This is a genomic window from Klebsiella sp. 141198, from assembly GCF_050600785.1.
Classification (GTDB): Bacteria; Pseudomonadota; Gammaproteobacteria; order Enterobacterales; family Enterobacteriaceae; genus Klebsiella; species Klebsiella aerogenes.
Window position 1 is genome coordinate 1 of the sequence record NZ_JAQIRM010000010.1, and the last position, 85,954, is coordinate 85,954.

Below are 85,954 nucleotides of genomic sequence, written 5' to 3' on the forward strand. Positions count from 1 at the left end.
GACCCCATGCCGAACTCAGAAGTGAAACGCCGTAGCGCCGATGGTAGTGTGGGGTCTCCCCATGTGAGAGTAGGGAACTGCCAGGCATCAAATTTGCAGTAAAACCGGGGCATTAAACCGGTAGATGTAGAAAAAATTCGGTGGAGCGGTAGTTCAGTCGGTTAGAATACCTGCCTGTCACGCAGGGGGTCGCGGGTTCGAGTCCCGTCCGTTCCGCCACTTATTTATATTAAGCCTGCTATATTAGCGGGCTTAATAGCGAGAAAGATTTAGGGGCGTAGCTCAGTTGGTAGAGCACCGGTCTCCAAAACCGGGTGTCGCGAGTTCGAGTCTCTCCGCCCCTGCCATATATAATCCTTTGCTTCGGCAAAGGATTTTTTTTGTCTTTAATTTCTCCTCTTACTCTGCCTTTCTGTTGTTTTGTCACTCCGTCCATGGAGTCAGATCGCTATTCCAGGATGCTGCTTTTCAGAATCTCGCGAATATGGGCCTGCTTATCGCTATTTTGTAGCCAGATGGCATACAGAGGACGTGAAAGCGTCGCGCTATCGGTCACCGTGTGCAGGCCGGTTTTCTGCTGTGCCCAACTAACGGGTAACCAGGTACAACCATTCAGCGTACTGAGTTGCTGATAAGCCAGTTCTGCGGAACTCGTCGTCAACAGGGGTACATCATCACTGCCGATCAAACCCACTTCGTTTTGCTGGAAATCCGGCCCCCATTCCAGTCGCAGATAGTTCAAATCATTCTTATTTTTTCCCGGTGCGGCACAATAGAGCGCCAGGGTGAAATGACCCAATAACTGGCTGCTTAATTCATCCATCTTCGGTGATTCTGTGGTGATCAGGAGATCGAGCTGGCGTTCATGCAACTGCTTAACTAACGACTGGCGCTGGGCTATCCGCGCCTCAAATTGCAGGTTATAGGGATCTTTGTAGAGCGTTCCCAGCCAACCGTTCAACAGGCATTCCCATAGCGACGCGCTGGCGCCGATCGAAAATTCATTATGGCGAGAAGAGTGGGCGACCTCCTTACGCGCGGCCTGCCAGGTATTCATCAACGTTTCTGCATAGGGCAGGAGCTTTTCGCCGGCTGACGTCAGACGAATATTGTTACGATGGCGGGTGAATAAATTTACGCCCAGCTGGTTCTCCAACTGACGAATGCGGAAGCTAACCGCTGATTGTGTTAAATAAAGCGCTTCCGCTGCCCGGCCAAAGTGGCGAGTTCTGCTCACTTCAAGGAAAGTTTTGAGCAATTCCGTGTCCACACTCTTCTCCGCAAAATTATTTGTCGTGATGATTTAAATGTTTTGTTTGACGCTCTGTCAAGCGTAACTAATACTCCGCGCCATAAATAGCTCGGCCAAAGAATCAGGAGCGTGTAGGATGGCGGAAAGCTTTACGACGACTAATCGTTTTTTCGACAATAAAAATTATCCACGCGGGTTCTCCCGTCACGGTGATTTCACCATCAAAGAGGCGCAACTGCTTGAACGTCATGGTTACGCCTTCAATGAGCTGGAATTGGGTAAACGCGAGCCTGTTACCGAAGATGAAAAACAATTCGTTGCGGTATGCCACGGCGAACGTGAGCCGGTAACCGAAGCGGAACGCGTTTGGATTAAGTATATGGCGCGAATCAAACGTCCGAAGCGTTTTCATACTTTATCTGGCGGCAAGCCGCAGGTTGAAGGCGCTGAAGACTACACTGAAAGCGACGATTAAAAAAAAGGGCGAAAGCCCTTTTTTTATGCCATCAGCGTCTGCAGGTGATTTAACATACGGTCGATAGCCCGGTAGCTTAGCGCCTCCTGCAAATGATGACGTTCGATATCCCTATCCTCATTCAGATCGGCGATAGTACGCGCAACTTTCAGTAAACGTTGCCATGCGCGGATTGAGAGCCCTAACGCTGAGAGCGTCTGTTCCAGCCATATCGCGTCGTCTTCTTTCAGCTTGCACCAGACTTTTATCTCCCCGCTATCCAGTTGTGCATTAAGTTTATTCTGCCGTGCGATCTGTCTGTCGCGCGCCGCGAATACCCGTAGACGAATGGTGGCGCTTTGCTCTTCGCCAACGCCACCCCGGCTTAATACGCCCGGTGGAGGAAGTGGAATCTCAAGTGATAGATCGAAGCGGTCGAGAAATGGCCCTGACAATCGGCCCAGGTAGCGCAGGGTCTGTTCCGGTGTGGCCCGATTATGCTGACCCTGGTAATGTCCTGTTGGGCTGGGATTCATGGCGGCAATCAGCTGAAATCGCGCAGGATAGTCAATCTTAGCCCGAGTGCGGGAAAGATGAATTTTTCCTGATTCAATGGGCTCTCGTAGTGCATCCAGAACCCGACGCTCGAATTCAGGTAGTTCATCAAGAAACAGAATACCGTTATGCGCGAGAGAGATCTCTCCAGGGGCCGGGATTGAGCCGCCGCCGACCATCGCCGTTAGCGACGCGCTATGGTGAGGGGCGCGAAAAGGCCGCCGACGCCACTGACGCGTGACGTAATGAGCATTGACGAGGCTGAGGATGGCCGCGCTTTCCAACGCTTCCTGGTTGCTTAGCGGCGGTAAAAGCCCCGGCAAACGGCTGGCGAGCATCGTCTTTCCTGTACCCGGTGGACCCATCAAGAGTAAATTGTGACCGCCCGCTGCGACTATCTCCAGCGCGCGTTTTCCCTGCTGTTGGCCAATGACATCGCCGAGATCGTCATAATCGTCCTCTCCCGCAGTTATTTCACCAGTCGGCGGCTGCAGAGTATGTTTCCCTTCCAGAAACGCGCAGACTTCCTGCAGGTGCCCTGCTATAAGGCACTCATTGCCGTTAATCAAGCCGACCTCTTCGGCGTTATCTCCAGCAACGACAATCTGCCTTCCGGCTTTTATCGCTTCCATAGCGCTGGATATTGCCCCAGGAACGCCGCGTAATGCGCCTGTAAGCGCTAATTCGCCAATAAACTCATACTGATTAAGTTTCGATGCGGCAAGCTGCTGCGAAGCGACCAGGAGCGCGAGAGCGATAGGTAAATCATATCTTCCACCCTCTTTCGGCAGATCGGCTGGCGCAAGGTTTATGGTTATCTTCTTTGCCGGATAGCTGTAGCCGCTGTTAATAATGGCGCTACGTACCCGATCGCGGGCTTCCTTTACCGTGGTTTCCGGCAGACCGACCATCGTCAAACCGGGGAGTCCGTTGCTGATATGGACTTCGACGGTAATTAGCGGCGCGCTGACCCCGAGCGCCGCGCGGGTATAGACAATTGCGAGTGACATAACGCCTCCTGAGCGGAATGATTATGTCTATTTCTGTGGTTTCATGAACCTATGAATGTTTAACTTTACGCTGCCTGTTCCAGACAATTGTCTGCAAAGTTTTGCATTTTCATTGTTTTCGGAGTGCGCGCGCAAATCCGTCATGACGCCGTTTTAATGCCGTAAAACACGGATGCAAACGCGAGAATAAGCTGAATTTTTTTCATTTTATTTTTTTCTTTTTAAAAACAACTGGTTTAATAAAAATCGTTAGCAAGATCAGAAAATGGAACATAAAAAAATCTTGTGCTTAATGTGATGTCTGTGGTAACTCTTTAGGTATTCCTTCGAACAAGAAGCCAGAAAGAACAGAAAATGACAGCCCTTCTACGAGTGATTAGCCTGGTCGTGATTAGCGTGGTGGTGATTATTATCCCACCGTGCGGGGCTGCACTTGGACGAGGAAAGGCTTAGAAATCAAGCCTTAACGAACTAAGACCCCCGCACCGAAAGGTCCGGGGGTTTTTTTATAACTTAAAAAACATAAGCGAGGAGCAGAATATGGGTTTTAGCATAAAATTCTGTTTCTCCCGATCTATGACGGGGAAGTAACTATGAACGGGGCGCAGTGGGTGGTACATGCTTTGCGAACACAGGGTGTCGACACGGTATTTGGCTATCCGGGTGGCGCGATTATGCCGGTTTACGATGCTTTGTATGACGGCGGCGTGGAACACCTGCTGTGTCGGCACGAGCAAGGCGCCGCAATGGCCGCCATCGGTTATGCCCGCGCGACCGGCAAAACTGGAGTTTGCATCGCCACTTCCGGCCCTGGCGCCACCAACCTGATCACCGGTTTGGCTGACGCGTTACTTGATTCTGTGCCTGTTGTCGCCATCACCGGTCAAGTGGCGGCGCCGTTTATCGGCACCGATGCTTTTCAGGAAGTGGACGTTCTCGGTTTGTCGCTGGCCTGCACCAAACACAGTTTCCTCGTGCAGTCGTTGGAAGAGCTGCCGCGCGTGATCGCGGAAGCTTTCCAGGTGGCAAACTCAGGCCGTCCTGGCCCGGTACTGGTTGATATTCCAAAAGATATCCAGTTGGCTAAAGGCGAATTAGATCCGCATTTCTCCACCGTTCCTGACGATGTTGAGTTCCCTCACACACAAGTCGAGCAGGCGTTAGGGATGCTTGCGCAGTCCCACAAGCCAATGCTGTACGTGGGCGGCGGTGTTGGAATGGCACAGGCGGTACCGGCCGTGCGCGAATTTCTGGCGGTGACGCAGATGCCGGTAACCTGCACTCTGAAAGGGTTGGGCGCCGTCGCCGCGGATTATCCGTATTACCTTGGCATGCTGGGTATGCACGGAACCAAGGCAGCAAACCTGGCGGTGCAGGAGTGCGATTTATTAATCGCCGTCGGCGCCCGTTTTGATGACCGGGTGACCGGCAAGCTGAATACCTTTGCCCCGCACGCCAAAGTAATCCATATGGATATTGACCCGGCCGAGCTGAACAAACTGCGCCAGGCGCACGTCGCTTTAACTGGAGATTTAAACGCCATGCTGCCGGCGTTGCAGCAGCCGTTGGCCATTGATGCGTGGCGCGAGCACAACGCACAGCTGCGCGCGGAGCACGCCTGGCGTTACGATCATCCCGGCGAGGCAATCTACGCGCCGCTGTTGCTCAAGCAGCTTTCCGATCGCAAACCGGCGGATTGCGTCGTGACGACCGATGTCGGCCAGCACCAAATGTGGTCGGCCCAGCACATGACCTATACCCGCCCGGAAAATTTCATCACTTCCAGCGGCCTGGGCACCATGGGCTTTGGTCTGCCGGCAGCCGTTGGCGCGCAGGTGGCCCGCCCGGACGATACGGTTATCTGTATCTCCGGCGATGGCTCTTTCATGATGAACGTGCAGGAGCTGGGCACCGTTAAACGTAAGCAGTTACCGTTGAAAATCGTGCTGCTGGATAACCAACGTCTAGGTATGGTTCGCCAGTGGCAGCAGCTGTTCTTCCAGGAGCGTTACAGCGAAACCACGCTTACCGATAATCCTGATTTTCTTACGCTGGCCAGCGCCTTCGGCATTCCAGGCCAGCACATCACCCGTAAAGACCAGGTTGAAGCGGCACTCGACACCATGCTTTCGAGCCAGGGGCCATACCTGCTTCATGTCTCAATCGATGAACTTGAGAATGTCTGGCCGTTGGTGCCGCCCGGCGCCAGTAATGCAGAAATGCTGGAGAAATTATCATGATGCAACATCAGGTCGCTTTACAGGCTCGCTTCAACCCCGAAACCTTAGAACGCGTGCTGCGCGTGGTGCGCCATCGCGGTTTTCAAATTTGCTCAATGAATATGGAAACCGCGTCGGATGCGCAAAACATAAATATCGAGCTGACCGTTGCCAGCCAGCGGCCCGTCGAATTACTGTTTAGTCAGTTACGCAAACTGGTCGACGTCGCCTGCGTCGAGATCCAGCAACCCACATCACAACAAATCCGCGCCTGAGCGCAGAGGAATAAAAAAAATGACGACGAAGAAAGCTGATTACATTTGGTTCAATGGCGAGATGACCCCATGGGGCGAGGCGAAAGTACACGTAATGTCCCACGCGTTGCACTACGGGACTTCGGTATTCGAAGGTATCCGCTGCTACGATTCTCACAAAGGGCCAGTGGTGTTCCGCCATCGTGAACACATGCAGCGTCTGCATGATTCAGCCAAAATCTACCGTTTCCCGGTTTCTCAGAGCGTTGACGAGCTGATGGAAGCCTGCCGCGAAGTTATTCGTACCAATAAACTGACCAGCGCTTATATCCGTCCGCTGGTGTTTGTTGGCGATGTTGGCATGGGCGTTAACCCGCCGGACGGTTACAAAACCGACGTTATCATCGCGGCGTTCCCGTGGGGTGCATACCTTGGCGCAGAAGCGCTGGAGCAGGGGATCGATGCGATGGTTTCTTCCTGGAACCGCGCGGCGCCTAACACCATCCCAACCGCAGCGAAAGCGGGCGGCAACTATCTCTCCTCTCTGCTGGTCGGCAGCGAAGCGCGTCGTCACGGTTATCAGGAAGGTATCGCGCTGGACGTTAACGGCTATATCTCCGAAGGCGCAGGCGAAAACCTGTTTGAGGTGAAAGATGGCGTGCTGTTTACTCCGCCGTTTACCTCTTCCGCGCTGCCGGGTATCACCCGCGACGCCATCATCAAACTGGCGAAAGATCTCGGTATCGAAGTCCGCGAGCAGGTGCTGTCCCGCGAATCTCTGTACCTGGCGGATGAAGTGTTCATGTCCGGTACCGCTGCGGAAATCACGCCGGTACGCAGCGTTGACGGTATCCAGGTCGGCGCAGGCCGCCGCGGCCCGGTGACCAAACGCATTCAGGAAGCCTTCTTTGGCCTCTTCACCGGTGAAACGGAAGATAAATGGGGCTGGCTGGATCCGGTAAGTAAGTGATTAAAAATGGGACGGCACGCACCGTCCCATTGCATAAACAGAGATGGGAGTAAAAAGAGCATGCCTAAGTACCGTTCCGCCACCACCACACATGGCCGCAATATGGCGGGCGCCCGCGCGCTGTGGCGCGCAACCGGGATGACCGATGCCGATTTCGGCAAACCGATCATCGCCGTTGTTAACTCCTTTACCCAGTTTGTACCTGGGCACGTGCATCTGCGCGACCTCGGCAAACTGGTTGCCGAGCAAATTGAAGCTGCGGGCGGCGTCGCTAAAGAATTCAACACCATCGCAGTGGATGATGGGATCGCCATGGGTCACGGGGGTATGCTCTATTCACTGCCATCCCGCGAGCTCATCGCCGATTCAGTCGAGTACATGGTTAACGCCCACTGCGCCGATGCCATGGTTTGTATCTCCAACTGCGACAAAATCACCCCGGGGATGCTGATGGCCTCCCTGCGTTTGAATATTCCGGTAATCTTTGTTTCCGGCGGCCCGATGGAAGCCGGGAAAACCAAGCTGTCTGACAAAATCATCAAGTTGGATCTGGTTGATGCCATGATTCAGGGGGCAGACCCGAAAGTCTCTGACGATCAAAGCGAACAGGTGGAGCGTTCCGCCTGTCCGACCTGCGGTTCGTGCTCGGGGATGTTCACCGCGAACTCAATGAACTGTCTGACCGAAGCATTAGGCTTGTCGCAGCCGGGTAATGGTTCTCTGCTGGCGACCCATGCCGACCGTAAAGCGCTGTTCCTCAACGCCGGTAAACGTATCGTTGAACTGACCAAACGCTACTACGAGCAGGACGACGCCTCCGCGCTGCCGCGCAATATCGCCAGCAAGGCGGCATTTGAAAACGCCATGACTCTCGATATCGCAATGGGCGGCTCAACCAATACCGTTCTGCATCTGCTGGCGGCGGCGCAGGAAGCCGAAATCGACTTCACCATGAGTGATATCGACAAGCTGTCCCGCAAAGTGCCGCAGCTGTGTAAAGTGGCGCCGAGTACGCAGAAATACCATATGGAAGACGTGCATCGCGCCGGCGGCGTACTGGGGATCCTCGGCGAGCTGGATCGCGCGGGGTTACTCAACCGCGATGTTAAAAACGTTCTTGGCCTGACGCTGCCGCAGACCCTGGAACAGTACGATGTGATGGTGACTCAGGACGACGCGGTGAAAAAAATGTTCCGCGCCGGCCCGGCGGGGATCCGTACCACCCAGGCGTTCTCGCAGGATTGTCGCTGGGATACGCTGGATGACGATCGCGCCGAGGGATGTATCCGTTCTCTGGAGCATGCCTATAGTAAAGACGGTGGCCTGGCGGTGCTGTACGGTAACTTTGCCGAAAACGGCTGTATCGTCAAAACCGCCGGCGTGGACGATAGCATCCTGAAATTTACCGGCCCGGCGAAAGTTTATGAAAGTCAGGACGAAGCGGTTGAGGCCATCCTCGGCGGCAAAGTCGTGGAAGGCGATGTCGTGGTTATTCGTTATGAAGGGCCGAAAGGCGGGCCGGGAATGCAGGAGATGCTCTATCCGACCACCTTCCTGAAGTCCATGGGTCTTGGCAAAGCGTGCGCTTTGATCACCGATGGCCGTTTCTCCGGCGGCACCTCCGGGCTTTCCATCGGCCACGTATCGCCGGAAGCGGCGAGCGGCGGCAACATCGCTATCATCGAAGATGGCGACATGATTGCTATCGATATTCCTAACCGCGGTATTCAGCTGCAGCTCAGCGATGCCGAAATCGCCGCCCGTCGCGAAGCGCAAGAAGCGCGTGGCGATAAGGCGTGGACGCCGAAAGACCGCGAGCGCCAGGTCTCCTTCGCGCTGCGCGCTTATGCCAGCCTCGCGACCAGTGCCGACAAGGGCGCCGTGCGCGATAAATCAAAACTTGGGGGTTAATCATGGCCGAATCGCAACCCCTATCCGCCGCCCCTGAGGGGGCGGAGTATCTCCGGGCGGTACTGCGCGCGCCGGTTTATGAAGCGGTGCAGAAAACGCCGCTGCAAAAAATGGATAAGCTCTCTTCGCGGCTGGATAACGTGATTTTGGTGAAACGCGAAGACCGCCAGCCGGTGCATAGCTTTAAGCTGCGCGGCGCTTACGCGATGATGTCCGGCCTGACGGCGGAACAAAAATCCAATGGCGTGATCACCGCTTCGGCGGGTAATCATGCGCAGGGCGTGGCGTTTTCCGCATCCCGGCTGGGTGTTAAGGCGCTGATCGTGATGCCGGTAGCGACCGCCGATATCAAAGTCGATGCCGTTCGCGGCTTCGGCGGCGAAGTGCTGCTGCACGGCGCCAACTTTGACGAAGCGAAAGCCCGCGCGATTGAGCTGGCGCAGCAGCAAGGTTTTACCTGGGTGCCGCCGTTCGATCACCCGATGGTGATCGCCGGTCAGGGAACGCTGGCGCTGGAGCTGCTGCAGCAGGATGCCCACATTGACCGCGTATTCGTCCCTGTTGGCGGCGGCGGTCTGGCGGCAGGCGTGGCGGTGCTGATCAAGCAGCTGATGCCGCAGATTAAAGTGATAGCGGTGGAAGCGGAAGATTCGGCGTGTCTGAAAGCGGCGCTGGATGCCGGTCATCCGGTGGATCTACCGCGCGTCGGTTTGTTTGCTGAAGGCGTGGCGGTGAAGCGCATCGGCGATGAAACGTTCCGTTTATGCCAGGAGTATCTGGACGATATCATCACCGTCGATAGCGATGCTATCTGCGCGGCGATGAAAGATCTGTTCGAAGATGTGCGGGCGGTGGCGGAGCCTTCCGGCGCGCTGGCGCTGGCGGGGATGAAAAAGTATATCGCCCAGCATAACATCCGCGGCGAGCGTCTGGCTCACATCCTGTCCGGCGCCAACGTCAACTTCCACGGACTACGCTACGTTTCTGAGCGTTGCGAGCTCGGGGAACAGCGCGAAGCGCTGCTGGCGGTGACGATACCGGAAGAGAAAGGCAGCTTCCTTAAGTTCTGTCAGCTACTGGGCGGCCGTTCGGTCACCGAGTTCAACTACCGTTTTGCCGATGCCAAAGATGCCTGTATTTTCGTTGGCGTGCGGCTGAGCCGCGGGTTGGATGAGCGCAAAGAGATCCTCGAGCTGCTAAGCGAAGGCGGCTACAGCGTAGTCGATCTTTCCGATGACGAAATGGCGAAGCTGCACGTGCGCTATATGGTCGGCGGACGTCCGTCTAAACCGCTGCAGGAGCGCCTGTTTAGCTTCGAATTCCCGGAATCACCTGGCGCGCTGCTTAAGTTTCTGCACACGCTCGGCACCCACTGGAATATTTCGTTGTTCCACTATCGCAGCCACGGCACCGATTTTGGCCGCGTTCTGGCGGCGTTTGAGCTTGGCGAGCATGAGCCAGACTTCGAAACCCGTCTTAATGAACTGGGCTACGAGTGTCATGACGAAACCCATAACCCGGCGTTCCGCTTTTTCCTTGCGGGCTAGTGGTTAGGCAGTATTTTCCAGAACGCATCAATAAGCGGCTCATACAGCCGCTTTTTTTGTGCGCAGACGCCCAGCTCAAATGGCGTTTTCTCATCGCTGCGATCGAGGATCATCACGCGATTACGCACCGGCTCGGGGCTGTTTTCCAGCACCACTTCCGGCAGTAGCGCCACGCCGCAGCCGAGGGCGACCATCGATACCATGGCTTCATGGCCGCCGACGGTGGCGTAAATGGACGGATTGCTGATTTTATGGCGGCGGAACCACAGCTCGATGCGGCGGCGCACCGGCCCCTGATCGGCCATGATAAACGGTACCGTTGCCCAGTCAGGATGTTCGACCGACACCTGATTGCGCACCGGGCAGGGTAACGCCGGGGCAATCAGCACTACCGCAAGATTTTCCAGCATCGAAAACGCCACCGAGCCCGGCAGCGTCTCCGGCTTACCGGCAATGGCCAGATCGGCTTCTCCAGTGACCACTTTTTCCATCGCATCAGCGGCATCGCCAGTCGATAACTTTATCTCTACTGAGGGATGCGCGGCGCGAAAGCGATCGAGAATCGGCGGCAGATGGCTGTAAGCGGCGGTCACGGAGCAGAAAATATGTAGCTCGCCGGAGAGCGACGGCCCCTGCTGGTCGATGGCGTGGCGCAGTTGCTGATACTGCAGTAAAGTCTGCTGGGCAAAGGTGCGAAGTTCTTCGCCGGCCTCGGTTAGGGTCACGGTGCGATTATCGCGAACGAACAGCGGCTGGCCGAGGTCCTCTTCGAGGCGTTGAATCTGTCGCGAAAGCGTCGAGGGACTAACGTGCATAGCCCGCGCGCTGCGGCCAAAATGGCGGCTTTCCGCCAGATGCAGAAAGGTTTTCAGATCGCGTAAATCCATGGTTCAATCCCCTGAGAATAACGTTGCAGTTATTGCAATGTGATGTTGTGAATATATCAATTTTCGCAACGAAATTCCTGTCATATAGTGGGTTCATTCTCGCAAAACGCGAACCGAACAATAAGCACGACAACACAACATCACGAGGTATCACCATGGCTAACTACTTCAACACACTGAATCTGCGCCAGCAGCTGGCTCAGCTGGGCAAATGCCGCTTTATGGGGCGCGATGAATTTGCCGATGGCGCGAGCTATCTTCAGGGTAAAAAAGTAGTCATCGTCGGCTGTGGCGCGCAGGGCCTGAACCAGGGTCTGAACATGCGTGACTCCGGCCTGGATATCTCCTATGCGCTGCGTAAAGAAGCGATTGCCGAGAAGCGCGCATCCTGGCGTAAAGCGACGGAAAACGGCTTCAAAGTGGGTACCTATGAAGAGCTGATCCCGCAGGCTGACCTGGTTGTCAACCTGACTCCGGACAAACAGCACTCTGACGTTGTGCGTTCCGTACAGCCGCTGATGAAAGACGGCGCGGCGCTGGGTTACTCCCACGGCTTCAACATCGTTGAAGTGGGCGAGCAGATCCGCAAAGACATCACCGTGGTGATGGTGGCGCCGAAGTGCCCAGGTACCGAAGTTCGTGAAGAGTACAAACGCGGTTTCGGCGTGCCGACGCTTATCGCTGTACACCCGGAAAACGATCCGAAAGGCGAAGGTATGGCCATTGCCAAAGCGTGGGCAGCAGCGACCGGCGGCCATCGTGCGGGTGTTCTGGAATCCTCCTTCGTGGCGGAAGTGAAATCTGACCTGATGGGCGAGCAGACCATCCTCTGCGGCATGCTGCAGGCGGGTTCTCTGCTGTGCTTCGACAAGCTGGTGGCTGAAGGTACCGATCCGGCCTATGCGGAAAAACTGATTCAGTTCGGCTGGGAAACCATCACCGAAGCGCTGAAACAAGGCGGCATCACCCTGATGATGGATCGCCTGTCTAATCCGGCGAAACTGCGTGCTTACGCGCTGTCCGAACAGCTGAAAGAGATCATGGCGCCGCTGTTCCAGAAACATATGGATGACATCATCTCCGGCGAATTCTCTTCCGGCATGATGGCCGACTGGGCGAACGACGACAAAAAACTGCTGACCTGGCGTGAAGAGACCGGTAAAACCGCGTTCGAAACCGCGCCGCAGTATGAAGGTAAAATCGGCGAGCAGGAGTACTTCGATAAAGGCGTTCTGATGATTGCAATGGTGAAAGCGGGCGTTGAACTGGCCTTCGAAACCATGGTTGATTCCGGCATCATCGAAGAGTCCGCTTACTACGAATCGCTGCACGAGCTGCCGCTTATCGCCAACACAATCGCCCGTAAGCGCCTGTATGAAATGAACGTGGTTATCTCCGATACCGCGGAGTACGGTAACTACCTGTTCTCTTATGCTTGCGTACCGCTGCTGAAAGAGTTCATGACTACCCTGCAGACCGGCGACCTGGGCAAAGCGATTGCCGAAGGCGCGGTAGATAACGCTCAGCTGCGTGACGTGAACGAAGCGATTCGCAGCCACGCTATCGAAGCGGTGGGTAAAAAACTGCGCGGGTATATGACCGATATGAAGCGTATCGCGGTTGCCGGCTGATAAAACAAAAGGTGCGGGCGGATGCCCTCACCCCAACCCTCTCCCACAGGGAGAGGGGGCAAACATTAAAGGCCTTCTCTTTGAGAAGGCCTTGTTGTTTATTTCCGGTACAGCACTTTGATGATGTGGTAACCGAACTGGGTATGCAGCGGGCCGGTTGGCTCCAGTTCAGGGCAGGAGAAGACCACTTTATCGAATGCCGGAACCATCTGGCCCTGGCGGAATTCGCCCAGATCGCCGCCGCGTTTTCCTGACGGGCAGATAGAGTGTTTTTTCGCCAGCTTGCCGAAGTCGGCGCCGTTTTTAAGCTGCTCAAGCAGATCGAGAGCTAGTTTCTCTTCTTTTACCAGGATATGCAGTGCTGCCGCTGTTTTAGCCATGATTGCGCCTTGATTGAGTTGGGATAAATCAGGGCGCCATAGTAACACGCGCTAGCGGCGATACAGCACCTTGATGATATGGTAGCCAAATTTGGTTTGTACCGGGCCATAGGGTTTGAGCAGCGGACAGCTGAACACGGCTTTATCAAACGGAGCGACCATCGCGCCCTGCTGGAACTCCCCCAGATCGCCGCCATGACGTCCGGACGGACATTTTGAGTAGCGCTTCGCCAGATGATCGAAGCTGACGCCTCGTTCTAGCTTGGCGAGGATCTCGTGTGCCAGTTTTTCTTCTTTGACCAGAATATGCAGGGCCGCTGCGCTTTTTGCCATAACCAGAGCCTCAGGATAAATTGCGTGGCTGACACTTTACCATCAGCCGGTAAATCTCAGCCTCGCTTTCTGCTACAATCCACACCCCGTTCGAAGATTGAGCAATATTCCCATGCGTTTAAACCCTGGCCAACAACAAGCCGTCGAATTCGTTACCGGACCGTGCCTGGTGCTGGCGGGCGCCGGTTCCGGTAAGACCCGCGTTATTACGAATAAAATCGCCCACCTGATCCGCGGCTGCGGTTATCAGGCGCGCCATATCGCGGCCGTCACCTTTACTAACAAGGCCGCGCGCGAAATGAAAGAGCGCGTCGGGCAAACGCTGGGGCGTAAAGAGGCGCGCGGGCTGATGATTTCCACCTTCCACACCCTGGGGCTGGATATCATCAAACGTGAATACGCCGCGCTGGGAATGAAATCTAACTTTTCCTTGTTCGATGATACTGACCAGGTCGCGCTGCTGAAAGAGCTCACCGAAGGGTTGATCGAAGATGACAAAGTGGTGTTGCAGCAGCTGATCTCGACGATCTCCAACTGGAAAAACGATCTGAAAACGCCGGCGCAGGCGGCGGCTGGCGCGAAAGGCGAACGGGACCGCATCTTCGCTCACTGCTATGGGCTCTATGATGCGCATATGAAGGCCTGTAACGTCCTCGATTTTGACGATCTTATCCTGCTGCCGACGCTGCTGCTGCAGCGTAATGAAGAGGTGCGCGAACGCTGGCAGAACAAGATCCGTTACCTGCTGGTGGATGAGTATCAGGATACCAACACCAGCCAGTATGAGCTGGTGAAGCTGCTGGTGGGGCAGCGCGCGCGCTTTACCGTGGTGGGTGATGATGACCAGTCGATCTACTCGTGGCGCGGCGCGCGGCCGCAGAACCTGGTGCTGCTAAGCCAGGATTTTCCGGCGCTGCAGGTGATCAAGCTTGAACAGAACTACCGTTCATCAGGGCGTATTCTGAAGGCCGCCAACATTTTGATCGCCAATAACCCACACGTCTTTGAAAAGCGGCTGTTCTCTGAACTTGGCTACGGCACGGAGCTGAAAGTGCTCTCCGCCAATAACGAAGATCATGAAGCGGAGCGCGTCGCTGGCGAACTGATAGCCCATCACTTTATTAATAAAACCAACTACAAAGATTACGCCATCCTTTATCGCGGTAATCACCAGTCGCGGGTTTTTGAAAAGATGCTGATGCAAAACCGCATCCCGTACAAAATCTCGGGCGGCACATCGTTCTTTTCGCGCCCGGAAATTAAAGATTTGCTGGCCTATCTGCGCGTACTTACCAACCCGGATGACGACAGCGCCTTCCTGCGCATCGTCAATACGCCGAAACGCGAGATTGGCCCGGCGACCTTGCAAAAGCTGGGCGAATGGGCGATGAGCCGTAACAAAGGCTTATTCACCGCCAGCTTTGATATGGGGTTAAGCCAGACGCTGACCGGGCGCGGGTATGAATCGCTCACTCGTTTCACCCATTGGCTGCGGGAAATTCAGCAACTGGCCGAGCGTGAACCGGTCAATGCCGTGCGGGATTTAATTCGCGGGATTGATTATGAGTCCTGGCTATATGAAACCTCGCCGAGCCCGAAAGCCGCGGAAATGCGGATGAAAAACGTCAACCAGCTGTTTACCTGGATGACCGAAATGCTGGAAGGCAGCGAGATAGATGAGCCGATGACGCTGACGCAGGTGGTTACCCGCTTTACCCTGCGCGATATGATGGAACGCGGCGAATCGGATGAAGAGCTGGATCAGGTGCAGTTGATGACTCTGCATGCCTCAAAAGGGCTGGAGTTCCCCTATGTTTACCTGGTGGGAATGGAAGAGGGATTGCTACCGCATCAGAGCAGTATCGATGAAGATAATGTCGATGAAGAACGGCGACTGGCCTATGTGGGTATCACCCGCGCGCAGAAAGAGTTGACCTTTACGCTCTGTAAGGAGCGTCGTCAGTATGGCGAGCTGGTGCGCCCGGAGCCGAGCCGTTTTCTGCTTGAGCTCCCGCAAGACGATCTGATTTGGGAGCAGGAACGGAAAGTCATCTCTGCGGAAGAACGTATGCATAAAGGCCAGGCCAACGTCGCGAATATCAAGGCGATGCTGGCGAAGGCGAAAAAGGGCTAACGCTTCAGGCGACAAACTGCTGCCAGGCGGTGGAAAATGGCATCACCAGCAGTAGCGACGGCAGCATGTTGGCGGTGGGGAAATGGCGAATACCGCAAAGCCGAAAACCGGTCGCCAGCATAATAATACCGCCGCAGGCAGTAAAATCAGCGATCATCGATGGGCTTATCAGCGTCATAATAAACGTGGCGGCGAAGAACAGAATCACGAAGATGATCAGCTGGGGAATAAAAATCGCGGTGATAATGTAGCCCAGCGTGGAAGCGAAAATGGCGGCGGTGAAAAAGTCGAGTATCGACTTGGTCAGTAGAATGGTCGGGTCGCCGGTCATCCCTTCGGTTAGGGCGCCAAAAATACCGGTACCGCTAGCGCAGAACAGGATCAGCACCGCGATAAACTGGTTCATAAAATCTCCGCCTTCTACACCAGCGTTGTTTTGGCCTGGAAAAATGCGCTCGATGGGCGTGCGTAGTTTGGTGCCCGCCCGCTCAATCCACTTCTCAATATTCAACAGGCCGCCAATAATCGTGCCGATGATAACGGCCAGCGCAATGGGCGGCAGATTGATCAGTTTGTTAAGGAAGAACACGCCCATACTGATAGAGATTAACCCGGAAATAAGCGGTAGCGTTTTCTTAAAGTGGTCCGGGATAAATCGGTTGAGCGAGGCGCCTGCAATTGCGCCAACGAGTAATGAACCGCTGCAAACAAAAATACCTATCGGCATACTATATTCTCCCTGTAATAAAATCAGGGCCTGAAATCAGACCCTGAAGCGTGTTTTTTAAATTATTTGATATTAAAAACGCGGCTGGCATTGCCCCAGGCTATTTTATCTTTTAGCCCTGTTTCCATCTCCAATGGATCAAACCAGTCGCAGGCCTGATGAATATCTTCATACGGATAATCGACGGAGAACATCACGCGATCGGCACCCATCACTTCAATCGCATTATTTAGCGAGTGAGTATTAAAATGACCGCTGGTGGTGACAATAAAGTTATTTTGCAGATAGTGCATTAACGGTTTTTCCGCCTTGCCCAAACCGCAGCCGAAACGCTGACGATAGAGACGATGTTGAGTGCGCGGCAGCATGTGTACCAGCCCTTCACCGAGGTGTCCCAGCACCAGATTAAGGTTTGGATAACGGTCGAACAGGCCGCTCATCATCAGGCGAATGGCATGAACGGCGGTTTCCTGCGCAAAGCCCCAGGCGGAACCGATCAGGCTTTCGTAACCGGTATAAATACCGCGAGCCGGGCCTTCCAGCGGTTCACGCGGATGCAGGTACACCGGCACGTTTAACTCGTTAACTTTATCCCAGAATACCAACATGGATTCATCATCAAGATACAGGCCATGTTCGTTATCTTTGACGTTGGTATAGCCGTTAATCAACGCGCCTTTCATGCCCAGTTTTTTCACCGCGCGCTCCAGCTCTTCCGCCGCCGCTTCCGGGTTTTGTAACGCCAGCGTGGCGAAAGCGCTAAATTTATCCGGATTCGGTTTTACATAATTATCAACGATAAAGTCGTTAGTGTCGCGAGCGAAAGAGACCGCTTTGGCTTTATCTAAAATAGATTGCGCGCCGGGTGAAGTCAGAGAAAGAATTACGTGGTCAATATTACGTTGCGCCATCTCTTCGAGCTGAATACTGCGGTCTAGCAGGCGGCGTTCAACATCTTGCATATATTCGCTACCGTTACGGTTAGCTTCGCCGGTCGAATCCCACAAACGATTATTTTCAGGGGTGGATACATGTTCTTCTAAAGCGATTTTTCCGCGCATGATAAGTTCCTTTATTTATTCTATCGATATGAACTGATGCGAGGAGATTAAAATGTTTGACGTATTGACAGCAATAAACCAAATAGAATACGGCGTATCAGTAATACTAATACAGCCGATTCTTTTATGATTTAAATGCTAATAGAACCGCCAGAGGCGGCAAGGCCTACAATCTGCGTGCGCAGCCAGATATGCCCTGGGTCGCGGTGCAGGCGCTGGTGCCAGACCTGGCGAATCGCGATGTTAGCCAGTGAGAAAGGCAGCGGCCAGCTGCGGCAGGGGTAACGTCTGGTGATGTGGCGCGCCAGCTGTTCCGGCACCACCGCGATCATCTCGCTGCCGGCAACCAGCTCGCCTGCGCCTAAAAAGCTGGGCAGCGTCAATGCGATGCGTCGCGGCATACTGTGTTCCGCGAGCAGTTTATCAATATCACCGTGGGCGGTGCCGTTGACGCGAACCGCAAGATGCTTTTCCTGACGCCAGTCTTCGGCGCTGAAATGATGACGAATGCGCGGGTGATTGTCCGCTGCCAGACAAACATACGATTGATCGAACAGATGCTGCTGATAGACGCTATCCGGCAACTGGGTAAGATACCCGATCGCCAAATCACATTTCCCGGATTCCAGCGCGCTAAGCGTTTGATCGTCAATATTCAGCACCGTAAAGGTGATGTCGCTGGCTTCCAGCCGTTGTATCTGGCTTTGCAGCAAAGGAAGAAGCGTCATCTGGCTGATATCGGTCATGCCGATGGTGAAGTTACGGTTGCTCTCTTGTGGGATAAATTCCGGCTTAGCCGCCAGATCGGTATCGGCCAATTGCAGCAGAGTAAAAATAGTGGGGGCGATAGCGTCCGCGCGCGGCGTTGGCGCCATTCGTTGACCAACGCGCACAAATAGCGGGTCGTCAAAGTGCTCGCGTAGCTTTTTTAGCAGCAGGCTTCCGGTTGGCTGGCTGATATCAAGCGCTTCCGCCGCCGGAGAGACATTCCCCAAACGGTAGAGCGCGGAGAAAAAGCGTAGTGATTTGAAATCCAGTTCTTCCCGCATGCGCCCTCCTGGCCGGAAATTACCTCGCCGCGTCGTCGTCGATCAGCAGCGCCCAGTGGACATAGCTTTGCCACTGGCACTCTTGCTCGACCATTTCCCGGCCCAGCGGATGTTCTTCCAGCCAGTCATCCGGCAGCGTCAGCGTCAGTTTTTCGTCGTCGGCGGTAAGCTGAATGGTTGGCAGGAGATCGTCGCGCCGGCGGCTGGCAAACAGAATCGCCAGTCGCAGCAGGCGACACAGATGTTCGGCAACGCGCGGCGGTACCGCGTTTTGCTGATGGAGCGAAGAAAGGTCGATGGCGTTAGTCTGGTTGAGCAGCAGCGTGGCGATGAGCTTCTTTTGCGCCGGGGTGAAGCCGGGTAGGTCGAGGTTATTGACCAGATAGGCGGCGTGCTGCGGCGCGCGTTTAAAATCAACGCTCAGGCCAATTTCATGTAGCGCGCAGGCGCTGACGAGTAAATCGCGGCTAAGCGGATCCAGCTCCCAGCCGCTTTCCAGTTGATCCACCAGATGGGTGGCCAGATTAGCAACCCGTTGCGCCTGTTCGGTATCGATCATAAAGCGCCGCTGAATATTACGCAGCGTGCGGCTACGAATATCCTGATCGACAGAAAGGTGCAACATGCCGTAGACCAGCCCTTCGCGTAAGGCGCCGCCAGCCAGCGTCATGCACTGAATATTCAGTTCGCTAAAGATAGCAATCAGAATGGCAAGGCCGCTCGGAAAAACCAGGGCGCGTTCGAGCGTCAGCCCTTCGATTTCCAGCTCTTCGAGTCGGCCGCACTGGATGGCGCGCTGCTTAAGCTGCTGTAGCTTGCTGAGGGTGATGCGCTCATCCATTCCCTGCGCCATCATAATTTCCTGCAGCGCCTGCACGGTGCCTGAAGCGCCGACGCACACTTTCCAGCCGTGATAACGCAGGACATCGGCGATCGGACGCAGCACATCGCGCGCCGCCGCTTCAGCGAGATCGAAGTTTTCTTTAGTCAGACTACGGTCGGCGAAGTAGCGTTCAAGCCAGGTGACGCAGCCCATCGACAGGCTGAACAGCGAGGTGGTTTGCGCGCCGGTGCCGGTCACCAGTTCAGTACTGGCGCCGCCGATATCCACCACCAGACGCTGATCGGCGCCGCCGGTGGTATGGGCTACGCCCTGGTAGATTAGGCGGGCTTCTTCTTCACCGCTAATCACCTGGACGGGGCAACCGAGGATTTCCTGCGCTTTCGCCAGAAACTCGCCGGCGTTGACCGCCAGACGCAGGGTGGCGGTGGCGACGACGCGAATTTGCGCCGAAGGAATATCCTGCAAACGCTCGGCAAACAGGCGTAAGCACTGCCAGCCGCGCTCCATCGCTTCCGCGGAGAGCGCATTATCGCTATTCAGGCCAGCGGCCAGACGCACCTTGCGCTTAATGCGGCTCAGCGTTTGAATACTGCCTGCCACCTCGCGCACCACCAACATATGAAAACTATTGGAGCCAAGGTCGATGGCGGCATACAGCGAGGTGGAACTCATACTCTTCATCTTTCAGGCGGCTCCTGTGTCGACTGGGCTTCGTTGCCCATTCCACTTATCTGAACGCGTTGCCCGGGATTATCTCCGTGGCGCATCCTGAAAGATTTCGCGTATGGCATAGATGTTAACCTGAACGACGACGATTGCGTGGCGGGCCATTACGGCGCGGGCCATTACCTGGGCGGGTACGCGTCAAACGCAACGGCTTCGGTAAATCGGTCATCAGCGCGTCCGGATTGTACTTGCTGACCGGGATCGAATGGCCGATATAGGTTTCAATTGCCGGCAGATTCAGCGCGTACTCTTCGCAGGCCAGACTGATGGAGTGTCCGCTGGCGCCCGCGCGGCCGGTACGGCCAATACGGTGGACATAGTCTTCGCAGTCATCCGGCAGGTCATAGTTAAAGACATGGGTGACGGCGGGGATATGCAGACCGCGAGCGGCTACGTCGGTCGCAACCAGAATATCGAGATCGCCGCGGGTGAACTCTTCGAGAATACGCAGGCGTTTTTTCTGCGCTACGTCGCCGGTCAGCAGGCCAACGCGATGCCCATCTGCCGCCAGATGGCCCCAGATATCTTCACAACGATGCTTGGTGTTGGCGAAAACAATAGCGCGGTCAGGCCATTCTTCTTCCAGCAACGTCTGCAGCAGGCGCATTTTTTCGTCGTTGGAAGGGTAGAACAACTCTTCTTTAATGCGGTGGCCGGTTTTCTGTTCCGGTTCGACTTCAACGTACTCGGCGTTGTTCATTTGTTCGAACGCCAGTTCGCGTACGCGGTAAGACAGCGTGGCGGAGAACAGCATGTTCAGGCGCTGAGTGGCCGGCGGCATGCGGCGGAATAGCCAGCGGATATCTTTAATAAAGCCGAGATCGTACATGCGATCGGCTTCGTCCAGCACGACAACCTGAATGGCGCCGAGATTAATGTGGTTTTGTTTAGCGTAATCGATAAGGCGACCGGTGGTGCCGATCAGAATATCAACGCCGCTTTCCAGTACTTTCAGCTGCTTATCGTAGCCGTCGCCGCCGTAAGCCAGACCGAGCTTCAGACCGGTGGCCTGCGCCAGCGGTTCGGCGTCAGCGTGAATCTGTACCGCCAGCTCGCGCGTTGGCGCCATGATCAGCGCGCGCGGTTGGTTAACCTGGCGGTCTGCGATGGCCGGGTGAGAGAGAAGATAATGAAACGTTGACGTCAGAAACGCCATCGTTTTACCGGTACCGGTTTGCGCCTGCCCGGCGACATCGCGGCCTTCCAGCGTGAGCGGAAGGGCGAGAGCCTGAATGGGTGTGCAATTATGAAACCCTTTTTTTTCAAGGGCTTCGACAACTGCCGGGTGCAGGGCGAAGTCGGAAAACTTCTGTTCTGTCAAATGTGTTTTGCTCATAGTGTGGTAGAATATCAGCTAACTATTGCATTAAGAAAGCGTATCCGGTGAAATAACGTCAACCTTTCGTTGGCGATATACGAAATTATTCAAGGTGCGTCTCCGGCTACTGAATGGATCCCGGAAAGCTTAGACTACTAAGCGCAACGGGGGCGGTAAATCTGCCGCAGGTAGATTTGCAGACAGTGCGCTTAAGCATCGGCGGTGGTGGTCCATGGTGGATCCATTCCCGCAGGTAGCTTATAAAAGAGGCATCCTGAAGAATAGCGTGCATAACGTAGCATCAACACGTCGTTGATGACTGCGACACCAACACACCAGGCTTATTCCTGTGGAGTTATATATGAGCGATAAAATTATTCACCTGACTGACGACAGTTTTGACACGGACGTACTCAAGGCTGACGGGCTGACCCTCGTCGATTTCTGGGCAGAGTGGTGTGGTCCGTGCAAAATGATCGCCCCGATTCTGGATGAGATCGCTGAAGAGTATCAAGGCAAACTGACCGTGGCTAAACTGAACATCGATCAGAACCCGGGCACGGCGCCGAAGTACGGCATCCGCGGCATCCCGACGCTGCTGCTGTTCAAGAACGGCGAAGTCGCGGCGACTAAAGTCGGCGCGCTGTCCAAAGGCCAACTGAAAGAGTTCCTCGACGCCAACCTGGCGTAATCGGTTTGCCATTCCGGCGTCCGGATTCCTATTTTTTGTGGAACTCTGGACGCCCGGCCTGAGTCGTGCTAAGTTAATTCCAGACTTCGTTTTAAACATACCTATTGTTTGAATCTTGTTTTACCCAAAGCGTCCCGCAGACTATGCGCGTGAGGCTAATAATTCCGGGCTTATCACTCATTCCGTCTTGTCGTTTCAGTTCTGCGTTCTTTCCTGTGACCAGGCAACGTACAGACACGAGATGAAGCCGCTAACAGGCATGGATGTTCCTGCCATACCATTCACAACATTAAGTTCGAGATTTACCCCGAGTTTAAGAACCCACACCACTATGAATCTTACCGAATTAAAGAATACGCCGGTTTCTGAGCTGATTACTCTCGGCGAAAATATGGGGCTGGAAAACCTGGCTCGTATGCGTAAGCAGGATATTATTTTTGCCATCCTCAAGCAGCATTCAAAGAGTGGCGAAGATATCTTTGGCGATGGCGTACTGGAGATACTGCAGGATGGATTTGGATTCCTCCGCTCAGCAGACAGCTCCTACCTCGCCGGTCCAGACGACATCTACGTATCCCCCAGCCAAATCCGCCGCTTCAACCTCCGCACTGGTGACACCATTTCCGGTAAGATTCGTCCTCCTAAAGAGGGTGAACGTTACTTCGCGCTGCTGAAAGTTAACGAAGTTAACTACGACAAGCCGGAAAACGCGCGTAATAAGATTCTGTTCGAGAACTTAACGCCGCTGCACGCGAATTCACGCCTGCGTATGGAGCGTGGTAATGGTTCTACCGAAGACTTAACCGCCCGCGTACTGGATCTGGCATCGCCGATTGGCCGCGGCCAGCGTGGCCTGATCGTCGCGCCGCCGAAAGCCGGTAAAACCATGCTGCTGCAGAACATCGCGCAGAGCATCGCATACAACCATCCTGACTGCGTGCTGATGGTGTTGCTTATCGACGAACGTCCGGAAGAAGTGACCGAGATGCAGCGTCTGGTTAAAGGTGAAGTTGTCGCTTCTACCTTTGACGAACCCGCATCTCGTCACGTGCAGGTTGCCGAAATGGTTATCGAGAAAGCGAAACGTCTGGTTGAGCACAAAAAAGACGTTATTATCCTGCTCGACTCCATTACCCGTCTGGCCCGTGCCTACAACACCGTGGTTCCGGCTTCCGGTAAAGTGCTGACCGGTGGTGTGGACGCCAACGCCCTGCATCGTCCGAAGCGCTTCTTCGGTGCGGCGCGTAACGTGGAAGAGGGCGGCAGCCTGACTATCATCGCTACCGCGCTTATCGATACCGGCTCTAAAATGGATGAAGTTATCTACGAAGAGTTCAAAGGCACCGGTAACATGGAACTGCACCTCTCCCGTAAGATTGCGGAAAAACGCGTCTTCCCGGCTATCGACTACAACCGTTCCGGTACCCGTAAAGAAGAGCTGCTGACCACCCAGGAAGAGCTGCAGAAAATGTGGATCCTGCGCAAAATCATCCATCCTATGGGTGAAATCGACGCAATGGAGTTCCTCATTAATAAGCTGGCGATGACCAAAACTAACGACGACTTCTTCGATATGATGAAGCGTTCGTAGGACGGAATACGCCGAAAAAACGCCACGCGATTGCGTGGCGTTTTGTTTTGTAGCTTTGTATGATCCAGGCGGGAAAAGCGCCGCCAGCGTTGCCGTATGATATGCGCGGCGGGTAAGGCAGAAAGGACTTTAACAGTCTAAAATATATACAATAAATTTGTAATGTTCTGCTTTTCCCCTTCAGGAGTGGAGACATCATCGTTATACTCCCCGGATTAACTATGCTGAGAGCACATGTGTTGTGAATTTACTCACTGCTATTACTGAATTAATCAGTGTTTTCTTATTCACGACCCTGTTTATATTTGTTGCCCGTAAAGCAGCGAAAAAAATTGGGTTAGTGGATAAGCCAAACTATCGGAAACGGCATCAAGGTTTGATTCCGTTAGTTGGTGGTATCTCAGTTTATGCCGGTATTTGTTTTACCTTTGCGATTGCCGATTATTATATCCCTCATGCCACGCTGTATCTGGCCTGTGCGGGCGTGCTGGTGTTGGTCGGCGCGTTGGATGACCGATTTGATATCAGCGTAAAAATTCGTGCGGTTATTCAGGCCGCGATAGCCGTTATCATGATGACGGCGGGTAATCTGCATCTCAGCAGCCTCGGCTATATTTTCGGTTCGTGGGAGTTAGTCCTCGGCCCCTTTGGTTTTTTCCTCACGCTTTTCGCCGTTTGGGCGGCAATCAACGCCTTCAATATGGTGGATGGCATTGACGGGTTGCTCGGCGGGCTTTCGTCCGTTTCCTTCGCCGCAACCGGCATCATCTTATGGTTTGACGGCCAGTACAGCCTGGCGATGTGGTGTTTTGCGATGATCGCCGCCATCCTGCCCTATATTTTACTTAATCTCGGCGCGCTTGGACGTCGCTATAAAGTGTTTATGGGCGATGCCGGCAGCACCATGATTGGCTTCACCATTATCTGGATCCTGCTGGAGACCACGCAGGGTAAAACGCATCCCATCAGCCCGGTGACGGCGCTGTGGATTATTGCGATTCCTTTGATGGATATGGTGGCGATTATGTATCGCCGCCTGAGAAAGGGGATGAGCCCGTTCTCGCCGGATCGTCAGCATATTCATCATTTGATAATGCGTGCCGGGTTTACTTCCCGGCAGGCCTTTGTCCTGATTACGCTGGCTGCCGCTTTACTGGCGCTGGTCGGCGTAGTGGCGGAATACACCCGTATTGTTCCTGAATGGGTGATGTTAATACTCTTTTTGTTTGCTTTTTTACTTTATGGCTACTGCATTAAGCGCGCATGGAAAGTGGCGCGTCTGGTTAAGCGCATTAGACGCAGAATTCGGCGACACAGCGGCAATAATCCAAATTTAACCAAGTAAAACTGGGGACGTGATGACTCAACCATTACCGGGAGCACAAGCAGTGAACGTTGAGAACGAACTGGATATTCGCGGGCTGTTTCGCGCCTTATGGGCAGGAAAAGGCTGGATAGTCGGCACCGCCGCGTTATTCGCGCTGATCGTTCTTATTTATTCCTTTTTTGCTCGCCAGGAGTGGAGCGCGACGGCAATTACCGACCGGCCGACCGTCAATATGCTGGGCGGATACTATTCGCAACAGCAGTTCTTACGTAACCTGGATATCAAAGCCGATCTGGCTTCGGTAGACCAACCTTCCGCCATGGATGAGGCATACAAAGAGTTCATTATGCAACAGGCGTCATGGGATACCCGCCGTGACTTCTGGCTGCAGACCGACTACTACAAACAGCGTCAGTCAGGTAACGCGCGCGCGGATGCGGCGATGCTTGACGATCTCATTAACGATATTCAGTTTATCCCGGGCGACCCGCTGAAAAGCGTCAATGACAGCATCAAGCTGACGGCGGAGACCGCGCCAGATGCCAATAATCTGCTGCGTCAGTACGTCGCTTTCGCCAGTCAGCGTGCCGCCGGTCATCTTAATGATGAGCTGAAGGGCGCCTGGGCGGCGCGTACCGTACAGATGAAAGCGCAGGTGAAGCGTCAGGAAGAGGTGGCGAGCGAGATCTACAACCGCCGCGTGCAGAGCGTCGAGCAGGCGTTGAAAATCGCCCAGCAGCATAACATTTCGCGCAGCGAGACCGATGTTCCAGCGGAGCAGCTGCCGGCCTCCGAACTCTTCTTACTGGGCCGGCCGATGCTGCAGGCGCGCCTCGAAAATCTGCAGGCCGTAGGGCCGGAATACGATCTCGACTATGACCAGAACCGCGCCATGCTGAACACGCTAAACGTTGGCCCGACGCTGGATCCACGTTTTCAGACTTACAGATATTTGCGTACGCCGGAAGAACCTGTAAAACGCGATAGCCCGCGGCGCGTATTTCTGATGATCATGTGGGGGATTGTGGGCGCGCTCATCGGCGCAGGCGTGGCGTTAGCACGTCGTCGTGTCCAGTGAATGGGGCCTGTGATGAAGGCTCCGCGCCATCATCACCTAATCGAAGAGAATCGATGTGAAAGTACTAACTGTATTTGGCACGAGACCAGAAGCCATCAAGATGGCGCCGCTGGTCCATGCGCTGGCAAAGGATCCTCATTTTGAGGCAAAGGTTTGCGTAACCGCGCAGCATCGGGAGATGCTCGATCAGGTGTTGAAACTGTTTTCGATTACGCCGGACTACGATCTGAACATTATGCAGCCGGGTCAGGGATTAACCGAGATCACCTGCCGCATTCTGCAAGGTTTAAAGCCGGTACTGGAGTCGTTTAAGCCGGACGTAGTGCTGGTACATGGCGATACCACGACGACGATGGCGGCCAGTCTGGCGGCGTTTTATCAGCGGATCCCGGTGGGCCACGTGGAGGCGGGCCTGCGTACCGGCGACCTGAACTCGCCGTGGCCGGAAGAGGGTAACCGCACGCTGACCGGGCGTCTGGCGATGTACCATTTCGCCCCGACCGCCACCTCGCGCGATAACCTGCTGCGGGAAAATATTAACGAAGAGCGCATTACCGTCACCGGCAATACGGTGATCGATGCGTTGTTCTGGGTTCGCGATCGTGTCCTTGGCGACGAGGCGCTGCGCAATGAACTGATGCAGCGCTATCCGTTCCTCGAAGAGGATAAGAAATTAATTCTGGTGACCGGCCACCGCCGCGAGAGCTTTGGTCTCGGCTTCGAGCACATTTGCCATGCGCTGGCGGATATCGCCAGCCATCACCCTGATGTACAGATTGTTTATCCGGTTCACCTGAACCCGAACGTCAGCGAACCGGTCAACCGTATTCTTGGCCATGTCGCTAACGTGAAATTAATTGAACCGCAGGATTACCTGCCGTTCGTCTGGCTGATGAATCGGGCGTGGCTGATTCTGACCGATTCCGGCGGGATTCAGGAAGAGGCGCCGTCGCTGGGGAAACCGGTACTGGTGATGCGCGAAATGACTGAGCGCCCGGAGGCGGTCGCCGCTGGCACCGTGCGGCTGGTCGGCACCGACAGGCAGCGTATCGTCGATGAAGTCACCCGGCTGCTGCAGGATGATGCCGCCTGGCAGGCGATGAGTCGGGCCCATAACCCTTACGGCGATGGTCAGGCATGCGATCGTATTTTATCCGCCCTTAAAAATAATCAGGTAACGCTATGAGTTTTTCTACCATTTCAGTGATTGGCCTTGGGTACATTGGTCTGCCAACCGCTGCCGCATTTGCTTCCCGGCAACGGCGGGTGGTTGGCGTGGACATCAATCAACACGCCGTTGAGACCATTAACCGTGGTGAGATTCATATCGTCGAGCCGGATTTAGCGAGCGTCGTGAAAACGGCGGTTGAACAGGGATATTTAAGCGCCACCACCGTGCCGGTGGAGTCTGACGCCTACCTGATTGCCGTTCCGACGCCGTTTAAAGGCGGGCATGAGCCAGATATGGCCTTTGTTGAATCCGCCGCTAAATCTATTGCGCCGACCCTGAAGAAAGGGGCGTTAGTGATCCTGGAATCCACCTCGCCGGTCGGCTCGACTGAACAGATGGCCGAGTGGCTGGCGGCGATGCGCCCCGATCTCAGCTTCCCACAGCAGGTTGGCGAGGCGGCCGACGTTAATGTCGCCTACTGTCCGGAGCGCGTGCTGCCGGGGCAGGTGATGGTTGAGCTCATCAAAAACGACCGCGTTATTGGCGGAATGTCGCCGGTCTGCTCGGCGCGCGCCAGTGAGCTCTATAAAATTTTCCTTGAAGGCGAATGCGTAGTGACTAACTCGCGCACTGCGGAAATGTGCAAGCTGACGGAAAACAGCTTCCGCGACGTCAACATCGCCTTTGCTAACGAACTATCGCTGATTTGCGCCGATCAGGGGATCAACGTCTGGGAACTCATCCGCCTGGCGAACCGCCATCCGCGCGTCAATATTCTGCAGCCGGGTCCGGGCGTCGGCGGCCACTGTATCGCCGTCGACCCGTGGTTTATCGTGGCGCAAAACCCGCAGCAGGCGCGTCTGATTCGCACCGCGCGCGAGGTTAACGACCACAAGCCGGAATGGGTAATCGATCGGGTAAAAGCACAGGTTGCCGAGTGCCTGAATGCCAGCAATAAACGCGCCAGCGAACTGACTATTGCCTGCTTCGGCCTGGCTTTTAAGCCTAACATTGATGACCTGCGCGAAAGCCCGGCGATGGAAATTGCCGCGCAGATCGCCCGCTGGCACAGCGGCGCGACGCAGGTGGTTGAGCCCAACATTCATGCGCTGCCGAAGAAACTTGATGGCCTGTGTACGCTGGCGACCCTCGATGACGCGCTGGCGAGCGCCGATGTGCTGGTGATGCTGGTCGATCACAACGAGTTTAAAGCCGTTAGCGGCGATAGCGTTACTCAGGCCTATATCATCGACACCAAAGGAGTGTGGCGGTGAGAACGATTCTGGTCACCGGCGGCGCTGGCTTTATTGGCTCCGCGGTAGTGCGTGAAATCATCCAGCACACCGCCGATCGCGTCGTGGTCGTGGATAAGCTGACCTACGCCGGCAATTTGATGTCGCTGGCGCCGGTGGCGCAGGATGCGCGTTTTGCCTTTGAACAGGTGGATATCTGCAACCGAGCCGAGCTGGATCGCATCTTCCGCCAGCATCAACCCGATACGGTGATGCACCTCGCGGCGGAAAGCCATGTCGATCGTTCCATCGATGGCCCGGCGGCGTTCATCGAAACCAATATCGTCGGTACCTATACGCTGCTGGAAGCCGCGCGCAGCTGGTGGAATACGCTGGCGGCGGAGCAAAAATCGGCGTTTCGCTTCCATCATATCTCGACGGATGAAGTGTATGGCGATCTGCACGGCAGCGATGATTTCTTTACCGAGACCACGCCCTATGCGCCAAGCAGTCCTTATTCGGCCTCGAAAGCTAGCAGCGACCATCTGGTGCGCGCCTGGCAGCGTACCTATGGCCTGCCGACGCTTATCACTAATTGCTCGAATAACTACGGCCCGTATCACTTCCCGGAGAAGCTGATCCCGTTGATTATTCTCAACGCGCTGGCGGGAAAACCGCTACCGGTTTACGGTAACGGCCAACAGATTCGCGACTGGCTGTACGTCGAGGATCACGCCAGAGCGCTGTATCTGGTGGCGACCCGCGGCGAGCCGGGCGAAACTTACAATATCGGCGGTCATAACGAGCGTAAAAACATCGAGGTGGTGGAAACCATTTGCGAACTGCTCGAAGAGCTGGCGCCGCATAAACCGCAGGGCGTGGCGCACTATCGCGATCTGATTACCTTCGTCGCTGACCGGCCGGGCCACGATCTGCGTTATGCGATTGACGCGGCGAAGATTGCACGCGAGCTGGGCTGGACGCCGGATGAGACCTTTACTTCCGGCATGCGCAAAACCGTCCAGTGGTATCTGGCAAATGAGGCATGGTGGCGACAGGTTCAGGACGGTAGCTATCAGGGCGAGCGTCTTGGGCTGCACGGCTAACTGGCCCAGGGGGGCATGATGAAAGGTATTATTCTGGCAGGCGGTTCCGGTACGCGCCTGCATCCCATCACGCGCGGCGTGTCGAAACAGCTGTTGCCGATTTACGACAAGCCGATGATTTACTACCCGCTGTCGGTGTTAATGCTGGCCGGGATCCGTGAAATCCTTATCATCACCACGCCGGAAGATCAGCGCGATTTCCAACGCCTGCTTGGCGATGGTTCCGAGTTCGGTATCCAATTGCAGTATGCCGTTCAGCCGACGCCGGATGGTTTAGCCCAGGCGTTTATCATCGGCGAAGCGTTTCTCAACGGCGAACCGGCGTGCCTGGTGTTGGGCGATAATATCTTCTTTGGCCAGAGCTTTAGTCCTAAGCTGCGTAGCGTCGCAACCCGCACCGAAGGGGCGACGGTATTTGGCTATCAGGTGATGGATCCTGAGCGCTTCGGCGTGGTGGAGTTTGATGACAACTTCCGCGCCTTGTCGCTGGAGGAAAAGCCGAAACAACCGAAGTCGAACTGGGCGGTCACCGGGCTTTATTTCTACGATGGCAAAGTGGCCGAGTACGCCAAACGGGTCAAACCATCCGAGCGCGGCGAGCTGGAAATTACCTCCATCAACCAGATGTATCTTGAGGATGGCGCGTTAACCGTCGAGCTGCTTGGGCGCGGCTTTGCGTGGCTGGATACCGGCACGCACGATAGCCTGATTGAAGCCAGCATGTTTGTGCAAACGGTAGAAAAGCGGCAAGGTTTTAAAATCGCCTGTCTGGAAGAAATCGCCTGGCGTAACGGTTGGCTTGACGATGATGGCGTCAAACGCGCCGCGAAGCGGCTGGAAAAAACCGGCTATGGCCAATACTTGCTGGATCTCCTCCGTGCCCGCCCGCGCCAGTATTGAAGCGCTGGAGTGGGAAAACCGCTTCTTCGCCGTTAATAGCGGCATCGTTCGCTTTGACGAACGCGCGCCGCAGCTCACCGCTGAAGCCCTGGCGGGATGGTCGCGAGTGCAGGCGAAAGTCGCCGCCAGCGACACCGCCCGGCTGGATGCGCTACAGGAGATCGGTTTTCAACTGGTAGAAGGCGAGGTCGATCTGGCGTTGCCGGTGGGCGAGCCGGCTGATGCCGGCGCCGAATGGGCCGTTGAAGGCGACATTGCGCGACTGCGTGAACTGGCGGCGCAGGCCTTTGCCATGAGCCGTTTTCGCGCTCCCTGGTACGCCGCTGACGCCAGCGGCCGGTTCTACGCGCAATGGATCGAAAACGCGGTACTGGGAACCTTTGACCACCAGTGTCTGTTATTTCGCGCGTCCGATGGCGACATCCGCGCATTTGTTTCTTTGCGTCAGCTCAATGACACCGACGCGCGTATCGGCCTGTTGGCCGGACGCGGCGCTGGAGCCGAGCTTATGCAGGCGGCGCGCCACTGGGCGGCGCAACGCGGGCTTTCTACACTGCGGGTGGCGACCCAAATGGGCAACACCGCCGCGCTTAAACGTTATATTCTCAGCGGTGCGAATGTGGAAAGCACCGCGTACTGGTTATACAGGTGACACGATGATTCCATTTAACGCACCGCCGGTGGTGGGGACTGAGCTCGATTACATGCAATCGGCGATGAACAGCGGCAAGCTTTGCGGCGACGGCGGTTTTACCCGTCGCTGCCAGCAGTGGTTTGAACAGCGCTTCGGCACCGCCAAAGCGCTGCTGACGCCATCCTGCACCGCGTCGCTGGAGATGGCGGCGCTGCTGCTGGATATTCAGCCGGGCGATGAAGTCATCATGCCCAGCTATACCTTTGTTTCCACCGCCAATGCTTTTGTACTCCGCGGGGCGAAAATCGTCTTTGTCGATATCCGTCGCGACACGATGAATATTGATGAATCGCTGATTGAAACGGCGATCACCGATAAAACCCGGGCGATCGTGCCGGTGCATTATGCTGGCGTGGCCTGTGAGATGGACACCATCATGGCGCTCGCCGCCAAATATAACCTGTACGTGGTGGAAGACGCCGCGCAGGGCGTGATGTCCACCTATAAGGGCCGCGCGCTGGGCACCATCGGCCATATTGGCTGCTTTAGCTTCCATGAGACGAAAAACTACACCGCCGGCGGTGAAGGCGGCGCAACGCTTATCAACGATCGTAAACTGGTGGAACGCGCGGAGATCATTCGCGAAAAAGGCACTAACCGTAGCCAGTTTTTCCGCGGTCTGGTGGATAAGTACACCTGGCGCGATATCGGTTCCAGCTATTTGATGTCCGATCTGCAGGCCGCCTATCTCTGGGCGCAGCTGGAAGCCGCTGAACGTATTAACCAGCAGCGTCTGATGCTGTGGCAAAATTATTATGACGCGCTGCTGCCGCTGGCGCGCGCGGGCCGTATCGATCTGCCGGCGGTACCGGCGGATTGCGGGCAAAACGCGCATATGTTCTACATTAAGCTGCGGGATAACGATGACCGCGCGGCGCTGATTAACTGGCTGAAAGAGGCAGAAATTCTGGCGGTGTTCCACTATATTCCGCTCCATAGCTGCCCGGCTGGCGAACAGTTCGGCGAGTTCTGCGGGGAAGATCGTTATACCACCCAGGAGAGCGAACGCCTGCTGCGTTTGCCGCTGTTCTATAACCTGTCTGCGGTAAACCAACGGACGGTGATTAACTCGCTGCTGAGCTACTTCTCCTGATATGTCGTTGGCAAAAGCGTCACTGTGGACCGCGGCGTCCACCTTAGTCAAAATAGGCGCCGGTCTGCTGGTGGTAAAGCTGCTGGCGGTCTCATTTGGCCCGGCGGGCGTGGGCCAGGCCGGTAACTTCCGGCAATTGGTCACCGTCCTTGGCGTACTGGCGGGCGCCGGAATTTTTAATGGCGTCACTAAGCTGGTTGCCCAACATCACGACGATCCGCTACGCCTGAAGCAGGTGGTCGGGACGTCGTCATCAATGGTGCTCGGCTTTTCCACCCTGTTAGCGCTGGTCTTTTTGCTGGCGGCGGCGCCCATAAGCCAGGCGCTGTTCGGTCATTCGCACTACCAGAATCTGGTACGTCTGGTGGCGCTGGTGCAGATGGGGATTGCGTGGGCCAACTATTTGCTGGCGCTGATGAAAGGTTTTCGCGATGCTGCGGGTAACGCTTTTTCGCTGATTGCCGGTAGCCTGATTGGCGTTGCGGCCTATTACGCCTGTTACTACTTCGGTGGTTATCAGGGGGCGCTGTTAGGGCTGGCGTTAGTCCCCGCGTTGGTGGTGGTTCCGGCCGCCATTATGCTATGGCGGCGTGGCGCGATCCCGTTGAGCGCGCTACGCCCGCGTTGGGATAACGGGCTTGCAGGGCAGCTATCGAAATTTACCCTGATGGCGCTGATTACCTCGGTGACGCTGCCGGTGGCCTATGTGATGATGCGTAATCTGCTGGCGGCGCATTACGGCTGGGAGGCGGTCGGTATCTGGCAGGGGGTGAGCAGTATCTCAGATGCCTACCTGCAGTTTATTACCGCCTCCTTTAGCGTGTATCTGCTGCCTACGCTGTCGCGGCTGAGCGCCAAAACGGACATCACGCGTGAGATAGTGAAGTCGTTGAAATTCGTTCTGCCGGCGGTGGCGGCGGCGAGCCTGACGGTCTGGCTGCTGCGCGATTTTGCCATCTGGTTACTGTTTTCCGCGCGCTTCACCGCGATGCGCGACCTGTTCGCCTGGCAGCTGGTGGGCGATGTTTTAAAAGTTGGCGCTTACGTCTACGGCTATCTGGTGATCGCCAAAGCGTCATTGCGTTTTTATATTCTGACGGAAATCAGCCAGTTCACGCTGCTGACCGCATTTTCACACTGGCTTATTCCGGCGCACGGCGCACTTGGCGCGGCGCAGGCGTATATGGCCACTTATATTGTTTATTTCGCCCTTTGTAGTGGCGTGTTTTTACTCTGGCGTAAACGGGCATGACAGCACTGATACACGTACTGGGATCGGATATCCCGCACCACAACCAGACCGTATTGCGGTTCTTTAACGACGAACTGGCCGCCGACCCGCGGGCCAGGACGTTTATGGTCGTGGGTGATGCGACAGGTATGCGCGAGGCGTATCCGGCGCTGGAGATTACCTGCTACCCGGCTAAGAAATCGCTGGCGCAGGCGGTGATTGCCAAAGCGAAAGCCGATCGCCAGCAGCGCTTTTTTTTCCACGGTCAGTTTAATACCGGTCTGTGGCTGGCGTTGTTGAGCGGCGGGATCCGCCCGTCGCAGTTTAACTGGCATATCTGGGGCGCGGATCTGTATGAGAACTCCGTTAGCCTGAAATTCCGTCTTTTTTATCCTCTGCGCCGCATGGCGCAAGGGCGGGTAGGGCGCGTCTTCGCCACCCGCGGCGATCTCAGCTGGTTTGCTAATCGCCATCCGCGCGTGCCGGGCGAACTGCTGTACTTCCCGACCCGTATGGATCCGACGCTAAATTCCCTTGCCGATACCGCCCCGCGCGGTGACACCCTGACCATTCTGGTGGGGAATTCCGGCGATCGTAGTAACGAGCATATTGCAGCGCTGAAGGCGATACATCAGCAGTTTGGCGATACGGTGAATGTCATCGTACCGATGGGCTATCCGGCTAACAATGAAGCGTACATTGACGAAGTGCGCCAGGCGGGAGAGACGCTGTTTAGTCGCGAGCATCTGCAGATCCTTAGCGAGAAGCTTGAGTTTGATGATTATCTGGCGCTGCTGCGCCGCTGCGATCTGGGTTATTTCCTGTTTGCTCGCCAGCAGGGTATCGGCACGCTGTGCCTGCTGATTCAGGCGGGTATTCCCTGCGTGCTCAATCGCGAAAATCCGTTCTGGCAGGATATGACCGAACAACAGATCCCGGTGCTGTTTACCAGCGATACTCTGGATGTCGACGTGGTGCGCGAAGCGCAGCGTCAGTTAGCGAGCGTTGATAAAACGCAAATCGCCTTCTTCCGACCGAACTATCTGGTGGGGTGGCAGCGGGCGCTACAGCTGGCAGCGGAGGCGCGGGTATGACGTTAATGCAATTTAGCGGGCTGTTGGTGGTCTGGCTACTGTCGACGCTGTTTATCGCTACCGCCACCTGGTTTGAGTTCCGCCGCGTGCGATTTAACTTCAACGTCTTTTTCTCGTTGTTGTTCCTGCTCACCTTTTTCTTCGGCTTCCCGTTAACCAGTATCCTGGTGTTCCGCTTTGACGTCAGCGTGGCGCCACCGGAGATTTTGCTGCAGACGCTGCTGGTTGCGGTGTGTTTCTATGCTATCTACTACGTGACCTACAAAACGCGCCTGCGTCCGGCATCGCGCGATGTTCCACGTCGTCCGCTGTTTACCATGAACCGGGTTGAAACCCATCTGGCCTGGGGGATTTTGATGGGGCTGGCGCTGCTGTGCGTCGGTATCTTCTTCGCCCACAACGGTTTCCTGCTATTTAAGCTCAATTCATACAGCCAGATATTCTCTGCGGAAGTGTCCGGCGTGGCGTTGAAGCGCTTCTTCTACTTCTTTATTCCGGCGATGCTGGTGATCTATTTCCTGCGTCAGGATTACAAGGCGTGGATTTTTTTCCTGGTGAGCACCGTCGCCTTTGGCCTGCTGACCTACGCGATCGTCGGCGGTACCCGCGCCAATATCATTATCGCTTTCGCTATCTTCCTGTTTATCGGCATTATTCGCGGCTGGATCAGCCTGTGGATGCTGGCGGCGGCGGGTGTGCTGGGTATTGTCGGTATGTTCTGGCTGGCGTTGAAGCGCTACGGGATGAACGTTAGCGGCGATGAAGCGTTTTATACTTTCCTCTATCTCACGCGCGATACCTTCTCGCCGTGGGAGAACCTGGCGCTGCTGCTGCAGAACTACGACAAGATTGAGTTCCAGGGGCTGGCGCCGATGATCCGCGACTTCTACGTCTTTATCCCCAGTTGGATGTGGCACGGCCGCCCAACAATGGTGCTGAATACCGCCAATTACTTCACCTGGGAAGTGTTAAACAACCACTCGGGGCTGGCGATATCGCCGACGCTGATTGGTTCGCTGGTGGTGATGGGCGGCGTATGGTTCGTACCGCTGGGCGCCGTCGCGGTAGGGCTCATCATTAAATGGTTTGACTGGTTGTACGAACTTGGCAATCGGGAGAGCAATCGCTACAAAGCGGCTATCCTGCATAGTTTCTGTTTCGGCGCTATCTTCAACATGATAGTGCTGGCGCGCGAAGGGTTGGATTCGTTTGGCTCCCGCGTGGTGTTTTTCCTCGTGATCTTTGGTATCTGCTTGTTAGCGGCGAAATTGCTGTACTGGCTCCTGGACAGCGCAGGATTGATTCATAAGCGGTTGAAGCCGCTTTCGCAACCGCAGGTATGATAAGGATGAACATGACTGATAACACTTCCGCGCCGCAGTATGCGCTGCGAGGGCTGCAGCTTATTGGTTGGCGCGACATGCAGCATGCGCTCAATTATCTCTTCGCCGACGGCGAACTGCGTCAGGGAACGCTGGTTGCGATCAACGCCGAAAAAATGCTGGCGGTAGAAGATAACCCGGAAGTGCGAGCGCTGATTGAGGCCGCCGAGTTTAAATATGCCGACGGCATCAGCGTCGTGCGCTCATTACGCAAAAAATATCCGCAGGCTGAGGTGTCGCGCGTTGCCGGCGCCGATCTGTGGGAAGCCTTAATGGAGCGCGCCGGGGCGCAGGGAACGCCGGTGTTTCTGATTGGCGGTAAGCCCGAGGTGCTGGCGGAGACGCAAGCGAAGCTGCGTGAGCGCTGGAAGGTGAATATCGTCGGCAGTCAGGACGGCTATTTTTCCGCCGATCAGCGCCAGCAGCTGTTTGAGCGGGTACGCGACAGCGGGGCGAAAATTGTCACCGTCGCGATGGGATCGCCGCGCCAGGAAATTCTGATGCGCGACTGCCGACTGGTGTATCCCGCAGCGCTGTATATGGGCGTTGGCGGCACTTATGACGTCTTTACCGGCCACGTACACCGAGCGCCCAAATTCTGGCAGAACCTGGGGCTGGAGTGGTTCTATCGCCTGCTCCTGCAGCCGAGCCGCATTAAAAGACAGTTCCGTTTACTTCGCTATTTACGTTGGCATTATTCCGGCAAGCTCTGATATTCCACTGCAACCAGAAGAGATTGCATACATATTCTGTGTAATCTCTTCACTCGCCTGATACTTTATTTGCCATTTCCGTAAAATTAATTAACCATTCGCATGCTTCAAACGCGTGGGGGAGACCTGCGCGTCGGCAAGGCTATGGTTTCAATTAATAACAATAACCGGCAGTACCCGGAATACAGCAAACACAAGAGGCTTTATGACTGAGAAAAAAGCGGAACTCCAGCGTGGACTGGAGGCCCGACATATTGAGCTAATCGCGCTAGGCGGGACGATTGGCGTAGGGTTATTTATGGGGGCGGCAAGTACGCTGAAGTGGGCCGGTCCGTCCGTCCTGCTGGCGTATATTATCGCCGGTTTATTTGTCTTCTTTATCATGCGTTCGATGGGCGAAATGTTGTTCCTCGAACCGGTAACCGGCTCGTTCGCCGTTTACGCACACCGTTATATGAGCCCGTTCTTCGGCTATCTCACGGCCTGGTCATACTGGTTTATGTGGATGGCGGTGGGGATATCTGAGATCACCGCCATCGGAGTATATGTGCAGTTCTGGTTCCCGGAGATGGCGCAGTGGATCCCGGCGCTGATTGCCGTCGGGCTGGTCGCGCTAGCGAACCTGGCGGCAGTACGTCTTTACGGTGAGATCGAGTTCTGGTTTGCAATGATTAAAGTCACCACCATTATCGTGATGATTGTCATCGGCCTGGGCGTTATCTTCTTTGGCTTCGGCAATGGCGGACAGTCGATCGGTTTTGGCAACCTGACCGAACACGGCGGCTTCTTCGCCGGCGGCTGGAAAGGCTTCCTGACGGCGCTGTGTATTGTCGTCGCCTCTTATCAGGGCGTTGAACTTATCGGTATCACCGCCGGAGAAGCGAAAAACCCGCAAGTCACGCTGCGTAGCGCGGTGGGCAAAGTGCTTTGGCGTATCCTGATTTTCTATGTGGGGGCGATTTTCGTTATCGTGACTATCTTCCCTTGGAACCAGATTGGCTCGACTGGAAGCCCGTTCGTCCTCACCTTCGCCAAAATCGGCATTACCGCGGCGGCGGGGATTATCAACTTCGTGGTGCTGACCGCAGCGCTGTCAGGGTGCAACAGCGGGATGTATAGCTGTGGGCGTATGCTGTACGCGCTGGCGCGCAACCGCCAGCTACCGGCGGCAATGGCCAAAGTGTCGCGTCAGGGCGTACCGGTAGCGGGCGTCGCGCTGTCGATCGTGATTCTGCTCATCGGTTCGTGCCTGAACTACATTATTCCTAACCCGCAGCGCGTGTTTGTCTATGTTTATAGCGCCAGCGTATTGCCGGGGATGGTGCCGTGGTTTGTGATCCTGATTAGCCAGCTGCGTTTCCGTCGCGAGCATCAGCAGGCGATGGCCAGCCATCCGTTCCGTTCGCTGTTGTTCCCGTGGGCGAACTATTTGACGATGGCATTCCTCGTTTGTGTGCTAATCGGCATGGGAATTAACGATGAAACCCGGATGTCGCTCTTTGTCGGAATTATTTTCCTCGCCCTGGTGACCCTTATTTATAAGGTTTTCGGCCTCGGCAAGCGGGGGAATCTTGATAAAACGGCGGAATAAGCGCCAAAGCGCACAAACTGTGAGCAAATAGAAATTTTATTTAAAAAGGCACTAGACAGGGGGGGGGGAAGTCCGTATTATCCACCCCCGCAACGGCGCTAAGCGCCCGTAGCTCAGCTGGATAGAGCGCTGCCCTCCGGAGGCAGAGGTCTCAGGTTCGAATCCTGTCGGGCGCACCATTTACCCGGTGCTGGAGCTGCGGTGGTTTTAATACCGCGTAAAAGAATTGTTGTGGTGGCTATAGCTCAGTTGGTAGAGCCCTGGATTGTGATTCCAGTTGTCGTGGGTTCGAATCCCATTAGCCACCCCATTATTTGATAGAGTTGTGAATTGCGAAGGTGGCGGAATTGGTAGACGCGCTAGCTTCAGGTGTTAGTGTTCTTACGGACGTGGGGGTTCAAGTCCCCCCCCTCGCACCACGACTTTAAAGAATTGAACTAAAAATTCAAAAAGCAGTATTTCGGCGAGTAGCGCAGCTTGGTAGCGCAACTGGTTTGGGACCAGTGGGTCGGAGGTTCGAATCCTCTCTCGCCGACCAATTTTGAACCCCGCTTCGGCGGGGTTTTTTGTTTTCCGGATTTGCTCAATTATCTTTTATCCCGCTGATCTTCCTCGTAAAAAATAGTTTCTATCTCTGCGAATTATTGTCCGGAATTGTCCCAAATGATTGCTGCGATAGATGCAATCTCGCTGGATCCTGTGCGATAATAACCGGGTAGATGCTCATTCCATCTCTTATGTTCGCCTTCGTGCCTCATAAACTCGGGAATGATGCAGAGCCGTACTTACGGTGCTTATCGTCCACTGATAGATGTCGCATTTTATATGTCTCATCAAACACCATGGACATAACGTTGAGTGAAGCACCCAATTTGTTGTCAAACAGACCTGTTTTAACGCCTGCCCTGATTTCAGTGCAGGCGTTTTTTTCTTTCAGGGGAAGGCTATCTTTTCGCGAGAGAAGGGCGCTATCGCCCCGAACGAGGCGATAGCGTTATCGTGCATTACTGCTGAGGGTTATTGTGCAGCGTCAACAGCAGGCCGTCACGACGCATGGTCGCCGCTTCTTCCGGCTGATGCAGGCGGTCCAGCGCATCGGCAAGCCACGCGTAATCAAAGGCATCCGGACGCTGCTTAAGCGCGGCGCGGAAGGCGATACTGGCCTCCTGCCATTCACCGTGACGCATCAGCGACTGGCCCAGGGTGCTCCACAGCAGCGGACGGTCGCCGACGGCTTTGATCTGCTGGCGCAGCACTTTCTCCAGTTGCTCCGGATTATTGGTCTTCAGTCGCGGGATCGGCATGACCAGGCGGTCGTCATACTGTTTCTTCAGACCATCGATAATAATCTGCTGTGCGGTATCGTGATCGTCGCTCTCGATAAGGCGTTCGGCCATTGCCACCTGCAGCGGTATCAGCGCGCGCGTTTTACGGCTCTGGTTGCGCCACCATTCGCGTAGCCCTTCGCTACCGCCGTCGGCCAGCGCTTTGTCCATCAGGCCAATCCACGCCAGCTGTTCCAGCGCGGCGCGGTGCTCTTCATCCCCCACGTTGGCTTTCGCCATGGATGGAATGATGTCCAGCAGTGAATTCCACGCGCCGGTGCGGGTATAGGCCTGCTCGGCAAGACGCAGCACCTCCGGATGACGCGGGGTCACTTCCAGCAGCTTATCGATGCCGTGACGAGCGGCGTGGTTTTCGTTCCGCGCCAGCTGTAGACGCACGCGGGTAATTTCGACCGGGATGAGATCGTCGCCGGCCAGTTCGGCGGCGCGCTCAAGGTGTTGATTGGCGCGAGCTTCATCGCCGCGCTGTTGGGCCGCTTCCGCCGCTAACAGATAGTTCACGACCGGTTGTTCGGCGTGATCGGCATTTTTCGCCATCAGCTTTTCAACCTGTTGGTAATCGCCTTCCGCCAGTTTCAGCAGCGCTTGCTCGGTTTGCTTACGCGCGCGGCGGCGCTTACGGCCGACGAACCAGCCGCGCGTGTGCGCGCCGGTACGGAAAATGCGGCGCAGAAGCCACTCGATAGCGAACAGCACCACCATTGCGAGGATCAGGATGATCACAAGGCCCGTCACGCTGGTTTCGATATTGTAGTTATCGGTCTGGATCAGAACGTAGCCCTGGTGGCCCGCGATCATCGGGCCGACGACGATCCCGGCGATCAGCAGTGCGAAAAGCAGGAGAATTTTCAGCATCGGTTATTCTCCTTGCGGCGCAGGGGCTGGCGCGGTCGCTGCTGGCGCTGGCGCTGGCGCCGGAGCGGCTGCCGCAGGCTGGGCCATCAAATTACGCACCCGGGTTTGCATCAGCTTTTCCAGCAGGCTCTGGCTCTGCAGCGTTTCCGGCACGCTCATGGTGATACTCTGCTGACTGAGCTTATCCACCTCTTCAAGGAAAGCCTTGGTGGTGGCGTCTTCAGTATCGTAATAGGCGCGTACCCAGGTGGAGACGTTTTCCAGCGCCTGCTTATAGGTTTCTTCCTGATGACGCGGCACCGCCTGCGCGGCAACCAGCAGACGAGAGCGGATATTTTCGCGCAGATAGACATCCTGATTTGGCGCTAACAGCGGCACCGCCGTTTCGTCGCGGCGACGTATGGTAATAAAGCTATCCATAAAGTTCTGCCAGCTTTTCTGCAGGTTAACGCGCCATTCGCCGATGGAGCTGGAGAGCTCATCGCTGTCGGCATCCATCGGGGAATCATCGTCGTTATTATCAGCCAGACGCAGATTGTCGATTTGGTTCGCCAGCTGGTTAACCTTGAGGATAATGCCGTCGTAATCGACCTGGCTTACCGCCGACAGCGAAGCGATGTCATCGGTGATGGCGCGGCGCGCGCCGATAAGGCTTGGGTCGTTCATGTCGGCGAGGCTGGCATCGGCGCTTTTCAGCAGTGCGGCGGCGGTCGTCACATCCTGATCGCTCCACAGCTTACGTCCCGCCAGCTTAACCAGGAAATCAGCCTGCGCCAGCAGCCAGGTTTTGGCGTCGCTGCCGGAAATTACGGCAACTTTTTGCTGTAGCTCATCAAGCTGTTTCGTCAGGGTTTCCTGTTCGCGTTTGGCTTCGCTCAGCCGATCGGCCTGCTGTTTGATGACGCTTTCCAGCTCGCTCTTCTGGCTGTCCTGCGCTTTTTGCAGCGCCGCGAGCTGGCTTGCTAATTCAGAGCTGGTTTCGTTTTGCCGAGTAACCTGTTGCTTATTTAAGCCATACAGGCCAATACCGGCGGCGAGGGCGATAGCGATAGCAATCGCGCTGAGCGCCAGGCTGGTTTTGTTGCCGGCCTTTTTCTTCTCGTTGTTTTCTGGCTGTGGCGTGGTTTCCACGGCCTCCCTGGTCTCTTCAACCACGGCGGATTGATTTTGTTGTTCCGTCATTATGGCTTCCAATGTTGAGAGTTATTGTAATGCGCGTAGCAGCGCATCGTTGTCGGCGTTATCGGCAACCTGAATATCCTGCCAGCCCAATTCCCGGGCCTGAAGGGCCAGACGTTCGCTGACAACGACAAGGCTACAGTGCAGCAGCCACTGTTCGCGATACCACTGGGGTATTAACGACCACAGCTGCTGCAGCATCTCGCCGCTGGTGACCACCAGCGTAGTGACTCCACGAGATTGCCAGCGCATAGCCTCTTCCGCACCATCATAGTACTTCGCACAACGTTGATAACATTCACAAAATGTTACTTCGGCGCCGCGTTCACGCAGCGTGTCGCCTAATAATTCCCGCCCGCCGTTGCCGCGCAGAATCAGGGCTTTCTTGCCCGCAATGTTTTGTAATTCAGGTAATTGTAGCAAGACTTCGCTGATTTCCCGATCTAACGGGTAACGGATATTTTTACCACTGACCGTATGCAGGGCCAGCGCGGTGGTGCGGCCTATCGAGAAATAGGCCGGGTCGGAGGGCCAGCGTTGGCTCTCCTGCAGCAGACGGGCATGGGCGAATTCCACTGCATGCTGCGACAGCGCAAACAACAAATCGTCCGCGCCTAATGCCGCCAGCTGGCGCGGGAGCGCTGCCAGTTCTCGACCCGGCGTGAATTCAATCAGCGGAAAGCTCCAGGCCACGCGTCCCAGCGCGCGCAGGCGGCTGACTAACTCTTCACCTTGCGGTAGCGGACGAGTGACCAGGATGCTCATCGTGGGGCTTCTCCATCATAGACCGCCGCGAGGATGTCGCGGGCGCCGTTATCCAGTAGTTCTTCCGCCAGCGAGACGCCGAGCGCCTCTGCCTCTTCCGGCCGCCCGCGACGTTCGCCGCGCACGACCCGCGACCCATCCGGCGCGCCTACCAGCGCCCGTAGCCACAGCTCACCATCGCGCAGTTCGGCATAGCTGCCAATCGGCACCTGACAACCGCCTTCGAGACGGGTGTTCATCGCCCGCTCGGCACGTACGCGCACGGCGGTTTCCGTATGGTTAAGCGGCGCTAATAGCGCTTTGGTCCATTCATCGTCAAGGCGGCATTCGATACCCACCGCGCCCTGGCCGACGGCCGGCAGAGATTGTTCAGGCGAGAGCGGCTGGCGAATACGCGCTTCCAGTTTCAGGCGTTTCAGCCCGGCGGCGGCAAGGATAATAGCGTCATACTCGCCGTTATCGAGTTTGCCTAATCGCGTGCCGACGTTGCCGCGTAGCGAGCGAATCACCAGATCGGGGCGCTCTGCCGCCAACTGGCACTGGCGACGTAAACTTGACGTGCCAACGATGCTGCCAGCCGGCAGCGCGTCAATTGAGGCATAGTGATTGGAAACAAAGGCGTCGCGCGGATCTTCACGTTCGCAGATGGTGACCAATCCCAGGCCTTCAGGGAATTCGACCGGGACATCTTTCATCGAATGGACGGCAATATCGGCGCGCCCCTCAATCATGGCGAGCTCTAACTCTTTTACAAATAAGCCCTTGCCGCCCACTTTCGCCAGCGGGGTATCAAGGAGCACGTCGCCGCGGGTGACCATGGGCACCAGCTCAACGGAAAGCCCCGGATGACAGGACTCCAGACGCTCTTTCACATAATGTGCCTGCCATAGCGCAAGCGGGCTTTGCCGTGTGGCAATTCTCAAAACTTTGTCTAACATGCTTGTTACCGTCATTGTCGACCATGAGCCATCCTAACATTGTTGCTTTAGGGATGTTAGTTTCGCGGTTAATGTGGGATGCTGGCATGATGACCTTTAGCGTTTCATGCGGATGCGGTTGCCGCAAGCGTAGTGGGGAATTTACACCCGGCAAACGGTGCTACACTTGTATGTAGCGCATCTTTCTTTACGGTCAATCAGCAAGGTGTTAAATTGATCACGTTTTAAACCATTTGTCAGCCAGCAGTTCATCACAACCACACCGATGACGAATGGTGACGGTTCTTGTTGAAATACTGAAATCCTCCGTACTATTGTACGTCGGATTTTTGAACATCAGGCGATATGTCTTGTACCTCTATATTGAGACACTGAAACAGAGACTGGATGCCATCAATCAATTGCGCGTGGATCGCGCGCTTGCTGCCATGGGACCCGCTTTCCAGCAGGTTTACAGTCTTCTGCCGACATTACTACATTATCATCACCCGCTGATGCCGGGTTACCTTGACGGTAACGTTCCCCGCGGCATTTGCCTCTACACGCCTGATGAAACCCAACGCCACTATCTTGACGAACTCGAACTGCATCGCGGCCTGCTAACGCAGGAGCCGCCGAAAGGCGAACTGCCGATTACCGGCGTCTATTCGATGGGCAGTACCTCTTCCGTTGGGCAAAGCTGCTCTTCCGATCTGGATATCTGGGTATGCCATCAGGCCTGGCTGGATAACGAAGAACGCCAACTGCTGCAGCGTAAATGCAGCCTGCTTGAAAGCTGGGCGGCGTCGCTCGGCGTCGAGGTCAGTTTCTTCCTGATCGACGAAAACCGCTTCCGCCATAACGAAAGCGGCAGCCTCGGCGGCGAAGACTGTGGTTCGACCCAGCATATTTTGTTGCTCGATGAATTTTACCGCACCGCCGTGCGTCTTGCCGGGAAACGTATTCTGTGGAATATGGTGCCGGGCGATGAAGAAGATCATTACGATGATTACGTGATGGGGCTGTATGCCCAGGGCGTGCTGACGCCAAACGAATGGCTCGATCTCGGCGGCCTCAGTTCGCTGTCGGCGGAAGAGTACTTCGGCGCCAGCCTGTGGCAGCTGTATAAAAGCATCGACTCCCCGTATAAAGCGGTGTTGAAAACGCTGTTGCTGGAAGCCTACTCCTGGGAATACCCCAACAACCGCCTGTTGGCGAAAGATATTAAACAGCGCCTGCACGATGGCGAGATTGTCTCATTCGGTCTCGACCCTTACTGCATGATGCTGGAGCGCGTAACCGCCTATCTGCAGGCTATCGAAGACGACACCCGTCTCGATCTGGTTCGTCGCTGCTTCTATTTGAAAGTCTGTGAAAAACTCAGCCGCGAGCGCGCCTGCGTGGGCTGGCGTCGTGAAGTCGTCAGTCAGCTGGTGAAAGAGTGGGGCTGGGATGAAAAGCGTCTGATGATGCTTGATAACCGCGCTAACTGGAAAATCGATGAAGTGCGCAAAGCGCACAACGAACTGCTCGACGCGATGATGCAGAGCTATCGTAATCTGATCCGCTTCGCTCGGCGCAATAACCTTAGCGTCTCCGCCAGCCCGCAAGATATCGGCGTGCTGACGCGCAAGCTGTATGCGGCCTTTGAAGCGCTGCCGGGCAAGGTCACCCTGGTGAACCCGCAAATTTCACCGGACCTGTCGGAGCCGAATCTGACCTTTATCCACGTGCCGCCGGGCCGCGCCAACCGTACCGGTTGGTATCTGTATAACCGCGCGCCGGATATGGAATCGATTATCAGCCATCAGCCGCTGGAATATAACCGTTATCTTAATAAGCTGGTGGCCTGGGCCTGGTTTAACGGCCTGCTGACCTCACGCACCCGTCTGTTTATTAAGGGCAACGGTATCGTCGATTTGCCGAAGCTGCAGGAGATGGTGGCCGACGTGTCGCACCACTTCCCGCTGCGCCTGCCGGCGCCGACGCCAAAAGCGCTGTACAGCCCGTGCGAAATTCGCCACCTGGCGATTATCGTCAACCTCGAATATGACCCGACGGCGGCTTTCCGCAATCAGGTGGTGCATTTCGACTTCCGTAAGCTCGACGTTTTCAGCTTCGGCGAAGAGCAAAAATGCCTGATTGGCAGCGTCGACCTGCTGTATCGCAACTCGTGGAACGAAGTGCGCACGCTGCACTTTAACGGCGAGCAGGCGATGATCGAAGCGCTGAAGACTATTCTCGGCAAAATGCATCAGGACGCCGCGCCGCCGGATAGCGTGGAGGTGTTCTGCTATAGCCAGCATCTGCGTGGCCTTATCCGCACCCGCGTGCAGCAGATGGTCTCCGAGTGCATCGAACTGCGCCTCTCCAGTACCCGTCAGGACACCGGGCGCTTCAAAGCGCTGCGCGTCTCCGGCCAGACCTGGGGCCTGTTCTTCGAGCGCCTGAACGTTTCGGTGCAGAAGCTGGAAAACGCCATTGAGTTCTACGGCGCTATCTCGCACAACAAGCTCCACGGCCTGTCGGTACAGGTAGAAACCAATCACGTTAAGCTGCCGGCGGTGGTGGATGGCTTCGCCAGCGAAGGGATTATTCAATTCTTCTTTGAAGATGCGGATAACAATGACAGCGGCTTTAACATCTACATTCTCGACGAAAGCAACCGCGCAGAGGTCTATCATCACTGCGAAGGCAGCAAAGAAGAGCTGGTGCGCGACGTCAGCCGCTTCTACTCGTCATCGCACGATCGCTTCACCTACGGCTCAAGCTTCATTAACTTCAACCTGCCGCAGTTCTATCAGATAGTCGAAGTTGACGGACGCACGCAGGTGATCCCGTTCCGCAGTCAGGCGATTGCTGCCGCGGTGCCGCCGGGCCAGGAAGCGGTCGCCTCACCGGTGCTGCAGCAGCGCTACTCGTAGATTTGCCCCGGATAAGGCGCGATGCGCCGCCATCCGGGAAAGACGTCATTAACGGAAGCTCACCGTCTCGCCGGCCTGATTGCTCGCCGCCTGCTCCAGCAGATCCCAGAAGCGTTCGCCGCTGCGATCGCAGATCCACTCATCGCCTTGCAGATCGAAGTGATAGCCGCCTTGCTTGGTCGCCAGCCAGACCTGATGCAGCGGCTCCTGACGGTTAATAATGATCTTACTGCCATTTTCGAAGCTGATGGTCAGCACGCCGCCATTGATTTCGCAGTCGATATCGCTGTCGCCGTCCCAGTCGTCCAGACGTTCTTCGATGGTCATCCACAGGCTATCGGCCAGGCGATGGAATTCACTGTCGTTCATAGTTATATTCTGCTTTTTTGATTTTTGAAGATGGCCGCAGTATAGCGCGAAACAAAAGCGCGCGCAGTCAGATGCTAAACGCTTGCTTTTACGTCTTCTCCTGCGATGATAGAAAGCAGTAACGAATGAATCATGGGCAACTATCAATGAAAAACGTTTTACCCACGCTTGCCGTTCTGTTTGCAATCTTCAGCCTGACCGGCTGCGGTTTGAAAGGGCCGCTGTATTTCCCGCCGGCAGACAAAACCGCGCCGCCGCCGACCAAGCCGGTTAACCCAGGCATTCAGAGCGCGACGCCGGATCGTAACGATCGCGGCGATAATGGCGGTCCGACCCAGGTTAACTATTAACGATAACGTTCTGTTCCGCGCAATTGGAGTAGATAATGCAGTTCTCTAAAATGCATGGCCTCGGCAACGACTTCATGGTTGTTGATGCGGTAACGCAGAATGTTTTCTTCTCACCGGAGCTGATTCGTCGCCTGGCGGATCGGCATCTTGGTGTCGGCTTCGACCAGCTGTTGGTTGTCGAGCCGCCGTACGATCCCGATCTGGACTTCCACTACCGTATCTTCAATGCTGACGGTAGCGAAGTCTCGCAGTGCGGCAACGGCGCGCGCTGCTTCGCCCGCTTTGTCCGTTTAAAAGGCCTGACCAATAAACGTGATATCCGCGTGAGCACCGCCAACGGTCGTATGGTATTAAGCGTAACGGAAGATGATCTGGTGCGCGTTAACATGGGTGAGCCGAATTTCGAACCTTCTCAGGTCCCGTTCCGCGCCAACAAAGCGGAAAAGACCTATATTATGCGCGCGGCTGAACAGACAGTATTGTGCGGCGTCGTCTCAATGGGCAACCCGCACTGCGTGATTCAGGTCGATAACGTGGATACCGCTGCGGTGGAAACCCTCGGTCCGGTGATGGAAAGCCACGAACGTTTTCCGGAACGCGCCAATATCGGCTTTATGCAGGTAGTGGAACGCTCTCATATTCGTCTGCGCGTCTATGAACGCGGCGCAGGTGAAACGCAGGCCTGCGGCAGCGGCGCCTGTGCGGCGGTGGCGGTCGGTATCCAACAAGGATTACTCGCCGAAGAGGTACGCGTGGAATTGCCAGGCGGGCGTCTCGACATCGCCTGGAAAGGTCCGGGTCAACCGTTGTATATGACTGGCCCGGCGGCACACGTCTACGACGGATTTATTCATCTATGAAACAGATCGGGGAAGAACAGCAGGAACTCGCCACAGCGCTCGACGACAGCGCGGTAGTAGATTATCTGCTGCAAAATCCTGAGTTCTTTATTCGTAATGCGGCGCAGGTAGAGCATATCCGCGTCCCGCATCCGGTGCGTGGCACCATCTCGCTGGTAGAGTGGCATATGCTGCGGGCGCGTAACCATATCAACGTGTTGGAAGAGAACATGACGCTGCTGATGGAACAGGCGACGGCCAATCAAAGCCTGTTTCAGCGCCTGTTCCATCTGCAGACGCGTCTGGCGTCCGCCGATAGCCTGGATGAAATGCTCAACCGCTTTCATCGTTGGGCGCGCGAGCTGGGCCTGGCAGGTGCGACGGTGCGCCTGTTTCCGGACAGCTGGCATCTCGGCGCGCCGTCTAAATTCACCCATCTGGCGTTGAGCCGGCAGGCGTTCGAACCCATTCGTATCCAGCGGCTGGGCCAGGCTCGTCACTATCTTGGGCCGCTGAATGGGCCAGAGCTGCTGGTGGTGTTGCCGGATGCGAAAGCTATCGGCTCGGTGGCGATGTCGCTACTGGGCGATGATGACGCGCCGGGGGTGATGTTTTTCAGCAGCCGCGATCCGCAGCATTATCAGCTAGGCCAGGGGACGCAGCTACTGCAGGAGATCGCCCGTATGCTGCCCGGCCTGCTGGAGCGCTGGATTGAACGCGCATGACCGACTCCCCGCTATTCGCCTGCGTCGACCGCTTCCTGCGCTATCTCGGCGTTGAGCGCCAGCTTAGCCCGATTACGCTCACGAATTACCAGCGTCAGCTGGAAGCGCTGATCGCGCTGGCGGATGATGCTGGCTTAAAAAGCTGGCAGCAGTGTGACGCCGCTCAGGTACGTAGCTTTGCCGTGCGCAGCCGCCGCGCGGGCTTAGGGCCGGCCAGCCTGGCGCTGCGGCTTTCCGCCCTGCGTAGTTTCTTCGACTGGATGGTCAGCCAGGGCGAGTTAGCGGCTAACCCGGCGAAGGGGATTGCGGCGCCAAAAATTCCCCGCCATTTGCCGAAAAATATCGACGTTGATGATGTGAATCGGCTGCTGGATATCGACCTCAACGACCCGCTCGCGGTGCGCGACCGGGCGATGCTGGAAGTGATGTACGGCGCGGGGCTGCGTCTTTCTGAGCTAGTTAACCTTGATATTAAGCACCTTGATCTTGAGTCAGGGGAAGTGTGGGTGATGGGGAAAGGCAGCAAAGAGCGCCGCCTGCCAATTGGACGCAACGCGGTGGCGTGGATCGAACACTGGCTGGATTTGCGCGGCTTGTTCGGCGGCGATGACGATGCGCTGTTCTTGTCGAAGCTGGGTAAGCGCATTTCAGCGCGCAACGTGCAGAAGCGGTTTGCCGAGTGGGGAATCAAGCAGGGGCTCAATAGCCACGTGCATCCGCATAAGTTGCGGCACTCTTTCGCGACGCATATGCTGGAGTCGAGCGGCGATCTGCGCGGCGTGCAGGAGCTGCTGGGGCATGCCAATCTCTCCACCACCCAAATCTATACTCATCTCGATTTTCAACACCTTGCCTCGGTGTACGATGCCGCGCATCCGCGCGCTAAACGGGGGAAATAATGCGTTTTTACCGACCTCTGGGCCCGATCTCCGCGCTGACGTTCGACCTGGATGACACCCTTTACGATAACCGCCCGGTGATTGACCGGACGATGCAGGAATCGCTGACGTTTGTGCGCAATTACCATCCGGCGCTGAGCCAGTTTGATGCCCATGCGCTTAATCAGCTGCGACAAACGCTATTGTCCTCAGAACCTGAGATTTATCATGACGTCACCGTCTGGCGCCACCGCGCGCTGGAGTTAGGGATGCGTAACGCCGGGCTCTCCGCCGCCGAGGCGAAAGCCGGCGCCGATGCGGCGATGGAAAACTTCGCCCACTGGCGCAGCCGCGTCGATGTGCCGCAGGAGACGCACGATACGCTGGCGAAGCTGGCGCAGAAATGGCCGCTGGTGGCTATCACCAACGGTAACGCCCAGCCGGAACTGTTCGGCCTGAACGACTATTTCCGTTTCGTGCTGCGCGCGGGTCCGGATGGCCGCTCCAAGCCGTTTGCCGATATGTACCATCTGGCGGCGGAGCGTCTGGATTTGCCGCTCGGGCAGATTCTGCACGTCGGCGATGATCTGACCACCGACGTAGCTGGCGCTATTCGCTGTGGAATGCTGGCCTGCTGGATCAAGCCGCAGGACGCCTCGCTGATGAAAACCGCCGATAGCCGCCTGCTGCCGCATATTGAAATTTCACGGTTGGCATCTCTGACCTCGCTGATATAATCACCAGTAACTCTGTATATATTAACAGGGGTTCGTGGAACCCCTTCTCTTCCGGCGGTGCCAATGGACGTTTCTTACCTGCTCGACAGCCTTAATGACAAACAGCGTGAAGCCGTAGCGGCCTCGCGCACCAATATGCTGGTTCTGGCAGGGGCGGGCAGTGGTAAGACGCGCGTACTGGTGCACCGTATCGCCTGGCTGCTGAGCGTAGAGAACTGCTCGCCGTATTCCATTATGGCGGTGACCTTTACCAACAAAGCGGCGGCGGAAATGCGCCACCGTATCGGCCAACTGATGGGCACCACCCAGGGCGGTATGTGGGTCGGCACCTTCCACGGCCTGGCCCATCGCCTGCTACGCGCCCATCATCTGGATGCCAACCTGCCGCAGGATTTCCAAATCCTCGATAGCGAAGACCAGCTACGCCTGCTGAAGCGCCTGATTAAGGCGATGAACCTGGATGAGAAGCAATGGCCGCCGCGTCAGGCGATGTGGTACATCAACAGCCAAAAAGATGAAGGGCTGCGCCCGCACCATATTCAGAGCTACGGCAACCCGGTCGAACAAACCTGGCAGAAGGTGTATCAGGCCTATCAGGAAGCCTGCGATCGCGCCGGGCTGGTGGACTTCGCCGAGCTGCTGCTGCGCGCGCACGAACTGTGGCTGAACAAACCGCATATCCTGCAGCACTACCGCGAGCGCTTCACCAATATTCTTGTCGACGAATTCCAGGATACCAACAACATTCAATATGCCTGGATCCGCCTGCTGGCAGGCGATACCGGCAAAGTGATGATTGTCGGCGATGATGATCAGTCGATTTACGGCTGGCGCGGCGCGCAGGTCGAAAACATTCAGCGCTTCCTTAATGACTTCCCCGGCGCGGAAACCATCCGCCTGGAGCAAAACTACCGTTCGACCAGCAATATTCTCAGCGCGGCTAACGCCCTGATTGAAAACAACAACGGGCGGTTGGGCAAAAAACTGTGGACCGACGGTGCCGACGGTGAGCCCATTTCGCTGTACTGCGCCTTCAACGATCTCGATGAAGCGCGTTTCGTCGTTAACCGAATTAAAACCTGGCAGGAGAACGGCGGAGCGCTGGAGCAGTGCGCCATTCTCTATCGTAGTAACGCCCAGTCGCGCGTGCTGGAAGAGGCGCTGCTGCAGGCCAGCATGCCTTATCGTATCTACGGCGGCATGCGCTTCTTCGAACGTCAGGAAATCAAAGATGCGCTCTCTTATCTGCGCCTGATTGCCAACCGCAACGATGACGCGGCGTTTGAGCGTGTGGTCAATACGCCTACCCGCGGCATCGGCGATCGTACTCTGGATGTGGTGCGCCAGACCTCGCGCGATCGTCAGCTGACGCTGTGGCAGGCCTGCCGCGAGCTGCTGAAAGAGAAAGCGCTGGCTGGCCGCGCTGCCAGCGCGCTGCAGCGCTTTATGGAGCTTATCGACGCGCTGGCGCAGGAAACCGCCGATATGCCATTGCATGTCCAGACTGACCGGGTCATTAAAGATTCCGGCCTGCGTATGATGTACGAGCAGGAGAAAGGCGAGAAGGGCCAGACCCGTATCGAAAACCTGGAAGAACTGGTGACGGCGACGCGCCAGTTCAGCTACAACGAAGAAGATGAAGATCTGATGCCGCTGCAGGCGTTCCTCTCCCACGCCGCGCTGGAAGCCGGCGAAGGGCAGGCGGATACCTGGCAGGATGCGGTACAGCTGATGACTCTGCACTCGGCGAAAGGGCTGGAGTTCCCGCAGGTGTTTATCGTCGGCGTTGAAGAGGGGATGTTCCCGAGCCAGATGGCGCTTGATGAGGGCGGTCGTCTGGAGGAAGAGCGTCGTCTGGCCTACGTCGGCGTGACGCGCGCGATGCAGAAACTGACGCTGACCTACGCCGAAACCCGTCGTTTGTACGGCAAAGAGGTTTACCATCGCCCATCGCGCTTTATCGGCGAGCTGCCGGAAGAGTGCGTGGAAGAGGTACGGCTGCGGGCGACGGTGAGCCGCCCGGTTAACCATCAGCGCCTCGGTACACCGGTGGCGGAGAACGATACCGGCTATAAGCTGGGCCAGCGGGTTCGGCATCCGAAGTTCGGCGAAGGCACCATCGTAAACCTTGAGGGCAGCGGTGAACATAGCCGGCTGCAGGTGGCATTCCAGGGGCAGGGAATTAAATGGCTGGTTGCCGCCTATGCCCGGCTGGAAACGGTGTAACTTTAAGAAAAATATAATTTTTTTGTAATAATCTGCTAGCCTTATATGCTAAAGGGCAGGATTTGCTCTTTAGCGTTCCCTTGCGTGTTGACGCCGTTTTGGCGCTGGCGTAACATGCGCGCACGATTACGCTAAGAGGACATTCGCCTTGGACACACCCAGTAGATGCTGGCTCAACTTCCTGTCATTCAGGAACAACTCCTAAGGCTATCCCCTTATGCCGATAGCCTTAGCGGTTGTCGGCGACTCGTCCTATCCCCGTCGCTCTGAGTCAGGCTTAATGGTCTGAAACCCAAATAGTTTCTGTGTGCCCATCGAACTGTCCGATAAATTTTTTGTATTGGGAGTCCCGGTCATGCTGAGCGCATTTCAACTGGAAAATAATCGTTTAACGCGCCTTGAGGCCGATGAGATCAAGCATCTTGCCAGCTCGGTGTGGGTCGATCTGGTCGAGCCAGACGATGACGAACGTAGCCGTGTGCAAACGGAGCTAGGCCAGAACCTGGCGACGCGCCCGGAACTGGAAGACATCGAAGCGTCAGCGCGTTTCTTTGAAGACGAAGATGGTTTACACATCCACTCCTTTTTCTTTTTCGAAGATGCTGACGATCACGCCGGCAACTCAACCGTGGCGTTTACTATCCGCGAAGGCCGCCTGTTTACCCTGCGCGAGCGTGAACTGCCCGCTTTTCGCCTGTACCGCATGCGCGTGCGTAACCAGACGCTGGTCGACGGCAACGCCTATGAGCTGCTGTTAGACCTGTTCGAGACCAAAATCGAACAGCTGGCGGATGAAATAGAAAACATCTACAGCGACCTGGAAAAGCTGAGCCGCGTGATTATGGAAGGCCATCAGGGCGACGAGTATGACGAAGCGCTGTCGACGCTGGCGGAACTGGAAGATATCGGCTGGAAGGTTCGCCTCTGTCTGATGGATACCCAGCGCGCGCTCAACTTCCTCGTGCGCAAGGCGCGTCTGCCGGCAGGCCAGCTGGAACAGGCGCGAGAGATCCTTCGAGATATCGAATCCCTGCTGCCGCACAACGAATCGCTGTTCCAGAAGGTGAACTTCCTGATGCAGGCGGCGATGGGCTTTATCAATATCGAGCAGAACCGCATTATCAAGATCTTCTCGGTGGTCTCAGTGGTGTTCCTGCCGCCGACGCTGGTGGCGTCCAGCTATGGGATGAACTTTGAGTTTATGCCGGAACTCCACTGGAGCTTTGGTTATCCGGGAGCCATCGTGTTTATGATGTTGGCCGGTCTGGCGCCGTATCTCTACTTCAAGCGTAAAAACTGGCTGTAGTTGTTGTGCCGGATGCGCTTCGCTTATCCGGGCCTACGTGTTGTGCTTTTGTAGGCCGGATAAGGCGTAGCCGACATCGGGTAATATCCTATCCCCGACGCCCCCGTCTTTGCGTATATACCGCATCCATCACGAATATCGCCAGCGCCACCCAGATAAAGGCGAAGGTTACCATTTTATCCGTGCCCGGCACTTCACCGTAGAACGTTACCGCCAGCAGGAACATCAGCGTCGGGCCGATGTACTGGAAAAAGCCCAACGTCGACAAGCGCAGGCGGGTCGCCGCGCCGGTGAAGCACAGCAGGGGGATGGTGGTTACCACGCCCGCGGCCATTAGCAGCAAATTGAGCGACCAGGGGTTGTCTCCCATATGGCTGGTTGGGCTATCGGTGATGCCGAAAAGCCAGATCGCCGCCACTGGCAGCAGCCATAGCGTTTCCACCAACATGCCGGTCTGCGCATCGACGGCGATTTTCTTACGTACCAGTCCGTAGAAGGCAAAGCTGAAGGCTAGCCCAAGGCCGATTACCGGCAGTGAGCCAAAGGTCCACAACTGCACCAGCACGCCGCAGAAGGCGAGGATCACCGCCAACCACTGCAGCCGACGAAAGCGTTCGCCGAGGAAAATCATCCCGAGCACGATATTAACCAGCGGGTTAATAAAGTAGCCGAGGCTGGCTTCCAGCATATGGTGGTTATTGACCGCCCAGATAAAGAGCAGCCAGTTGCCGCCGACCAGCACTGCAGAGAGCGCGAGCAGGAAGATCTTGCGCGGGGTTTTTAGCAGTTTTTTTACCTGCGGCCACTGGCGGCTGACGCTGATGAGCGCCACCATGAAAAAGAAAGACCAGATCACGCGATGCGTGAGGATTTCATCGGCGGGAACGTAGTAAATAAGTTTGAAGTACGCCGGTGCGATACCCCAGATAAAATAGGCGGCCAGCGCCAGCATAACGCCCAGCCGCGTTTGTTTTGCGTCCATTGGTAGAATCCATTGCCAAAGAGAGCGATGTTACTCGATCTGCGGCAATCAACCCACCATATAGGTGGCCGTGGCGCTGGCGATATAAACCTGCTCTTCGTTATGCAGCTCGACGCGGGCCACCGCGACTTTGTTTCCAGCGCGCAGCAGGCTGCTGGTGGCGGTAAAGCGCTCGCCGCGGCCAGGGCGTAAGTAATCGACGCGCAAATCGATAGTTCCCATCCGCGAGAGGCGCTGGCGCAGCTCTTCTTCATTGATAGTGTCATGGCGAGTCAGGGTGCTGCCGACGCAGACCAGCCCAGCGGCGACATCCAGCGCAGAGGCGATAACGCCGCCGTGCAGGATACTCTGTGCCCAGTTGCCAACCATCATCGGCTGATTATTAAAGCTGAGCTGGGCAAATTCCTTTTCATAACGCTCCAGCTCAAGCCCCAGCGCGCGGTTAAAAGGCATGTGATAAACAAAAATCTCTCCCACCAGCTTTAGCGCGGCGGCGGCGGTCAGTTCAGACATAGCAGAGGTCCATTTCGTTAATGAAATGTTGATTTTATGCTTCAAAAATATTGATTTCCACTTTCGGAGGCGATAACGCAGCGGGAGGTGGATAAATAGGTAGAATGGCAGCAGGACAAAACATTAAATAAGAACCCTTCTTCAGGAGAACAGTAATGCGTATCTCTTTAGCCTGGCTGCTGGCGCTTAGCGCGCTGCCGGCGGGCGTTCTGGCGCAGGACGCGCCGATTGAACAATCCGTTCATGACAAACCCGCGGTACGGGGCAGTATTATCGCCAACCTGCTGCAGGACCATGATAATCCGTTCCTGCTTTATCCTTATGAGAGCAACTATCTGCTCTATACGTGGACCAGCGATCTCAATAAAGAGGCTATTCGTAGTTACGACTGGGCAGATGACGCGCGTAAGGATGAGGTGAAGTTCCAGCTCAGCCTGGCATTCCCGTTATGGCGCGGCATTCTCGGCGATAATTCGCTGCTTGGCGCCTCCTATACGCAAAAATCCTGGTGGCAGCTCTCTAACAGTAAAGGCTCGGCGCCGTTTCGCGAAACTAACTACGAGCCTCAGCTCTTCCTTGGCTTCGCGACGGATTATGAGTTTGCCGGCTGGACCTTGCGCGATATCGAAGTCGGCTATAACCACGACTCTAACGGCCGTTCCGATCCAACGTCACGTAGCTGGAACCGCCTGTATACTCGCCTGATGGCGCAAAACGGTAACTGGCTGGTTGAAGTGAAGCCGTGGTATGTGGTCGGCAGCACCGATGATAACCCGGATATTACGAAATACATGGGGTACTACCGCCTGAAGATTGGCTACCAGCTGGGGGAAGCTATTTTTAGCGCTCAGGGGCAATATAACTGGAATACGGGCTACGGCGGCGCGGAAATCGGGGTCAGTTACCCTATTACCAAACACGTGCGCGCCTATACTCAGGTGTACAGCGGTTATGGCGAGTCGCTCATCGACTATAACTTCAATCAGACGCGGGTCGGCGTCGGCGTGATGCTCAACGATCTGTTTTAATCGTTGCACTCTGGCTCTCAGGCGCTGAAAATAGCGCCTGTTTTCTTTTCAGGCGGATGGGGTCAACGTGGCACAGGCGGAAGTATTAAATCAGGAATCGCTGGCTAAGCAGGTTTTACAAGAGACCTTCGGCTACCAGCAGTTCCGCCCGGGCCAGGAATCGATCATCGCCACGGCGCTGGAAGGCCGCGATTGCCTGGTGGTGATGCCGACCGGCGGCGGTAAGTCGCTGTGCTATCAGGTGCCTGCATTGGTGCTAGGCGGCCTGACGGTTGTCGTGTCGCCGCTGATTTCGCTGATGAAAGACCAGGTCGATCAGCTGCTGGCTAACGGCGTCGCCGCGGCTTGTCTTAACTCGACTCAGAGCCGCGAGCAGCAGCAAGAGGTGATGGCGGGGTGCCGCAGCGGGCAGATTCGTCTGCTGTATATCGCGCCGGAACGCCTGATGCTGGACAACTTCCTGGAGCATCTGAGCCACTGGAACTTAGCGATGCTGGCGGTGGATGAGGCGCACTGTATCTCGCAGTGGGGCCATGATTTCCGCCCGGAATATGCCGCGTTGGGCCAGCTGCGTCAGCGGATGCCGCATATTCCGTTTATGGCGCTCACCGCCACCGCGGATGACACCACCCGCCGCGATATTGTTCGCCTGCTGGGGCTTAACGATCCGCTGATTCAGGTCAGTAGCTTCGATCGCCCCAATATCCGCTATATGCTGATGGAGAAATTTAAGCCGCTCGATCAGTTGATGCGATACGTCCAGGATCAGCGCGGTAAATCAGGGATTATCTACTGCAACAGCCGTTCTAAAGTTGAAGACACCGCCGCCAGGCTGCAAAGCCGCGGCATCAGCGCGGCGGCCTACCATGCTGGCCTGGAAAATGATATTCGTGCCGACGTGCAGGAGAAATTCCAGCGTGACGATCTGCAGATCGTGGTGGCGACGGTGGCCTTCGGTATGGGCATTAACAAGCCGAACGTCCGCTTTGTGGTGCACTTTGATATCCCGCGCAATATTGAATCCTATTATCAGGAAACCGGCCGCGCCGGGCGTGACGGCCTGCCGGCGGAAGCGATGCTGTTTTACGATCCGGCGGATATGGCGTGGCTGCGCCGCTGCCTGGAGGAGAAGCCCGCCGGGCCGCTGCAGGATATTGAACGTCATAAGCTGAATGCGATGGGCGCCTTCGCCGAAGCGCAGACCTGTCGCCGTTTGGTGCTGCTGAACTATTTTGGCGAAGGGCGCCAGGAGCCGTGCGGCAACTGTGATATCTGCCTTGACCCGCCAAAGCAGTACGATGGCTTAATGGACGCGCGCAAGGCGCTTTCAACTATTTACCGGGTGAATCAACGCTTCGGGATGGGCTACGTGGTTGAAGTACTCCGCGGCGCCAACAATCAGCGCATCCGCGACCTGAACCACGATAAACTGCCGGTTTACGGTATTGGTCGCGAGCAGAGCCACGAGCACTGGGTGAGCGTGATTCGCCAGTTAATCCACCTCGGACTGGTGACGCAAAATATTGCCCAGCACTCCGCGCTGCAGCTCACCGAGGCCGCGCGTCCGGTACTGCGCGGTGAAGTCCCGCTGCAGCTCGCCGTGCCGCGTATCGTGGCGCTAAAACCGAAAGCGATGCAGAAATCCTTCGGCGGCAATTACGACCGCAAGCTGTTTGCCAAGCTGCGTAAATTACGTAAAGCGATCGCCGACGAGGAGAACATCCCGCCATACGTCGTCTTTAACGACGCGACGCTTATTGAGATGGCCGAACAGTCGCCGCTTACCGCCGGGGAGATGCTTAGCGTCAACGGCGTGGGGACTCGCAAGCTTGAGCGCTTCGGTAAAGAATTCATGGCGCTGATACGTGCTCATGTCGATGGCGATGATGAGTAGTCAGCCGCGGGAAAAGGTGCCAGAATAGTTTCCTTCTTCACTATTTCCCTGCGAGTTAAACATGTTGATGCTTTTTCTCACCGTGGCGCTGGTGCACATCATTGCGCTAATGAGTCCAGGGCCGGATTTTTTCTTCGTTTCGCAAACCGCGGTGAGCCGCTCGCGCAAAGAGGCGATGATGGGCGTGCTGGGGATCACCGGCGGCGTGATGGTCTGGGCGGGCGTCGCGCTGCTCGGCTTGCATCTGATTATCGAGAAAATGGCCTGGCTGCATACGTTGATTATGGTCGGCGGTGGGCTGTATCTGTGCTGGATGGGCTATCAAATGCTGCGCGGCGCGCTGAAGAAAAACGACATTGTTGCGGCGGAACCGCAGGTTGAGCTGGCGCGTAGCGGGCGCAGTTTCCTGAAGGGCCTGCTGACTAACCTCGCCAACCCGAAAGCGATTATCTACTTCGGATCGGTTTTCTCGCTGTTCGTTGGCGATAGCATTGGCGCCGGGGCGCGTTGGGGAATTTTCCTGCTGATCGTCCTTGAAACGCTGGCGTGGTTCACCATCGTAGCCAGCCTCTTCGCACTGCCGAAAATGCGCCGCGGCTATCAGCGGATGGCAAAGTGGATAGACGGCATCGCAGGAACCCTGTTTGCCGGTTTCGGCATTCATCTGATTATTTCGCGCTAACTCATAATGCGATTATCCACCCGGTTGGTTGCCGGGTGGGGCAGACATTAGTGACGAAGGCGCTGTAGTTCATCCCTGGTCAAACCGGTCATTTCCAGGATGGCATCGTCATCCATGCCGCGATTGAGCATCGCTGCGGCGACCTGTAAAAGGGCCTGTAGTTTTCCTTCTTTGATGCCTTCTTTAATACCTTCTTTAATACCTTTCTCTCTGCCTTCTGCGAGCCACGTTTCTGCCAGAGTCATTAGCATTCCTCCATGCTGCGGCACACGCTGTGCCAGCTTATATTCAGGCGTGACGGGCGGAAGCGAGCAGCGCACCCACCAGCATAAACAGCGAACCAAACACTTTATTCAGCGCCTTCATCTGCTTCGGACCTTTAATCCAGGCCGCAATGCGCTGCGCCAGCGTCGCGTAACCGATCATCACAATGATATCGACTACGATAGTGGTGACGCCGAGTACCAGGTACTGCATCACCTGCGGCTGATGCGGCACGATGAACTGGGGAAACAGTGCGGCGAGGAAGACGATACTTTTTGGGTTGGTCAGATTGACGAACACCGCGCGTTTATAGAGCTTACCGCGGCTTTGAGTTCGCGCCAGCGTATTCAGGTCGATTGAACCCGCCGCCCGCCATTGCTGAATCCCCAGCCAGATAAGATAGGCCGCGCCCGCCCATTTCAACACTTCAAATGCCAGTACCGAGCGTGAGAAGAGCGTGCCCAAACCGACGCCGACCAGCACGATATGAATGGCCAACCCGGTTTGCAGGCCGGCAATAGAGGCCGCCGCGCCGCGATAGCCGTGGTTGATGGATGTGGTCATGGTATTGATCGCGCCGGAACCCGGCGACAGGCTGAGAATGATTGATGTCAGCAGATAAGCGAACCACCACTCGAAGGTCATGAGAATCTCCCTGATTGTCTATTTTTATGCCACAATACGCTATTGCATCAGCATTGTGCGATGTGCGACAAAAAAACGATTTTCAGCGGTTAACAGGGGTGTAAACCCGATGTTTGGGCAGCAAAAGGACTGGGACACACGAGAAAACGCGTTTGCGGCCTTTACCATGGGGCCGCTGACGGATTTTTGGCATCAGCGGGAAGAAGCTGAATTTACGGGCGTCGATAAGGTTCCGGTACGCTTTGTGCGCTTTTGTGCCGCAAATAACGACCGGCTGGTGGTCATTTGCCCCGGCCGCATCGAAAGCTACGTGAAGTACGCCGAACTAGCCTACGATCTCTTCCACAGCGGCTTTGACGTGATGATTATCGATCACCGCGGTCAGGGTCGCTCCGGTAGGTTGCTGTCTGATACCCACCGCGGTCATGTTGTGCGCTTTAGCGATTATGTTGACGATCTGGCTGCGCTTTGGCAGCAGGAAGTGGTTCCCGGCCACTGGCGTAAACGTTTTATTCTCGCCCACTCGATGGGCGGCGCCATTGCCACGCTGTTCTTGCAGCGTCACCGGCAGCATTGTGACGCCATTGCCTTGTGCGCGCCAATGTTTGGCATCATCATGCGCCTGCCTGACTGGATGGTGCGCCATATTCTCGACTGGGCTGAGGGCCATCAGCGTATTCGCGAAGAGTATGCCATCGGTACGGGCCGCTGGCGGGCGCTGCCGTTTTCGCTCAATGTATTGACTCATAGCCGCCAGCGCTATCGTCGCAACCTGCGTTTTTATGCTGACGATCCGCGGCTACGCGTTGGCGGGCCAACCTATCACTGGGTGCGTGAAGGTATTCTGGCCGGTGAAGAGATATTGTCCGGCGTCGAGAAAGACACGACTCCGACGTTATTGATTCAGGCTGAGGATGAAAGGGTGGTCGATAATCTGATGCACGACCGCTATTGTGAACTCCGTTCCGCTGCCGGGCACCCTTGTGAAGGCGATAAGCCGCTCGTTATTGAAGGGGCATATCACGAGATCCTTTTTGAAAAGGACGCTATGCGCTCAGTCGCGCTAAATGCCATCGTCGATTTTTTCAATCGACATACTTAATCCGACGATAGATCTCGTCGCCCTGCTTAGAGGTTAAATTTTTTATGTACCAGGTTGTTGCGTCTGATTTAGATGGCACGCTGCTTTCCCCCGACCATTTCCTCACCCCTTATGCCAAAGAGACGCTGAAGCTACTCACCGCACGCGGGATAAATTTCGTCTTCGCCACTGGCCGCCACTACATCGATGTGGGGCAGATCCGCGATAATCTCGGCATTAAGTCGTACATGATCACCTCTAACGGCGCGCGGGTACATGATAGTGAAGGAAAACAAATCTTCGCCCATAACCTCGACCGCGATATCGCCAGCGATTTGTTTGAGATGGTGCGTAACGATGTGAAGATTGTGACCAACGTCTATCGTGAAGATGAATGGTTTATGAATCGCCATCGCCCGGAAGAAATGCGCTTCTTCAAAGAGGCGGTATTCAACTACAAGCTTTATGAACCGGGCGAGCTGGATGCGGATGGCATCAGCAAAGTTTTCTTCACCTGTGAAGATCATGAACATTTGCTGCCGCTTGAGCAGGCTATCAACGCGCGCTGGGGCGACCGCGTCAATGTGAGTTTCTCCACGCTAACTTGTCTTGAAGTAATGGCCGGCGGTGTTTCGAAGGGACATGCGCTGGAGGCCGTCGCGAAAATGCTCGGCTACAGCCTCAAGGAGTGTATCGCCTTTGGCGACGGCATGAACGACGCCGAGATGCTGTCGATGGCCGGTAAAGGCTGCATTATGGCAAACGCCCATCAGCGGTTGAAGGATTTGCATCCGGAGCTGGAAGTGATCGGCAGCAACGCCGACGATGCCGTACCGCATTACCTGCGCAAGTTGTATCTCGATTGATAAACATTGACGACTGACTAATAAGTGGTCAGTCGTCAACCCTTCTCTCCGCTACAATGCCTGTTCTTTATTCAATGAGACGACCGTTGTGGCGCTTTTAATTATCACCACTATCCTGTGGGCCTTTTCGTTTAGTCTGATTGGCGAATACCTTGCCGGTAGCGTCGATAGCTATTTTTCCGTGCTGATGCGCGTGGGCCTGGCAGCGCTGGTGTTCCTGCCTTTCTTGCGTACGCGCGGCCAGTCTCCGCGTACCATCGTGCTCTATATGCTAGTGGGGGCAATGCAGCTTGGCATTATGTATTTGCTGGCTTTCCGCGCCTATCTCTATCTGACGGTGTCGGAATTTCTGTTGTTTACGGTCTTTACCCCGCTATATATCACCCTGATTTACGATCTGCTCAGCGGCCGTAAACTGCGCTGGGGCTATCTGCTTAGCGCGGCGTTGGCGGTGTTAGGGGCGGCGATCATCCGCTATGACAAAGTCAGCGATCATTTCTGGACCGGGCTATTGCTGGTGCAGTTGTCGAATATCTGCTTCGCCATCGGCATGGTGGGCTACAAGCGTTTGATGGAAGTCCGCCCGATGCCGCAACACAATGCTTTTGCCTGGTTCTATGCCGGCGCCTTTATTGTGGCGGTAGCGGCGTGGTTTATGCTGGGCAATCCGCAGAGGCTACCGACTACCGGCCTGCAGTGGGGAATCCTGGCCTGGCTTGGCGTGGTTGCTTCCGGATTGGGGTACTTCATGTGGAATTACGGCGCGACGCAGGTGGATGCCGGTACGTTGGGGATCATGAATAACGTTCACGTCCCCGCCGGGCTGCTGGTTAACCTTGCTATCTGGCAGGAGCAGCCTCACTGGCCGAGCTTTATCATTGGCGCGCTGGTAATCCTGGCTTCGCTATGGGTCCATCGCCGCTGGGTCGCTCCGCACTCCGTACAAACGGCAGATGATCGCAAGCGTGGTTCCGCGCTGAGCGAATAAATGCTTCTGTTACCGGCTGGCGTTGCTCGCCATCGCGCACCGCAGCGTACAGCCGGCTCCACAGTCCTTCTCCCAGGGTTTTGGTGACAATCAAACCCTGGCGTTCAAAACTTTCCACCACCCAGTGCGGCAGGGCGGCGATACCCATTCGCGCGGCAACCATCTGAATTAGCAGCAGCGTGTTATCGACGCTTTTCAACTGCGGGCTGATCCCCGCCGGTTGCAGGAAGTGGCGCCAGATGTCCAGTCGCCCGCGCTGTACCGGATAAATCAGTAACGTTTCCGCAGCTAGATCTTCCGGGGAGATGCGCGTTTTCGCCGCCAGCGGATGTTCCGGTGCTAACACCAGACGAACTTCATAATCAAACATCGGTGAATAGTGCAGACCGCTACGCGGTAAAATATCTGAGGTCATCACCAGATCGAGTTCACCCTGCTGCAGGGCTGGCTGCGGGTCAAAGGTGACGCCGGACTGAAAATCAACTTCCACCAGCGGCCAGCGGGCGCGGAAGCTTTCCAGCGCCGGGGTGAGCCATTGAATACAGCTATGGCACTCAATCGCCAGCCGCAGACGGGTTTGCTGTGGTTCGTTGCAATCCTGTAGCGCGCGAGCGATCTGCGGCAGCACCTGATTGGCCAACTGCAGCAGAATTTCTCCTTGCGGCGTGAAGCGTAGCGGCTGGCTTTTACGCACAAACAAACGGAAGCCAAGGCGCTGTTCCAGATCGCTAAACTGGTGGGACAGGGCCGACTGGGTTTGGTGCAGGGCCGCCGCCGCGCCCGCCAGCGAGCCGCTGTTCCGCAACGCCTGTAGCGTTTTCAGGTGTTTAATCTCGATCATGAATGTCCTTCACTTCGGCATGAATAATTTGCGCTTGAGGAATATACAGTACCTTTACATTATGGATGTGTAAACATCTGGATGGCTAAATGCAAAAAATTCCATAAGGGGCATAACATGACAATCCTCAATCACACCCTCGGTTTTCCTCGCGTTGGCCTTCGCCGCGAGCTGAAAAAAGCGCAAGAGAGCTACTGGGCGGGCAACGCCACGCGTGAAGAGCTGTTGGCGGTAGGTCGCGAACTTCGTGCTCGTCACTGGGAGCAGCAGAAACAGGCTGGCATTGATCTGCTGCCGGTGGGCGATTTTGCCTGGTACGACCATGTTCTGACCACCAGCCTGCTGCTGGGCAACGTGCCGGCTCGTCATCAGAACAAAGACGGCACCGTCGATATCGATACTCTGTTCCGCATTGGTCGCGGTCGCGCGCCGACCGGCGAACCCGCTGCCGCCGCGGAAATGACCAAGTGGTTCAATACCAACTATCACTACATGGTGCCGGAATTTGTCCAGGGCCAGCAGTTCAAGCTGAGCTGGACCCAACTGCTGGATGAAGTGGACGAAGCGCTAGCGCTGGGCCACAAGATTAAGCCTGTACTGCTGGGGCCGGTAACCTATCTGTGGCTGGGCAAAGTAAAAGGCGAACAGTTTGACCGTTTAAGCCTGCTGAACGATATCCTTCCGGTTTACCAGCAGGTACTGGGCGAGCTGGCGAAACGCGGCATTGAGTGGGTGCAGATTGATGAACCGGCGCTGGTGCTGGAGCTGCCGCAAGCATGGCTGGATGCCTTTAAACCGGCTTATGAGGCCCTGCAGGGGCAGGTAAAACTACTGCTGACCACCTATTTTGAAGGGATCGCCGACAACCTTGATGTTATCACCGCGCTGCCGGTACAGGGGCTTCACGTCGATCTGGTGCATGGCAAAGATGATGTTGCTGAACTACATAAACGCCTGCCGGCCGACTGGCTGTTATCCGCCGGGCTGATCAACGGTCGTAACGTCTGGCGCGCCGATCTCGCGGAAAAATATGCGCAAATTAAGGCGATTGTCGGTCAACGTGCGCTGTGGATCGCTTCATCCTGCTCGCTGTTGCATAGCCCGATCGATCTGAGCGTAGAGACCCGTCTTGATGCCGAAGTAAAAAGTTGGTTTGCTTTCGCCCTGCAGAAGTGCGGCGAACTGGCGCTGCTGCGCGATGCGCTGAACAGCGGTGATACGACGGCGATCGAGGCGTGGAGCGCGCCAATCCAGGCTCGTCGCCATTCGACTCGCGTACACAACGCGGCAGTGGAAAAACGGTTGGCGGCAATCACTGCTCAGGACAGCCAGCGCGCCAGCCCTTATGCCGAGCGCGCACAGGCGCAGCGCAAGCGCTTTAACCTGCCAGCATGGCCGACGACGACGATCGGTTCATTCCCGCAGACAACCGAAATTCGTACCCTGCGGCTGGATTTCAAAAAAGGTAACCTCGACGCCAGCCATTATCGGACGGGTATTGCCGAACATATTAAGCAGGCGATCGTCGAACAAGAACGTCTGGGTTTAGACGTGCTGGTGCATGGAGAAGCCGAGCGTAACGACATGGTGGAGTATTTCGGTGAGCATCTGGACGGTTTCATCTTCACGCAAAACGGTTGGGTGCAAAGCTATGGCTCTCGCTGCGTGAAGCCGCCGGTGGTTATCGGCGACGTCAGCCGTCCGCAGGCGATCACCGTCGAATGGGCGAAGTACGCGCAGTCTCTTACCGACAAGCCGGTCAAAGGCATGTTGACCGGTCCGGTGACCATTCTGTGCTGGTCCTTCCCGCGCGAAGATGTCAGCCGTGAAACCATCGCGAAACAGATTGCGCTGGCGCTGCGCGATGAAGTGGCGGATCTGGAGGCGGCCGGTATCGGTATTATTCAGATTGATGAACCGGCGCTACGCGAAGGTCTGCCGCTGAAGCGCAGCGACTGGGATGCTTATCTACAGTGGGGTGTAGAAGCTTTTCGCATCAACGCCGCGGTTGCTAAGGATGACACCCAGATTCATACCCACATGTGTTATTGCGAGTTCAATGACATCATGGATTCTATCGCCGCGCTGGATGCCGACGTCATCACCATTGAAACCTCGCGTTCTGACATGGAACTGCTGGAGTCGTTTGAAGAGTTCGAATATCCAAACGAAATCGGCCCAGGCGTTTATGATATTCACTCGCCAAACGTACCGAGCGTGGAGTGGATTGAAGGGTTGCTGGAGAAGGCCGCGCAACGTATCCCGGCGGAGCGCTTGTGGGTTAACCCGGACTGCGGCCTGAAAACTCGCGGCTGGCCGGAAACCCGCGCCGCGCTGGCGAACATGGTGCAAGCGGCGCAGAATCTGCGCGAATCAGCCTGATAGATAGGCGGAAAACAACAGAGGAGGCCACGGCCTCCTCTTTTCATGTATCAGGCGAGTTACCCTTTTTTACCGCCATATTGAGCAAACCAGGCCAGCATTCGCTGCCAGCCGTCTTTGGCTGACTCTTCGTGATAGCTGGCGCGATAGTCGGCGTTAAAAGCGTGATCGGCCTCGGGATAGACCACGATCTCGGCGTTCGCATTCGCCGCCCGCAGCGCCTGGCGCATGGTCTCGACGGTATCCTGCGGAATGCTGGCGTCTTTAGCGCCGTACAGGCCAAGTACCGGCGCGTTGAGGTCGACGGCGATATCCACCGGGTGTTTTGGCGAATTCAGCGATTTTTCTCCCACCAGTTTGCCATACCAGGCGACGCCTGCCTTCAACTGCGGGTTATGCGCGGCATACAGCCAGGTGATGCGACCGCCCCAGCAGAAACCGGTGATCAGCAGACGATGGGCATCGCCGCCGTGGCGTGCCGCCCAACTGGCGACGTGGTCGAGATCCGCCAGCACCTGCGCGTCAGGCACCTTAGTGACCAGTTCTTTGAACAGAGTAGGGATATCGTTGTACTCATTCGGATCGCCCTGGCGGAAGTAGAGTTCTGGCGCAATCGCCAAATAGCCTTCCTGCGCCAGGCGGCGGCACAGATCGCGAATATGCTCATGTACGCCGAAAATTTCCTGCACCACGATAACGATCGGCAGCGGGCCGTCGGCGTTTTTCGGGCGGGCGTGATAGGCCGGCATATTCTCGCCCTGCGATGGGATCGAGGTTTCTCCGGCGACAATATGCTCATCCGACGTATGGACGGCGGTAGAGGCGTGCGGCGAGGCTGCAGGTGCGAATCCGGGTTGCTTGGTTGTGGTCATGGTATTCTCCGTACCCTTATTTATTAGCGCATCGATAAATATAGACTCTTAGACTGAACGTTAATAAAGCACAGTGCCTGAAAGCGGCTATCTTTTGTTCTGTGACCGCGAATATAACTTGTTAATGTGATGTGAATCACTATTTGTTGAAAAACAAATGCAATCATTGTTATGCATGGTGACCATCATCACAAAAATAAGCGAGTGGCTTCTGTAAAGTACCCTTTTGCTTCTGCTGATACTTCGACCCACAGAGGAGTTTTTTATGTCCAAGTCTGATGTTTTTCATCTCGGCCTCACTAAGAACGATTTACAAGGGGCTACGCTGGCTATCGTCCCTGGCGATCCGGAGCGTGTGGAAAAGATCGCCGCGCTGATGGATAAGCCGGTTAAGCTGGCATCACATCGTGAATTTACCTCCTGGCGCGCTGAGCTGGACGGCAAACCGGTGATTGTTTGCTCCACCGGTATCGGCGGCCCGTCGACCTCTATCGCCGTGGAAGAGCTGGCGCAACTGGGAGTTCGTACCTTCCTGCGTATCGGCACCACCGGCGCGATTCAGCCGCATATCAATGTTGGCGATGTACTGGTGACGACCGGTTCTGTCCGTCTGGACGGCGCCAGCCTGCACTTTGCGCCGATGGAGTTCCCGGCCGTTGCTGACTTCGCCTGTACCACCGCGCTGGTGGAAGCGGCGAAATCAATCGGCGCGACTACGCATATCGGCGTGACTGCTTCCTCTGATACCTTCTATCCAGGCCAGGAGCGTTACGACACCTTCTCCGGCCGCGTCGTGAGCCGTTTCAAAGGCTCGATGGAAGAGTGGCAGGCAATGGGCGTCATGAACTATGAAATGGAATCCGCTACGCTGCTGACCATGTGCGCCAGCCAGGGCCTGCGCGCAGGGATGGTGGCAGGGGTTATCGTCAACCGTACCCAGCAAGAGATCCCTAACGCCGAAACCATGAAGCAAACCGAAAGCCACGCGGTAAAAATCGTTGTGGAAGCGGCGCGCCGTCTGCTGTAGTTCTTCTCTCTTTCTGACAGGGCCGGATCTTCCGGCCCTTCTTTTTTGCGTAGCGCCTCGCAGGAAAATCCTTTTCAACTGGACGTTTGTACAGCACAATTCTATTTTTGTGTCGTAAGTGGTTGCCGGGGAGGCGTTGTGGATATCTCTATTGTGATAAGCGCCGTGGTGGCGCTGGCGGCAGGATTAATCGTTGGCTGGCTGGCGACAAAAGCCCGTGCCGATCAAATCCGTGCCGATCTCATTGAAGAGCGCCGCGAGCTGGATATCGAACTTAGCGCCGCACGTCAGCAGCTGGTGCAGGAATCGCACTGGCGCGATGAGTGCGAACTTCTCAACAACGAGCTGCGCAGCCTACGTGATATCAATACCTCGCTGGAGGCCGACCTGCGTGAAGTGACCACCCGTCTGGAATCTACACAGCTGCATGCCGAAGATAAAATCCGCCAGATGGTCAACAGCGAGCAGCGCCTGAGCGAGCAGTTTGAAAATCTGGCGAACCGCATATTCGAACACAGCAACCGCCGGGTTGATGAACAAAATCGCCAGAGCCTGCATGGCCTGCTGACGCCGCTGCGTGAACAGCTCGACGGCTTTCGTCGCCAGGTGCAGGATAGCTTCGGCCAGGAGGCGCGTGAGCGCCACACGCTGGCGCACGAAATCCGCAACCTGCAACAGCTGAACGCACAGATGGCGCAAGAGGCATTGAACCTGACGAAAGCGCTGAAGGGCGATAACAAAACCCAGGGCAACTGGGGAGAAGTGGTGCTAACCCGCGTGCTGGAGGCCTCCGGCCTGCGCGAAGGCTATGAGTATCAAACTCAGGTGAGCATCGAAACCGATAACCGATCGCGGATGCAGCCGGATGTTATCGTGCGTCTGCCGCAGGGCAAAGACGTGGTTATCGACGCCAAAATGACCCTTGTCGCCTATGAGCGTTATTTCAACGCTGAGGATGATTACACCCGCGAAGCGGCGCTGCAGGAGCATATTGCCTCGGTGCGTAATCACATTCGCCTGCTGGGGCGTAAAGATTACCAACAACTGCCAGGGTTACGTTCGCTCGATTATGTGCTGATGTTCATCCCCGTTGAGCCAGCGTTCCTGCTGGCCATCGACCGTCAACCTGAGCTTATCAGCGAGGCGCTGAAGAACAATATTATGCTGGTTAGCCCGACAACCCTGCTGGTGGCGTTGCGCACCATCGCCAACTTGTGGCGCTATGAGCATCAAAGCCGTAATGCGCAGAAAATCGCCGAGCGCGCCGGGCGCCTGTATGACAAGATGCGACTGTTTGTCGACGATATGTCAGCCATTGGTCAAAGCCTTGATAAAGCCAAGGATAACTATCGCCAGGCGATGAAAAAGCTCGCCTCGGGGCGCGGCAACCTGCTGGTTCAGGCCGAGTCATTCCGTGGCCTGGGAGTCGAGGTTAAGCGCGGGATTAATCCTGATTTAGTCGAGCAGGCCACGGCGCAGGATGACGAATACCGCCTTGAGGAAGATGAAAATTCACCGCAGGAAGATGTGCTTAGCGCCGATTCCGCGCCTGCAGCGAGAGCAAACGAGCACGTCAGGCCAAGCTGAAACGTATGGGAAATGGCCTGAATCTGTTACACTCGCTGAACATTTTCTTGATAAGTAAGCGGGCATAGAGATGGTTGAGGATTCACAAGAAACAACGCATTTTGGCTTTCAAACGGTAGCCAAAGAGCAGAAGGCGGACATGGTGGCGCATGTATTCCATTCTGTCGCTGCAAAATATGATGTGATGAACGACTTAATGTCGTTCGGGATTCATCGCTTGTGGAAGCGCTTCACCATCGACTGCAGCGGCGTGCGTCGCGGGCAAACCGTGCTGGATTTAGCGGGCGGCACCGGCGACCTGACGGCGAAGTTTTCCCGTCTGGTGGGCGAAACCGGCCGCGTAATGCTTGCCGATATCAATGACTCGATGCTCAAAATGGGCCGCGAAAAACTGCGTAACATCGGTATTGTCGGTAACGTCGAATACGTTCAGGCCAACGCTGAAGCGCTGCCGTTTGCGGATAACACCTTTGACTGCATCACCATCTCCTTTGGCCTGCGTAACGTTACCGATAAAGACAAAGCGCTCCGTTCAATGTACCGCGTGCTGAAACCGGGCGGACGTTTGCTGGTTCTGGAGTTCTCCAAACCGATTCTCGAACCACTGAGCAAAGCCTACGACGCTTATTCCTTCCACGTGCTGCCGAAAGTCGGCGAACTGGTGGCAAACGATGCGGAAAGCTATCGCTATCTGGCGGAATCCATCCGCATGCATCCCGATCAGGACACCCTGAAAGGCATGATGCAGGAGGCGGGTTTTGAAAGCGTCGACTACTACAACCTGACGGCAGGTATTGTCGCGCTACACCGCGGCTATAAGTTCTGACAGGAGGGACGCTATGCCTTTCGCACCACTGGTTACCGCTGGCATCGAAACGGTTCTTAATACTTTTCTCTGGCGCGACCGCGCGCTTAAACCGGCGCGTCAACGCCTGCTGGGGAAAGTGCTGCGCGTAGAGCTCAAAGAGCTGTCGGCGCCTGTCGTGCTGGCCTTTAGCGAGCAGCAAATCGACGTGCTCGGCGCGTGGGAAGGCGAAGCTGACTGTACCGTGATAACCCGCCTGAGCGTGCTGCCGCAGTTGCGTAACCGCCAACAACTGACCGCGCTGATTCGCAGCGGCGATCTGGAAGTACAGGGCGACCTGCAGGTTGTGCAGAACATGGTCGCGCTTTGCGATCTGGCGGAGTTCGACCCGGCAGAGCTACTGGCGCCATATACCGGCGACATCGTCGCTGAAGGGGTTGGCAAGGTGCTTCGCGGCGGCGCGCGCTTCCTGCTGCAGGGCGCGAAAAGCCAGCAGCGCTACGTCGCTGAAGCGATTACCGAAGAGTGGCGACTGGCGCCGGGGCCGTTAGAGATGGCCTGGTTTGCTGAAGAGTCCGCCGCTGTAGAACGCGCGCTGGCCGCACTGGAAAAACGGCTGGAAACGCTGGAGGGCAAATGACGCCAGGAGAATTACGGCGCCTGTATTTTATCATCCGCACCTTTTTGAGTTACGGGCTTGATGAGCTCATTCCCAAAATGCGTATCACGTTGCCGCTGCGCATCTGGCGGCGAATGCTGTTCTGGATGCCGAATCGCCACAAAGATAAACCGCTGGGTCAACGCTTACGCCTGGCGCTGCAGGAACTGGGCCCGGTGTGGATTAAGTTCGGCCAAATGCTCTCCACCCGCCGCGACCTGTTCCCGCCGCAAATCGCCGATCAACTAGCGCTGCTGCAGGATCGCGTCGCGCCTTTCGATGGCAAACTGGCTAAACAACAGATCGAACAAGCGATGGGCGGTTTGCCCATTGAAGCCTGGTTCGATGATTTCGCCATTGAGCCGCTCGCTTCCGCCTCCATTGCCCAGGTCCATACCGCGCGCCTGAAAGACAACGGTAAAGAGGTCGTCATCAAGGTCATCCGCCCGGATATCTTGCCGGTAATTAAAGCGGACATGAAATTAATCTACCGCCTGGCGCGCTGGGTGCCTCGTCTGCTGCCGGATGGTCGCCGTTTGCGTCCGCAGGAAGTCGTCCGCGAGTATGAAAAAACGCTGATGGACGAGCTGAACCTGTTACGCGAGTCGGCTAACGCTATTCAGCTACGACGCAATTTCGAAGACAGCCCAATGCTATACGTGCCGGAAGTCTATTCCGATTACTGCAGCGAAGGCATGATGGTGATGGAGCGGATCTACGGTATTCCGGTTTCCGATGTCGCCGCGCTGGAAGCCCAGGGTACCAACATGCAGTTGCTCGCGGAGCGTGGGGTGCAGGTCTTCTTTACCCAGGTGTTCCGCGACAGCTTTTTCCATGCGGATATGCATCCGGGTAATATTTTCGTTAGCTACGATCATCCACATGACCCGCAATATATCGGTATCGACTGCGGTATCGTCGGCTCGCTGAACAAAGACGATAAGCGCTATCTGGCAGAAAACTTTATCGCTTTCTTCAACCGCGATTATCGTAAGGTTGCCGAGCTGCACGTCGATTCCGGCTGGGTGCCGCCGGATACCAACGTTGAAGAGTTTGAGTTTGCGATTCGTACCGTGTGCGAGCCCATCTTTGAAAAGCCGCTGGCGGAAATCTCCTTCGGCCACGTATTGCTGAATCTGTTTAACACCGCGCGGCGTTTCAATATGGAAGTACAGCCGCAGCTGGTTTTGCTTCAGAAGACATTACTTTACGTAGAAGGGGTAGGTCGTCAGCTCTATCCTCAGTTAGACTTGTGGAAAACGGCGAAGCCTTTCCTCGAGTCGTGGATTAAGGATCAGGTCGGTATTCCCGCGCTGGTGCGTGCGTTTAAAGAAAAAGCGCCGTTCTGGATTGAAAGGATGCCGGAAATTCCTGAGCTGGTGTACCAAAGCCTGCAGCAGAGCAAACAGCTGCAGACCAGCGTCGATACTATCGTGCGCGACTTCCAGGTGCGTCACGTGCGCCAGGGGCAGTCCCGCTATCTGTTTGGTATAGGCGCCGTTTTGCTTTTAAGCGGTACGCTGTTATTTATCCACCGCCCGGAGTGGGGCATGATGCCAGGCTGGCTGATGGCCGGCGGCGTCGTGACCTGGCTTATTGGTTGGCGAAAAACGCGCTGACAGGTTTCGCGTTTATTCTGGCGCATTGATTCTTGCGCGAAGTCATGTGAGCGGCCTGACAAAGAGGCGTCTCACCGGATGACGTGTATAATGCGCTCTCATCATTCATCATCTGTCATAGGGGAACGTGTATGGGTGGTATCAGTATTTGGCAGTTATTAATTGTTGTCGTCATCGTAGTTCTGCTTTTCGGGACGAAGAAGCTGAGCTCGCTGGGTTCGGATTTAGGCGCATCGATCAAGGGCTTTAAAAAAGCGATGAGCGATGATGAGAAATCTGATAAATCCTCAGCCGATGCAGATTTTGCAGCGAAAACTATCGCTGATAAACAAGATGATGCGAAAAAAGACGAGACAAAACGCCACGACAAAGAGCAGGTGTAATTCGTGTTCGATATCGGTTTTAGTGAACTATTGCTGGTGTTCGTGATTGGCCTCATCGTATTGGGGCCACAGCGACTACCCGTCGCCGTCAAAACGGTGGCCAGCTGGATCCGTACGTTGCGCTCGCTGGCGACCACCGTACAAAATGAGCTTGCCCAGGAGCTAAAACTGCAGGAGTTTCAGGAGAGCCTGAAGAAGGTGGAGAAGGCCAGCCTGGATAATCTGACTCCGGAGCTCAAAGCCTCGATGGATGAACTGCGCGAAGCGGCCGAATCCATGAAGCGTTCCTATACCGCCCACGATCCTGAAAAGGCCAGCGACGAAGCGAACACCATCCATAATCCGGTCGTCAAAGGTAGCGAAGCGCAGCGCCAGGATGTCACACCGGCAACGGCGGAACATCAGGTCAGCGCCCCGGCACATACGCCGGAGCCCGTTGCCGAGGAGCCATCCGTTTCGCCGGCTGAAGTCCCGGCGGTTAAGGAAAATGCCGCCGCGGCAGTGCCAGATTCTTCCCCCGCATCGAGTGATAAAGCGTAAAAAATGGGCGTAGACGAGACTCAACCGTTAATTTCACATCTGATTGAGCTGCGTAAGCGCCTGCTCAACAGCATCATTGCCATCCTGGTGATCTTCCTGGCGTTGGTTTACTTCGCCAACGATATCTATCAACTGGTTTCCGCTCCGCTTATCAGCAAAATGCCGGTAGGCGCGACGATGATCGCCACCGATGTAGCTTCTCCTTTCTTCACGCCGATCAAACTGACCTTTATGGTTTCGGTGATCCTGTCAGTGCCGGTCATTCTTTATCAGGTATGGGCATTCGTGGCGCCGGCGCTGTATAAGCATGAACGTCGGCTGGTCATGCCGCTGCTGGTTTCCAGTACGCTGCTGTTCTATATCGGCATGGCTTTCGCTTATTTCGTCGTGTTCCCGCTGGCATTCGGCTTCCTGACTCACGCCGCGCCGGAAGGGGTATTAGTTTCGACCGATATCCGTAGCTACCTCGATTTTGTTATGGCGCTGTTCATGGCTTTTGGCGTGTCGTTTGAAGTGCCGGTCGCCATCGTCCTGCTCTGCTGGATGGGCGTCACGACGCCGGAGGATTTGCGTAAAAAACGGCCCTACGTGCTGGTGGGCGCCTTCGTGGTCGGTATGCTGCTGACGCCGCCGGATGTGTTCTCGCAAACGCTGTTGGCCATCCCCATGTATTGCCTGTTTGAAGTCGGGGTGTTCTTTGCCCGTTTCTATACCGGTAAACGCCTGACGCGTGACGAAGATGCCGCCGCCGAAGAGGCGGAGAGGAAAGAAGAGTAACAACGCCAACCGCCCGTCAGGGCGGTTGTCATATGGGAGCTATGATGTTTGATATTGGCGTGAATCTGACCAGCTCGCAGTTTTCTCGCGACCACGACGACGTGGTTGCGCGCGCGCAGGCGGCGGGTGTTCATGGGATGCTGCTGACCGGCACCAATCTGCATGAAAGCCAGCAGGCGCGGCAGATGGCTGGCCGTTACGCCAACTGCTGGTCTACCGCGGGTGTGCATCCGCACGATAGCAGCACCTGGACTGAGTCGGTGGCTGAAGAAATCCACGCGCTGGCCCGCCAGCCGCAGGTGGCGGCGATTGGCGAATGCGGTCTTGATTTCAACCGTAATTTCTCAACGCCGCAGGAGCAGGAGAAGGCGTTCAGCGCCCAGCTGGCGCTGGCGGCCGAGCTCTCAATGCCGGTATTTTTACACTGCCGTGACGCCCATGAACGGTTCCTTGCACTGCTGGATCCGTGGCTCAATAAACTGCCCGGCGCCGTGTTGCACTGCTTTACCGGTAGCCGCGAGGAAGTGCTTCAGTGCCTTGATAAAGGGTTATTTATCGGTATCACCGGCTGGGTGTGCGATGAGCGGCGGGGACTGGAGCTTCGTGAACTGTTGCCGGCAATCCCGGCGGAACGTCTGTTGCTGGAGACCGACGCGCCATATCTATTACCGAGGGACATGAAGCCGAAGCCCTCCTCGCGGCGCAACGAGCCCGCTTATCTGCCGCATATTCTGGCAAGCGTAGCGGGCTGGCGAGGCGAGGAAGCGCAATGGTTGGAGGAGGTTACGGATGCGAACGTCAGGAAGCTGTTTGGCGTGCGCTTTTAACCGCGCCGTCAGATTTTATAGAAGTCGGTATTTTTAACGCTTTGCAGGACCTGTTTATTCAACAGATTGAGGAGCAGCATTGAACGGGCTTCGCCGTCGGGCTCGGTGAAGATAGCCTGCAGTCCTTCAAAAGCGCCGTCGGTGATCAACACGCTATCGCCTTCATGAGGCGTTTCCGGGTCGGTAATACCTTCCGGTTTATAGATAGAAAGCTGGTGAATCACCTCTGAAGGGACCACTGCCGGTTGGGCGCCAAAACGAACGAAACTGTTCACCCCTCGGGTAGCGCTGATGGTGGTGGTATGAATGATCTCGGGATCGAATTCGACGAACAGATAGTTTGGGAACAGGGGCTCGCTGACCGTAGTACGTTTACCACGGATGATTTTTTCCAGCGCGATCGTCGGCATCAGGCAGTTGACTGCCTGACGTTCAAGGTGTTCCTGGGCGCGCTGAAGCTGCCCACGTTTGCAATAAAGTAAGTACCAGGCTTGCATAATGACTCTTTCCGCTTTACTACCTGCAAGCATAACAAAAGCCTGGAACAATCGCGAAAACCATTATAAGCGAAAGCGTAAATAGACTGTTCATTTACGCTTATTTAACAAAAGTACAGCATCGTTGCGGCGAAAATCGTATAATCAGCCGCTTGTATAGAGGTCAATAATAACTCCATGAAATACCACGATCTACGCGACTTTCTGACATTACTTGAGCAGCAGGGCGAGCTAAAACGGATAACCCTGCCGGTCGACCCGCATCTGGAAATTACCGAAATTGCCGACCGCACCCTGCGTGCCGGTGGCCCGGCGCTGCTGTTTGAAAACCCGAAAGGCTACTCGATGCCGGTGCTGTGTAACTTGTTTGGCACGCCGCGTCGTGTGGCGCTGGGGATGGGCCAGGAAGACGTCAGTTCGCTACGGGAAGTCGGGAAGCTATTGGCCTTTCTGAAAGAGCCGGAGCCGCCAAAAGGCTTCCGCGATCTGTTTGATAAGCTACCGCAGTTCAAGCAAGTGCTGAATATGCCGACCAAACGCCTGCGCGGCGCGCCTTGTCAGCAAAAAATCATCCAGGGCGATGATGTCGATCTCAACAAAATACCGATTATGACCTGCTGGCCGGAAGATGCCGCGCCGCTGATTACCTGGGGGCTGACGGTGACCCGCGGCCCGCACAAGGAGAGGCAAAATCTGGGTATTTATCGCCAGCAGCTGATCGGCAAAAATAAACTCATCATGCGTTGGTTGTCCCACCGCGGCGGCGCGCTCGATTTCCAGGAGTGGTGCGCGGCGCATCCCGGCGAGCGTTTTCCGGTATCCGTGGCGCTTGGCGCCGATCCGGCGACCATTCTGGGCGCGGTGACGCCAGTGCCCGATACCCTGTCGGAATACGCTTTCGCAGGCTTGCTGCGCGGCACCAAGACCGAAGTGGTTAAATGCGTTTCCAATGACCTTGAAGTGCCGGCCAGCGCGGAAATCGTGCTTGAAGGCTACATTGAGGCCGGCGAGATGGCGCCGGAAGGGCCATACGGCGATCATACCGGCTACTACAATGAAGTAGACAGCTTCCCGGTATTTACGGTGACCCATATTACCCAGCGCGAAGACGCGATTTATCATTCGACCTATACCGGCCGTCCGCCGGATGAACCTGCGGTGCTGGGCGTGGCGCTTAACGAAGTCTTTGTGCCTATTCTGCAAAAGCAGTTCCCGGAAATCGTCGACTTCTATCTGCCGCCGGAAGGGTGTTCCTATCGCCTGGCGGTGGTGACCATGAAAAAACAGTACGCAGGCCATGCCAAGCGCGTGATGATGGGCGTCTGGTCGTTCCTGCGCCAGTTCATGTATACCAAGTTCGTGATTGTCTGCGACGATGACGTGAACGCGCGCGACTGGAATGACGTGATTTGGGCGATTACTACCCGTATGGACCCGGCTCGTGATACGGTACTGGTAGAAAATACGCCAATAGATTATCTGGATTTTGCCTCGCCGGTTTCCGGCCTGGGTTCAAAAATGGGGCTGGATGCCACAAATAAATGGCCTGGCGAAACCCAGCGTGAATGGGGTCGTCCAATCAAAAAAGATCCTGAGGTGACGGCGCGTATCGACGCCATCTGGGATGAACTGGCCATCTTTAAATAACAGTAAGCGGGGCTAACGCCGCTGTTTTGCTCTATAGACCCGACAGAGGGGACGCATGACAACCTTAAGCTGTAAAGTGACCTCGGTGGAGGCGATTACCGATACCGTGTATCGCGTTCGATTAGTACCGGAAGCGGCATTTTCTTTCCGCGCCGGCCAGTATCTGATGGTAGTGATGGATGAGCGCGACAAGCGTCCGTTCTCTATGGCTTCCACGCCGTCAGAGCACGAGTTTATTGAGCTGCATATCGGTGCTTCTGAACTCAATCTGTATGCGATGGCGGTGATGGATCGCATTCTGAAAGAGCGTGAAATTGAGGTTGATATTCCGCATGGCGAAGCGTGGCTGCGCGATGACGAAGATCGCCCGCTGATTCTGATCGCCGGCGGTACCGGATTCTCTTATGTGCGTTCTATTCTGTTAACCGCGCTGGCGCGTAACCCGGACCGCGATATCGCCATTTATTGGGGCGGCCGCGAGGCTAAGCATCTGTACGATCTGGCCGAGCTGGAAGCGTTAAGCATCAAGCATCCGAATCTGCGCATCGAGCCGGTGGTCGAGCAGCCGGAAGAAGGGTGGCGTGGTCGCTCCGGTACGGTACTCACCGCCGTGCTGCAGGATTACGGTACGCTGGCCGAGCATGATATTTACATTGCCGGTCGTTTTGAGATGGCCAAAATTGCCCGCGACCTGTTCTGTAATGAGCGCGGCGCGCGTGAAGATCGCCTGTTTGGCGATGCGTTTGCGTTTATCTGATCGTGTTTCTAATAAGCATCCAGGCGCGAGACCCGGATGCTTTTTTTACTGCATATCGCTGAAGTAAACGTACAGCGGCCGCTCGTTTTCCAGCAAACAGAGCATGTTTCCAACGCTGTCGCCTTTTTTTGCCAGCGTTGCGGTTAGTTGCGTCGCAATATGCTGGGAACCTACCTTCTCATCATAGCGTTCGCTATTAATATCAGTGATATCTACATGGCTTAATTGCTGGTTAGGCGCCATTTTGCTGATCCCCCATGATAGACACGCCTGAGCGTCAGTTTGTTCATCGGCGAGAGCTGCAGCAGGTAATGCAATCAGTGGGAGAATTAGTAAGAGTTTTTTCATAACTAGTTATTATCCTTAATGATTTCTACAGTGTTGGAGATAATAACTGAATGATAGAAATAAAAAACCCGCCCCTGACAGGCGGGAAGAACGGCAACTAAACCCCCTCTAATCCATTATTGCCTGTTGGCTGGCAGGCAATAATGGCATCGAGTTTTTTACCTATATCCTCTCGAATACGGTGGCGATCCCCTGACCTAAACCGATGCACATGGTCGCCAGACCGAACTGCGCGTCTTTGCGTTCCATCTGATTGATCAAGGTGGTGCTAATACGCGCCCCGGAACAGCCCAACGGGTGGCCGAGCGCGATCGCGCCGCCGTTAAGGTTGATCTTCTCGTCGATCTGCTCCATTAACCCCAGATCTTTAATACATGGCAGGATCTGCGCGGCAAACGCTTCATTCATTTCAAAGACGTCGATATCGCTGGTGGATAATCCCGCTTTTTTCAGCGCCAGCTTTGAGGCCGGAACCGGGCCATAACCCATAATGGACGGGTCGCAGCCGACTACCGCCATTGAACGGACGCGAGCGCGCGGCTTCAGCCCCAGCTCGTGGGCGCGGCTTTCGCTCATCAGCAGCATTGCCGCCGCGCCGTCGGAAAGCGCGGAAGAGGTACCTGCCGTTACCGTGCCGGTCACCGGATCGAAAGCCGGTCTCAGCGCCGCCAGCGCTTCTACGGTGGTTTCCGGGCGGATCACTTCGTCATAATTAAAGGATTTCAGCACGCCGTCGGCATCGTGGCCGCCGGTCGGGATAATCTCCGCCTTGAATGCCCCGGATTGCGTCGCCGCCCAGGCGCGAGCGTGGGAACGTGCGGCGAATTGATCCTGCATTTCACGGCTAATGCCGTGTAGACGCGCCAGCATTTCCGCGGTCAGCCCCATCATACCGGCGGCTTTCGCCACGTTACGGCTAAGGCCCGGGTGGAAATCGACACCATGACTCATTGGCACATGGCCCATGTGCTCAACGCCGCCAATCAGGCAGACGCTGGCGTCGCCGGTCATGATCATACGGGCGGCATCGTGCAGCGCCTGCATGGAGGAACCGCACAGGCGGTTAACCGTGGTTGCCGGTACCGAGTGCGGTATTTCCGCCAGCAGCGCGGCGTTACGCGCAATGTTGAAACCCTGCTCCAGCGTTTGTTGCACGCAGCCCCAGTAAATATCGTCAATCGCGCTCGCCTCAAGGGACGGGTTACGCGAAAGCAGGCTTCGCATCAGGTGCGCGGAGAGGTCTTCCGCACGCACGTTGCGAAAGGCGCCGCCCTTTGAACGGCCCATCGGGGTGCGAATTGCATCGACAATGACAACCTGTTCCATTGTGACTCCTTAAGCCGTTTTCAGTTCGCCAACCGGACGGGCTGGTTCTACTGGAGGATAATACGCTTCGTTATGACGGGCCTTATTACGCAGACCCTCCGGCACGGTATAAAGCGGGCCGAGGTGCTGGTATTGCTGCGCCATATCGAGATATTTTGCGCTGCCGATGGTGTCCAGCCAGCGGAATGCGCCGCCGTGGAACGGAGGGAAGCCCAGGCCGTATACCAGCGCCATATCCGCTTCCGCCGGGCTGGCGATAATGCCTTCTTCCAGGCAGCGAACAACTTCGTTAACCATCGGGATCATCATACGGGCGATAATCTCTTCATCGCTGAAATCGCGCTTCGGCTGGCTGACTTCGGCCAGCAGACTATCGACTGCGGCATCTTCTTCTTTTTTCGGCTTACCTTTACTGTCTTCTTTATAACGCCAGAAACCGAGGCCGTTCTTCTGGCCGAAACGGCTGGCGTCAAACAGCGCGTCGATAGCATCGCGATAATCTTTCTGCATCCGCTGTGGGAACCCCGCCGCCATTACCGCCTGGGCATGGTGCGCGGTATCGATGCCGACAACATCCAGCAGATAGGCCGGGCCCATCGGCCAGCCAAACTGTTTTTCCATCACTTTGTCGACTTTGCGGAAATCCGCGCCGTCGCGCAGCAGCTGGCTGAAGCCTGCGAAATAGGGGAACAGTACACGGTTAACGAAGAAGCCGGGGCAATCATTCACCACGATCGGCGTTTTGCCCATTTTGCTGGCCCAGGCAACGACTTTGGCAATGGTCTTGTCCGAAGTTTTCTCGCCGCGGATCACTTCAACCAGCGGCATGCGATGTACCGGGTTAAAGAAGTGCATACCGCAGAAATTCTCCGGGCGCTGCAGAACGCTGGCCAGCTCGCTGATAGGAATCGTTGAGGTGTTGGAAGCCAGCACGGTGTCCGGACGCACTTTCTCTTCGGTTTCCGCCAGTACCGCTTTCTTCACTTTCGGGTTTTCCACCACCGCTTCAACGACGACGTCCACGCGGTCAAAACCGCTGTATTCCAGCGTTGGCTGAATGGTGCTAATCACTCCGGCCAGCTTCAGACCGTCGATTTTTCCGCGTTCCAGCTGTTTATTCAGCAGCTTCGCCGCTTCGGTCATGCCAAGGGTCAGCGATTTGTCGCTAATGTCTTTCATTACCACCGGCACGCCTTTCCAGGCTGACTGGTAAGCAATGCCGCCACCCATAATGCCGGCGCCTAATACGGCAGCGTGCTTCGGCGTCTCGACATCTTTAGTGAGTTTTTTCGCTTTCGCTTTGACGTACTGGTCGTTAAGGAAGATGCCGACCAGCGCGCGCGCTTCGTTGGTATGCGCCAACGGAACAAAACTTTGGTTTTCCAGCTTCAGCGCGTCGTCACGGCCAAGACGCGCGGCGGCTTCGATGGTTTTTACCGCGGTGATCGGCGCCGGGTAATGTTTTCCGGCGGTTTGCGCGACCATACCTTTGGCAATAGTGAAGCTCATGGCGGCTTCAATTTTGCTGAGCTTCAGCGGCTCCAGTTTCGGCTGACGTTTGGCTTTCCAGTCCAGGTCGCCATTAATCGCCTGGCGCAGAATCGCCAGCGCGCCGTCATGCAGTTTTTCCGCGGCAACAATGCCGTCAATGAGGCCAATTTTCAGCGCTTGATCGGCGCCGACGTCTTTACCGGCGGCAATAATGTCCAGCGCGCTATCGGCGCCGAGCAGGCGCGGCAGACGTACGGAACCGCCGAAGCCAGGCATAATGCCCAACTTGGTTTCCGGCAGGCCGATGCGCAGATCCGGCGTGGCGAGGCGATAGTCGGTCGCCAGCACGCATTCGCAGCCGCCGCCCAGCGCGTAGCCGTTAACCGCTGACAGAGTAGGGACCGGTAAATCTTCCAGGCGATTGAAGACGCTGTTGGCAAAGTGCAGCCACTGGCTCAACTGTTCTTCCGGCACCAGGAATAGTGAAAGGAATTCGGTGATATCGGCGCCGACGATAAAGGCCGCTTTTTCAGAGCGCAGCAGCAGCCCTTTGAGATCTTTTTGTTTTTCGAGTACGTCCAGCGCGTGGCCGAGGCTGGCAACGGTTGCAGTATCAAGCTTGTTAACCGAGCCGGGGGCGTCGAAAACCAGTTCGGCAATGCCATCTTCCAGCCAGTCGAGGTACAGGGTGTCGCCTTTGTAGAGCATGTCAGTCTCCTGAATCCAGCAATATGATCTGGTCATACCAGATGACTCGGAGTGTGGAATTTATGTTAAGAAAATGCAAATTACTCTTTAAATAATTGCTGGTCGGATCACATCCGGTAGAAATCACCCGGCCTGGAGCCAATGTGCTAAGATGCGGAGAATCACGATCCAATAAAAGCAAAGGATAAAAGATGGAATCACTGGCCGCGCTTTATAAAAATCATATCGTTACCCTACAAGAACGTACCCGCAAAGTTTTAGACCGCTTCAAGCTGGATGCTCTGCTGATCCACTCCGGCGAGCTGATCAATGTCTTCCTCGACGATCATCCGTATCCGTTTAAGGTTAACCCGCAGTTTAAGGCGTGGGTGCCGGTGACCCAGGTGCCAAACTGCTGGCTGCTGGTGGATGGCGTGAATAAACCGAAGTTGTGGTTTTATTTGCCGGTCGATTACTGGCACAACGTTGAGCCGCTGCCGACCTCTTTCTGGACTGAGGAAGTAGATGTCATTGCGTTGCCGAAAGCCGACGGTATTGGCGGTCAACTGCCCGCGGCGCGTGGCAACATCGCGTATATCGGCCCGGTGCCGGAACGTGCTTTAGGTCTGGAGATCGCGGCAGACAAAATCAACCCGAAAGGCGTTATCGACTATCTGCATTATTATCGCGCTTACAAAACCGATTATGAGCTGGCTTGTATGCGTGAAGCGCAGAAATCGGCGGTCAACGGCCATCGCGCGGCCCACGAAGCTTTCCAGTCGGGGATGAGCGAGTTCGATATTAATCAGGCTTACCTGACGGCGACCGGTCATCGCGATACCGACGTCCCTTACAGCAATATCGTGGCGCTGAATGAGCATGCGGCCGTATTGCACTACACCAAGCTGGATCACCGTGCGCCAACCGAGATGCGCAGCTTCCTGTTGGATGCGGGCGCAGAGTACAACGGCTATGCCGCGGACCTGACTCGTACCTGGGCAGGCCACAGCGACAACGATTTCGCGCAGCTGATTAAAGACGTTAACGACGAGCAACTGGCGCTGATTAGCACCATGAAGGCCGGCACCAGTTACGTTGATTACCATATTCAGTTCCATCAGCGCATCGCAAAGCTGCTGCGTAAACACCAGCTAGTGACCGGCATGAGCGAAGAGGCGATGGTGGAAAACGATCTGACCGGACCGTTTATGCCGCACGGGATTGGTCATCCGCTGGGCCTGCAGGTTCATGATGTCGCCGGTTTCATGCAGGACGATACCGGTACGCATCTGGCGGCGCCGTCGAAGTATCCTTACCTGCGTTGCACCCGTATTCTCGAGCCGCGTATGGTGTTGACTATCGAACCAGGCATCTACTTTATTGAGTCGCTATTGGCGCCTTGGCGTGAAGGGCAGTTCAGCAAGCACTTCAACTGGCAGAAAATTGAAGCCATGAAGCCGTTTGGCGGGATTCGTATCGAAGATAACGTGGTGGTTCACGAAAACAGCATCGAAAATATGACGCGCGACCTGAAACTGGCGTAATGGAAAGTTGGTTGGTGCCGGCCGCGCCGGTGAGCGTTGTTGAAGAGATCAAAAAGAGCCGTTTCATCACGCTGTTGGCGCATACCGACGGCGTGGCGGCGGCAAAAGCGTTTGTCGAATCGGTCAGGGCTGAGCACCCGGACGCACGTCACCACTGCGTGGCGTGGGTTGCCGGGCCTCCTGATGATTCACAGCAGCTGGGGTTCTCTGACGATGGCGAACCGGCGGGAACGGCAGGTAAACCCATGCTGGCGCAGCTGATGGGCAGCGGCGTCGGCGAGATAACCGCGGTGGTGGTGCGCTACTACGGTGGTATTCTGCTGGGTACCGGCGGCCTGGTGAAGGCCTATGGCGGCGGCGTCCATCAGGCGCTTGCGCAGTTGAAAACGCAGCGCAAGACGCCGTTAACCGCATATACTTTGCAATGTGAATACGGACAGCTGGCCGGGGTAGAAGCGCTGCTGGCGCAGTTCTCGGGCATTATTGTGGAAAGCGAATATCAGGCGTCTGTGCAACTGCGCGTCGCGCTTCCGCAAGCTGAAGTGGCCTCTTTTTCGACAAAACTGGCTGATTTTAGTCGTGGTTCATTGCAATTACTGAAGATTGACGAATAATCCCCACCTGATTTTTTTGTAACCCAAAGGAAGCGCCAGAGATGCATTTTCGCGCGATAACCCGAATCGTTGGACTGTTGGTCATCTTATTTTCGGGGACGATGATTGTCCCGGGATTAGTGGCCCTGATATATCGCGATGGCGCGGGGCGAGCTTTCACCCAAACCTTCTTTGTTGCACTGGCGATCGGCTCCATGCTGTGGTGGCCGAACCGTAAGCAAAAAGGCGAGCTGAAATCCCGTGAAGGATTTCTGATAGTCGTGTTGTTCTGGACGGTGCTGGGCAGCGTCGGTGCGTTACCATTTATCTTTGCTGAACAGCCTAATCTGACGGTGACGGATGCCTTTTTTGAATCCTTCTCCGGCTTAACCACTACCGGCGCGACGACGCTGGTGGGGCTTGACTCACTGCCTCATGCCATCCTGTTCTATCGCCAGATGCTGCAGTGGTTCGGTGGTATGGGTATCATCGTGCTGGCGGTGGCGATTTTGCCTATCCTTGGCGTCGGCGGGATGCAGCTCTACCGGGCGGAAATGCCGGGCCCGTTGAAAGACAATAAGATGCGACCGCGTATTGCCGAAACGGCAAAAACGCTGTGGCTTATTTATGTCTTATTGACCGTCGCCTGCGCATTAGCGCTATGGTTTGCCGGGATGCCGGCGTTTGATGCGATTGGCCATAGCTTTGCGACCATCGCTATCGGCGGCTTCTCAACTCACGATGCCAGCGTCGGCTACTTTAATAGCCCGATGATTAACTCCATCATCGCCATCTTCCTCCTAATCTCCGGCTGTAACTATGGCCTGCACTTTTCGCTATTAAGTGGGCGCAGTTTACGGGTTTACTGGCGTGATCCGGAGTTCAGAATGTTTATCGGTGTTCAGCTAACCCTGGTTATCGTCTGTACGCTGGTATTGTGGTTACATAATGTCTACGGCTCGGTGTTAACAACGCTGAACCAGGCGTTCTTCCAGGTGGTGTCGATGGCGACGACCGCTGGGTTTACCACCGACAGTATTGCGCGTTGGCCGTTGTTCCTGCCGGTGCTGCTGCTCTGTTCGGCTTTCATCGGCGGCTGCGCCGGGTCAACGGGCGGTGGTTTAAAGGTCATTCGTATCCTGTTGCTGTTTAAGCAGGGGAATCGTGAGCTTAAGCGCCTGGTGCACCCGAATGCGGTCTATAGCATTAAGTTAGGTAACCGCGCGCTGCCGGAACGTATTCTGGAAGCCGTGTGGGGATTCTTCTCCGCCTATGCGCTGGTCTTTATCATTAGTATGCTGGCGATAATCGCGACTGGGGTTGATGACTTTTCTGCCTTTGCTTCAGTTGTGGCGACATTGAACAACCTGGGGCCTGGTCTTGGGGTCGTTGCTGATAACTTTGCGACAATGAACCCGGTCGCGAAATGGATCCTGATTGCTAATATGCTGTTTGGTCGTCTGGAAGTGTTCACCTTATTGGTGCTCTTTACTCCCACTTTCTGGCGCGATTAACAGGAGTGCTCGTGAAAACTTTAATTCTTTTCTCCACCCGGGATGGGCAGACCCGTGAAATTGCCTCCTATCTAGCCTCTGAACTCAAAGAGCTGGGGGTTGATGCGGATACTGTGAACCTGAACCGTACCGAGACGGTTGAGTGGCATCATTACGATCGGGTGGTGATTGGCGCTTCTATTCGCTACGGGCACTTTCATCCAGCGCTGGACCGCTTCGTGAAAAAGCATCTGGCATCTCTGCAGGCGTTGCCGGGAGCGTTCTTCTCGGTAAACCTGGTGGCGCGCAAACCGGAAAAGCGAACGCCGCAAACCAACAGCTATACGCGCAAGTTTCTCCTTAACTCGCCGTGGCAGCCGCAGAGCTGCGCGGTATTTGCCGGTGCGCTGCGTTATCCGCGCTATCGCTGGTACGATCGAATAATGATTCGCTTAATTATGAAGATGACCGGCGGGGAAACGGATACTAGTAAAGAAGTGGTTTATACCGATTGGCCGCAGGTGGCCAGATTTGCCCGAGAAATCGCGCAAATGACGAGCAAATAGCGCGTAAAACTCGCGTTATGGTGGAAAATCGAGCGAACGAAAAGTTTTTTTGAATTTCCTCTTGTCACTTCAGAATTACTCCCTATAATGCGCCACCACTGACACGGAACAACGGCAAACAAGCCGCCGGGTCAGCGGGGTTCCGGTGAGAACCTCGCGGAGAAAAGCAAAA

80 protein-coding genes, 6 tRNA genes, 1 rRNA gene and 1 pseudogene are annotated in these 85,954 nt (G+C 55.8%); 63 read left to right on the forward strand and 25 right to left on the reverse strand.

Annotated elements, in window-relative coordinates:
• The 3 genes from rrf to PGR10_RS24115 all read left to right on the forward strand — a co-directional run.
• Positions 1 to 86: ribosomal RNA gene (rrf, locus tag PGR10_RS24105) — 5S ribosomal RNA — on the forward strand; the annotation flags it as partial.
• A gap of 56 nt (positions 87 to 142) precedes the next feature.
• Positions 143 to 219: transfer RNA gene (locus PGR10_RS24110), tRNA-Asp, on the forward strand.
• Positions 220 to 271: 52 nt separating this feature from the next.
• A tRNA-Trp gene (locus PGR10_RS24115) sits at positions 272 to 347 on the forward strand.
• A 101-nt stretch (positions 348 to 448) separates the two neighbouring features.
• Here PGR10_RS24115 and hdfR read toward each other — a convergent pair.
• On the reverse strand, positions 449 to 1,270 hold the full coding sequence (gene hdfR / locus PGR10_RS24120) for an HTH-type transcriptional regulator HdfR (protein ID WP_045389306.1): 822 nt from the start codon (positions 1,268 to 1,270) through the stop codon (positions 449 to 451).
• Positions 1,271 to 1,388: 118 nt separating this feature from the next.
• Between hdfR and PGR10_RS24125 the strand changes: the two genes are divergently transcribed.
• Complete coding sequence (locus tag PGR10_RS24125) at positions 1,389 to 1,727, forward strand: DUF413 domain-containing protein (protein WP_015368901.1); 339 nt, start codon at positions 1,389 to 1,391, stop codon at positions 1,725 to 1,727.
• Positions 1,728 to 1,750: 23 nt separating this feature from the next.
• On the opposite strand, the gene PGR10_RS24130 is transcribed toward PGR10_RS24125, so the two are convergent.
• Positions 1,751 to 3,271 carry a YifB family Mg chelatase-like AAA ATPase gene (locus PGR10_RS24130; protein ID WP_430924240.1) on the reverse strand — a complete coding sequence of 507 codons (1,521 nt, stop codon included), beginning with the start codon at positions 3,269 to 3,271 and terminating at the stop codon, positions 1,751 to 1,753.
• 354 nt (positions 3,272 to 3,625) lie between these two features.
• Between PGR10_RS24130 and ilvL the strand changes: the two genes are divergently transcribed.
• From ilvL to ilvA, 6 genes are all read left to right on the forward strand, one after another.
• Positions 3,626 to 3,724 (forward strand): ilv operon leader peptide, encoded by a 99-nt coding sequence (ilvL, locus tag PGR10_RS24135; protein WP_001311244.1) that lies wholly within the window; start codon positions 3,626 to 3,628, stop codon positions 3,722 to 3,724.
• Positions 3,725 to 3,864: 140 nt separating this feature from the next.
• Positions 3,865 to 5,511, forward strand: a complete 1,647-nt coding sequence (ilvG, locus tag PGR10_RS24140; RefSeq protein WP_430924241.1) for an acetolactate synthase 2 catalytic subunit — start codon at positions 3,865 to 3,867, stop codon at positions 5,509 to 5,511.
• Entirely contained in the window at positions 5,508 to 5,765 is a 258-nt protein-coding gene (gene ilvM / locus PGR10_RS24145) for an acetolactate synthase 2 small subunit (RefSeq protein WP_015368897.1), read from the forward strand. The genes ilvG and ilvM overlap by 4 nt, the downstream gene beginning before the upstream one ends.
• A 19-nt stretch (positions 5,766 to 5,784) precedes the next feature.
• The gene (locus PGR10_RS24150) at positions 5,785 to 6,714 is read left to right on the forward strand and encodes a branched-chain amino acid transaminase (RefSeq protein WP_008807980.1); all 930 of its coding nucleotides are present in this window, start codon (positions 5,785 to 5,787) and stop codon (positions 6,712 to 6,714) included.
• Between the two features lie 60 nt (positions 6,715 to 6,774).
• Complete coding sequence (gene ilvD / locus PGR10_RS24155; RefSeq protein ID WP_015368896.1) at positions 6,775 to 8,625, forward strand: dihydroxy-acid dehydratase; 1,851 nt, start codon at positions 6,775 to 6,777, stop codon at positions 8,623 to 8,625.
• A gap of 2 nt (positions 8,626 to 8,627) precedes the next feature.
• Positions 8,628 to 10,172 carry a threonine ammonia-lyase, biosynthetic gene (ilvA, locus tag PGR10_RS24160; protein WP_080924842.1) on the forward strand — a complete coding sequence of 515 codons (1,545 nt, stop codon included), beginning with the start codon at positions 8,628 to 8,630 and terminating at the stop codon, positions 10,170 to 10,172.
• On the opposite strand, the gene ilvY is transcribed toward ilvA, so the two are convergent.
• A complete protein-coding gene (gene ilvY, locus PGR10_RS24165) occupies positions 10,169 to 11,059 on the reverse strand; it encodes an HTH-type transcriptional activator IlvY (protein ID WP_080924841.1) in 891 nt (296 codons plus the stop codon). The two genes, ilvA and ilvY, sit on opposite strands and share 4 nt — an antisense overlap.
• Before the next feature lie 155 nt (positions 11,060 to 11,214).
• Between ilvY and ilvC the strand changes: the two genes are divergently transcribed.
• Positions 11,215 to 12,690, forward strand: coding sequence for a ketol-acid reductoisomerase (ilvC, locus tag PGR10_RS24170; RefSeq protein ID WP_015703965.1), 1,476 nt, complete (start codon positions 11,215 to 11,217; stop codon positions 12,688 to 12,690).
• Between the two features lie 98 nt (positions 12,691 to 12,788).
• On the opposite strand, the gene ppiC (PGR10_RS24175) is transcribed toward ilvC, so the two are convergent.
• Positions 12,789 to 13,070 (reverse strand): peptidylprolyl isomerase PpiC, encoded by a 282-nt coding sequence (gene ppiC, locus PGR10_RS24175; protein WP_002883180.1) that lies wholly within the window; start codon positions 13,068 to 13,070, stop codon positions 12,789 to 12,791.
• Between the two features lie 51 nt (positions 13,071 to 13,121).
• Positions 13,122 to 13,403: a peptidylprolyl isomerase PpiC gene (ppiC, locus tag PGR10_RS24180; protein ID WP_032709514.1), complete on the reverse strand. Its 282-nt coding sequence runs from the start codon at positions 13,401 to 13,403 to the stop codon at positions 13,122 to 13,124.
• Positions 13,404 to 13,515: 112 nt separating this feature from the next.
• On the opposite strand from ppiC (PGR10_RS24180), the gene rep reads away from it, so the two are divergent.
• Positions 13,516 to 15,537 carry a DNA helicase Rep gene (gene rep / locus PGR10_RS24185; protein WP_015368891.1) on the forward strand — a complete coding sequence of 674 codons (2,022 nt, stop codon included), beginning with the start codon at positions 13,516 to 13,518 and terminating at the stop codon, positions 15,535 to 15,537.
• A gap of 4 nt (positions 15,538 to 15,541) precedes the next feature.
• Here rep and PGR10_RS24190 read toward each other — a convergent pair whose 3' ends face one another.
• From PGR10_RS24190 to rhlB, 5 genes are all read right to left on the reverse strand, one after another.
• Entirely contained in the window at positions 15,542 to 16,264 is a 723-nt protein-coding gene (locus PGR10_RS24190) for a DUF554 domain-containing protein (RefSeq protein WP_113374964.1), read from the reverse strand.
• Positions 16,265 to 16,326: 62 nt separating this feature from the next.
• A complete protein-coding gene (locus tag PGR10_RS24195; protein WP_087858714.1) occupies positions 16,327 to 17,325 on the reverse strand; it encodes an amidohydrolase family protein in 999 nt (332 codons plus the stop codon).
• Between the two features lie 131 nt (positions 17,326 to 17,456).
• Positions 17,457 to 18,374, reverse strand: a complete 918-nt coding sequence (locus PGR10_RS24200; RefSeq protein WP_087858713.1) for a LysR family transcriptional regulator — start codon at positions 18,372 to 18,374, stop codon at positions 17,457 to 17,459.
• A gap of 19 nt (positions 18,375 to 18,393) precedes the next feature.
• Entirely contained in the window at positions 18,394 to 19,899 is a 1,506-nt protein-coding gene (gene gppA, locus PGR10_RS24205) for a guanosine-5'-triphosphate,3'-diphosphate diphosphatase (protein ID WP_213317857.1), read from the reverse strand.
• Positions 19,900 to 20,014: 115 nt separating this feature from the next.
• Entirely contained in the window at positions 20,015 to 21,280 is a 1,266-nt protein-coding gene (rhlB, locus tag PGR10_RS24210; RefSeq protein WP_015368886.1) for an ATP-dependent RNA helicase RhlB, read from the reverse strand.
• Between the two features lie 343 nt (positions 21,281 to 21,623).
• Here rhlB and trxA point away from each other — a divergent pair, with 343 nt between their 5' ends.
• From trxA to PGR10_RS24310, 20 genes are all read left to right on the forward strand, one after another.
• Entirely contained in the window at positions 21,624 to 21,953 is a 330-nt protein-coding gene (trxA, locus tag PGR10_RS24215; RefSeq protein ID WP_002883224.1) for a thioredoxin TrxA, read from the forward strand.
• A gap of 143 nt (positions 21,954 to 22,096) precedes the next feature.
• Positions 22,097 to 22,198: a rho operon leader peptide gene (locus PGR10_RS24220; RefSeq protein ID WP_049245627.1), complete on the forward strand. Its 102-nt coding sequence runs from the start codon at positions 22,097 to 22,099 to the stop codon at positions 22,196 to 22,198.
• 86 nt (positions 22,199 to 22,284) lie between these two features.
• Entirely contained in the window at positions 22,285 to 23,544 is a 1,260-nt protein-coding gene (gene rho, locus PGR10_RS24225) for a transcription termination factor Rho (RefSeq protein WP_002883293.1), read from the forward strand.
• Between the two features lie 241 nt (positions 23,545 to 23,785).
• Positions 23,786 to 24,889: a UDP-N-acetylglucosamine--undecaprenyl-phosphate N-acetylglucosaminephosphotransferase gene (wecA, locus tag PGR10_RS24230; protein WP_015368885.1), complete on the forward strand. Its 1,104-nt coding sequence runs from the start codon at positions 23,786 to 23,788 to the stop codon at positions 24,887 to 24,889.
• A 13-nt stretch (positions 24,890 to 24,902) separates the two neighbouring features.
• A complete protein-coding gene (wzzE, locus tag PGR10_RS24235; protein ID WP_087858711.1) occupies positions 24,903 to 25,949 on the forward strand; it encodes an ECA polysaccharide chain length modulation protein in 1,047 nt (348 codons plus the stop codon).
• 55 nt (positions 25,950 to 26,004) lie between these two features.
• Positions 26,005 to 27,135, forward strand: coding sequence for a non-hydrolyzing UDP-N-acetylglucosamine 2-epimerase (gene wecB / locus PGR10_RS24240; RefSeq protein ID WP_213200401.1), 1,131 nt, complete (start codon positions 26,005 to 26,007; stop codon positions 27,133 to 27,135).
• Positions 27,132 to 28,394 (forward strand): UDP-N-acetyl-D-mannosamine dehydrogenase, encoded by a 1,263-nt coding sequence (wecC, locus tag PGR10_RS24245; protein WP_087858710.1) that lies wholly within the window; start codon positions 27,132 to 27,134, stop codon positions 28,392 to 28,394. Before wecB ends, wecC begins: the two co-directional genes overlap by 4 nt.
• On the forward strand, positions 28,391 to 29,458 hold the full coding sequence (gene rffG / locus PGR10_RS24250) for a dTDP-glucose 4,6-dehydratase (RefSeq protein WP_047038438.1): 1,068 nt from the start codon (positions 28,391 to 28,393) through the stop codon (positions 29,456 to 29,458). Before wecC ends, rffG begins: the two co-directional genes overlap by 4 nt.
• Before the next feature lie 18 nt (positions 29,459 to 29,476).
• Complete coding sequence (gene rfbA, locus PGR10_RS24255; protein ID WP_087858709.1) at positions 29,477 to 30,358, forward strand: glucose-1-phosphate thymidylyltransferase RfbA; 882 nt, start codon at positions 29,477 to 29,479, stop codon at positions 30,356 to 30,358.
• On the forward strand, positions 30,336 to 31,010 hold the full coding sequence (rffC, locus tag PGR10_RS24260; protein WP_087858708.1) for a dTDP-4-amino-4,6-dideoxy-D-galactose acyltransferase: 675 nt from the start codon (positions 30,336 to 30,338) through the stop codon (positions 31,008 to 31,010). The genes rfbA and rffC overlap by 23 nt, the downstream gene beginning before the upstream one ends.
• Positions 31,011 to 31,014: 4 nt before the next feature.
• Entirely contained in the window at positions 31,015 to 32,145 is a 1,131-nt protein-coding gene (gene rffA, locus PGR10_RS24265) for a dTDP-4-amino-4,6-dideoxygalactose transaminase (RefSeq protein ID WP_430924242.1), read from the forward strand.
• A gap of 1 nt (position 32,146) precedes the next feature.
• Positions 32,147 to 33,397: a lipid III flippase WzxE gene (gene wzxE, locus PGR10_RS24270; RefSeq protein ID WP_045378694.1), complete on the forward strand. Its 1,251-nt coding sequence runs from the start codon at positions 32,147 to 32,149 to the stop codon at positions 33,395 to 33,397.
• The gene (locus PGR10_RS24275; protein ID WP_430924243.1) at positions 33,394 to 34,470 is read left to right on the forward strand and encodes a TDP-N-acetylfucosamine:lipid II N-acetylfucosaminyltransferase; all 1,077 of its coding nucleotides are present in this window, start codon (positions 33,394 to 33,396) and stop codon (positions 34,468 to 34,470) included. The genes wzxE and PGR10_RS24275 overlap by 4 nt, the downstream gene beginning before the upstream one ends.
• A complete protein-coding gene (wzyE, locus tag PGR10_RS24280; RefSeq protein WP_087858705.1) occupies positions 34,467 to 35,813 on the forward strand; it encodes an ECA oligosaccharide polymerase in 1,347 nt (448 codons plus the stop codon). Before PGR10_RS24275 ends, wzyE begins: the two co-directional genes overlap by 4 nt.
• 11 nt (positions 35,814 to 35,824) lie before the next feature.
• A complete protein-coding gene (gene wecG / locus PGR10_RS24285) occupies positions 35,825 to 36,565 on the forward strand; it encodes a lipopolysaccharide N-acetylmannosaminouronosyltransferase (RefSeq protein WP_015368874.1) in 741 nt (246 codons plus the stop codon).
• A 205-nt stretch (positions 36,566 to 36,770) separates the two neighbouring features.
• Entirely contained in the window at positions 36,771 to 38,156 is a 1,386-nt protein-coding gene (gene thrP, locus PGR10_RS24290) for a bifunctional threonine/serine APC transporter ThrP (RefSeq protein ID WP_087858704.1), read from the forward strand.
• A gap of 102 nt (positions 38,157 to 38,258) precedes the next feature.
• Positions 38,259 to 38,335 (forward strand) — tRNA-Arg (locus PGR10_RS24295).
• A 55-nt stretch (positions 38,336 to 38,390) separates the two neighbouring features.
• Positions 38,391 to 38,466, forward strand: a tRNA-His gene (locus PGR10_RS24300).
• Between the two features lie 22 nt (positions 38,467 to 38,488).
• Positions 38,489 to 38,575 (forward strand) — tRNA-Leu (locus PGR10_RS24305).
• Between the two features lie 42 nt (positions 38,576 to 38,617).
• Positions 38,618 to 38,694, forward strand: a tRNA-Pro gene (locus PGR10_RS24310).
• Positions 38,695 to 39,160: 466 nt separating this feature from the next.
• Here PGR10_RS24310 and hemY read toward each other — a convergent pair.
• Genes hemY through hemC form a run of 4 tightly spaced genes read right to left on the reverse strand, consistent with a single transcriptional unit; the run spans position 39,161 to position 43,239 of the window.
• Entirely contained in the window at positions 39,161 to 40,357 is a 1,197-nt protein-coding gene (gene hemY / locus PGR10_RS24315) for a protoheme IX biogenesis protein HemY (RefSeq protein ID WP_042894676.1), read from the reverse strand.
• Positions 40,358 to 40,360: 3 nt separating this feature from the next.
• Positions 40,361 to 41,539 carry a uroporphyrinogen-III C-methyltransferase gene (hemX, locus tag PGR10_RS24320; RefSeq protein WP_430924244.1) on the reverse strand — a complete coding sequence of 393 codons (1,179 nt, stop codon included), beginning with the start codon at positions 41,537 to 41,539 and terminating at the stop codon, positions 40,361 to 40,363.
• A 21-nt stretch (positions 41,540 to 41,560) separates the two neighbouring features.
• Positions 41,561 to 42,301: a uroporphyrinogen-III synthase gene (gene hemD / locus PGR10_RS24325; RefSeq protein WP_113374971.1), complete on the reverse strand. Its 741-nt coding sequence runs from the start codon at positions 42,299 to 42,301 to the stop codon at positions 41,561 to 41,563.
• Positions 42,298 to 43,239 carry a hydroxymethylbilane synthase gene (hemC, locus tag PGR10_RS24330; protein WP_032715387.1) on the reverse strand — a complete coding sequence of 314 codons (942 nt, stop codon included), beginning with the start codon at positions 43,237 to 43,239 and terminating at the stop codon, positions 42,298 to 42,300. Before hemC ends, hemD begins: the two co-directional genes overlap by 4 nt.
• A gap of 350 nt (positions 43,240 to 43,589) precedes the next feature.
• On the opposite strand from hemC, the gene cyaA reads away from it, so the two are divergent.
• On the forward strand, positions 43,590 to 46,142 hold the full coding sequence (gene cyaA, locus PGR10_RS24335; RefSeq protein ID WP_015368868.1) for a class I adenylate cyclase: 2,553 nt from the start codon (positions 43,590 to 43,592) through the stop codon (positions 46,140 to 46,142).
• A gap of 48 nt (positions 46,143 to 46,190) precedes the next feature.
• Here cyaA and cyaY read toward each other — a convergent pair whose 3' ends face one another.
• Positions 46,191 to 46,511 (reverse strand): iron donor protein CyaY, encoded by a 321-nt coding sequence (gene cyaY / locus PGR10_RS24340; RefSeq protein WP_015368867.1) that lies wholly within the window; start codon positions 46,509 to 46,511, stop codon positions 46,191 to 46,193.
• Positions 46,512 to 46,657: 146 nt separating this feature from the next.
• Here cyaY and lptM point away from each other — a divergent pair, with 146 nt between their 5' ends.
• The 8 genes from lptM to corA all read left to right on the forward strand — a co-directional run bounded on the left by lptM (position 46,658) and on the right by corA (position 53,572).
• Positions 46,658 to 46,861, forward strand: coding sequence for an LPS translocon maturation chaperone LptM (gene lptM / locus PGR10_RS24345; protein ID WP_020077593.1), 204 nt, complete (start codon positions 46,658 to 46,660; stop codon positions 46,859 to 46,861).
• Positions 46,862 to 46,896: 35 nt separating this feature from the next.
• On the forward strand, positions 46,897 to 47,721 hold the full coding sequence (gene dapF / locus PGR10_RS24350) for a diaminopimelate epimerase (protein WP_015703982.1): 825 nt from the start codon (positions 46,897 to 46,899) through the stop codon (positions 47,719 to 47,721).
• Entirely contained in the window at positions 47,718 to 48,425 is a 708-nt protein-coding gene (locus PGR10_RS24355; RefSeq protein ID WP_087858701.1) for a DUF484 domain-containing protein, read from the forward strand. Before dapF ends, PGR10_RS24355 begins: the two co-directional genes overlap by 4 nt.
• The gene (gene xerC, locus PGR10_RS24360; protein ID WP_045395583.1) at positions 48,422 to 49,324 is read left to right on the forward strand and encodes a tyrosine recombinase XerC; all 903 of its coding nucleotides are present in this window, start codon (positions 48,422 to 48,424) and stop codon (positions 49,322 to 49,324) included. The genes PGR10_RS24355 and xerC overlap by 4 nt, the downstream gene beginning before the upstream one ends.
• Entirely contained in the window at positions 49,324 to 50,040 is a 717-nt protein-coding gene (gene yigB, locus PGR10_RS24365) for a 5-amino-6-(5-phospho-D-ribitylamino)uracil phosphatase YigB (protein ID WP_430924246.1), read from the forward strand. The genes xerC and yigB overlap by 1 nt, the downstream gene beginning before the upstream one ends.
• 63 nt (positions 50,041 to 50,103) lie before the next feature.
• The gene (uvrD, locus tag PGR10_RS24370) at positions 50,104 to 52,266 is read left to right on the forward strand and encodes a DNA helicase II (RefSeq protein WP_015368861.1); all 2,163 of its coding nucleotides are present in this window, start codon (positions 50,104 to 50,106) and stop codon (positions 52,264 to 52,266) included.
• A gap of 148 nt (positions 52,267 to 52,414) precedes the next feature.
• Entirely contained in the window at positions 52,415 to 52,471 is a 57-nt protein-coding gene (ysgD, locus tag PGR10_RS24375) for a YsgD/CorL family protein (RefSeq protein ID WP_349815745.1), read from the forward strand.
• A 150-nt stretch (positions 52,472 to 52,621) separates the two neighbouring features.
• The gene (corA, locus tag PGR10_RS24380) at positions 52,622 to 53,572 is read left to right on the forward strand and encodes a magnesium/cobalt transporter CorA (protein WP_002883400.1); all 951 of its coding nucleotides are present in this window, start codon (positions 52,622 to 52,624) and stop codon (positions 53,570 to 53,572) included.
• An 88-nt stretch (positions 53,573 to 53,660) separates the two neighbouring features.
• On the opposite strand, the gene rarD is transcribed toward corA, so the two are convergent.
• Complete coding sequence (rarD, locus tag PGR10_RS24385; protein WP_015368860.1) at positions 53,661 to 54,554, reverse strand: EamA family transporter RarD; 894 nt, start codon at positions 54,552 to 54,554, stop codon at positions 53,661 to 53,663.
• Positions 54,555 to 54,602: 48 nt separating this feature from the next.
• Positions 54,603 to 55,067, reverse strand: coding sequence for an acyl-CoA thioesterase YigI (gene yigI, locus PGR10_RS24390; protein ID WP_004097567.1), 465 nt, complete (start codon positions 55,065 to 55,067; stop codon positions 54,603 to 54,605).
• A gap of 155 nt (positions 55,068 to 55,222) precedes the next feature.
• Between yigI and pldA the strand changes: the two genes are divergently transcribed.
• From pldA to rhtC, 3 genes are all read left to right on the forward strand, one after another.
• Positions 55,223 to 56,095: a phospholipase A gene (pldA, locus tag PGR10_RS24395; protein ID WP_087858698.1), complete on the forward strand. Its 873-nt coding sequence runs from the start codon at positions 55,223 to 55,225 to the stop codon at positions 56,093 to 56,095.
• Between the two features lie 67 nt (positions 56,096 to 56,162).
• Complete coding sequence (recQ, locus tag PGR10_RS24400) at positions 56,163 to 57,989, forward strand: ATP-dependent DNA helicase RecQ (protein WP_015368858.1); 1,827 nt, start codon at positions 56,163 to 56,165, stop codon at positions 57,987 to 57,989.
• 61 nt (positions 57,990 to 58,050) lie between these two features.
• Positions 58,051 to 58,671 carry a threonine export protein RhtC gene (gene rhtC, locus PGR10_RS24405; RefSeq protein ID WP_087858696.1) on the forward strand — a complete coding sequence of 207 codons (621 nt, stop codon included), beginning with the start codon at positions 58,051 to 58,053 and terminating at the stop codon, positions 58,669 to 58,671.
• 47 nt (positions 58,672 to 58,718) lie between these two features.
• Here rhtC and PGR10_RS24410 read toward each other — a convergent pair.
• Positions 58,719 to 58,958 (reverse strand): annotated as a pseudogene (locus PGR10_RS24410) (ISNCY family transposase); the annotation flags it as partial.
• A 1-nt stretch (position 58,959) separates the two neighbouring features.
• The gene (gene rhtB / locus PGR10_RS24415; RefSeq protein WP_015368855.1) at positions 58,960 to 59,580 is read right to left on the reverse strand and encodes a homoserine/homoserine lactone efflux protein; all 621 of its coding nucleotides are present in this window, start codon (positions 59,578 to 59,580) and stop codon (positions 58,960 to 58,962) included.
• A 109-nt stretch (positions 59,581 to 59,689) separates the two neighbouring features.
• Here rhtB and pldB point away from each other — a divergent pair, with 109 nt between their 5' ends.
• The 3 genes from pldB to PGR10_RS24430 all read left to right on the forward strand — a co-directional run bounded on the left by pldB (position 59,690) and on the right by PGR10_RS24430 (position 62,515).
• Positions 59,690 to 60,682 carry a lysophospholipase L2 gene (gene pldB, locus PGR10_RS24420; RefSeq protein WP_045378727.1) on the forward strand — a complete coding sequence of 331 codons (993 nt, stop codon included), beginning with the start codon at positions 59,690 to 59,692 and terminating at the stop codon, positions 60,680 to 60,682.
• Between the two features lie 44 nt (positions 60,683 to 60,726).
• Positions 60,727 to 61,527: a sugar/pyridoxal phosphate phosphatase YigL gene (gene yigL, locus PGR10_RS24425; protein ID WP_015368853.1), complete on the forward strand. Its 801-nt coding sequence runs from the start codon at positions 60,727 to 60,729 to the stop codon at positions 61,525 to 61,527.
• 88 nt (positions 61,528 to 61,615) lie between these two features.
• On the forward strand, positions 61,616 to 62,515 hold the full coding sequence (locus PGR10_RS24430) for a carboxylate/amino acid/amine transporter (protein WP_430924248.1): 900 nt from the start codon (positions 61,616 to 61,618) through the stop codon (positions 62,513 to 62,515).
• Here PGR10_RS24430 and metR read toward each other — a convergent pair.
• Positions 62,403 to 63,356 (reverse strand): HTH-type transcriptional regulator MetR, encoded by a 954-nt coding sequence (metR, locus tag PGR10_RS24435; protein ID WP_015703991.1) that lies wholly within the window; start codon positions 63,354 to 63,356, stop codon positions 62,403 to 62,405. The two genes, PGR10_RS24430 and metR, sit on opposite strands and share 113 nt — an antisense overlap.
• Before the next feature lie 117 nt (positions 63,357 to 63,473).
• Between metR and metE the strand changes: the two genes are divergently transcribed.
• Positions 63,474 to 65,738, forward strand: coding sequence for a 5-methyltetrahydropteroyltriglutamate--homocysteine S-methyltransferase (metE, locus tag PGR10_RS24440; protein WP_430924249.1), 2,265 nt, complete (start codon positions 63,474 to 63,476; stop codon positions 65,736 to 65,738).
• 59 nt (positions 65,739 to 65,797) lie between these two features.
• Here the strand turns inward: metE and PGR10_RS24445 are convergent, their stop codons facing one another.
• Entirely contained in the window at positions 65,798 to 66,610 is an 813-nt protein-coding gene (locus PGR10_RS24445) for a dienelactone hydrolase family protein (protein ID WP_063414943.1), read from the reverse strand.
• Between the two features lie 265 nt (positions 66,611 to 66,875).
• Between PGR10_RS24445 and udp the strand changes: the two genes are divergently transcribed.
• The 9 genes from udp (at position 66,876) to tatD (ending at position 74,833) form a co-directional block, all read left to right on the forward strand.
• Positions 66,876 to 67,637: a uridine phosphorylase gene (udp, locus tag PGR10_RS24450; RefSeq protein ID WP_004181652.1), complete on the forward strand. Its 762-nt coding sequence runs from the start codon at positions 66,876 to 66,878 to the stop codon at positions 67,635 to 67,637.
• Between the two features lie 138 nt (positions 67,638 to 67,775).
• The gene (gene rmuC, locus PGR10_RS24455; protein ID WP_430924250.1) at positions 67,776 to 69,224 is read left to right on the forward strand and encodes a DNA recombination protein RmuC; all 1,449 of its coding nucleotides are present in this window, start codon (positions 67,776 to 67,778) and stop codon (positions 69,222 to 69,224) included.
• 70 nt (positions 69,225 to 69,294) lie between these two features.
• Entirely contained in the window at positions 69,295 to 70,050 is a 756-nt protein-coding gene (gene ubiE, locus PGR10_RS24460; RefSeq protein WP_015368847.1) for a bifunctional demethylmenaquinone methyltransferase/2-methoxy-6-polyprenyl-1,4-benzoquinol methylase UbiE, read from the forward strand.
• Positions 70,051 to 70,063: 13 nt separating this feature from the next.
• Entirely contained in the window at positions 70,064 to 70,669 is a 606-nt protein-coding gene (gene ubiJ / locus PGR10_RS24465) for a ubiquinone biosynthesis protein UbiJ (RefSeq protein ID WP_032713803.1), read from the forward strand.
• A complete protein-coding gene (gene ubiB / locus PGR10_RS24470; protein ID WP_015368845.1) occupies positions 70,666 to 72,306 on the forward strand; it encodes a ubiquinone biosynthesis regulatory protein kinase UbiB in 1,641 nt (546 codons plus the stop codon). Before ubiJ ends, ubiB begins: the two co-directional genes overlap by 4 nt.
• Positions 72,307 to 72,437: 131 nt before the next feature.
• A complete protein-coding gene (gene tatA, locus PGR10_RS24475) occupies positions 72,438 to 72,689 on the forward strand; it encodes a Sec-independent protein translocase subunit TatA (protein ID WP_015368844.1) in 252 nt (83 codons plus the stop codon).
• 3 nt (positions 72,690 to 72,692) lie between these two features.
• On the forward strand, positions 72,693 to 73,229 hold the full coding sequence (gene tatB / locus PGR10_RS24480; RefSeq protein ID WP_430924251.1) for a Sec-independent protein translocase protein TatB: 537 nt from the start codon (positions 72,693 to 72,695) through the stop codon (positions 73,227 to 73,229).
• 3 nt (positions 73,230 to 73,232) lie between these two features.
• The gene (gene tatC / locus PGR10_RS24485; RefSeq protein ID WP_430924252.1) at positions 73,233 to 74,006 is read left to right on the forward strand and encodes a Sec-independent protein translocase subunit TatC; all 774 of its coding nucleotides are present in this window, start codon (positions 73,233 to 73,235) and stop codon (positions 74,004 to 74,006) included.
• A 32-nt stretch (positions 74,007 to 74,038) separates the two neighbouring features.
• Entirely contained in the window at positions 74,039 to 74,833 is a 795-nt protein-coding gene (gene tatD / locus PGR10_RS24490) for a 3'-5' ssDNA/RNA exonuclease TatD (protein ID WP_183269038.1), read from the forward strand.
• A gap of 8 nt (positions 74,834 to 74,841) precedes the next feature.
• On the opposite strand, the gene rfaH is transcribed toward tatD, so the two are convergent.
• Positions 74,842 to 75,330, reverse strand: coding sequence for a transcription/translation regulatory transformer protein RfaH (rfaH, locus tag PGR10_RS24495; protein WP_015703997.1), 489 nt, complete (start codon positions 75,328 to 75,330; stop codon positions 74,842 to 74,844).
• Positions 75,331 to 75,507: 177 nt separating this feature from the next.
• Here rfaH and ubiD point away from each other — a divergent pair, with 177 nt between their 5' ends.
• Together ubiD and fre are read left to right on the forward strand one after the other, a co-directional pair.
• A complete protein-coding gene (ubiD, locus tag PGR10_RS24500) occupies positions 75,508 to 76,977 on the forward strand; it encodes a 4-hydroxy-3-polyprenylbenzoate decarboxylase (RefSeq protein ID WP_015368839.1) in 1,470 nt (489 codons plus the stop codon).
• A 55-nt stretch (positions 76,978 to 77,032) separates the two neighbouring features.
• A complete protein-coding gene (gene fre, locus PGR10_RS24505) occupies positions 77,033 to 77,734 on the forward strand; it encodes an NAD(P)H-flavin reductase (protein WP_008807928.1) in 702 nt (233 codons plus the stop codon).
• A 45-nt stretch (positions 77,735 to 77,779) separates the two neighbouring features.
• On the opposite strand, the gene PGR10_RS24510 is transcribed toward fre, so the two are convergent.
• The 3 genes from PGR10_RS24510 to fadB all read right to left on the reverse strand — a co-directional run bounded on the left by PGR10_RS24510 (position 77,780) and on the right by fadB (position 81,607).
• Entirely contained in the window at positions 77,780 to 78,082 is a 303-nt protein-coding gene (locus PGR10_RS24510; protein WP_213317868.1) for a hypothetical protein, read from the reverse strand.
• 162 nt (positions 78,083 to 78,244) lie between these two features.
• Positions 78,245 to 79,408, reverse strand: a complete 1,164-nt coding sequence (fadA, locus tag PGR10_RS24515) for an acetyl-CoA C-acyltransferase FadA (RefSeq protein ID WP_136027837.1) — start codon at positions 79,406 to 79,408, stop codon at positions 78,245 to 78,247.
• A gap of 9 nt (positions 79,409 to 79,417) precedes the next feature.
• Positions 79,418 to 81,607, reverse strand: a complete 2,190-nt coding sequence (fadB, locus tag PGR10_RS24520) for a fatty acid oxidation complex subunit alpha FadB (protein WP_430924253.1) — start codon at positions 81,605 to 81,607, stop codon at positions 79,418 to 79,420.
• 191 nt (positions 81,608 to 81,798) lie between these two features.
• On the opposite strand from fadB, the gene pepQ reads away from it, so the two are divergent.
• Genes pepQ through hemG form a run of 4 tightly spaced genes read left to right on the forward strand, consistent with a single transcriptional unit; the run spans position 81,799 to position 85,782 of the window.
• A complete protein-coding gene (gene pepQ / locus PGR10_RS24525) occupies positions 81,799 to 83,130 on the forward strand; it encodes a Xaa-Pro dipeptidase (protein ID WP_015704000.1) in 1,332 nt (443 codons plus the stop codon).
• A complete protein-coding gene (locus PGR10_RS24530; protein WP_015704001.1) occupies positions 83,130 to 83,744 on the forward strand; it encodes an IMPACT family protein in 615 nt (204 codons plus the stop codon). The genes pepQ and PGR10_RS24530 overlap by 1 nt, the downstream gene beginning before the upstream one ends.
• Positions 83,745 to 83,785: 41 nt before the next feature.
• Complete coding sequence (gene trkH / locus PGR10_RS24535; RefSeq protein ID WP_045378745.1) at positions 83,786 to 85,237, forward strand: Trk system potassium transporter TrkH; 1,452 nt, start codon at positions 83,786 to 83,788, stop codon at positions 85,235 to 85,237.
• A gap of 11 nt (positions 85,238 to 85,248) precedes the next feature.
• The gene (gene hemG, locus PGR10_RS24540; protein WP_087858686.1) at positions 85,249 to 85,782 is read left to right on the forward strand and encodes a menaquinone-dependent protoporphyrinogen IX dehydrogenase; all 534 of its coding nucleotides are present in this window, start codon (positions 85,249 to 85,251) and stop codon (positions 85,780 to 85,782) included.
• Positions 85,783 to 85,954: the final 172 nt, after the last annotated feature.

Bases quoted from the DNA above. Each gene is read 5' to 3' on its own strand.
- PGR10_RS24125 (WP_015368901.1), top strand. From the start codon at position 1,389: ATGGCGGAAAGCTTTACGACGACTAATCGTTTTTTCGACAATAAAAAT.
- PGR10_RS24130 (WP_430924240.1), bottom strand. From the start codon at position 3,271: ATGTCACTCGCAATTGTCTATACCCGCGCGGCGCTCGGGGTCAGCGCG.
- ilvL (WP_001311244.1), top strand. From the start codon at position 3,626: ATGACAGCCCTTCTACGAGTGATTAGCCTGGTCGTGATTAGCGTGGTG.
- ilvG (WP_430924241.1), top strand. From the start codon at position 3,865: ATGAACGGGGCGCAGTGGGTGGTACATGCTTTGCGAACACAGGGTGTC.
- ilvM (WP_015368897.1), top strand. From the start codon at position 5,508: ATGATGCAACATCAGGTCGCTTTACAGGCTCGCTTCAACCCCGAAACC.
- PGR10_RS24150 (WP_008807980.1), top strand. From the start codon at position 5,785: ATGACGACGAAGAAAGCTGATTACATTTGGTTCAATGGCGAGATGACC.
- ilvD (WP_015368896.1), top strand. From the start codon at position 6,775: ATGCCTAAGTACCGTTCCGCCACCACCACACATGGCCGCAATATGGCG.
- ilvA (WP_080924842.1), top strand. From the start codon at position 8,628: ATGGCCGAATCGCAACCCCTATCCGCCGCCCCTGAGGGGGCGGAGTAT.
- ilvY (WP_080924841.1), bottom strand. From the start codon at position 11,059: ATGGATTTACGCGATCTGAAAACCTTTCTGCATCTGGCGGAAAGCCGC.
- ilvC (WP_015703965.1), top strand. From the start codon at position 11,215: ATGGCTAACTACTTCAACACACTGAATCTGCGCCAGCAGCTGGCTCAG.
- ppiC (WP_002883180.1), bottom strand. From the start codon at position 13,070: ATGGCTAAAACAGCGGCAGCACTGCATATCCTGGTAAAAGAAGAGAAA.
- ppiC (WP_032709514.1), bottom strand. From the start codon at position 13,403: ATGGCAAAAAGCGCAGCGGCCCTGCATATTCTGGTCAAAGAAGAAAAA.
- rep (WP_015368891.1), top strand. From the start codon at position 13,516: ATGCGTTTAAACCCTGGCCAACAACAAGCCGTCGAATTCGTTACCGGA.
- PGR10_RS24190 (WP_113374964.1), bottom strand. From the start codon at position 16,264: ATGCCGATAGGTATTTTTGTTTGCAGCGGTTCATTACTCGTTGGCGCA.
- PGR10_RS24195 (WP_087858714.1), bottom strand. From the start codon at position 17,325: ATGCGCGGAAAAATCGCTTTAGAAGAACATGTATCCACCCCTGAAAAT.
- PGR10_RS24200 (WP_087858713.1), bottom strand. From the start codon at position 18,374: ATGCGGGAAGAACTGGATTTCAAATCACTACGCTTTTTCTCCGCGCTC.
- gppA (WP_213317857.1), bottom strand. From the start codon at position 19,899: ATGAAGAGTATGAGTTCCACCTCGCTGTATGCCGCCATCGACCTTGGC.
- rhlB (WP_015368886.1), bottom strand. From the start codon at position 21,280: ATGAGCAAAACACATTTGACAGAACAGAAGTTTTCCGACTTCGCCCTG.
- trxA (WP_002883224.1), top strand. From the start codon at position 21,624: ATGAGCGATAAAATTATTCACCTGACTGACGACAGTTTTGACACGGAC.
- PGR10_RS24220 (WP_049245627.1), top strand. From the start codon at position 22,097: ATGCGCGTGAGGCTAATAATTCCGGGCTTATCACTCATTCCGTCTTGT.
- rho (WP_002883293.1), top strand. From the start codon at position 22,285: ATGAATCTTACCGAATTAAAGAATACGCCGGTTTCTGAGCTGATTACT.
- wzzE (WP_087858711.1), top strand. From the start codon at position 24,903: ATGACTCAACCATTACCGGGAGCACAAGCAGTGAACGTTGAGAACGAA.
- wecC (WP_087858710.1), top strand. From the start codon at position 27,132: ATGAGTTTTTCTACCATTTCAGTGATTGGCCTTGGGTACATTGGTCTG.
- rfbA (WP_087858709.1), top strand. From the start codon at position 29,477: ATGAAAGGTATTATTCTGGCAGGCGGTTCCGGTACGCGCCTGCATCCC.
- rffA (WP_430924242.1), top strand. From the start codon at position 31,015: ATGATTCCATTTAACGCACCGCCGGTGGTGGGGACTGAGCTCGATTAC.
- wzxE (WP_045378694.1), top strand. From the start codon at position 32,147: ATGTCGTTGGCAAAAGCGTCACTGTGGACCGCGGCGTCCACCTTAGTC.
- PGR10_RS24275 (WP_430924243.1), top strand. From the start codon at position 33,394: ATGACAGCACTGATACACGTACTGGGATCGGATATCCCGCACCACAAC.
- wzyE (WP_087858705.1), top strand. From the start codon at position 34,467: ATGACGTTAATGCAATTTAGCGGGCTGTTGGTGGTCTGGCTACTGTCG.
- wecG (WP_015368874.1), top strand. From the start codon at position 35,825: ATGACTGATAACACTTCCGCGCCGCAGTATGCGCTGCGAGGGCTGCAG.
- thrP (WP_087858704.1), top strand. From the start codon at position 36,771: ATGACTGAGAAAAAAGCGGAACTCCAGCGTGGACTGGAGGCCCGACAT.
- hemY (WP_042894676.1), bottom strand. From the start codon at position 40,357: ATGCTGAAAATTCTCCTGCTTTTCGCACTGCTGATCGCCGGGATCGTC.
- hemX (WP_430924244.1), bottom strand. From the start codon at position 41,539: ATGACGGAACAACAAAATCAATCCGCCGTGGTTGAAGAGACCAGGGAG.
- hemD (WP_113374971.1), bottom strand. From the start codon at position 42,301: ATGAGCATCCTGGTCACTCGTCCGCTACCGCAAGGTGAAGAGTTAGTC.
- hemC (WP_032715387.1), bottom strand. From the start codon at position 43,239: ATGTTAGACAAAGTTTTGAGAATTGCCACACGGCAAAGCCCGCTTGCG.
- cyaY (WP_015368867.1), bottom strand. From the start codon at position 46,511: ATGAACGACAGTGAATTCCATCGCCTGGCCGATAGCCTGTGGATGACC.
- lptM (WP_020077593.1), top strand. From the start codon at position 46,658: ATGAAAAACGTTTTACCCACGCTTGCCGTTCTGTTTGCAATCTTCAGC.
- dapF (WP_015703982.1), top strand. From the start codon at position 46,897: ATGCAGTTCTCTAAAATGCATGGCCTCGGCAACGACTTCATGGTTGTT.
- PGR10_RS24355 (WP_087858701.1), top strand. From the start codon at position 47,718: ATGAAACAGATCGGGGAAGAACAGCAGGAACTCGCCACAGCGCTCGAC.
- xerC (WP_045395583.1), top strand. From the start codon at position 48,422: ATGACCGACTCCCCGCTATTCGCCTGCGTCGACCGCTTCCTGCGCTAT.
- yigB (WP_430924246.1), top strand. From the start codon at position 49,324: ATGCGTTTTTACCGACCTCTGGGCCCGATCTCCGCGCTGACGTTCGAC.
- uvrD (WP_015368861.1), top strand. From the start codon at position 50,104: ATGGACGTTTCTTACCTGCTCGACAGCCTTAATGACAAACAGCGTGAA.
- corA (WP_002883400.1), top strand. From the start codon at position 52,622: ATGCTGAGCGCATTTCAACTGGAAAATAATCGTTTAACGCGCCTTGAG.
- rarD (WP_015368860.1), bottom strand. From the start codon at position 54,554: ATGGACGCAAAACAAACGCGGCTGGGCGTTATGCTGGCGCTGGCCGCC.
- yigI (WP_004097567.1), bottom strand. From the start codon at position 55,067: ATGTCTGAACTGACCGCCGCCGCCGCGCTAAAGCTGGTGGGAGAGATT.
- pldA (WP_087858698.1), top strand. From the start codon at position 55,223: ATGCGTATCTCTTTAGCCTGGCTGCTGGCGCTTAGCGCGCTGCCGGCG.
- rhtC (WP_087858696.1), top strand. From the start codon at position 58,051: ATGTTGATGCTTTTTCTCACCGTGGCGCTGGTGCACATCATTGCGCTA.
- rhtB (WP_015368855.1), bottom strand. From the start codon at position 59,580: ATGACCTTCGAGTGGTGGTTCGCTTATCTGCTGACATCAATCATTCTC.
- pldB (WP_045378727.1), top strand. From the start codon at position 59,690: ATGTTTGGGCAGCAAAAGGACTGGGACACACGAGAAAACGCGTTTGCG.
- yigL (WP_015368853.1), top strand. From the start codon at position 60,727: ATGTACCAGGTTGTTGCGTCTGATTTAGATGGCACGCTGCTTTCCCCC.
- metR (WP_015703991.1), bottom strand. From the start codon at position 63,356: ATGATCGAGATTAAACACCTGAAAACGCTACAGGCGTTGCGGAACAGC.
- metE (WP_430924249.1), top strand. From the start codon at position 63,474: ATGACAATCCTCAATCACACCCTCGGTTTTCCTCGCGTTGGCCTTCGC.
- PGR10_RS24445 (WP_063414943.1), bottom strand. From the start codon at position 66,610: ATGACCACAACCAAGCAACCCGGATTCGCACCTGCAGCCTCGCCGCAC.
- udp (WP_004181652.1), top strand. From the start codon at position 66,876: ATGTCCAAGTCTGATGTTTTTCATCTCGGCCTCACTAAGAACGATTTA.
- ubiE (WP_015368847.1), top strand. From the start codon at position 69,295: ATGGTTGAGGATTCACAAGAAACAACGCATTTTGGCTTTCAAACGGTA.
- ubiJ (WP_032713803.1), top strand. From the start codon at position 70,064: ATGCCTTTCGCACCACTGGTTACCGCTGGCATCGAAACGGTTCTTAAT.
- ubiB (WP_015368845.1), top strand. From the start codon at position 70,666: ATGACGCCAGGAGAATTACGGCGCCTGTATTTTATCATCCGCACCTTT.
- tatA (WP_015368844.1), top strand. From the start codon at position 72,438: ATGGGTGGTATCAGTATTTGGCAGTTATTAATTGTTGTCGTCATCGTA.
- tatC (WP_430924252.1), top strand. From the start codon at position 73,233: ATGGGCGTAGACGAGACTCAACCGTTAATTTCACATCTGATTGAGCTG.
- tatD (WP_183269038.1), top strand. From the start codon at position 74,039: ATGGGAGCTATGATGTTTGATATTGGCGTGAATCTGACCAGCTCGCAG.
- rfaH (WP_015703997.1), bottom strand. From the start codon at position 75,330: ATGCAAGCCTGGTACTTACTTTATTGCAAACGTGGGCAGCTTCAGCGC.
- ubiD (WP_015368839.1), top strand. From the start codon at position 75,508: ATGAAATACCACGATCTACGCGACTTTCTGACATTACTTGAGCAGCAG.
- fre (WP_008807928.1), top strand. From the start codon at position 77,033: ATGACAACCTTAAGCTGTAAAGTGACCTCGGTGGAGGCGATTACCGAT.
- PGR10_RS24510 (WP_213317868.1), bottom strand. From the start codon at position 78,082: ATGAAAAAACTCTTACTAATTCTCCCACTGATTGCATTACCTGCTGCA.
- fadA (WP_136027837.1), bottom strand. From the start codon at position 79,408: ATGGAACAGGTTGTCATTGTCGATGCAATTCGCACCCCGATGGGCCGT.
- fadB (WP_430924253.1), bottom strand. From the start codon at position 81,607: ATGCTCTACAAAGGCGACACCCTGTACCTCGACTGGCTGGAAGATGGC.
- pepQ (WP_015704000.1), top strand. From the start codon at position 81,799: ATGGAATCACTGGCCGCGCTTTATAAAAATCATATCGTTACCCTACAA.
- PGR10_RS24530 (WP_015704001.1), top strand. From the start codon at position 83,130: ATGGAAAGTTGGTTGGTGCCGGCCGCGCCGGTGAGCGTTGTTGAAGAG.
- trkH (WP_045378745.1), top strand. From the start codon at position 83,786: ATGCATTTTCGCGCGATAACCCGAATCGTTGGACTGTTGGTCATCTTA.